The 92,214-nt window shown below is 44.5% G+C and carries 85 protein-coding genes, 4 tRNA genes, 1 rRNA gene, 1 pseudogene and 1 CRISPR repeat array; of the genes and pseudogenes, 53 read left to right on the forward strand and 38 right to left on the reverse strand.

Annotated elements, in window-relative coordinates; translation table 11 throughout:
* Positions 1 to 14: 14 nt before the first annotated feature.
* Together rrf and B143_RS0108830 are read left to right on the forward strand one after the other, a co-directional pair.
* A 5S ribosomal RNA gene (gene rrf, locus B143_RS0108825) occupies positions 15 to 130 on the forward strand.
* Between the two features lie 174 nt (positions 131 to 304).
* Complete coding sequence (locus tag B143_RS0108830; protein WP_246534939.1) at positions 305 to 844, forward strand: hypothetical protein; 540 nt, start codon at positions 305 to 307, stop codon at positions 842 to 844.
* A 47-nt stretch (positions 845 to 891) separates the two neighbouring features.
* Here the strand turns inward: B143_RS0108830 and B143_RS0108835 are convergent, their stop codons facing one another.
* On the reverse strand, positions 892 to 1,371 hold the full coding sequence (locus tag B143_RS0108835; RefSeq protein ID WP_018122985.1) for a low molecular weight protein-tyrosine-phosphatase: 480 nt from the start codon (positions 1,369 to 1,371) through the stop codon (positions 892 to 894).
* Between the two features lie 84 nt (positions 1,372 to 1,455).
* Between B143_RS0108835 and recC the strand changes: the two genes are divergently transcribed.
* Positions 1,456 to 4,854, forward strand: a complete 3,399-nt coding sequence (recC, locus tag B143_RS0108840; RefSeq protein WP_018122986.1) for an exodeoxyribonuclease V subunit gamma — start codon at positions 1,456 to 1,458, stop codon at positions 4,852 to 4,854.
* 109 nt (positions 4,855 to 4,963) lie between these two features.
* Here the strand turns inward: recC and B143_RS0108845 are convergent, their stop codons facing one another.
* The gene (locus B143_RS0108845; RefSeq protein ID WP_018122987.1) at positions 4,964 to 6,463 is read right to left on the reverse strand and encodes an anthranilate synthase component 1; all 1,500 of its coding nucleotides are present in this window, start codon (positions 6,461 to 6,463) and stop codon (positions 4,964 to 4,966) included.
* A gap of 390 nt (positions 6,464 to 6,853) precedes the next feature.
* On the opposite strand from B143_RS0108845, the gene pssA reads away from it, so the two are divergent.
* The 11 genes from pssA (at position 6,854) to B143_RS0108900 (ending at position 18,444) form a co-directional block, all read left to right on the forward strand.
* A complete protein-coding gene (pssA, locus tag B143_RS0108850) occupies positions 6,854 to 7,690 on the forward strand; it encodes a CDP-diacylglycerol--serine O-phosphatidyltransferase (protein WP_008314037.1) in 837 nt (278 codons plus the stop codon).
* Positions 7,683 to 8,510: a uracil-DNA glycosylase gene (locus B143_RS0108855; RefSeq protein WP_018122988.1), complete on the forward strand. Its 828-nt coding sequence runs from the start codon at positions 7,683 to 7,685 to the stop codon at positions 8,508 to 8,510. Before pssA ends, B143_RS0108855 begins: the two co-directional genes overlap by 8 nt.
* 3 nt (positions 8,511 to 8,513) lie before the next feature.
* On the forward strand, positions 8,514 to 8,960 hold the full coding sequence (rimI, locus tag B143_RS0108860) for a ribosomal protein S18-alanine N-acetyltransferase (RefSeq protein WP_018122989.1): 447 nt from the start codon (positions 8,514 to 8,516) through the stop codon (positions 8,958 to 8,960).
* Between the two features lie 13 nt (positions 8,961 to 8,973).
* Positions 8,974 to 9,198 (forward strand): sulfurtransferase TusA family protein, encoded by a 225-nt coding sequence (locus tag B143_RS0108865; RefSeq protein ID WP_018122990.1) that lies wholly within the window; start codon positions 8,974 to 8,976, stop codon positions 9,196 to 9,198.
* A gap of 48 nt (positions 9,199 to 9,246) precedes the next feature.
* Entirely contained in the window at positions 9,247 to 10,245 is a 999-nt protein-coding gene (locus B143_RS0108870) for a hypothetical protein (protein WP_018122991.1), read from the forward strand.
* Complete coding sequence (gene recJ / locus B143_RS0108875) at positions 10,242 to 11,948, forward strand: single-stranded-DNA-specific exonuclease RecJ (protein ID WP_018122992.1); 1,707 nt, start codon at positions 10,242 to 10,244, stop codon at positions 11,946 to 11,948. The genes B143_RS0108870 and recJ overlap by 4 nt, the downstream gene beginning before the upstream one ends.
* 78 nt (positions 11,949 to 12,026) lie before the next feature.
* Complete coding sequence (guaB, locus tag B143_RS0108880) at positions 12,027 to 13,484, forward strand: IMP dehydrogenase (RefSeq protein ID WP_018122993.1); 1,458 nt, start codon at positions 12,027 to 12,029, stop codon at positions 13,482 to 13,484.
* Positions 13,485 to 13,520: 36 nt separating this feature from the next.
* Positions 13,521 to 15,032, forward strand: a complete 1,512-nt coding sequence (lysS, locus tag B143_RS0108885; protein ID WP_018122994.1) for a lysine--tRNA ligase — start codon at positions 13,521 to 13,523, stop codon at positions 15,030 to 15,032.
* A gap of 64 nt (positions 15,033 to 15,096) precedes the next feature.
* Entirely contained in the window at positions 15,097 to 15,786 is a 690-nt protein-coding gene (locus B143_RS0108890) for a 5'-methylthioadenosine/adenosylhomocysteine nucleosidase (protein WP_018122995.1), read from the forward strand.
* Between the two features lie 111 nt (positions 15,787 to 15,897).
* Positions 15,898 to 17,307, forward strand: a complete 1,410-nt coding sequence (locus B143_RS0108895) for a glycoside hydrolase family 32 protein (protein ID WP_018122996.1) — start codon at positions 15,898 to 15,900, stop codon at positions 17,305 to 17,307.
* A gap of 60 nt (positions 17,308 to 17,367) precedes the next feature.
* A complete protein-coding gene (locus B143_RS0108900) occupies positions 17,368 to 18,444 on the forward strand; it encodes a type I restriction endonuclease (RefSeq protein ID WP_018122997.1) in 1,077 nt (358 codons plus the stop codon).
* Between the two features lie 75 nt (positions 18,445 to 18,519).
* On the opposite strand, the gene B143_RS0108905 is transcribed toward B143_RS0108900, so the two are convergent.
* Positions 18,520 to 18,894, reverse strand: a complete 375-nt coding sequence (locus tag B143_RS0108905) for a DUF2069 domain-containing protein (protein WP_018122998.1) — start codon at positions 18,892 to 18,894, stop codon at positions 18,520 to 18,522.
* Positions 18,895 to 18,956: 62 nt separating this feature from the next.
* On the opposite strand from B143_RS0108905, the gene mutM reads away from it, so the two are divergent.
* Together mutM and proP are read left to right on the forward strand one after the other, a co-directional pair.
* On the forward strand, positions 18,957 to 19,775 hold the full coding sequence (gene mutM, locus B143_RS0108910; protein ID WP_026165785.1) for a bifunctional DNA-formamidopyrimidine glycosylase/DNA-(apurinic or apyrimidinic site) lyase: 819 nt from the start codon (positions 18,957 to 18,959) through the stop codon (positions 19,773 to 19,775).
* Between the two features lie 260 nt (positions 19,776 to 20,035).
* The gene (gene proP / locus B143_RS0108915; protein WP_018123000.1) at positions 20,036 to 21,532 is read left to right on the forward strand and encodes a glycine betaine/L-proline transporter ProP; all 1,497 of its coding nucleotides are present in this window, start codon (positions 20,036 to 20,038) and stop codon (positions 21,530 to 21,532) included.
* A gap of 67 nt (positions 21,533 to 21,599) precedes the next feature.
* Here proP and B143_RS0108920 read toward each other — a convergent pair whose 3' ends face one another.
* Positions 21,600 to 21,947, reverse strand: coding sequence for an MliC family protein (locus B143_RS0108920; RefSeq protein ID WP_018123001.1), 348 nt, complete (start codon positions 21,945 to 21,947; stop codon positions 21,600 to 21,602).
* A gap of 70 nt (positions 21,948 to 22,017) precedes the next feature.
* A complete protein-coding gene (locus B143_RS0108925) occupies positions 22,018 to 23,574 on the reverse strand; it encodes a DEAD/DEAH box helicase (protein WP_018123002.1) in 1,557 nt (518 codons plus the stop codon).
* A 411-nt stretch (positions 23,575 to 23,985) separates the two neighbouring features.
* Between B143_RS0108925 and B143_RS0108930 the strand changes: the two genes are divergently transcribed.
* Positions 23,986 to 24,537, forward strand: a complete 552-nt coding sequence (locus B143_RS0108930) for a protoglobin domain-containing protein (RefSeq protein WP_246781954.1) — start codon at positions 23,986 to 23,988, stop codon at positions 24,535 to 24,537.
* A gap of 287 nt (positions 24,538 to 24,824) precedes the next feature.
* A complete protein-coding gene (locus B143_RS0108935; protein ID WP_018123003.1) occupies positions 24,825 to 25,367 on the forward strand; it encodes a protoglobin domain-containing protein in 543 nt (180 codons plus the stop codon).
* Between the two features lie 39 nt (positions 25,368 to 25,406).
* On the opposite strand, the gene hisIE is transcribed toward B143_RS0108935, so the two are convergent.
* From hisIE to hisG, 7 genes and pseudogenes are all read right to left on the reverse strand, one after another.
* Positions 25,407 to 26,000 (reverse strand): bifunctional phosphoribosyl-AMP cyclohydrolase/phosphoribosyl-ATP diphosphatase HisIE, encoded by a 594-nt coding sequence (gene hisIE, locus B143_RS10120; RefSeq protein ID WP_345938822.1) that lies wholly within the window; start codon positions 25,998 to 26,000, stop codon positions 25,407 to 25,409.
* Positions 26,001 to 26,015: 15 nt separating this feature from the next.
* A pseudogene (gene hisF / locus B143_RS10125) lies at positions 26,016 to 26,771 on the reverse strand (imidazole glycerol phosphate synthase subunit HisF); the annotation flags it as partial.
* Positions 26,756 to 27,490, reverse strand: coding sequence for a 1-(5-phosphoribosyl)-5-[(5-phosphoribosylamino)methylideneamino]imidazole-4-carboxamide isomerase (hisA, locus tag B143_RS0108945; RefSeq protein WP_018123005.1), 735 nt, complete (start codon positions 27,488 to 27,490; stop codon positions 26,756 to 26,758). The pseudogene hisF and the gene hisA, both read right to left, overlap by 16 nt.
* On the reverse strand, positions 27,487 to 28,575 hold the full coding sequence (hisB, locus tag B143_RS0108950) for a bifunctional histidinol-phosphatase/imidazoleglycerol-phosphate dehydratase HisB (protein ID WP_018123006.1): 1,089 nt from the start codon (positions 28,573 to 28,575) through the stop codon (positions 27,487 to 27,489). The genes hisA and hisB overlap by 4 nt, the downstream gene beginning before the upstream one ends.
* A 9-nt stretch (positions 28,576 to 28,584) precedes the next feature.
* Entirely contained in the window at positions 28,585 to 29,625 is a 1,041-nt protein-coding gene (gene hisC / locus B143_RS0108955; protein WP_018123007.1) for a histidinol-phosphate transaminase, read from the reverse strand.
* A complete protein-coding gene (hisD, locus tag B143_RS0108960) occupies positions 29,622 to 30,917 on the reverse strand; it encodes a histidinol dehydrogenase (protein WP_018123008.1) in 1,296 nt (431 codons plus the stop codon). The genes hisC and hisD overlap by 4 nt, the downstream gene beginning before the upstream one ends.
* 5 nt (positions 30,918 to 30,922) lie before the next feature.
* Entirely contained in the window at positions 30,923 to 31,816 is an 894-nt protein-coding gene (gene hisG / locus B143_RS0108965; RefSeq protein WP_008314075.1) for an ATP phosphoribosyltransferase, read from the reverse strand.
* A 178-nt stretch (positions 31,817 to 31,994) separates the two neighbouring features.
* On the opposite strand from hisG, the gene B143_RS0108970 reads away from it, so the two are divergent.
* The 3 genes from B143_RS0108970 to B143_RS0108980 are packed head-to-tail and all read left to right on the forward strand — an operon-like array spanning position 31,995 to position 34,560.
* Positions 31,995 to 32,825 (forward strand): SMP-30/gluconolactonase/LRE family protein, encoded by an 831-nt coding sequence (locus B143_RS0108970; protein ID WP_018123009.1) that lies wholly within the window; start codon positions 31,995 to 31,997, stop codon positions 32,823 to 32,825.
* Positions 32,822 to 33,619 carry an SDR family NAD(P)-dependent oxidoreductase gene (locus B143_RS0108975; protein ID WP_211205515.1) on the forward strand — a complete coding sequence of 266 codons (798 nt, stop codon included), beginning with the start codon at positions 32,822 to 32,824 and terminating at the stop codon, positions 33,617 to 33,619. Before B143_RS0108970 ends, B143_RS0108975 begins: the two co-directional genes overlap by 4 nt.
* Before the next feature lie 5 nt (positions 33,620 to 33,624).
* Positions 33,625 to 34,560: a hypothetical protein gene (locus tag B143_RS0108980; RefSeq protein ID WP_018123011.1), complete on the forward strand. Its 936-nt coding sequence runs from the start codon at positions 33,625 to 33,627 to the stop codon at positions 34,558 to 34,560.
* On the opposite strand, the gene B143_RS0108985 is transcribed toward B143_RS0108980, so the two are convergent.
* Positions 34,557 to 35,597 (reverse strand): alpha/beta hydrolase, encoded by a 1,041-nt coding sequence (locus B143_RS0108985; protein WP_248647526.1) that lies wholly within the window; start codon positions 35,595 to 35,597, stop codon positions 34,557 to 34,559. The two genes, B143_RS0108980 and B143_RS0108985, sit on opposite strands and share 4 nt — an antisense overlap.
* A 231-nt stretch (positions 35,598 to 35,828) precedes the next feature.
* On the opposite strand from B143_RS0108985, the gene B143_RS0108990 reads away from it, so the two are divergent.
* Both B143_RS0108990 and B143_RS0108995 read left to right on the forward strand, forming a co-directional pair.
* Positions 35,829 to 36,671 carry a MetQ/NlpA family ABC transporter substrate-binding protein gene (locus B143_RS0108990; RefSeq protein WP_018123013.1) on the forward strand — a complete coding sequence of 281 codons (843 nt, stop codon included), beginning with the start codon at positions 35,829 to 35,831 and terminating at the stop codon, positions 36,669 to 36,671.
* A gap of 2 nt (positions 36,672 to 36,673) precedes the next feature.
* Positions 36,674 to 37,504 (forward strand): MetQ/NlpA family ABC transporter substrate-binding protein, encoded by an 831-nt coding sequence (locus B143_RS0108995; RefSeq protein ID WP_018123014.1) that lies wholly within the window; start codon positions 36,674 to 36,676, stop codon positions 37,502 to 37,504.
* Positions 37,505 to 37,539: 35 nt separating this feature from the next.
* Here B143_RS0108995 and B143_RS0109000 read toward each other — a convergent pair whose 3' ends face one another.
* Positions 37,540 to 38,133 (reverse strand): CDP-alcohol phosphatidyltransferase family protein, encoded by a 594-nt coding sequence (locus B143_RS0109000; RefSeq protein ID WP_018123015.1) that lies wholly within the window; start codon positions 38,131 to 38,133, stop codon positions 37,540 to 37,542.
* Between the two features lie 123 nt (positions 38,134 to 38,256).
* Between B143_RS0109000 and B143_RS0109005 the strand changes: the two genes are divergently transcribed.
* From B143_RS0109005 to B143_RS0109035, 7 genes are all read left to right on the forward strand, one after another.
* Positions 38,257 to 38,880 carry a class I SAM-dependent methyltransferase gene (locus B143_RS0109005; RefSeq protein ID WP_018123016.1) on the forward strand — a complete coding sequence of 208 codons (624 nt, stop codon included), beginning with the start codon at positions 38,257 to 38,259 and terminating at the stop codon, positions 38,878 to 38,880.
* A 117-nt stretch (positions 38,881 to 38,997) separates the two neighbouring features.
* Positions 38,998 to 39,936, forward strand: a complete 939-nt coding sequence (locus B143_RS0109010; RefSeq protein ID WP_018123017.1) for a phosphatidate cytidylyltransferase — start codon at positions 38,998 to 39,000, stop codon at positions 39,934 to 39,936.
* Positions 39,933 to 40,565: a lysophospholipid acyltransferase family protein gene (locus tag B143_RS0109015; protein WP_018123018.1), complete on the forward strand. Its 633-nt coding sequence runs from the start codon at positions 39,933 to 39,935 to the stop codon at positions 40,563 to 40,565. Before B143_RS0109010 ends, B143_RS0109015 begins: the two co-directional genes overlap by 4 nt.
* 206 nt (positions 40,566 to 40,771) lie before the next feature.
* Positions 40,772 to 41,773 (forward strand): TAXI family TRAP transporter solute-binding subunit, encoded by a 1,002-nt coding sequence (locus B143_RS0109020; protein ID WP_026165786.1) that lies wholly within the window; start codon positions 40,772 to 40,774, stop codon positions 41,771 to 41,773.
* Positions 41,751 to 42,251, forward strand: coding sequence for a DUF1850 domain-containing protein (locus B143_RS0109025; RefSeq protein WP_148138612.1), 501 nt, complete (start codon positions 41,751 to 41,753; stop codon positions 42,249 to 42,251). The genes B143_RS0109020 and B143_RS0109025 overlap by 23 nt, the downstream gene beginning before the upstream one ends.
* Entirely contained in the window at positions 42,223 to 44,205 is a 1,983-nt protein-coding gene (locus tag B143_RS0109030) for a TRAP transporter permease (protein ID WP_018123021.1), read from the forward strand. The genes B143_RS0109025 and B143_RS0109030 overlap by 29 nt, the downstream gene beginning before the upstream one ends.
* Before the next feature lie 147 nt (positions 44,206 to 44,352).
* Positions 44,353 to 44,718, forward strand: a complete 366-nt coding sequence (locus B143_RS0109035) for a hypothetical protein (RefSeq protein ID WP_008314104.1) — start codon at positions 44,353 to 44,355, stop codon at positions 44,716 to 44,718.
* Here B143_RS0109035 and B143_RS0109040 read toward each other — a convergent pair whose 3' ends face one another.
* Genes B143_RS0109040 through pyrC form a run of 7 tightly spaced genes read right to left on the reverse strand, consistent with a single transcriptional unit; the run spans position 44,719 to position 51,503 of the window.
* Positions 44,719 to 45,576 carry an ABC transporter substrate-binding protein gene (locus tag B143_RS0109040; protein WP_018123022.1) on the reverse strand — a complete coding sequence of 286 codons (858 nt, stop codon included), beginning with the start codon at positions 45,574 to 45,576 and terminating at the stop codon, positions 44,719 to 44,721. It abuts the gene before it with no gap.
* Positions 45,576 to 47,450, reverse strand: a complete 1,875-nt coding sequence (locus B143_RS0109045) for a TonB-dependent receptor plug domain-containing protein (protein ID WP_018123023.1) — start codon at positions 47,448 to 47,450, stop codon at positions 45,576 to 45,578. The genes B143_RS0109040 and B143_RS0109045 overlap by 1 nt, the downstream gene beginning before the upstream one ends.
* A 48-nt stretch (positions 47,451 to 47,498) precedes the next feature.
* Positions 47,499 to 48,470, reverse strand: coding sequence for a FecCD family ABC transporter permease (locus B143_RS0109050; protein WP_248647527.1), 972 nt, complete (start codon positions 48,468 to 48,470; stop codon positions 47,499 to 47,501).
* Complete coding sequence (locus tag B143_RS0109055; RefSeq protein WP_018123025.1) at positions 48,467 to 49,225, reverse strand: ABC transporter ATP-binding protein; 759 nt, start codon at positions 49,223 to 49,225, stop codon at positions 48,467 to 48,469. Before B143_RS0109055 ends, B143_RS0109050 begins: the two co-directional genes overlap by 4 nt.
* A 2-nt stretch (positions 49,226 to 49,227) precedes the next feature.
* Positions 49,228 to 49,950, reverse strand: coding sequence for an energy transducer TonB (locus B143_RS0109060; protein WP_018123026.1), 723 nt, complete (start codon positions 49,948 to 49,950; stop codon positions 49,228 to 49,230).
* On the reverse strand, positions 49,943 to 50,464 hold the full coding sequence (locus B143_RS0109065; RefSeq protein WP_018123027.1) for a hypothetical protein: 522 nt from the start codon (positions 50,462 to 50,464) through the stop codon (positions 49,943 to 49,945). Before B143_RS0109065 ends, B143_RS0109060 begins: the two co-directional genes overlap by 8 nt.
* A gap of 1 nt (position 50,465) precedes the next feature.
* A complete protein-coding gene (gene pyrC / locus B143_RS0109070) occupies positions 50,466 to 51,503 on the reverse strand; it encodes a dihydroorotase (RefSeq protein WP_018123028.1) in 1,038 nt (345 codons plus the stop codon).
* Between the two features lie 114 nt (positions 51,504 to 51,617).
* On the opposite strand from pyrC, the gene B143_RS0109075 reads away from it, so the two are divergent.
* From B143_RS0109075 to B143_RS0109135, 13 genes are all read left to right on the forward strand, one after another.
* Positions 51,618 to 51,920 (forward strand): hypothetical protein, encoded by a 303-nt coding sequence (locus B143_RS0109075; protein ID WP_008314118.1) that lies wholly within the window; start codon positions 51,618 to 51,620, stop codon positions 51,918 to 51,920.
* Positions 51,921 to 52,021: 101 nt separating this feature from the next.
* Positions 52,022 to 52,453: an RNA polymerase-binding protein DksA gene (gene dksA, locus B143_RS0109080; protein WP_008314120.1), complete on the forward strand. Its 432-nt coding sequence runs from the start codon at positions 52,022 to 52,024 to the stop codon at positions 52,451 to 52,453.
* A 96-nt stretch (positions 52,454 to 52,549) separates the two neighbouring features.
* A tRNA-Glu gene (locus tag B143_RS0109085) sits at positions 52,550 to 52,625 on the forward strand.
* Positions 52,626 to 52,677: 52 nt separating this feature from the next.
* Positions 52,678 to 52,753 (forward strand) — tRNA-Ala (locus tag B143_RS0109090).
* A gap of 7 nt (positions 52,754 to 52,760) precedes the next feature.
* A tRNA-Glu gene (locus B143_RS0109095) sits at positions 52,761 to 52,836 on the forward strand.
* A 123-nt stretch (positions 52,837 to 52,959) separates the two neighbouring features.
* Positions 52,960 to 53,035: transfer RNA gene (locus tag B143_RS0109100), tRNA-Glu, on the forward strand.
* Positions 53,036 to 53,089: 54 nt separating this feature from the next.
* Entirely contained in the window at positions 53,090 to 53,605 is a 516-nt protein-coding gene (yjgA, locus tag B143_RS0109105) for a ribosome biogenesis factor YjgA (protein ID WP_018123029.1), read from the forward strand.
* A gap of 72 nt (positions 53,606 to 53,677) precedes the next feature.
* The gene (locus B143_RS0109110) at positions 53,678 to 54,049 is read left to right on the forward strand and encodes a response regulator (protein WP_018123030.1); all 372 of its coding nucleotides are present in this window, start codon (positions 53,678 to 53,680) and stop codon (positions 54,047 to 54,049) included.
* 10 nt (positions 54,050 to 54,059) lie between these two features.
* Positions 54,060 to 55,583: a hypothetical protein gene (locus tag B143_RS0109115; protein WP_018123031.1), complete on the forward strand. Its 1,524-nt coding sequence runs from the start codon at positions 54,060 to 54,062 to the stop codon at positions 55,581 to 55,583.
* Positions 55,580 to 57,358 carry a FimL-related protein gene (locus tag B143_RS0109120; protein WP_018123032.1) on the forward strand — a complete coding sequence of 593 codons (1,779 nt, stop codon included), beginning with the start codon at positions 55,580 to 55,582 and terminating at the stop codon, positions 57,356 to 57,358. The genes B143_RS0109115 and B143_RS0109120 overlap by 4 nt, the downstream gene beginning before the upstream one ends.
* A gap of 8 nt (positions 57,359 to 57,366) precedes the next feature.
* Positions 57,367 to 58,158 carry an ABC transporter ATP-binding protein gene (locus B143_RS0109125; protein WP_018123033.1) on the forward strand — a complete coding sequence of 264 codons (792 nt, stop codon included), beginning with the start codon at positions 57,367 to 57,369 and terminating at the stop codon, positions 58,156 to 58,158.
* Complete coding sequence (gene mlaE / locus B143_RS0109130; RefSeq protein WP_008314128.1) at positions 58,155 to 58,931, forward strand: lipid asymmetry maintenance ABC transporter permease subunit MlaE; 777 nt, start codon at positions 58,155 to 58,157, stop codon at positions 58,929 to 58,931. Before B143_RS0109125 ends, mlaE begins: the two co-directional genes overlap by 4 nt.
* Before the next feature lie 56 nt (positions 58,932 to 58,987).
* On the forward strand, positions 58,988 to 60,649 hold the full coding sequence (locus B143_RS0109135) for a FecR family protein (RefSeq protein ID WP_018123034.1): 1,662 nt from the start codon (positions 58,988 to 58,990) through the stop codon (positions 60,647 to 60,649).
* A gap of 48 nt (positions 60,650 to 60,697) precedes the next feature.
* Here B143_RS0109135 and B143_RS0109140 read toward each other — a convergent pair whose 3' ends face one another.
* From B143_RS0109140 to B143_RS0109210, 14 genes are all read right to left on the reverse strand, one after another.
* Entirely contained in the window at positions 60,698 to 62,212 is a 1,515-nt protein-coding gene (locus B143_RS0109140) for a fumarate hydratase (protein WP_018123035.1), read from the reverse strand.
* 78 nt (positions 62,213 to 62,290) lie between these two features.
* Positions 62,291 to 63,115, reverse strand: coding sequence for a 4-(cytidine 5'-diphospho)-2-C-methyl-D-erythritol kinase (gene ispE / locus B143_RS0109145; RefSeq protein WP_018123036.1), 825 nt, complete (start codon positions 63,113 to 63,115; stop codon positions 62,291 to 62,293).
* The gene (lolB, locus tag B143_RS0109150) at positions 63,115 to 63,666 is read right to left on the reverse strand and encodes a lipoprotein insertase outer membrane protein LolB (RefSeq protein WP_018123037.1); all 552 of its coding nucleotides are present in this window, start codon (positions 63,664 to 63,666) and stop codon (positions 63,115 to 63,117) included. The genes ispE and lolB overlap by 1 nt, the downstream gene beginning before the upstream one ends.
* Before the next feature lie 115 nt (positions 63,667 to 63,781).
* The gene (locus B143_RS0109155) at positions 63,782 to 65,200 is read right to left on the reverse strand and encodes an APC family permease (protein ID WP_008314133.1); all 1,419 of its coding nucleotides are present in this window, start codon (positions 65,198 to 65,200) and stop codon (positions 63,782 to 63,784) included.
* Between the two features lie 516 nt (positions 65,201 to 65,716).
* Entirely contained in the window at positions 65,717 to 66,211 is a 495-nt protein-coding gene (locus B143_RS0109165; protein ID WP_008314135.1) for an acyl-CoA thioesterase, read from the reverse strand.
* 13 nt (positions 66,212 to 66,224) lie between these two features.
* On the reverse strand, positions 66,225 to 66,998 hold the full coding sequence (locus B143_RS0109170; RefSeq protein WP_008314136.1) for a TSUP family transporter: 774 nt from the start codon (positions 66,996 to 66,998) through the stop codon (positions 66,225 to 66,227).
* A gap of 2 nt (positions 66,999 to 67,000) precedes the next feature.
* Positions 67,001 to 67,546, reverse strand: a complete 546-nt coding sequence (locus B143_RS0109175; RefSeq protein WP_018123040.1) for a nitroreductase family protein — start codon at positions 67,544 to 67,546, stop codon at positions 67,001 to 67,003.
* A complete protein-coding gene (gene pepN / locus B143_RS0109180; RefSeq protein WP_018123041.1) occupies positions 67,543 to 70,077 on the reverse strand; it encodes an aminopeptidase N in 2,535 nt (844 codons plus the stop codon). Before pepN ends, B143_RS0109175 begins: the two co-directional genes overlap by 4 nt.
* 21 nt (positions 70,078 to 70,098) lie before the next feature.
* Entirely contained in the window at positions 70,099 to 70,884 is a 786-nt protein-coding gene (gene murI / locus B143_RS0109185; protein ID WP_026165787.1) for a glutamate racemase, read from the reverse strand.
* A 1-nt stretch (position 70,885) separates the two neighbouring features.
* Positions 70,886 to 71,383: a division/cell wall cluster transcriptional repressor MraZ gene (gene mraZ / locus B143_RS0109190; RefSeq protein WP_018123043.1), complete on the reverse strand. Its 498-nt coding sequence runs from the start codon at positions 71,381 to 71,383 to the stop codon at positions 70,886 to 70,888.
* Positions 71,384 to 71,479: 96 nt separating this feature from the next.
* Positions 71,480 to 72,031, reverse strand: coding sequence for an HdeD family acid-resistance protein (locus B143_RS0109195; RefSeq protein WP_018123044.1), 552 nt, complete (start codon positions 72,029 to 72,031; stop codon positions 71,480 to 71,482).
* Between the two features lie 90 nt (positions 72,032 to 72,121).
* Positions 72,122 to 72,580, reverse strand: a complete 459-nt coding sequence (locus B143_RS0109200; protein ID WP_018123045.1) for a GDYXXLXY domain-containing protein — start codon at positions 72,578 to 72,580, stop codon at positions 72,122 to 72,124.
* Complete coding sequence (locus B143_RS0109205; RefSeq protein WP_018123046.1) at positions 72,577 to 73,512, reverse strand: DUF4401 domain-containing protein; 936 nt, start codon at positions 73,510 to 73,512, stop codon at positions 72,577 to 72,579. Before B143_RS0109205 ends, B143_RS0109200 begins: the two co-directional genes overlap by 4 nt.
* Entirely contained in the window at positions 73,499 to 74,353 is an 855-nt protein-coding gene (locus B143_RS0109210) for a DUF2157 domain-containing protein (RefSeq protein ID WP_018123047.1), read from the reverse strand. The genes B143_RS0109205 and B143_RS0109210 overlap by 14 nt, the downstream gene beginning before the upstream one ends.
* A 224-nt stretch (positions 74,354 to 74,577) precedes the next feature.
* On the opposite strand from B143_RS0109210, the gene nhaC reads away from it, so the two are divergent.
* The 6 genes from nhaC to trpA all read left to right on the forward strand — a co-directional run bounded on the left by nhaC (position 74,578) and on the right by trpA (position 82,024).
* Positions 74,578 to 76,032 (forward strand): Na+/H+ antiporter NhaC, encoded by a 1,455-nt coding sequence (gene nhaC / locus B143_RS0109215; RefSeq protein WP_018123048.1) that lies wholly within the window; start codon positions 74,578 to 74,580, stop codon positions 76,030 to 76,032.
* A gap of 121 nt (positions 76,033 to 76,153) precedes the next feature.
* Positions 76,154 to 77,374, forward strand: coding sequence for a pyridoxal phosphate-dependent aminotransferase (locus tag B143_RS0109225; protein WP_018123050.1), 1,221 nt, complete (start codon positions 76,154 to 76,156; stop codon positions 77,372 to 77,374).
* Positions 77,375 to 77,636: 262 nt separating this feature from the next.
* A complete protein-coding gene (trpD, locus tag B143_RS0109230) occupies positions 77,637 to 78,644 on the forward strand; it encodes an anthranilate phosphoribosyltransferase (protein WP_018123051.1) in 1,008 nt (335 codons plus the stop codon).
* Positions 78,645 to 78,646: 2 nt separating this feature from the next.
* The gene (gene trpCF / locus B143_RS0109235; RefSeq protein WP_018123052.1) at positions 78,647 to 80,020 is read left to right on the forward strand and encodes a bifunctional indole-3-glycerol-phosphate synthase TrpC/phosphoribosylanthranilate isomerase TrpF; all 1,374 of its coding nucleotides are present in this window, start codon (positions 78,647 to 78,649) and stop codon (positions 80,018 to 80,020) included.
* Positions 80,021 to 80,027: 7 nt separating this feature from the next.
* Positions 80,028 to 81,218 carry a tryptophan synthase subunit beta gene (gene trpB / locus B143_RS0109240; RefSeq protein WP_155964884.1) on the forward strand — a complete coding sequence of 397 codons (1,191 nt, stop codon included), beginning with the start codon at positions 80,028 to 80,030 and terminating at the stop codon, positions 81,216 to 81,218.
* A 2-nt stretch (positions 81,219 to 81,220) separates the two neighbouring features.
* A complete protein-coding gene (trpA, locus tag B143_RS0109245; RefSeq protein ID WP_018123054.1) occupies positions 81,221 to 82,024 on the forward strand; it encodes a tryptophan synthase subunit alpha in 804 nt (267 codons plus the stop codon).
* Between the two features lie 35 nt (positions 82,025 to 82,059).
* Here the strand turns inward: trpA and B143_RS0109250 are convergent, their stop codons facing one another.
* Entirely contained in the window at positions 82,060 to 82,959 is a 900-nt protein-coding gene (locus B143_RS0109250) for a DMT family transporter (RefSeq protein WP_018123055.1), read from the reverse strand.
* A 387-nt stretch (positions 82,960 to 83,346) separates the two neighbouring features.
* Here B143_RS0109250 and B143_RS0109255 point away from each other — a divergent pair, with 387 nt between their 5' ends.
* Positions 83,347 to 84,708 carry a sodium-dependent transporter gene (locus B143_RS0109255; protein WP_018123056.1) on the forward strand — a complete coding sequence of 454 codons (1,362 nt, stop codon included), beginning with the start codon at positions 83,347 to 83,349 and terminating at the stop codon, positions 84,706 to 84,708.
* Between the two features lie 63 nt (positions 84,709 to 84,771).
* On the opposite strand, the gene B143_RS0109260 is transcribed toward B143_RS0109255, so the two are convergent.
* Positions 84,772 to 86,028 (reverse strand): D-amino acid dehydrogenase, encoded by a 1,257-nt coding sequence (locus B143_RS0109260; protein ID WP_018123057.1) that lies wholly within the window; start codon positions 86,026 to 86,028, stop codon positions 84,772 to 84,774.
* Between the two features lie 299 nt (positions 86,029 to 86,327).
* On the opposite strand from B143_RS0109260, the gene B143_RS0109265 reads away from it, so the two are divergent.
* The gene (locus B143_RS0109265; protein ID WP_018123058.1) at positions 86,328 to 87,548 is read left to right on the forward strand and encodes an amino acid permease; all 1,221 of its coding nucleotides are present in this window, start codon (positions 86,328 to 86,330) and stop codon (positions 87,546 to 87,548) included.
* 44 nt (positions 87,549 to 87,592) lie between these two features.
* Here the strand turns inward: B143_RS0109265 and metC are convergent, their stop codons facing one another.
* Complete coding sequence (gene metC, locus B143_RS0109270) at positions 87,593 to 88,744, reverse strand: cystathionine beta-lyase (protein WP_018123059.1); 1,152 nt, start codon at positions 88,742 to 88,744, stop codon at positions 87,593 to 87,595.
* Between the two features lie 156 nt (positions 88,745 to 88,900).
* On the opposite strand from metC, the gene guaA reads away from it, so the two are divergent.
* Both guaA and B143_RS0109280 read left to right on the forward strand, forming a co-directional pair.
* Complete coding sequence (gene guaA, locus B143_RS0109275; protein ID WP_018123060.1) at positions 88,901 to 90,430, forward strand: glutamine-hydrolyzing GMP synthase; 1,530 nt, start codon at positions 88,901 to 88,903, stop codon at positions 90,428 to 90,430.
* Between the two features lie 85 nt (positions 90,431 to 90,515).
* Positions 90,516 to 90,899, forward strand: a complete 384-nt coding sequence (locus B143_RS0109280) for a hypothetical protein (RefSeq protein WP_008314168.1) — start codon at positions 90,516 to 90,518, stop codon at positions 90,897 to 90,899.
* 132 nt (positions 90,900 to 91,031) lie between these two features.
* Positions 91,032 to 92,137: direct repeats of the CRISPR family, unit length 28 nt; unit sequence GTTCACTGCCGCACAGGCAGCTTAGAAA.
* The last annotated feature ends 77 nt before the right edge of the window (positions 92,138 to 92,214 follow it).

Raw genomic sequence — 92,214 nt, forward strand, 5'->3', positions numbered from 1 at the left:
CAACCACCAGTTTTCCTGGAGACAATAGCGCTATGGAACCACCTGATCCCATTCCGAACTCAGAAGTGAAACGTAGCTGCGCCGATGATAGTGTGGGGCCTCCCCATGTGAAAGTAGGTCATCTCCAGGGCCTAACATGAATGGCCCTCTTCAAGCGAAGAGGGCTTTTTCATTTGTCTGAAAAAATTGCGCATCTCACCATTTACTGAAGTTGGTCAAAACAGAGTGAAATAAATGCTAAATGCCATTTAATCTCAGTAAAAAGGCGCTAAAATGGCCGTTTAACTTTTCTCGTGTGAGCGTGATGACTAAAATAACTTTACAAGATCTGATTAAAGATCGACGACCAAAGAATGAGGATGACTTGGTAAACCTGTCTGATGATGTTTGGGCGATGGGGGATTTGGCCACCATTGCACAAAAGCTTGATCAGGATGCTTTTAATTTGTTCATTGCCACCAATGTCATTGGCATTTGGAAAGGCGATGGTTGGGGCGGGGTGTTAGAGCACAATCAATTGTTGCCTCATGTCGTGCCTGCATTAACTGCAATGGGTTTGACGGACATGGCTCATCATTTTGAGCAGTTGCTCACACTGTTTCCATTTGATCCAACAGATCTCAATGTGGCAGACCATTTTCACGATCATTTAAATTTTCTTCTCAATCCCCGTTTTACTGTGGCCGATGAACGCTTGAGCACAATTTCTGATAAAACGCGCATGGAATTATCCAATCAGTTTCATGAAGAATTATCTGTATTAGATGATCAAGCCGAAGCATTATGGGCATATGATGCGCCAGATCAAGAAGGCTGGGGCATGGTCCTGGCGAAGTTGCACTGAATAAAAAAGAGAACCTTAGGTTCTCTTTTTATAATCTTGTGAATGCATCAGTCAGCGAGTTGATGGACATTAACCAAATGATCGAGCCAATAATCACAACCTTGATTGACCAATTCATAGGTCAATTCAAAATTACCTGTGTAATAAGGGTCCGGCACTTCATCATGTTCAGGATGCTCAAGGGGTGCTAAAAAGAGATGAATTTTTTCATCATATTGATCCGTGGGCGGTAGGGTTTTAAGGTCACGCACATTGTTGTGATCCATGGCTAAAATATAATCATAATGATCATAATCATCGCTCGTGATGCGGGTTGCAATCATGCCATCGCAGGTAATGTGATGATCTGCCAATATTTTTTGTGTGCCAGCATGAGGGGGCTTGCCTTCATTCCAGTCACCGGTGGCCGCCGATGCAATTTCGATGCGATCATCTAAACCGCGTGCGATCACTTTTGCGCGAAAGAGTGCTTCAGCCATTGGGGAACGACAAATGTTCCCAAGACAGACAAATAAAACTTTAATCATCAAAATGTCCTATGGTTCTAAAATGGCTCATTGTAGCTTACAATGACGCATTAAGAACCATTATGATGACTAAAAGAACAAATTATGGCGTTTACAATTTATCATTCAAATCATTTAGATGACTTGCAATTCATGGCAAGTTACATCATTAAAAATAATCCGTTAGATGATCCGCTTGCACCTGAATATTTCATCATCCACAGTGCAGGCATGACCAACTGGCTCAAAAGTGCACTGGCGACAGAGCACAATATTTTTGCCAATACGCGCCTAGAATTCCCCATCAATCAGATTGTCACGATCATTGAAAATCTATTGAGCCCAGAAGAGCGCGCGCAAACCAATCTTCGCATGTCGCGCTTGACGTTGACATGGGCAGTGTATGATGCCCTCAATCAACTCGATTTATCTGATTTGCCAGAACTTGCCAGTTATTTGAATGATAAAGGGGCGCAATCCGATGATGTGCGCATGATGGGGCTCGCTGAAGAGATTGCAGGATTGTTCGATAAATATTTAGCCTATCGTCCCGATTGGTTTGCCGCGTGGGAGAATCATCAACGCATTTTTCCAGACTCTCCGTATGAATCATGGCAACAGCAGCTCTGGCAAATCATACGTTCACAAGTGATTAAAAAATATTATTTAGCCAATATTTTATCGCATTTAAAAACCTTGCCAAGCGAGCGCTATCAAGCTGCCACAATTCCACGACGCCTTTTTATCATCGGGATTTCAACGTTGCCACCTTTGTTCATTGAATTGTTGCACGTGTTGAGTGAACACATTGATGTGCATCTGTTTTTCACGAATCCATCTCAATTTTATTGGGGGGATTTAACGCAATATCGCCAGCGCACCATCGCGCGCATCAATTTTAAAACAGAAGATGCACGCACCGATTATTTAGCACCGAATGCACAGGCCGTTCAGCCGGATCAAGAGGAACATTGGCTTGAGTTCCATGGCAATCCATTGTTGGCAAACTTTGGTAAAATTGGGCGTGATTTCTTACATGTTTTGTCACAATATGATGATTTAAATGAAATTGAAGCGTTCAGCGAGCCCACAACGCCAGGTTTATTAGGTGAAGTACAGCGCGCGGTTTATTATTTAGCCCCCATTCAGGCCGATGCCCCGAAATATTGTGTGGCTGAAGATGATGGCACCATTGCTTTTCATGCCCATTACAGTGAGCGCAGAGAAGTGGAAGGACTGTATGATCAGCTCTTAAAGGCCTTCAATGAGGATCGCACGTTAGCGCCTAAAGATATTATTGTGATGGTTTCAGACATTGACCGCTATCGCCCCATGATTGAAGCAGTGTTTGGTTCACCCTTTGAGCCGCGCGCGAAAATCCCATTCACCATTTCGGATTTTACTTTAGGGAAGCATGAGCCCATTTTAGAGGCATTTTTACTGCTGCTGTCGATGTCTGAGAGTCAGTTTACTGTCTCAGAGATTTTAACGCTGTTGGACATCCCTGAAATTGGTGAGAAGTTTCACATCAAAATTGAGGATCGAGCCCTTATCAAACGTTGGATTGATGCCTCAAACATTCGCTTTGCCATTGATGATCAACACTTAGATGACATGCACATCCGTGATGATTTCACCAATACTTGGTTGTGGGGCTTAAAACGTCTGTTGTTAGGGTATGCTGTCAATGACCACTATTCGTTAGAAGGTGTGCGAGCGCTGCCTTATGTACAAGGTGGGGATGCTGAAGTGCTCGGGCATTTAGCCGATTTCATTGATGCGTTGATTGCTTTGAAAGAAAAGCTCTCTCAGTCCTATTTACTCATAGAGTGGCGCACATTATTGCCAGAGATTTGGAACACTTTTTATGTGGACAATCAGGCAACGCAACTGCGTTTACAGCATCTACAAACCATTTGGAATACCTTCATTGATGAAGGATTAGACACAAGCTTTCATGATGAAGTGTCCATTCATTTGATGCATCGTCATCTAAATGAGCACCTCTCATCTTTCCGCCCAGAATCACGATTTTTAACCGGTTCTGTGAACTTTTGTACATTCATTCCGATGCGTTCGATCCCTTTTAAGATTGTCTGTATGTTGGGCATGAATCAAGACAGTTTCCCGCATCGTCGCCAATATCCTGAATATGATCTAATGCAAGCGCATCCTGCGCGTGGGGATCGTTCGGTTACGAATGATGAGCGTTATCTCTTTTTAGAAGCCATTTTATCGGCGCGCACGCAACTGTACATCAGTTACATTGGGCGCAATATTCATAACAACAGTGAGATGTTTCCCTCATTGTTTGTCAATGAGTTGCAATATTATTTAGATGAACTGGCCGTCATGTCATCTGGGGCATCCGTGAGTGAAGCATTGACGCATCGTCATCCTTTGTCACCCTTTAGCCCGACATTGTTTAAGGCAGACAGCCCGATTCGTTCTTTTCAAAAGCCCTGGTTGCCCACATCCGCAGTGATCAATGATGAGCCATTTGTGCCGGCGCCTGTTGAGGTGACCACGTTAACACCTAAGCAGCTGATAGATACCTTTAAAAATCCCATCAAAGCTTATAGTTTAAAGCACTTTGGCATTCATTATCAAAATGATCAAGAGGATGAATTGCCCGATGATGAACTCTTTAGCCTTGCTCAATACAATGGATTAGAGGCTTATGCGGCACGCGTGCAGCTGCTCGAGGATCTTTTTTACAATGATCTGCCCGCCGATGATTTATCGGATTATGCCCATCATACGCTGTTTCATCGTTATAAAGCGGAAGGGCGATTGCCTAAATTTGCCTTTGCAGAGATTGATTGGCAAGACTTTGCAGAACCGATCGTACAACTTGTGCTTGCAGGTAAGGCGCAAGGTTGCCAATATGGCGCGCAGCAACAAGTGCAGGTGGCATTGGAAAACTGCACGATTGAGGGCACCATTGATGGCGTGCAGGATGTGCAGCAAACCACAGTATTTGTGGGTAAATGGACGCTGCATCGTCAATTTGAAGCATTCATCACCCATTTATTGAATGTGATGGCGCTTGGCAAACCGATTCATTCGCACATTTTCTATTTAGAGGAGAGCGTGGGGCATTTTGAGATTTCAGGCATCACGCCCGAGATGGCAAGGCAACATTTAGAAACCTTCTTTGAAGGTTATACGTTAAATCAACAGACGCCATTTTTACTCATTTCTTCGAAGGATTATCTTAAAACGGGTGCAAAAATCATCAAGCCGCATCAACATTTCATTGATCAAATGTATCATCATTACAATGAAACGGTAGCACATGAATATTTATCACAATCTGACAATCATGAATTTAATACAAAAATTGTGCAGCGTTATTGGGCAAGTTTAGAGTCAGTGCATGATGCGATGCGGGCACGCTTTGTGCCGGTGGTCACCTTAAAAGAAGTGATGGGGTATCTCTATTTTGTGACGCATTATCAATCCCTCTTGCCAGAAAAACCGCGAAAAAAGGCAAAAAGCTAAAAAAATGCGCAACTGACATAAAATATTTAATTTCAATGGATTAAATGGGTTTTATGCAAGTTGCGCACAGTGTTATCCACAGGTTATGTGGACTTCTCCATAGCGGCCATCAGTGGCTGTTTAAAATGGCATGAATGACACTGTTGGCTTTGTGGCGCGTTTCTGCCAATTCACGTTCGGGCACAGAGTCATGCACAATGCCTGCGCCGGCTTGAATGGTGGCGATGCCATCTTGCACATTGGCAGAGCGAATCACGATGCAGCTGTCTAAATCCCCAAAACTATTGAGGTAACCAATGGCGCCGCCGTAGCTGCCGCGCGCCACAGACTCATATTCATAAATGGCTGTCATCGCGGCAATTTTCGGGTCGCCGGTCAATGTGCCCATGTTCATGGTGTGAATGTAAGCATCAAAGGCATCGAGATGATCTTGCAATTGCGCTTGCACGTTTGAAACCAAATGCATCACATACGCATAGCGATCCACTTTCATTAAATCTTTGACATGAAAAGAACCGGGTTTAGCAATCGGCGTTAAATCACGTTCTGCAAGATCTACAAGCATCATGTGCTCATTGACTTCTTTCGGATCATTGAGGAGATCTTGCTCCAGTTCTAAATCGAGTACAGGATCAATGACATCATTCACTCGTCCACGTGGGCGTGTGCCAGCAATGGGATAAAGTTCAACAATGCGCGAGGTGTGATCAAATTTCAATGCACGCTCAGGGGATGCGCCAAAGAGGGTGAATGCGTCATCTTGTAGATAGAAAAGATAAGGGCTAGGATGGGCAGTTTTTAGGGCAGCATACGCATTGATGGCAGAAGGACAAGCCACTTGGAAACGGCGAGAAGGTACGATTTGTTGAAATTCACCGGCTTTTACGCGCTCAATTAAAGTGGCAACGGTGTTTAAAAACTCGTTCGGATCATCCACTTCCACAATGTCAGGGCTCACATTGGCATCATACGTTTCTGGCGTGAAAACCTGTTCGGCGTGTTGATTGATTTGCTGAGCGGTTGCATCGATGTCAAACGGCGTATTTTGATGACGGCCAAATTGATTGTGCTGCACATCGGCAGTTTTTGCCACATGATCAATGATGATCAATGTTTCTGCCACATAGACTAAAAGATCATGCCCGCGGTTGGTTTCAGGCACCGGAATGTCATAATAATAACCCACTAAATCATAGCCAAGTAAACCTGCCATGAAATAGGTGTATTCATTATCATGGGTGCGATCGGCAAAGCTTTGCACAGTGCGAAGGACATCCATTGGGGAAAATTGCCCACCTTTTGGGAAAGCGAAAATGAGTTGTGTGGCCGTTTTTGCCGTTAAGTTGATGTGAATGGGCGCGTTGCTAATGAGTTCAAGGAGGGCTGCGCCATTATCTGTGAGTGCTGTTAGGATCACATCTTGCCCAAAGCCTTCAATCTTAATGGCGGCATCGGTCAATAAAAAGCTTTTGAGGGCATGTTGATGATCCACATCCGCCGATTCATACAATAGGTGATGATTGCGATTTTGCGTTAAAGCTTGGTATAAACCGAGCAGATCACGTGGGAAAGAGAGAGCGGCGGTTGTGTAAGATGCTGAATGTGTCATGCGTGGTCCTTTGATGTTTGAAATATGATTGTCTGTTGAAAAGTGCGTTTGCGGACCATCGTGCATGCACAAAAAAAAGCCCGCTTGCGCGGGCTTGATCGACTGATGACGTCTTTATTGAACGCACAGCACCATCTCCCGCGAGGAGGAGATGTGCCACCATAAATATTGCGTCAAATGCGTCATGTTGCGTCCTTATTCGTAAATTGAGCTTAGATATTACGGCCAAAAAGTTTTTTTTGTCAATCAAAAATGTGAAATTTTTTCAAAGCGGCGTAAACAGATGCTGTGAGATGCGTGGTAAATGGGTATAATGGTCGCACGTTATCTACGCTAGATTCATACACGCTAGGATGTATAATACTTCTTTTCACATTTGAGGCAATTTGAATGAATAATAAAAAGATTGCGGGCAATCTTTCAAAAAATGCCATCTATATTTTGCCGAATTTATTCACAACGGCATCTTTGATGACGGGTTTTAGCTCGATTCTCTTAGCTTTAGAAGGGCGATTTGCCCAAGCCGCTGTGCTCATTTTTGTATCCATGGTGTTAGATGGTATGGATGGGCGCGTTGCACGCATGACCAATACACAAAGCAGCTTTGGTGAGCAATATGACTCCTTAGCCGATGTGATCGCCTTTGGTGCTGCGCCTGCCATTTTGGTTTATATGTGGTCCTTTCAAGGTTTAGGTGAAGTCTCTAAAGTCATTGGCATCGGTTGGTTTGCCTCATTTGTGTATTTAGCCTGTGCGGCGCTTCGTTTGGCGCGTTTTAATGTGCAAATTGGCTCTGTGGATAAACGTTATTTTGTGGGGTTGCCAAGTCCGACAGCTGCGGCGATTGTTGCAGGTGCTGTGTGGGCAGGGGAAGTTGGGCTGAAAAAGCTTGGCGCTGCCATTGGGACAGATTTAAGTTATACCGGTCATGATGTGACGGGCTTAATGGTGATCATTACGTTGTATGCCGGTTTAATGATGGTGTCGAACTTTTTGTTCTACAGTTTTAAAACGGTTGCCATCAAACGTGTGCGCTTTACGACCTTGATCATTGTGGTGTTGTATGCTGGCATGCTCATTGCATCACCTTCGATTGTGCTTTTCTTAACGGCATTTTTATACGGAATTTCATCACCCATTTATTGGTTCTATCGTCGTCACATTCGCAAAAAACGCTTTTTGGCATTGATCAAAGCGCGCGGTGAGCGTAACAAAAAGAATGACTGATCAACACGCTCAATACCTTCGATTATTAAAGATCCCACTGTGGCATTCACGCACCGGTGGTGATCCTGCTTATGAGATTGAAATCACCACTGAGGTTGAAGCGCGCGCGCGAATCTCATTGCCACCCTTGCCTGAAGTTGCACCTGTTGCACCGCCTGTTGAGGTCATGCGCGCACCTAAGCCTGTGGAGATGCCAGAGAGTCAGCCGATTGTACCAGTGGCAAAACCGCAGCCGATAATCAGTGCCGCTGAACCATACATTGCTGAGGCCATCAGCCGCAGTACGCATGCGATACACATCGATGCGGCAATGTGCAGCGCTTGTCAATTGTCGAAAGCACGCACGCGAGTGGTCAAAGGCACGGGGCATGCCAAGGCGCGATTGATGGTCATTACAGAAGCGCCGACGCTTCAAGAGGACATTGCCGGTCAGCCTTTAGCCGGGCGCGCTGGGCAGCTCTTTGATGAGATGCTCAAAGCAGTTAAATATTCGCGCGATGATGTTTTCATCACGCCTTATGTAAAATGTGCCCCTTTGCAAAGTTTGATCAGCGCCGCTGAAGAGGCAGAATGCTCGGGGCATTTACTCAATGAGATGATTGCACAGATGCCAGAGCGCATTTTGATTTTAGGCCGTCATGCTGCGCGCGCGGTCTTGAATGTGCAATTGCCATTTGAACAACTGCGCACTGGGCAATTTCACCTGAAGGTGAATGGACGGGCGATACCGGTGCAAGTCAGTTATAATCCTTACCAATTATTAAAATTCCCTGAAGAGAAACGCAACGCCTGGCAAGACATGAAAAGGCTGATAGGATAATCCATGCAAACACTGTACTTTGAGCCCATTATACCGGCAGATTTTGCCGCCCTTTATGCCATTGAACGCAGGGCATATCCGATCCCTTGGCAAGAAAAAGTGATGCGCAATATGGTCGATGGGCATGATGAAAAAATTAAAATTTTGCGCAATCAACAGATTTTAGGCTATGCTTTTGTGATGACGGTGTTAGATGAAGCCACTTTATTGAACATCACCATCGATCCCGATGAGCAAGGTCACGGTTATGGCCGACAATTATTACAATACCTCAAAGCGATCCTCAAGGATAAAGGTATTTACAGTCTATTTTTAGAGGTGCGCATGAGCAATGCTCCGGCTTGTCGTTTATATGAAAGCGAAGGGTTTCATGAGATTGATGTGCGCAAAAACTATTATCCCACCGCCAAAGGGCGAGAAGATGCCATCATTATGGCGTGTTCGTTATAACAGTTGAAGGATTATGGAAATTTTAGATTTAAAAAATTTACACTGTCCGATGCCCATTTTGAAAACAAAACAGGCATTGCAAAAAATGAAAGAGGGCGAAGAAATCACAGTTGTGACCACAGATCCGCACTCGGAAATTGACTTTAAGGCATTTTTAGGCAAAACTTCTAATCAATTAATGAAATTTTGGGTAAAAGATGGTGAGTATTTCTTTATCATTAAGAAGATTAATGGGTAAAAATATACTTAGATGATCTTTCGTGAATTTATGTGGTGTCGCTAAATAATGAGTACAGTTTTATTCATCATACCGTGTTTAACAAATCGTTTACCAAAAGCCTGGAGCAGTAACATTGCCTCTGTGGCACTTGATGGTGCGTACGAGAAATTTTTACGTTTATCCACATCACATAAAACTCATCATCATACGATTAAAGATGCGTTAGATACGTATCTACATTTGCCAGACAATGTGGCGTGGGCGCGCTGCGGCTTAGATGCCAGTGGCATTCGTGTGCGCTCAAACAATTGGTTCAAATTAACATTGCTAACAAAAGTTGGGCCAACAGCGCTGCGTGGGCACATGGTACAAAAGATGGCAGAGGATTTTGCCCATCATTTTTCCTTTGCTGAAGATTCCATCGTCACCACCGGCGGCGACTGGTTCATCTCGTTAAAGCAGCACAATCAAGTGACCTCTACGCCCCTTTGGAAAATCACACCGCAAGATCGCGATTCAGGCAGTTATGGATTAAGTGGGGAAGATGCCGCCTATTGGCAAGAGCAATTCATCAATGCGCAGCAGTGGCTTAAAACCTACTCGTATAATCGTTTACGCATGCGCCAAAAATATGATCCGATTGTGGATTTTTGGCCATGGGGCAATGGTGGTGAGCATGCATTCAATCGCCAAGAGATTGAGTATTCTGCCATTTTCTCAGACAGTGCCATTGTTCGTGGTGTTGGCAATGCCGCAGGTTTATCCTATTTTCCGCTTCGCAATTCAACGGCTGATTTTTCACAAATGGTGCATAATCATCCAAACATCTGCGTGGTGGATGATCGCTTGGTCAGCAAAGTGTCTGACAATGATATTTTAGGCTGGCTAGATGCCCGCACACAGATTGCGAATATGCTCTTAGCGCCAACACTTGCGGCGGTTGATCAAGGCTTGATTCAAAATGTCATCATCGATACCGTGGATGGTGAATGTTTTATTTATAACAAGAAATTTAAATTTGTCTTGATCCGCCCGAAATTTACTTATCGATATTTAGCCGAATGATCATTACTGAACGCACTGTGAGCACAGCCGCGACTTTAAGCACTGTGCCGTTATTAAATCGCGTCTTGCAGCGCCGCAATTTTCAATCCATCGAAGATTTGACTTTTAGTCTTAAGGATATGTGCCCGCCTTCTACTTTAGAAGGCTGTGAAGCAGCTGGGGAGCGCATTGCTCAAGCTGTGATGAATCAGCAAAGCATTCTGATTGTGGGCGATTATGATGTCGATGGCGCAACCTCCACTGCTTTAATGATGCGTTTACTGCGTGCCTTTGGCGCTGAGTCGGTGCGTTATCGCATTCCTAATCGTATGTTAGATGGTTATGGATTAACAACGCCTTTACTTGAAGAGATCGTGGCAAAAGATCAGCCAGAGCTCATCATTACGGTGGATAATGGCATTTCAAGCATTGAAGCCATTGAGCGCGCGAATCAATATGGCATTGAGGTGATTGTCACAGATCATCATTTGCCGGGCGATGTGTTGCCAAATGCCGCAGTGATCGTCAATCCTAATTTAGTGGGCAGCACATTTGAGAGTCGTGCTTTGTGTGGCGTTGGCGTTGCATTTTATGTGCTCACTGCAACGCGCCGTGCGCTTTTAACCCATGGACATTTATCAAAAGAGACTGCGCCAAATCTCGGTGATTATCTTGATTTGGTGGCGCTGGGCACAATTTCAGACTTAGTGCCCCTTGATCGCAACAATCGTTGTCTTGTGCAGCAAGGCATTGAGCGCATTCGCCGTGGACGCACGTGTGTTGGGATTGAGGCATTATTGGCGGTGTCGGGTAAAAATCAAGAGGAATTGTCCACCACAGACATTGCTTTTGGCGTGTCACCATTACTCAATGCGGCGGGTCGTTTAGATGACATGCGCATCGGCATTGAATGTTTATTGACAGATTCAAGGCAGCAAGCGGCATATTATGCCGAACGATTGTTTGAGTTTAACCAAGAGCGTAAAGAGATTGAGCGCTCAATGACGGTAGAAACCCAACACATTTTAGATGCCATCACTTTAAATTCGGATGCATTGCCAAGTGCATTGGCGCTGTATGATCCCTCATGGCATCAAGGCGTGATTGGCATTGTGGCATCCCGCGTCAAAGAGCGTTTTGATCGTCCTACGTTCATTTTTGCAGAAGAGAGTGATGAATTGTTAAAAGGTTCGGGGCGTTCGATTGCGGGGATTCATTTACGCGATGTGATCGATGAGATTGCCACAGAAAATCCAGGGATTATTAAACAATTTGGCGGCCATGCGATGGCGGCAGGTTTAACGCTGTATGAATCTCGTTTAGAGGATTTTCGTGCGGCGTTGAATCAAAAAGTTGAGAAATTATGGGGCGGTTTAGATCAAAAAGTGATGTATACCGATGGTCCTTTATCCCCAAGTGATCTGACCATTGAACATGCAGGCATCCTAAAAACGGCGATGCCTTGGGGACAAATGTTTCCTGAGCCGCTTTTTGACAATACTTTTGAAGTGGTGGATGTTAAGATTTTAAAAAATCTGCACCTTAAATTGACCCTAAAGCATCTTGAGGCCAATCTCTATTTTGATGGGATTGCCTTCTTTAAGGCCCCAGATTGGCAGGAAAAGACGCAAAAAGTACGATGTTTATATAAACTCGATGTCAATGAATGGCGCGGACGACGATCTTTACAATTGCTCATTGACCACATTGAGATGGAAAGCTAATAGCCAATCCGCGGCAATCTGTGTTAGAATCCCGAGCCAATCTTTTTTGGCAAACCAACCTTTCAGGGGATCTAATATATGTTGCGAATTATTGAGCAAGCGCTAACTTTCGATGATGTTTTACTCGTTCCAGGGTACTCAGAAGTCCTTCCTAAAGATGTATCTTTAAAGACTCAGCTGACCAAATCCATCAGTTTAAACATTCCACTGCTATCGGCTGCGATGGACACAGTGACCGAAAGCCGTTTAGCTATTGCGATGGCACAACAAGGTGGTATCGGTATTGTTCATAAGAACTTAACCATTGAAGAACAAGCCGCCGAAGTGCGCAAAGTGAAGAAATTCGAAAACGGCATCATTTCAGATCCCGTGACTGTGACACCAGATATGACATTGGCCGAACTTCGCCACATGTTCACCACGTTTGAAATCTCAAGCGCACCGGTGATCGATGCGGGCAAAGTGATGGGCATTGTGACCAACCGTGATGTTCGCTTCCATGATAACTTAGCCATTCGCGTGAAAGATGTGATGACACCACGTGATCGTTTAATCACAGTGAAAGAACACACAAGCCGCGAAGAGATCGTAGATTTATTACAACAACACCGCGTTGAGCGTTTAGTGATTGTCAATGACAACAATGAACTCCGTGGTTTAGTGACGGTGAAAGACATCTCTCGCTCTCAATCTTTCCCAAATGCATGTGTTGATGCCAATGAACAATTGCGCGTTGGTGCTGCTGTGGGCGCTGGCGCTGGGACAGAAGAGCGCATCGAAGCACTCGCAGCCGCTGGCGTTGATGTGATCATCATCGATACGGCGCATGGTCACTCTAAAGGCGTGATTGATCGCGTGCGTTGGACAAAAGAAAAATATCCTCACATTCAAATCGTTGCAGGTAACATTGCAACCGCTGATGCTGCGATTGCCTTGGCAGAAGCTGGCGCAGACGCCGTTAAAGTGGGCATTGGTCCTGGTTCAATCTGTACAACGCGCATCATCGCCGGTATCGGTGTGCCACAAATCAGTGCGATTGCCAACGTTGCAGAAGCTTTAAAAGGCCGCAACATTCCTGTGATCGCTGATGGTGGCGTGCGTTACTCAGGTGATATGGTTAAAGCATTGGCAGCAGGCGCATCTTGCATCATGGTTGGCGGTTTATTAGCCGGTACAGATGAAGCACCTGGCGACATTGAATTCTATCAAGGCCGTGCATATAAATCTTACCGCGGCATGGGTTCATTAGGCGCAATGGGTGCAGGTTCTTCGGATCGTTATTTCCAAGAAGGCACCACATCCGATAAGCTTGTACCTGAAGGCATTGAAGGCCGTGTGGCGTATAAAGGCTCATTGGTGCCCATCGTGCATCAATTGATGGGCGGCATTCGCGCAGGTATGGGCTATGTGGGTTGCGGTACAATTGCTGAAATGAATGTGAAACCACAATTCGTACAAATTACAAACGCAGGGATGCGTGAGTCACACGTGCATGATGTAACCATTACAAAAGAAGCACCGAACTACTCAAGCTGATTCCTCTCTTTTTATTAACTTTTATGTCAAAGAATTATGAGTCAAGATATTAAAACCGAAGAAGTAAACGAAAGTCATTTGATTACCGAACGCCGTGAAAAATTGGCTGCCATTCGAAAGGAAAAGCCTGTTGCGTTCCCAAACCATTTCCGTAAGGATACGCACGCGAAAGATTTACACAAGCGTGCAGAAAACATGGATAAGGAAGCGTTGGCAGAAGCGGCGATTCACGTAAAAATGGCTGGGCGCATCATGTCTAAGCGTTTATTCGGCAAAGGTGGCTTTGTTGTGCTTCGTGATCAGACGGGCGACATTCAACTTTTCTTAAACACAGGTTTGATCGGTCAAGAGAAGTTTGAAGAGTTCACGCATTGGGACATTGGTGACATCATCGGTGTGTCAGGTGTGGTGTCGCGCTCTGATAAAGGTGAATTGACGGTTCGTGTATCAGAGATTGACTTATTGACGAAATCTCTTCGTCCATTGCCAGATAAATTCCATGGCTTAACGGACATTGAAGCGCGTTATCGTCAGCGTTATGTGGATTTGATTGTGAATATGGAAGCTCGTGAAGTGTTTCGTAAACGCACGCAAATCATGCGCACGATTCGTAACTTCTTTGACAGCAAAGGTTTTGAAGAAGTAGAAACGCCAATGATGCATCCGATTCCGGGTGGGGCGAATGCTAAACCTTTCATCACGCATCACAACGCGTTAGATATGGAATTTTATCTTCGCATCGCGCCTGAGTTGTATCTCAAACGTTTGGTTGTGGGCGGCATGGAAAAAGTGTACGAAGTGAACCGTAACTTCAGAAATGAAGGCGTGTCTACGCGTCACAATCCTGAGTTCACCATGGTGGAATGGTATTGGGCTTATGCAGATTACCAAGACATGATGAATTTCACTGATGAGTTGATGACCACATTGGCCATGGAAGTGACAGGTTCAACCGAAGTGCCTTATCAAGGTTTGACATTAGATTTCAGCAAACCTGCCACGCGCATGACGGTGCAAGAATCCATCATCCATTATTATCCTGAAGCAAAAGCCTTTGATTTAGATACCCGTGAAGGTGTTGCACAATTGGCGACATCCATCGGCATTAAATTCAAAGATTCAGATGGTTGGGGTAAAATCTTGATGGAAATCTTCGATGAAAAAGTTGAAGAGAATTTGATGCAGCCAACATTCATCACCGCTTATCCATCAGAAGTGTCACCATTGGCGCGTAAAAATGATGCCAATCCACTCATCACTGACCGTTTTGAATACTTCATTGGCGGCCGCGAAGTGGGCAATGGTTACTCTGAGTTAAATGACGCAGAAGATCAATACCAACGCTTTATGGCGCAAGTGGCTGAGAAAGATTCAGGTGATGATGAAGCGATGCATTTAGACAAAGACTTCATCACAGCATTGGAATATGGCTTACCACCAACAGCGGGCGAAGGCATCGGGATTGACCGCTTGGTCATGATCTTTGCGGATGTTGCCTCCATTCGTGATGTGTTATTATTCCCACACATGCGTAATCGCGCGGAATAAGATTTAAAGATTCAACAAAAGCTTTAGTCTTCACTAAAGCTTTTTTTATAGAAAGGACAAAAACATGGCAAATGATAAACACGTAATCATTGGTGCAATGGATGAAGAAGTGGGTGCTTTAGTGGCGCGCATGGAAAATGTTGTGGCATCAACGATTGATGGCATTGAGATTCATGAAGGTTTACTCGGTGGTCAAGCAGTTGTGGTGGCAAAATCTGGCATTGGTAAAGTCAATGCGGCTTATACGGCCACAACTTTAATCAAAGCCTTTGCACCTAAGCAAGTGATCAATATTGGCAGCGCGGGTGGCACAAAATTGGGTCAATCTGTGGGCGATGTAGTGATTGCCAATCGCTTGCAATATCATGACTTTGACATTGGGCCAAATACGCCCACTGATCCGCGTTTTATTTTTGAGCAAGGTCATGCTGATTTAACGGGCATTGAAACTGTGCTCAATGAGTTGAATGTGCCGCATCACATTGGGTTGATTGTGTCCGGTGATCAATTTGTGACCAAAGATTCAGAGGCATTTAAACGCATTCAGGCCAAATTTGACCAAGCGGTTGCCGTGGATATGGAAGCGGCAGCGATTGCCTGTGTGTGTGAAAAATTGGGCACGCCATGGATTGTGCTTCGCTCATTGAGTGATGTGACGCACAATGAAGGCAACGATATGGACTTTGAAACCTATTTAGCCAAAGCAAGTGCCAACTCAGCATTGATTGCGCAAGAGTATGTAAAATTGATCTAAATGACAGGATCTGAATGTAAAAAGACCGTTTTTCGGTCTTTTTTATTGCCTGACGTTTGTGAGAATCCTTGTTAAGATGAAAGGTATGATCCATCATTTGTCGGAGAACGCATGAACATCGAACGTTGGTATCCTCATTATCACATTGCCCCAGAGCGCGGTTGGCTCAATGACCCCAATGGTTTGGTGTATTTTAACGGGCAATATCATGTCTTTTTTCAGCATCATCCGGATGCGCCAAAGTGGGGTTTAATGCATTGGGGGCACGTGGTGAGCGATGACATGGTGCATTGGCAGCCTCAGCCGATTGCTTTGACGCCTTCAGAGCCTTATGATCAAGATGGCTGTTTTTCAGGTTCGGCGTTGGTGAAAGATGATGTGCTTTATCTATTTTACACAGGTCATGTGATTGTTGATGATGCGGTGGAGCCGCCCATCATTCGCCAAGTGCAGTGCTTGGCCATCAGTGAAGATGGTATAAAATTTCATAAACAAGGCATCATCATTGAACCCCCTGAAGGCTACATGCATTTTCGTGATCCAAAAGTGTGGCAAGATGATCACGATTATAAAATGATTTTAGGGGCAGCGCACGAATCCCGCGGGGCAGAGCTGTTGCTCTATCGCTCGGATGATCTTCATGTTTGGCACTTTGAGCGCATTTTTTGGCAAACGGATCGTACGGATGTTTATATGTTTGAATGCCCGGATTTAATGTTTGTGGATGATCATGCGGTATTGATGTGTTCGCCTCAAGGCATGCAAGCAAAAGGTTATGATTATCGCAATCTTTTTCAAGCAGGTTATTGGCTTGGCAAATATACAGCAGGGGTATTTACAGCGACCGCTGATTTTCAGGAACTCGATCACGGACATGATTATTATGCACCTCAAAGTTTTGTGGCGGCGGATGGTCGGCGCGTTGTGATCGGATGGATGGACATGTGGGAGGCGAATATGCCAAGCGCGGCGGATGGTTTTGCAGGTGCGATGACGGTGCCGCGGGAAATTGCCATTAATGATGCAGGTTTGCTCACACAAAATCCTGTGCGGGAATTGTCTATGCTACGAAGCGAGCCCACAACGCGAACCCACATTAATCTAACGGATGGCATGGAAAATCTCTATCTATCCACCAAAAGTGCAGAGATCATTTGCCAAATTGATTTGACGCAAACAACTGCAGACAAGGCAGGGCTGTATTTGGCAGCCTCCGGTGATTTTTCTGAATATGCAGCACTCTATATTGATCAATCTTGTGGGCGTTTGTTTTTGGATTTAAGTCGTATGGCATCGGGCAGCGATGATGAACGCTCCATTCCTTTGCCCATGGGAGATGCGCTGACATTGAGGATATTGATGGATGCATCCTCCATTGAGGTGTTTGTCAATGATGGCATTGCGGCATTGTCGAGTCGGATTTATCCTAATAACTCAACACGGGCGATGGCTGCCTTTGCAAACACCGGCACTTTGAAGATCACAAAGCTTGAGCATTCGGTCTTGAAATCGATGCGATAACCTCATATGATCACTAGAAGCAGCATAAAAAAGATGATAAATAATGATAAAGGTATAAATATGGAATTTACAGAAAAACTCACCGCATTGTCAGGCAAGATCAGACAACAAAAAGATTCAATTCAAACAGAAGAAGCCACGAAAACGGCATTTTTATTACCTTTTATCGGGCAAGTGTTGGGGTATGATATTTTTGATCCAAGTGAAGTGATCCCTGAATATACAGCAGATGTGGGCATTAAAAAAGGTGAAAAAGTCGATTATGCCATCATGCATAATGGTGAATTACAAATTTTGATTGAAGCGAAAAAGATCAATGAAGATTTAAGTGTGCATCATTCTGCCCAATTGTTCAGATATTTCACCACAACCACTGCAAAACTTGCCATTTTAACCAATGGTCAAATCTATAAGTTTTATACGGATCTAGACAGTCCAAATAAGATGGATGAGAAGCCATTTTTGGAAATTGATTTATTAGAATTAGATGATTTAGCCATTTCTGAATTGCGTAAATTGGCTAAAAATAATTTTGATGTGGAGTCTGTGTTAAATTCAGCCGGTGAGTTGAAATACCTCAATGCCATAAAAAAGATTTTAGGTGCTCAGTTAAAAGAACCTGAAGATGATTTTATGCGTGTCTTCATTTCGCGTGTGTATGATGGGCAAATCACTCAAAAAGTGCGTGAGCAGTTTTCTCCTTTAATTATTAAAGCTTTTTCACAATTTATCAATGATCGCATCAATGCAAGATTAAAATCAGCAATGGCGGGCGATGTTGAGGTGAAGCCGATTTTGTCATCGGATGCCACAGAGACACAAGCAGATGATCAGGATAAAGATGATGGCATCGTCACCACGTTAGAGGAGATTGAGGGCTTTAACATTGTGAAGGCAATTGTGCGTAAACACATTGACCCGAATAAAATTGTGGCGCGCGATACCAAAAGCTACTTTGGCATTTTGTATGATGACAATAATCGTAAGCCCATTTGTCGTTTGCATTTTAATCGCGCTCAAAAATATATTGAAACATTTGATGAAAATAAAGAGAGTGTGCGCCATCCAATCACTTCTGTGGATGAAATTTTTGATTTTGAGGATCAATTGGTGGCTGTGGCTTTATCGTATGAATAATGCATTAATGTTCACACAGTGAAAGTAAAAAGGTTGGCAATGCCAACCTTTTTTAATGTGAAGTGCTGGATATCATCACTTGCCACGTGGGCGCGGAATCACTTTCCAATCAAAGGGTGAAAAGCGTGCAAAGAGCACCATGCCCGTGAACCAAATGGTGGTGCTCATTAAAACTGTTGCGGAGATCGCAGGATTCGCTTGCCATAAATCCACGCCCACCACTAAATACCAACACGCCAAAAAGCTGCCCCAAGCGTGGGTATAACGTTTTGCCTGCAGTAAACCACGTAAAGGAAAGAGGAGCGGCACAATCCAAATGATGATTAAAAAGCCCTCCGGCAATTCTGAATGAATTTTTTTCAGCACGATGCCAAGCAACAGTGTGATGAATAAAATGGCATAGCCTGCGAGCGTCAATATGCGCGATAAAGGAAGAATAGGGTGGTGCATAACAGATCCATTATGAGTACAATGAAGCGATTTTACCATGTTTTCAAGTGAGCGGGATCATCATGCCAGAATTACCAGAAGTCGAAACCACCAAACGCGGCGTTGCGCCATATTTGCTCAATGAGTCGATCATGAAAATTGACATTCATCATCGATCATTGCGTTATCCTGTGGAAGATGCCATTTTATTAATGGAAAATCAAACCATTACGGATGTCACGCGCCGTGCCAAATATTTGATGATCCATACGGCAGGTTTTTATTTGATTGTGCATTTGGGCATGTCCGGCAGCTTACGAGTGAGCTTGCCTGATGAACCATTAAAAAAGCATGATCACTTGGTGTTCCATCTCTCAAATGGAAGGGAGCTGCGTTATCATGATCCACGCCGTTTTGGTTTTGTGCAGCTCTTTCAAGGCGATGTGACGCCAGATTATCTCACAAAATTGGCCCCCGAGCCTTTGAGTGATGAGTTTAATGTGGATTATTTTCAGTCCATCATTGTCCGCAAAAAGCAGCCGATTAAGGCATTTTTGATGGATCAGCGCTTTGTGGTGGGCGTTGGGAATATTTATGCCAATGAGTCATTATTCATGAGCGGCATTCATCCTTTGACCCGCACGCAAGATTTAACACAAGCGCAATGTACAACCTTGGTGGAAAATATTCGCGCAGTATTGGCGCGCTCGATTCAAGATGGCGGCACCACGTTGCGTGATTTTATTCAGCCCGATGGCACGCATGGCTATTTTGCGCAAATGCTCTCTGTTTACGGGCGCGAAGGAGAACCCTGTTTAACCTGTGGCACATTGATTGAAAAATGTGTGGTGGCGCAGCGCTCGACATTTTGGTGCCCAAATTGTCAGCCAAAACAGGATTAATTGATATTTTAAATGATAAATGGGCTAAAATTTGTTATCCTAATGGACGATTATTTATGTTTGTCAATCTTAATGTAACCTAAAATTAACGATCCATCGGTAGTTTTGATTAAAATTAAGTATTGAGTTGTATTATCAGAGAATAAAAACCGATTATATGGCACGATACGTTCACTGTATATGTAGGTAATAATAAATTTTAGTTATTATGTATGTAAGGCATTTCGATTGGCGACCCGATCTATGAGAAAGGAGAACCAATGTCAGAGGCGACACAAACAGAGAATCTTCAACCCCTTGAGCTAGAAGACATCACCATCATCAAGGATGATCAATTTAAAAAGGCAATCACAGCCGCCGCGCTTGGCAACGCCATTGAGTGGTTTGACTTTGGTGTGTATGGCTTCTTAGCCTATGTGTTGGGTAAAGTCTTCTTTCCGGAAGCATCGCCAAGTGTGCAATTGGTGGCATCTTTGGCCACATTTTCCGTCCCATTTTTAGTACGTCCGCTCGGCGGCATCTTTTTTGGTGTGCTTGGGGACAAATTTGGCCGCCAGAAAATTCTAGCCATCACCATCATCATTATGTCCGTGAGTACGTTTTCCATCGGGCTCATTCCATCGTATGCAACCATCGGCATTTGGGCACCTGTTTTGCTCTTACTTGCCAAATTGGCACAAGGCTTTTCTGTGGGCGGTGAATACACAGGCGCGGCGATTTTTGTGGCAGAATATGCGCCTGATCGTAAACGCGGATTTTTAGGCAGTTGGTTGGATTTTGGCTCGATTGCAGGCTTTGTATTGGGTGCAGGCGTTGTGGTTGTCATCACAATGTTGCTTGGGCAAGAGCGCTTTGAGGAGTGGGGCTGGAGAATTCCATTTTTCATTGCAGGTCCCCTTGGCATCATTGGCATGTATTTACGCAGTGCCCTAGATGAAACCCCCACTTTCCAAAAGCATACCGAAAGTTTAGAAAAGGGTGAAGGCGAAGAAAAAGAGTCGTTGCTACAGATCATCCGTAATAATTTTAAAAGCATTTTGGTGTGCATCGGTTTAGTGATGGCAACAAATGTCACTTACTATATGTTATTGACGTACATGCCAAGTTATCTGTCTCACAATCTTGAGTACAGCGTGGATCATGGCGTGTTGATCATCATTGCCATTATGCTTGGTATTTTGGTGATTCAGCCAGTGATTGGTTTGTTGAGTGACCGTTTTGGCCGCCGTATTTTTGTGCAGATGGGCAGCATTGGTCTGTTTGTGTGCGCCATTCCGGCTTTTTACCTCATCAATACGGGTAATGTTGTGCTCATCTTTTTGGGTTTGATGGTTTTAGCAACTTTATTGAGCTGTTTTACGGGTGTGACGGCATCCATTTTACCGGCGATTTTCCCAACTCATGTGCGTTACAGTGCCATGGCAATTGCTTTTAATATCTCGGTATTGATTGCAGGCTTTACCCCAACCGTTGCAGCATGGCTTGTGGAAACGACGCACAATTTATACATGCCCGCGTATTATTTGATGGTGATAGCTGGCGTTGGTTTTATCACGGTGTATCACATGAAAGAGACAGCCAATCGCCCATTGAGTGGTGAAACGCCTGTGGCATCTAATCGACGTGAGGCGAAAGAAATTTTGCAAGCCCATTATGATCGCATTGAGGGCAAAATTGAAAGCATCGATGAAGAGATTGCCCGCTTACAAAAACGTCGGGAACAGTTGATTTTACAGCATCCTGAAATTGATGAATAAGTGTATTCAATAACAGAAACAAAAAAAGCATTGTTTTCACAATGCTTTTTTTATGATTCAGCTGATATTAAGAGGCAGATTTACATGCCACACCATTTTTGGATTGACCCATAAAATTGGTGAAAGTGGCCGTTTTGCCTTTTGTCCATAATTCGTAAATGCCGCCGGCATATTTAGCGCCACTTGCAGAGATGACATTGGCCAATAAAACTGGTGCTTCACCATTCACAGAGACTAGGGCAATGCTGTTTTGATCATTGTTCATGAAGGTTGCTGTCACTTTATCCGCACCGCATACATAATTTTCTACAGTGGCTGTTTCATAGCCTTTAAATGCAGAGGGTTCTGTGGTTGCGCATGCACCTAATGCCAATGCAGCAGCACAAAGGGTGATGATTTTGATCGCTTTTTTCATAAAAAGTCTCCTATGGGTAAAAGCCCATTATAGGCATAAAGCCTATAATATGGCTAGATCATCTTAAGAATTATTCAGAACGCGTGCGACGTGAATGTGCTTTAGGGGCACGAGGACGGTCGCCTGCAGGACGTGCAGGGCGGTCTGATCTTTCAGACTTAAAACGTTTCTTTTCAGCGCCACGAGAATCGCGATCACCTTTAGGTGCATCAAAAAACTCAGAAGAGGATTTACGTTCTCTTTTTGGTTTTTCAGCACGTGCTTCACCACCACGAGGTTCACGGTTTTCACGTTCAGCACGTGGGGCGCGTTCACGATCACCACCGCGATCAGAACGGCGTGCGCCGCCAGATGATTTACCGTAACGACCATTGCCACCACCGTTACCACGGCGTGAACGACCACCTTTTTTATTGCGGCTTTCTCTGAAATCATTAGGATCTAAGGTTGGCTCTAAACCTTCAACAGTCGACACATCGATTTTGAAAGAAGTGTAATCAGAGATGTCACGCACACGTTTATGATCGCGGACATTCACTAAGCTGATGGCATCACCTTTACGACCCGCACGGCCTGTACGGCCAATACGATGCACGTAATCTTCCGCTTTCATTGGTAAACCAATGTTGATGACGTGTGTCACCGTTGCGATGTCGATACCACGAGCAGCAACGTCTGTCGCCACTAAGATTTTAGTGCGGCCTTTACGCAATGTTTCTAAACGACGGTTACGCACTTTTTGTGGAATGCCACCGTGTAAGAATGTGACAGAAAAACCTTCATCTTCTAACAATTCAGCAATCTCTTCACTTTCGATTTGCGTTGGGGTGAACACAACCGCTTGATCTAAAGATGGAGAGCGCAACCAATGCATTAACAATTCTCTTTGGTGAGATCTGTCATCGGCAAAGTTGATTTGTTGTGTGATGTTTTCATTTAAGATGCTTTTTGAAGAGAGCTCAATTTTATGAGGTTCTGTCATCATCTCTTCAGCTAAACGCATGATGTTTTTAGGGAATGTGGCTGAGAACATTAAGTTTTGTTCGCAGTTTGTACAAGCTTTGTGAATGAGTTCTAAGTCTTCTGCAAAGCCTAAATCTAACATGCGATCCGCTTCATCGGCTACAAAGAATTCAACTTCTGACAAGTTGATGACTTTTTGATTGTATAAGTCTAATAAACGGCCAGGGGTTGCCACTAAAATGGTCACGTTTTCTAATTCACGGATTTGTTGACCATAAGGCATGCCGCCCACAACTGTGGAGATGCGAACGCCTTTGGCCATACCTTTTAAGCGAATGGCTTCTTTTGCCACTTGTTGCGCCAATTCACGCGTTGGGCAAAGCACCAATGCTTTAGGTTTAATGTTCTCTTTCATCTTACCAAAACCACGTTCGCCTTTAGGACGGAACGGGCGCTTTTCAGCGGGTAAGTCTAATAAAATATTTAAGACAGGCAATAAGAATGCAGCAGTTTTACCGCTACCTGTTTGGCTGCTCACCATTAAATCCTGACCGGTTAATGCAATCGGTAATACTTCAGATTGCACAGGCGTCGGGGATTGATAGCCCATTTCATTTAACGCGTTTAATAAAATAGGATGTAGATCTAAGTCTGAAAAAAGCATAAATAATATATCTACCTCAAAGTGATTTGAGGCACCTTAACTTGATTAAAAAGGGAGGGTGTTCACGGAATACTACGTGGCGGCTTGACGCGCGAGGGTGAGGCAAATATAGAAATATGCATGTAGACTCTAGAATTCAATGAAGCCTGTGAATTATACAGACTTTTTTATAAAATGATAGCACTGTTTAAAATTGACCAAATTTTACAATCAAACTTTGATGTTTTAGCTTGAATGTAATGAAAAGTAAGTGGTGTGGGCACAATAAAAAAAATTTATGCTACTATAAAATGGCATTAAAAGATTAACCACCTCAATTAATGATGAGAAAAGCGTATTTATGTAAATCAATGAATCTCATACATTAAAGAACTATTATAAACTTGTTAAGCAAATCGTGAATTGTAAGGAATGAAGTTCGTGACCATAAAAAATACATTTGGCATTAAAAATGAAGAGTTAGATGTTTTATTAGATATTAATAATTTTACCGAATCGGATGTGGCGACACTCCACCGCTTGCGCCCGATTGTTGAGTCTAAACTCCCAGAATTAACAGAAAAATTTTATATTCAATTACAAGGCAACCCAACCACTGCTCACTATTTAGAGGGACGTTTAGAAGCGTTGAAAGCCACGCATTTGGCATGGCTGCAAGGTCTATTTACGGAAAATTTTGATCAAGCGTATGTGGATTTTTTATGGAACATTGGTCGCGTGCATGCAAAATTGCACATTGCACCATTGTTTGTAGCGGCAAGCATGAGCTATTTGCGTGCGGAGTTTCCAAAATTAATCAGCTATGAAGCGGCGCAAACTTTAGGATGCACGCAATCTGAATTGGTGTCCCCGATTCTAAAAATGCTCGACATCAATCAGTTTGTGATCGACAACAGTTACAACGAGCGCCTATTAGAAGTGACGGGCATCTCGAAAAAATTGTTACAGCGTTTAATGAGCTGATGCCTATTTAATGGTGATTGAATGACCAGCATCGCTGGTCTTTTTTTTATTTCATGTCTGTCATGTGCTTGTCATATTGATCCTATATACTTGCCATTTTGTGAATTAAGATAATGATTTATAAATATTTTTAAGGGTAGATGAGATCAATATTGTTGATATTAATCAATAAACAGGGTGTGAGAAAATTCTCTGATGATAAGAATCTTGAATTTAGAAAATTTCATTGCTACTCTCAAAAAAGTCAGTTGAACTGACCAATATAAATACAAAATGAAGGAGTAAGGATGAGCATAAAAAATACATTCGGCATTACGAATGAAGATTTAGATGTATTGCTGGACATTAACCATTTTACACAAGCAGATGTGGAGATTTTGCGCACATTGCAGCCGCTTGTTTTGCCAAAGCTTGGGCAGCTGACGGAGCAGTTTTATGCGCAATTGCAGGGCAATGAGACAACAGCACATTATTTAGAAGGTCGCATTGATGCTTTAAAAGCCACACATTTGGCATGGCTGCAAGGTCTGTTTACGGAAAATTTTGATCAAACGTATGTGGATTTTTTATGGAACATTGGCCGCGTGCATGCAAAACTGCACATTGCACCTTTGTTTGTGGCGGCAAGCATGAGTTATTTGCGTGCGGAATTTCCAAAACTCATCACCCGTGAAGATGCTGATGCACTAGGGCATTTACAATCAGAGTTGATTTCACCTGTGTTAAAAATGCTCGACATCAATCAATTTGTGATCGACAGCAGCTACAGTGATCGCTTATTAGAAGTGACAGGCATTTCAAAAAAGCTATTGCAAAGATTAATGGGTTAAAAAAATCCCACTCATCAGAGTGGGATCGATTTGGATCAATCATTGGCCATGGCGGCGCTTTAAGACCGCAATCACATCTTGCCATGATAAATCCTGATCATGGAGCAATACCGTTGCGTGATATAAGAGATCCGCCGCTTCATTGACGAGTTCCTCTTTATCCTGCACCGTTGCCGCAAGTGCAACTTCTACACCTTCTTCGCCCACTTTTTGCGCAATGCGCTTGGTGCCTTTGGCATAGAGTGCTGCGGTGTAAGAGCTTTCAGGATCACCATTTTTACGTGATTCCAATAATTTTTCCAATTGACTGAAAAAGACCCACGGCAATTCGTTTGAAACGCCATCAAAGCAACTGACATTACCTAAATGGCAAGTGTTGCCAATGGGATTAACGGTAATGAGGAGCGTATCTTGATCACAATCTAACGTGTAATTGACCACATTTAAGAAATTGCCGGAGGTTTCGCCCTTCGTCCATAAGCGGTTTTTTGTGCGGGAGAAAAACGTCACCACCTGTTCAGTCAATGTTTTTTTCAAGGCTTCTGGCGTCATCACGCCAAACATCAACACTTCTGCCGTTTGATGATCCTGTACAATCACGGGCAATAAGCCGCCCACTTTCTCCCAATTGATTTTTCCGTGGGCTGTTAAGCCATTGGCGCGTAGATAATCTTTGAGCTCGCCAATGTGCACGATTTTTTTGTGAAAGGCGGATGCACCAAGGGTGCCGGCGGCATTGCCTTTGGTGTAGGCTTCTAAAAAGTGCTCAGGGGCACCAGCGCCGCCCGATGCCACGATTGGCAATGAAGTCAATGCTGAAAATTTTGCCAATTGTACCAAATCATAACCACTGCGAACGCCATCTTGGTTCATCATGTTTAAAACGATTTCACCGGCGCCGCGCTTTTCCACTTCTTTGATCCAATCTTCCGTGCGCCATTCGGTTTCTAATGTGGTGTCAGGATCACCGGTTAAGGCATAAACAAAGTAATCATCGCGCGCTTGATCATAATAGGAGTCAATGCCCACCACAACGCGTGATTTCCCAAAGGTTTCTGACAGTTCATTGATTAAATCAGGATTCGCTAAGGCAGGGGAGTTGATGGAGATTTTTTGTGCACCATTGTCAAACACCATTTGTGCATCTTCAACTGAGCGAATGCCGCCAGCCACGCATAATGGCACATCGATCACCGCGGCGACTTTTTGAATCCATGATTTATCCACCAAATCATTTTTGGTGCTCGCGGTGATGTCATAAATGACAATTTCATCGGCGCCTTCTTCATTGTAGCGTTTGGCAAGCGCCACAATGTCACCCATGATTTCATGGTTTTTAAACTGTGTGCCTTTGACCACTACGCCATCTTTGACATCTAAACATGCCACTATTTTTGCAAGCATTCGATTGCCTCCTGTACAGAAAATTGATTGTCTAATAATGCGCGCCCCACGATGACGCCAAAAACATTGGTGGGTTCAAGGGCTTTGATGTCACTGAGGTCGCCAATGCCGCCCGATGCTTGAAATTGAATGGATGGATAAGCAGCCGTAATTTCTTGATATAAATCGATATTTGAGCCGCTGAGCATGCCATCTTTAGAGATGTCTGTGCATAAAACATGCTTTAAGCCCACCACTAAAAAGTCATCAATGACGGATTCTAATGTTTTCTCTGATGTCTCTTGCCAGCCGCTGATGGCGATGCATTTTTCACCGTGTTCGATGCGCACATCTAACGCAAGCACCAAGCGATCTGCGCCAAAGCGCTTAAACCATGTTTTGACGAGCTCGGGCGATTGAATGGCCGTTGAGCCAATCACCACGCGCGCGACGCCAATCTTTAATAAGTTTTCGACATCCTTTTCTGTGCGAATGCCGCCGCCCACTTGAATGGGTACATTGACGGATGTCACCAGTTGTTCGATCGTGGTCAATTGGCGCTTGAGGGGATCTTTTGCGCCATCTAAATCCACCAAATGAAGATAACTCGCACCGCCTGCAATGTAGCGCTGAAATTGTTCAACGGGAGAAACTGTAAACGTGGTTTGCTTGCCATAATCGCCTTGCTGCAAACGCACCACTTGACCATTGATTAAGTCTAATGCTGGAATGATGATCATAATAATCCCTTAGAGCTGGGTAAATCTGTGCCTTCCACTTTAATGGCTTGGCGTAATGTGCGGCCAAAGACTTTAAAGAGCGATTCAATTTTGTGGTGCGTGTTTTTGCCTTTGGCTTTCAAGTGCAATGTGCAGCCGAGTGAATAGGCGAGTGAACGGAAAAAGTGCGGCACCATTTCTGTGCTGAATGTACCGATCTGATCACGTTTAAACTTGGCATCAAATTCTAAATGTGGGCGCCCTGATAAATCTAAGGTGCAGGAAGCTTTGCATTCATCCATTGGCAACACAAAACCAAAACGGGCAATGCCGCGCTTATCGCCAAGGGCTTCACGCAGTGCTTCGCCAAGGGCAATCGCCGTGTCTTCCACTGTGTGGTGATCATCAATTTCAATGTCACCTTTCACATTGAGCTCTAAACGAAAGCCGCCGTGGGTGGCGATTTGATCGAGCATGTGATCAAAAAATGGCAAACCTGTGTGAATGTGGCTGTGACCGGTTTCATCTAAATAAACTGTCACATTGATGTCTGTCTCTTTTGTGGTGCGCGTAACGCTGGCGGTTCTTGGGGTGCGATCACCGCTGCATAAAGTCATGGGCACCAATTTTTCCACAATCAATGACCAAGGCAGTTGCTCAGGATGATATTGAATGGCAGCAATGCCCATGTTTTCTGCCAATGCCACATCCGTTGGGCGATCCCCGATCACATAACTGTGATTCGGATCAAACAGTTTTTCATCTAAATAACGTTGCACTAAGCCCAATTTTGGCTTTCTGCACTGGCAATCATCTTCCTGAAAATGTGGGCAGATGAGCACTTCATCAAAAGTAATGCCTTGAGATTCAAAGAGCGCCATCATTTTATTGTGGGGTGCATCAAAGGTCTCTTGTGGGAAAGCGTCTGTGCCCAGTCCATCTTGATTGCTCACCATCACAAAACGGTAACCGGCTTTTTGTAAGGCAAGCAATGCCGGAATCACATTCGGCTCAAAACTTAATTTCTCAAGGGAATCGATTTGAAAATCGGTTTTTGGCTCATCAATTAAAGTGCCATCACGATCGATGAATAAAATATTTTGCATGTCTTTCTCCTAAACAAAATTTTTAAGGGCAGTGATGACGCGCGCCATCTCTTCATCTGTCCCGATGCTGATGCGAATGAGATCACTGAACGCACCCGATTGACGTTTTACATAGATGTGTTCATTGTTAAGGTGCGTCATCAGTGCATCGGCGGCGGTCACTTCAATGAGCACAAAGTTGGCATCACTTCGATAAACCTTGGTCACGTAATCGATGGTGGCAAGCGCTTTTATGAAATTGCTTTTAGTGGCTTGAATGCGCGCAACGTTCGCTTTCATTTGGTCAATGGCGGCATCTGTTAACGCAGATTCTGCAATTGCCACAACGGGCGAAGGCATCGGATAAGGCGCAATCACCTTTTTAAGGGTGCGAATGACCTCAGGATTGGCCACCGTAAAGCCGCAGCGAATGCCCGCTAAACCAAAGGCTTTAGACAATGTGCGGATAATTGCAAGATTTGGGAATTCTGCTAAGCGGCTTGCAAAGCTTGGTTGATCGGCAAACTCAATGTACGCTTCATCCACCACCACAATGGCATGGTCAGCGGCGCGCAAAATGGTTTCCATCTCGTCAAGCTTCATCACATTGCCGGTGGGATTATTTGGCGAGCAGATGAACACCACTTTTGCATCCTGCATGGATTCTAAAAGGGCAGGCACATCCAGTTGAAAATCTTGTGTCAAAGGTGCTGTGAGCACTTTTGCGCCCACCACTTGTGCATCAATGGCATACATGCCAAAAGTAGGCGGTGAGCAGAGAATGGCATCTTCATCACCATTGCAATACGCCTCAATGATGAGTTTAATCGCTTCATCGCCGCCAAGGGACACGAGAATGTTCTCCGGCTGCACGCCCAAAAATTTTGCATAGCGCTCAATCAAAACCGTTGGCTGTGATTCAGGGTAACGATTAAACGTTGCATTGGTGAGGGTAAAGGTTTGCGGATAAGGGTTCTCATTGGCATCTAAATAGATGGCGCGCGGATCTTCATCACGGGGCGCGACAGAATATGGCTCTAAGGTATTGAGGCTACGTTTTTCGATGTTCATGTGCGCTCCTTCACTTTCTCTAAACGAAGATCAACGGCTAATTTATGGGCATCTAACAACTCTTTCTCTGCCAAAAGAGAGACGATGGGGCCTAAAGTTTTTAATCCCTCTTCGGAGATTTCTTGGATGGTCATGCGTTTACTGAAATCTGCCAATCCCAAGCTTGAGACCGTTTTTGCATAGCCATACGTTGGCAAAACGTGATTGGTGCCAGACGCATAATCACCCATGGATTCAGGAGAATATTGCCCCACAAAAACAGAGCCTGCATGCTGAATGCTTGGCAATAAATCGCGCGGTGCTTGAGTTTGTAAAATTAAGTGCTCAGGCGCATATTGATTGCTGACGCGCACGGCTTCTGTCAAATCATCCACAATGATGGTGGTGCTGTGGCGAAGGGATTCGGTGGCCACATCTTTGCGAGAGAGGCGCGCGAGCCAATAATCTAACGCAGCATTGACGCGTTCAGCCATGTTTTGAGATGTGGTGACTAAAATCACTTGAGAATCTGCGCCATGCTCCGCTTGGGAAAGCAGATCAGAGGCCACAAAATCAGGATCTGCGGAATCATCCGCAATCACCAACACTTCAGATGGGCCCGCAGGCATGTCAATGGCTGCACCATTGACGCGCTGGCTCACTTGGCGTTTAGCTTCTGTCACATAGCTATTGCCCGGGCCAAAGATTTTATCCACTTTTTCCACTTGTTCAGTGCCAAGCCCTAAAGCAAAGATGGCTTGTGCGCCGCCCATGGTGTAAATGGTGTCAATGCCGCATAATTTGGCCGCATAAATGATCTCATCGGCAATCGTAGGCGGTGAGGCGAGCACAATGCGTTGGCAGCCTGCAATCTGCGCTGGAATGGCCAACATTAATACCGTGGAAAATAGCGGCGCTGTTCCGCCTGGAATGTATAAGCCCACTTTTTCAATCGGGCGCGTGACCACTTCGCATACGACGCCTTTTTGTGTTTCCACTGTAATCGGCGGCGTTTGTTGGGCTTTGTGGAATTGATATATGTTGTCATACGCATTTTTAAGGGCAGCTTTGAACTCATCAGAGAGATTTTGCTCCGCTGCGTCAAAGGCAGATTGTGGCAACAGCACTTCAGTTAATTCTGTGCCATCAAATTGTGCCGTAAAGCGAAGCAGGGCAGCATCGCCTTCAGTTTCAATCGCTTCGCCAATGGCGCGCACGCGATTTTCTAAACTTTCGGCGCTCATTTGCACCGGGCGCTGTAAAATTTCGGCCTGTTTTTCGGTGGTTAATTCATTCCAAACAACTGTACGCATCACAACTACTCCATCATTTTTTCAATTGGTAACACTAAAATTGCGCTGGCCCCTTTGGCTTTAAGGGCTTCCATCGTCTCCCAGAAGAGGGATTCGGTGCTCACCATATGGATCGCGACACGCGATTGATCATTGGTGAGGGGTAAAATCGTTGGGGTCTCAGCTCCTGGCAATAATGAGCAAATCTCTTCTAAGCGATCTTTCGGCGCATGGAGCATGATGTATTTTGATTCAATCGCTTGGGTGACGCCTTGAATGCGGCACATGAGTTTATTGATGAGCGCTTGCTTATCTGCACTCATCGGGGCGGTGGTTTGAATGAGTGCCGCTGTTGAGCGATAGATCACATCCACTTCGCGTAAACCATTTGCTTCTAATGTTGCGCCGGTTGAGACAAGGTCACAAATGGCATCTGCAAGACCTGCGCGCGGGGCAACTTCTACAGAACCATTGAGCATTGAGGTTTTAAAGGGGATGTTTTTCTCATCTAAAAAGCGCTTTAACAGATATGGGTAAGAGGTTGCGATGCGTAGATTTGTGAGATCTGTCACATCTTGATAGGGGCGCTCTTTAGGAATGGCAATCGACAAACGGCATGCACCAAAAGGCAATTCTTTTAATGCAATGTATTGATTGTCCATTTTGCCTTCGCGGCTCAGCGCCACTTCTTCAAGGACATTTTGCCCCACAACGCCAATGTCCACCACACCATCAAAAATGAGCCCCGGAATGTCGTCATCACGCACACGCAAAATGTCGATGGGCATATTTTCCACATGGGCAATGAGCTTATCTTTTTGAATGGTGATTTTAAGGCCACATTGCTTGAGGAGATTTTCGCAATCTTGGCTGAGTCGACCAGATTTCTGGATGGCAATTTTCAAACGTTGATTTTGCATGGCATTCCTTTGGTGTTTTTTTGAATTATCTTAATACTGTACTACTATAATAGTACAATTGATTTGATTTAATGCAACCATTTTTTTATAAAATTTTCATCTCTGTTATAGTAATGATCACTAAGAGAATGAATTGATAAGAAAATTAGCCCAGATGAATTAACAATAAGGAGTGCACATGGTCACAACATTGCTCGGTGAATCCCCCGTTTGGAGTGAGCGGGATCAATGCCTCTATTATGTGGACATTTTAGGCAATGCCATCATTCAATATGATCCCATCAAAGATGCGCATCAATCATGGTTTGCAGATGAAAACATTGGTTGTATTGGATTAATCAAAGAAGGTGGCTTCATTGCTGCGATGCGCACAGGTGTGTATCGATTGAATGCCTATGGTGAGAAAATCGAGCATTTAGCGAACATTCCAAGTGATCCTGCCCATAGCCGCTTTAATGATGGCAAAGTTGATCCGTGGGGGCGCTTTTGGTGCGGCACAGTGTTTGAAGGTGAAGCTGCGGGCGCGGTGCTTTGCTGCATGCATGCAAACGGTGCGCTTGAAGTGATCGATACTGGTTTACACATCATCAATGGCATTGCCTTTTCGCCAGATGGCACCCATATGCTCTATTCAGATACCCAAACGGCCACGATTTACCGCTATCCGTTAGATCCAAGCAATGGCCACATCATTGGCGAGCGCAGTATTTTTGCCAAAGGTGGACAACCCGATGGCGGGCAATTTGATGCAGAAGGTCACTATTGGAGTGCAGATTTTGGCGCAGGGCGTTTAACGGTGCGAAATACGGATGGCAACATCATCGAAACCCTTAATGTGCCCAGTCGTTATCCCACCATGATGGCATTTGGCGGCAAGGATTTAGCCACGCTTTTTGTCACAAGTTCCCGCGAATATGCGGATGCATCAGACAATCACAGCGGACAATTATATCAATGCAAAGCGCCTGTTAAAGGCGTGTCTGCCCACTATTTTTCATTAGGAGCATGATTATGAATAAAAATTATACAACGGCAATTTATCACTCCCTAAAAGACAAAGTACTGTTTTTATCAGGCGGTGCATCCGGCATTGGGGAAGGTTTTGTGGAAGCTTTTTTGCAGCAAGGGGCAAAGGTTGCGTTCATTGATTATGATGAAGCGGCGGGCAATGCATTAGTGGCACGCTTGAATCATCCGGATCTCTATTTTCAGCCTTGTGATGTGCGGGACATAGCAGCCTATCAAGCGTGTATCGATCAAGCGGCGCACCATTTTGGTGGCATTGATGTGTTGATCAATAATGCAGCGCGTGATGATCGCCACAGCTTATTTGAGGTGACAGAAGCCTATTGGGATGATCGCATGAACATCAATTTGCGTCATCAGCTCTTTGCCATTCAGCGCATTGCGCCGATCATGGCAAAACGTGGCGGCGGAAGCATCATCAATATGGGTTCGACTTCATGGATGCAAGGTTTACCAAATATGGTGTGCTACACCACTGCTAAAGCTGCCATTTTCGGTATGACGCGCACCTTAGCCCGTGAACTTGGGGCAGATAACATTCGCGTCAATTGCTTGGTGCCGGGGGCGATTCGTACAGATCGCCAAGATCAAATGTGGGCAGATGATCCGAAAGGTTTAGAAAAAGCCCATCAAGAATTTTTAGAAAAACAGATGTTGAAATTTCGCTTAGAAGTGGAGGATTGTGCGAAAATTGCACTTTTCCTTGCCTCAGAAGAGAGCCGTGGTTGCACAGGGCAAGATTTTGTGGTGGATGCAGGCTTATTGTTTCCGGAGTAAACAGCATGAAATGGATGTGGTTAAGCGCGGTATTATGGTTGCCAAGCGCGTGGGCAGTCGATGAGCGATCTGTGAATAATCGTTACACAGCGCTGCTTGGCGCGCCGCTCATTGCCAGTGATTATGCAACAAAAGCGCACGATGCTTATTGGCAAGATTATGATGCGCTGGAGGCTGCCTTCTTAGCGGAGCCTTTTTTAAGCACAGATGCCATGACAAAGATTGCGAGCCATTATGCAGCGCTTGCCAATGAGCCTGCCATGGTTTGGGTGAAAGATGAAGGTGTCACGCAAAATGGGACATTGTGTTGGCGCACCACAAACACCGATTGCTTAGCCGATGTGTTGGCAAAATCGCCGCGCGTGTTGCAAAACATTGCCGATAATGTTGCCATCATCGCGCGGTATGATGCAGTGTTTGCCAATCATCCTGTGGAAACGTGGGTGTGGTATCCGAAAGACGCCGTGATGATGACGCCCTTTCCACAATATCCGCCCCTTTTGAACATTGCTAAGCTGCAATTGGCCGCCGGCACTGCAGGTATTTTGACGGACAATATTGATGAAGGATTGCAAAGTTTTATGGGCGTGCAGCAGCGCGTCAGTGAGATGACGAATGCCGAACAAACCACCGGCATTTTAGCGGTGATGGTTGCGCTGTCGATGCAAGATGGGCTCAACCAATATTTGGAAGCATTGCTACAAAGCGATGTGATGGAAGCCTTGCTTACGAGTGCACATTTGCAGCAGTTGCTTGCGACACATGAAGCATTGCCTTCGCAATTAGAGAGCGCCTTGCAGCGTGCGCTCCATTTTGAGTTTGGTCATTTAGCAGAAGAGGAAGCGACCGCTTCTCGTCAACATTTTATTGATAAAGCCGAACACATCATGAAGCGCCATCAGCGCGTTCAAGCAGCATATCAGCAACTCAATGCCTCTTAAGGCAAGAGTGACTGCGCTGTGTTGCCGTTTGGATAAAGCGTGAGGATGTATTTTTCAAACGCCAACGCGGTTTTGGGTGTGCCGGTGCGCTTTAAATATGACAATACAGCCGCTAAATAAGGCTCGCTTGGCTGCATCGTAAAGCCAAGTTTGGCGCTTAAATCTTCATATTGAATCTGCACTAAATTTGGCTCATCATGGAGCGCTCGTAGATTCACCTGCATACCATCAAACAGTGTGCGTAGCCCCTCTAAATTGCCTTTGATGACAATCGAGCCGTGATCCTCGCCTTCATATTGCGCATAGTGATAAGTTAGGCGCGAAAAGGGCTGACTTTGTAGATAATCATTGAAAGTTGAGATGGCATCATAATGATCCGTTAAATGATCACGGCGCTCAGTTTGCCCAACTTGCGTGAGGATCAATTGAATGTTGTGAAAATCTTGTCCACGTGCGGCTTTAAATTTTTTCAGCATAAAGGCGTCATCCCACCAAATGCTTGGATCATGCACAATGTAAGCATTCATGGAGTGATTGCTCAATAGATGATTTAGGGCTGTAATGCCGCCAAATGAATGGCCAATGAGAATGTTATAACCATTGGTGCGATGGGTTTGTTCGATCAATGGGCGAAGGGTGCCTTCTAGAAAATCAAAAAATGCACCATTGCCACCGGTTTCACCATTGATGGCATGAGAATTGATGGGTGCGCTAGGAATGGATGGCGTTAAATCCCGCGTGCGATCGGTATTGATGATGCCCACAATGATCATTTCAGGCAAGGATGGATAGGGCGCTTTAGAGAGCTTTTCCACAATGCCTGTCAAGTAATGAAAATGACTTTCGCCATCGAGCAAATAAATGACCGGATAAGTCTGTGAGGGATAATCGGCATACGAAGGTGGCACATAGACTTGTACCTCGCGCGCTTCATCATTTAAGCTTGGGGCAAATAATGTGGTGATGTTGCCAATGGTGATGGGCTGTGCAAAGCCGATGGGCATCAGCACACAAAAGAGTAGGATAAAAAAACGCATGATCATGATGCCTCTCGTCAATAATTAGATAATGATAGTCATTCTCATTTGATATGACAAATTTTTATTAAAAAATATTGACCCTCACTGAAGAACGCGCTATTAATAATGAACTATTAAACAATAGCGCCGATTTACACAACTTGCGGGCGAAAACAGCTAAACAGTGCAATCGATCATTGAATGTTTACGTTGGCTCGAGATTGGCGCAAGGCAATTAAAGGAGTCATCATGAAAGCATTAGGGAAACGATTGATCACGGCAGCAACCTTAGCATTGAGCCTAATTTTGGCCGGTTGCGGTAACAGCGACACCACACAAACTTCTGAGAAAAAAGCCATCACCTTTGGCACGACGCCAGGCATGTTTGCGGACATGGTGCGTGATTCTGTGCGCCCGCAATTAGAAGAGAAGGGTTACACCGTTAAATTGATTGAATTTAATGATTATGTGCGCCCTAATCATGCATTGGCGAGCGGCGATTTAGACATCAATATTTTCCAACATCAACCCTATTTAACGCAGTTCATTGCCCACAATAAAGTGGATTTAATCCCATTGTTCCAAGTGCCAACGGCGCCTCTTGGCGTGTATCCTGGTAAATTAAAAACGTTGGATGATGTGAAAGAAGGCTCGACCATTTCTGTGGCGAGTGATCCTAGTAACTTTTCACGCACGCTTGTACTATTGAGTCAATTAGGCTGGATTACGTTAAAAGATGATGTCAATCCCATCACTGCATCTGAAAAAGACATTGCTGAGAATCCTAAGGGCTTAAAATTCATTGCCATTGATGCTGCACAATTGCCAAGATCGCGTTCGGATGTGGATTTTGCAGTGATTACGGGCAACTATGCTGTGGATGCAAAAATCCCCTTAACCGAAGCTTTATTTCAAGAGCCAAGCTTTGAATACATCAATTGGTCTGCCATTAAAACTGCCGATCAAAATGCGCAATGGGTCAAAGATGTGACGGATGCCTACAATTCAGAGGCCTTTAAAGCGTATGCCCATAAGGTGTTTGCCGGTTATAAATATCCTGCAGCATGGTCAGCAACAGACTCTAAGGAATAATCATGAAACGATTGGGACGCAAAATATTGGCGATCAGTGCACTTGCCGTGAGTTTAATCCTCGCAGGCTGTGGTCAAGATCAAGCGGAGTCCACACATCAAACAGTGATCACCGTTGGGACAACACCTGGCATGTTTGCGGACATGGTGCGTGATTCGGTACGCGCGCAATTAGAAGAGAAGGGTTACACCGTCAAATTGATTGAATTTAATGACTATGTGCGCCCAAATATGGCATTGGCGGATGGTGATTTAGACATCAATATTTTTCAGCATAAGCCTTATTTAGATGTATTTAAAGGGCAGCGCCATTTAGATTTGGTTGAAGTTTTTCAAGTGCCCACCGCGCCGCTTGGCATTTATCCTGGGAAATTAAAATCATTAGCAGATCTCAAAGAAGGTGCGCGCATCTCTGCGCCGAATGATCCGAGTAACTTTGCCCGCGCCATTGTGATGTTAGATGAATTGGGCTGGATTAAACTGAAAGCGGGCGTGAATCCCATTTTGGCGACGAAAAATGACATTGCCGAGAATCTAAAAGGCATTGAAATTGTCGAGCTTGATGCCGCACAAGTTCCAAGATCCCGTTCGGATGTGGATTTTGCCATCATCAACGGCAATTATGCCATTGATGCCAAGATTCCGTTAACCGATGCACTTTTTCAAGAACCAAGTTTTGCCTATGTTAATTGGAGTGCAGTGAAGTCAAAAGATATCGAGGCGCCATGGTTAAAAGATGTGACGGATGCCTACAATTCAGAAGCCTTTAAAGCGTACATTGCCAAAACTTATCCTGGTTTTAAATTGCCGGCGGCATGGGGCAATCAGCCATAATGGGTAGAATCGAAAGCCGCTCAATGAGCGGTTTTTTATAGCGCGCGTTGAATGCGTTGATAAATGGTGAACATCAATAACGCAACCATTGCCCATAAAATGCCATTGAGAAATGTCATTGAAATGATGTTTAGAGCCAGTGCAATACACAATGCGCCGAGTACGAAGGCACGATCGCTTTTACCCATTGGCCCATCATAGCGGCGCTTTTCTCCAATCAGTGGTGCCATAACGCCGGCATATTCTGACAATAAGGCTAGAAAAATCACGCTGAATACGGCAATACTATTGATGCCTGCAATGGGCAATAGAACGAGCATTAAAGCTGTGTCTGAAATCACATCGCACAATTCATTGAGATAAGCGCCGAGTTTCGAGGCTTGCTGATGTTCGCGGGCAAGCATGCCATCAATTGCATTGAGCGACATGCGCACAAATAACCAAATGGGCATGAGCCATAAGATCGTAAAATTGGGCAAGCTGACAGTGATGATGCCAGCTGTGAGAATGGAGCCTAAGCAGGCAAAGAGTGTCACTTGATTGGCAGTGATGCTGCGCTGATACAGTGTATGAACAAGCGGGCGAAGTAAATTCTGAAATTTTGGTTTGAGTTGATAAATGGTGATCATCTTATTTTCTCCTGAAGTGTTTAATTATATTGAGCGATGTTTATTTGTCTGTCAAATAAAATAAACACTGCTTATTTTTAGCGAGCGAAAAATCTTGTTAAGATGCACGCAAAGGAGGAAACAATGAGAGAAAAATGGGATGCCCGTTACGCCGCACATGAGCATTTATATGGCAGTGCGCCAAATGCCTTTATTGCCAAAATGGTGGAGGGATTAGAGTTTTCCGGTACATCGCTTGCAATTGCAGAAGGGGAAGGGCGAAATGCGCTCTATATTTTAGAAGATGCTATGCGTCATAATCGCCCGATGACGATGTTGTTACAAGATTATTCAAGCGTTGGGCTCACAAAGGCTAAAGCGCGCGCTGAATCCATGGGATTGATCATCGAGACACAATGCATTGATCTTAATGATGCCGCTTGGCCGTCACAGCATTATGACAATGTATTTTGTGTGTTTGGGCATTTTGAACCTGCACTGAAAGATAAAACATTGCACGGCATTCGTGAGAGTTTAAAGCATGAGGGATGGTTTGTGGGCGAGGTGTATTCAACCGCGCAACTTGCCTATCAAACGGGCGGGCCGCCTGTGGCTGAATTGTTGTATGATGTTGAGGATTTCCTTACCGTCTTTGCTAACGATCGCATTCATCATCTATTTTTAGGGGAAGTGATGCGTTCAGAAGGTGATCTACACAATGGCTTGTGTCATGTGATTCAATTTGCCATTCAAGTGAAAAAAGACTAAAGCAACGCCATTAAATTTAAGCCATAAATATAAATGGCTTAAAATTTAAGTTGTATTTAAACGTTGTTTAGTTTAAATTAAACAGTATTCAAAATAACAATGCATAGGAAATGGATCATGGCGCATCTTTTACCCCACAGTTTTTATATGATCATCGCACTTTTTGCTTTATTGAGTGTAGCGAGCCTCATCGTTTGGCTCAAATGCCAACGTCAAAAAGGGCAGCACAATGAATTGGCCATGCGCACGCAATCATGGTGGTGGATGATCATCATTGTGGTGGGCGCGTTGTACCTTGGGCAAAAAGCCATCACGATCCTTTTTGCATTGATGAGCTTTCTCGCCCTCAAAGAGTTCTTTTCCATTACGCCAATGCGTGCGGTGGATCGTCGTTTGGTGTTTTGGGCGTATTTAGCCATCCCATTGCAATACTATTTTGCGTATGTGCAGTGGTATGGCATGTTCATCATTTTAATTCCAGTCTACTTATTTTTACTGTTGCCGATGCGCTCAGTTTTGATTGGGGAAACAGATGGCTTCATTAAAGCAAATGCCACCATTCAATGGAGTTTGATGCTGTGTGTGTTTGCCTTTAGTCACATTGCTTATTTAGCAAATTTAGATCGTATCAATCCAGCAGCTGGCTTTGCCGGTTTGATTTTATATCTGCTATTCATCACGCAGTTCAATGATGTGAGCCAATATGTGTGCGGTAAGCTTTGGGGGCGCCATAAAATCATCCCGAAAGTGAGCCCAAATAAAACATGGGAAGGATTCATTGGCGGGCTCATCGTGACGACATTATTGGCCACATGTTTAGCGCCTTATTTAACCATTTTGACATGGCAGCAGGGATTGATGGCAGGGATTGTATTGGCCATTTCTGGTTTTATTGGTGATGTCGTACTTTCATCCGTTAAGCGCGATTTAGGCATCAAAGACAGCGGCGCATTGATTCCGGGGCACGGTGGCATTTTAGATCGCATTGACAGCTTAATGTACACAGCGCCACTCTTTTTCCATTACTTTTATTTCGTAACGAAGGGGGCAGTATGAAACGCCTGATTAAAGTGCTCTTTTTTGCATTGATTGTTAAACCCTTGGTATTAATTGGATTAGGGTTAAACATTGTTAAATGTAGCCCTTTGCCTAAAGAAGGAGCCGCCATATTAGCGGCAAATCACACGAGCCATTTAGACACATTGGTGTTGATGAGTTTATATCCACTCAGTCAAATTCATCGCGTGCGCCCCGTTGCGGCGGCAGATTATTTCTTACGTAATCGCTGGATTCGTTGGTTTGCCATCCATTGCATTGACATTATTCCCATGGATCGCTCTGAAAAAGGCAGCGCACAAAGCTTTAAAAATGTGTTGAGTGCGCTTGAGCGCGGCGAGATCATCATTTTATTTCCAGAAGGCACACGTGCTCTAACAGAGGATCGCGACTTTAAATTAAAACGCGGCATTCATTGCTTGGTTAAGAAGATGCCTGATGTGGCGGTGCATCCGGTGATTCTGCGCGGTTTAAGTAAAGCTTTGCCAAAGGGAGAAGCGCTGTTTGTGCCTTTTAATTGTGATGTGATCCTTGGCGAGCCATTGATGTATCACGATGATGCGGCTCAATATTTAGCCGCACTTTCACAAACCTATCAAACCCTTTTGACGCATTGTGTGACGAAATAAATCTAGACATAGTATGTTGCATGTCAGTATCATGATTGTAGGTCAATTATTGCAAGTTTTTTGATGCTCATCAATGAATCAACTCATTGAGATCAAATTGGATTTGCAAAAATCAAAAAAATGTTGCTGAACTTTTGATTGACGACCTGATTAAAATCAGATATCAATTAAGCATACATAAACAATCGGAGGGGAGTATGTTTTCAATGAAGAAGGTTGCGATGGCGACCATGTGTGGATTATTGTTAGCGGCGTGTTCAGATGATGCCAAAGCACCTGAAGCAAATACAGGCACTTCTGAGACAGCTAAAGCGAGTGACCCGAACCGTTTAGAGACGCGTTTTGTGACGATTGCCTCAGGTGGTGCATCAGGTCCATACAACATTATTGCTACAACACTTGGTGAAGTGTACGCAGATCAATTTAAAGCGAACTCTAAAACTCAAACCACAGGCGCTTCAGTTGAGAACATTAACCTCATCGATCAAGGCAAAGCAGAAATGGCATTTGTGATGAGCGATGCATTGAGCAATGCAGTCAATGGTGAAGCACCGTTCCAAAAGAAATTTGACAGTGTCCAACAAATTGCTGTCTTGTATCCAAACTTTGTGCAAGTGGTGGCCTCACAAAAATCAGGCATTAAAAATTTATCAGATTTAAAAGGTAAACGTGTGGCTGTGGGGGATCAAAACTCAGGTGTTGAAGTCAATGCGCGCTCCTTAATCAATGGCCACGGCATGACTTATAACGACATGAAAGTGGATTATTTAGGCTTTGCAGAAGCTGCCGATGCATTGAGAACTGGGCGCGTGGATGCGGCTTTCTTCACAAGTGGCTTGCCAAATGCAGCATTGATGGAATTGGCACAAGGCTTTGATTTGCAATTGGTCACCATTGATCCTGAAATGGTCAAAACAATCGCCGCAGATCAACCTTACTTCATGCCAATGGAAATCCCAGCCAATACCTATGGCAACGCAGAAGCTGTGCCAACTGCGGTGATCATGAATGCGTTGGTGGTGAATAAAAAGCTCAGCAATGATGATGTGTATAAATTAACAAAAGCATTTTTTGACAATTTAGATCACTTACAAAATGCACATCAAGCAGTGAAAGATGTCTCTTTAGAAAAAGCTCAACAAGGCATGGTGGCACCGATTCATCCGGGTGCCCAAAAGTTCTATGATGAGCAAGCTCAAAAACAGTAAAGCAATGATGATGGGCTTTGCAGCTGTGCTGCTGAGCCTATCCTTTTACCCTTTTTTTACGCGTGTGATGATTTCATCTGGTGATGTGCATTGCCAATTGCCAGAACAATCTTTCACATTGTCCTGGATACACTCGGTGGAACGCGCATTGTGGCGCGAATCGTATCAAGTGAAAAATGGGGCATTGCATCTGTATCGATCACAATTTAAAACCTTTGGGGCAGGCACGCCGTACAATGAAGCAAGCACACTGAGCGATGGCTTTGTGGAAACCGCGCCAAATGTACAGCTGCCAGTGCTTTATTGGATGATTTCACGCAATGTGGCATCCACCATTGAGGTCAATCAAAAGGTGTGGCCGATTCATCAGGATTTTGATGATTACACAGAAATTACCCTCACCACGACACAACACAACATTTGGACATTATTAAAGGAAAATTCTTGCCATGACCTCTTCAGCATCTCAAATAGATGATGGCCAGCGCATTTTAGAAAAATTTGATCGCGAATCGCTGGTACGCAATCCCGCGAGCAAAAATATACGCACATTCATCGCGCTCTTAGCACTGACGTACTCACTTTTTCACTTAGTCACCACTTATTATCCGATTCCGCAGCTCTTGTATCGCGCAGCACACGTGGCGATTGGTTTAGCGTTGATCTTTTTGATTTATCCTGCGTATCATTCACAAAATCGCACCAAAATTCCTTTGTATGATTGGGCATTAGCGGCAGCATCGCTCACATCATTTGCCTATTTGTGGGTGGAATATGATGCCATTATGAATACGCGCGGCGGCATTCCAAATACCTTAGACATTGCCTTTGGCATGATGACAGTGGCGCTGGTGATTGATGGCGCGCGCCGCGTGATGGGTTGGATTCTGCCCATTTTGGCATTGGTGTTTTTACTCTATCCATTCATTAGTCATTATGATTTTATGCCCGATCGCTTATTGACGCGCCCTTATGATTTAGGCGACATCTTTGGGCAAATGTATTTGAAGATGGAAGGCTTATACTCAACAGCGATTGGGGCATCGGTTTCCTTTATCTTCTTATTCATCTTGTTTGGCGCATTTTTAGCAAAATCAGGCATGGGGCAACTTTTTAATGATTTAGCCTTAGCGATTGCCGGTCACAAACAAGGTGGACCTGCGAAAGTTGCAGTCATTTCCAGTGGCTTTATGGGCAGCATTAATGGCTCTGCGGTGGGTAACGTTGTGGGCACGGGCGTATTTACGATTCCGATGATGAAGCGCGTGGGCTACAATGCAAACTTTGCAGGCGCGGTGGAAGCGAGCGCATCCGTTGGCGGACAAATCTTACCGCCAATCATGGGAGCAAGCGCCTTCATCATGGCAGAAACCACGGGCGTTAAATACAGCACCATTGCCTTAGCCGCCTTTTTCCCAGCATTATTGTATTATTTAGGTGTGATTGCTCAAGTGCATTTCAGAGCAGGGCGCGATAACCTAAAAGGCATTCCCAAAGCAGATTTGCCACGCGTGAAAGAAGTTTTACTCGCGCGCGGTCACTTATTGATCCCGATTTTTGCCTTGGTCTATTTTTTGTCTCAGTCTGTGCCCATTAACTTTGCAGCATTTTATACGATTGTGATCAGCATCATCGTCAGTCAGTTCAGACCTGAAACCCGCATGGGCCCAAAAGATGTGATGGATGCCATGATCACAGGTGCCAAGCAATCGTTACCCGTTATGGCTGCGTGTGCGGTGGTGGGCATCATCATCGGTACTGTGAGTTTAACGGGCTTTGCCAGTGTGATGATCTCAATGATCACCAGCATCGGTAAAGATTCGCTCTTCTTAACCCTCTTTTTAACGATGTTGGCTTCGATGGTATTGGGCATGGGATTACCCTCCATTCCCGCGTACATCATCACGGCCACAATGGCAGCGCCTGCCATTGCTGGCATGGGCGTTCCTGTATTGGTGGCACACTTATTTGTGTTCTACTTTGGTTTATTTGCCAACATCACGCCGCCGGTTGCACTCGCATCCTTTGCAGGCGCTGGCATCGCGGGCGGGGACCCGATGAAAACAGGCTGGCAATCACTTAAATTGGCATTAGCAGGCTTCATTGTGCCATTTATGTTTGTTTACAATCCTGCGATGCTCTACATCGACACCACAGGTTTAACGAGCATGAATGTAACAGAATTCCCAGCACCGCCCATTTTATCCATTTTACTGATCTCCATCACCTCCATTGTGGGCGTCATCAGTTTAAGTGCGGCAGTGGAAGGTTATTTTAAAGCTGCAATGAACCCGATTGAGCGCATTGTATTGGCCATTGGCGCATTGATGTTGATTGTGCCAGAGACTTATACAGACATCGCGGGCATGTTAGTTGTTGCGGTGATCGTGGTGCTCAATTACCGAAAAATGCATCGGCTAACGCCTGCATAACTCGGTGGAATGCTCAAGGCCAATATCAATATTAGATATTGGCCTTTTAATTTGTTAGGATGACACAGAAAGCCAGATAATGTATTACCCTAATACAGTTATCACCGAACTGACAACTGAACAACAACGAACAAGGGAGATCAATCCATGGAATTTATTTTAGTGGCAGGCGCGATTGTATTTTATGTATTATCCGCCATCTTTTTAAAGCAAGAACAAGTCCGTAAACTCTGGTTGTCCATCTTTTTACTCACCAATGTGGTGACGTTTGGTGTCATTGTCTTCATGCATTTTGGGCAAGAGGATTTTATGGCGAATGCTAAAACCATGTGGCAGCTCTATCTCATTTACTTTAACATTGCTGTGATGTTAGCGGTGGCGGTGATCAACTGCTGGATGTTCCGCTCTGTGGTGTGGAAAGTATTGCGCGGTAAACCTGTTGTATTGGAAACCGATGCAGAAATTGCCGATCAAATCGCTGAAAAAGTGGTGGAAAAAGAGCACAAACATTAATCATTTGATCCGTTCAGAGATGATGCGCCATGCCTTGAGGGTTGCAATGATGCCATCAGGGCTTGCCATAAAGGTGGCATTGCCAGTCATCTCGAACACCTGTTGATTTTGAAGGGCAGGCACAGCATCTAATGCCCGCCAAGCGGGCGCGATTTTTTCAATCGTAATGGTGTGGGCAGGATCATAATCTATGCCCACATCGCCTTTCATCAACACAATTAAATCAGGATGGAGTTGTAAGACACTTTCTGTGGAAAGCATCGGCGCATTGAGCACACCTTGATACGCATTTTGCCAACCGAGTGCATGCATCAGCTCTTCATGAAAACTTGGGCCCACTGCTTGCGTTGGCAATGCATTGGGCGCTTGACCTTGATAAGTATAAAAAATCAAAGTGCGATGCGGCGGGCTTTTTTGTTCGTTGAGTGCTTGATCGAGTTCATTGACTTTATTCTCAGCAGCTTCATGAATGCCGCAGATCTCGCCAATGGCAAGGGTGGATGCCCGCACTTCATTTAAACCCCGAAAGGATAAATGCTCTGTGGGCAAATGAAGGGCAGCAAGCTTTAAGGATTGTGGGCTGTCATCCGACAATTCAGAAAAAACAATCGATGGTGATAAGCGCAGAATCGCTTCATAATTTGGATCAAGTGTGCCGCCAATGTTGGCAATCGGCTGATCCTTTGGCATTAAGTCATAGCGCGTGCCGCCCACAATGTTGTTCGCTAAACCTAGAGATAGCAAGGTATCTGTAATGGTGGGCGAGAGGGAAACAATACGCGTACAGCGCTCACTCACATCAGCATATGTAATGTTAAGGCTAAGCGCCAATAAACCAAAGGATCGCCAATGTTTCATTAGAATGCCACTTTCACGCCAATATTACCGTTGATGCGTTTTTGGCCATATCCCCAAACGCTGTAATATTGTTTGTCCAATAAGTTATTCACGCGGCCATAAATGCTGACGGTGTCATTGATCTGATAATCTGCGGCAAGATTCACCATCCAGTAGGCTTTTAATTGTTTAGGTTCTGCTGCGAAGGTTTTAGAATCAAAATATTTATCCTGCGCTGTTCCAGTATATTTTGTTTCAGCAAATAGATTTAAACGTTCATTGGGCTGATAATTAACATGTGCCCCAAACATATGTTTAGGTACACGTAACGCTTTATGGCTGATGACACTTTGCCCATTGCTTTGATATTCGCGCGCATTGGTATAGGTATAATTTAAACCAAATGACCATTGATCATTGAGGATGGTTTGCGTTGAAAGCTCCCAACCTTTTGATTTAAAGTCACGATTGACAAAATAGTTTGTAAACGCAATATTATGATCAATTTTTTGATGGAAATATGTCACATCAATTGTTGTCGATGCGTGAGGCGTGATGACGACGCCAATGTCGTAACCTTTGCTCGTTTGTGCTTTCAGTGCGGAGTTGCCATATTTTTTATCATAAAGTTGCACAATTGTGGGCGTTTTATAGCCAGTGCCATAGCTGCCTTTGAGGGCAATATAATCATTCACATTAAAGCGAGAGGTCAAGCGGTAAGTGACTTTATCTCCAAATGTTGAATGATCATCATAACGCAATCCAATGGTATTAAAGAAACGATTGGCAAAGTTTAAATGTTGATCAAGATAAACACTGGTGGTCTTCATGCTTTTTTTCCAAACATCTGTTGAAGGCGTTAACTTGATGGACTCTTTATTGTATGACGCGCCAAATAGTGTTTGAAAATCAGGGTGCAATGTTAATGTATTTTGCCATGTAATGGTTTGTTGTGTGCCAGTATAGTCACCATTTGGCTTTGGATCATAATATTTGAGAGTGGCTTTTTGCGCATCATAAATCAATGAGCTTAACCATTGCTCATTTAAATTGATGGTATTGATGGCAAAACGCCCTAATAACTGTTTTGAGCGTTGATAGGACTCAAGATTATCCTCATCAGGACCGCCGCCGTTATCTGTATCAGTGCGTTGTTGATCATAACGGAGCATGACATCAAAATTGATGAAATCCGTGGGCGCATAATTCATATAACCTGAAAGATTACGATTTTTATAGTGATCACGCTCTGAGTTACCAGGGAGTTTAGCATCCGCCGCAGACACACCATATTCTTGTTCTAAACCTGCGGCAAAGGCATAACTCAATGTATCAGTCATGTCTTGTGTTTGTATGGTTGTTTTCACATGTTCATAACTGCCACCTTCTAACGTAACTGTGGTACGCTGTGGTCCACCTTTTTTGGTGAAGACTTGAATCACACCCGCCATGGCATTTGAACCATATAACGTACTTTGTGGGCCTTTTAACACTTCGATGCGATCAATATTTAGAGTGTTTAAGCTGCTAAAGTCAAAACTACGATCATAGAGTGCGGGATTATTCATGACAACGCCATCGATCATGACTAAATAATTACTGCTGCCAAGTCCGCGAATAAAGACATTGCTTGTACCATTGGCAGAAGCGGTCGAAACATTGATGCCGGGTAATGTGGCCAATGCATCGCTCACACGTTGATATTGGCCGCGAGCCAATTGTTCTTCAGTGATGACATTGATGCTTGATCCTACGGTATCTAAGGCTTGATCTGCGCGATTGGCGGTGAAGACAATGGTGTTGTCCTCAGAAGAGACATTGATGGCATCGTCTGCAAAGGCAACGGGGGCAAGTAACGCGGCGCTTAAGGCTGCGCATAATTGATGGGTTTTCATGTGATGGATGATCCTACTTGATGGGCAAATAAAAACCTATAAGCATAGTTATTTTTTATCCTTTATCAAGATGAAGATGAAAAAAGGTGCGCCAAATAGGGCAGTGATGACGCCAACGGGCAATTCGGCAGGGGCAAAGAGCACGCGTGCCATCCAATCAGCAATGACCAATAAGGCACCGCCAAGGAGTAGCGCCGCGATCCATAAATAACGGTGATCCGCCCCAATGAGGCGGCGCACCACATGGGGCACCACTAAGCCCACAAAGCCAATCGGCCCGCTGATGGCGATCATCACCCCCATCATTAGGCTGACCAAAATAAAGAGGGGAATGAAGACGTATTTTGGTTCAATGCCGCGTGTTTTTGCGATGATGTGCCCTGCACTCAATAAATTCAAACGTGGGCTCAATAGGGCAATGATGAGAGTACTGATGAGCATGATGATGCTAAGCGGCAGGATTTCTGTCACTGTAACATGGCTGATCGAGCCCATCATCCATTGCATTAAGCGGTAACTGTCTTGCGGGCGGCCAACGGCTTGCATCACCATCACAAGACTGCTGCAAAAGAAGCTGAAAATGACGCCCACCAACACAAGGCGAGTGACAGATTCAAGCGCATGGCGATTGAGAAGGTAGATGGCAAAGGTGATCACCATCGCACCCATAAAGGCAAAGAGGGAGAGCCCAGAAAATAGGCTCAACGATATCGATAAGCCTAAATGTATATAAATGGCTGCACCTAATGCGCCGCCGCTTGCAATCCCAAGAGTGAAAGGTTCGGCTAGGGGGTTGCGTAAAATCGCTTGAAAGACTAAGCCAGATAATGCAAGCATTGCACCCATGAGCCATGCGGTGAGTACGCGCGGTACACGCAATTGCCAAAAGATTTGGGCACTGCCAGCATCACCGTCAAAGATTGCTCGCGGTGAAAGATTCTCTAACCCTAAAAAAGGGGCAATGACGAGGACAGATACGCTCAATATGGCTAAGAGTAAGAGAGAACAACGGTGACTCACCAAAAGATCACTCCTTGCTCACTCAACGCTTGAATAAAGGGGCGATCATAGAGCCGTTCTAAATTCTGCTGATGGACAACATCCGATACTTCACCCATAAAACAGATTTTCCCCGCTTTGAGAGCAAGGCAATGGGTGAAATAATGGGTCACCTCATTGACATCATGCGTTACAGCAATGATGGTTTTATGGAGTGAGGTTGCAATGTCCCTCATCAATGATAAAAGCTCATGGGCTTGTTTGGGGTCCAAAAAATTGGTGGGTTCATCGAGTAAAATGAGCGGCGTTTCTTGGCAAAGGCTTGCGGCAATCATGGCGCGCTGACGCTCACCGCCACTTAAACGATTGAGCGGCGTATTCGCAAAATGCGTCAGATTTGTGCGTGCAAGCATAGTATGGATGAGGGATTGCTCTTGATCCGTCAAAGAAAAACCAAGGGATTGATGGGGCATGCGCCCATAACTGCACCAATCAAACACGGTAACCGCAAGGTCAGGCTGCATTTGCGGCACATAGCTGATGAATTGAGCGAGCGCTTTGCGGGAGAGTTGATCAATGTTCTGCCCAAAACATGTTAAGGATTGATGCGTACTTGGAATGAGTTTTAAGATAGCTTGCAGCAGCGTGCTTTTACCCGCGCCATTTGGGCCAATGATGGCCAATCGGCTGCCTTGTGGCACCGTAAAGGAGAGATGATCTAAACGCAAGGTTTGATGAGAGCGAACGGATAATTGATTCACAGATAACGCAAGCATGATTAACGCAGCCTAAATTCAATGGGTTGATCAAAATGGCTCGACACCGCTTTGCCGCCTTTGATGGCAGGTTTGACCTTTAAATCTGTAATGGCATCGAGCGCACAGCGATCTAAACGGGAAAAACCGGAGGATTGCACCACTTGTTTGTTCACAAGCTCTCCTTTTTCATTGACTAAAATACGCACGATCACGCGGCCTTGCTCGCCGCGGCGCCGAGAAATTAAGGGATAGCAGCGGTTAATGTTGCGATCAATACTGGCATGACTGTTGCCATTGATAAAGCCCGCAGGACCATCTTGTAAGCTTTGCCCGCTGCCATGAGAAGGTGTTTTGATGGGATTGCTTGTTGCGTTACTTTTTTGATGAATAGCAGGCTTTGAGGGCGATTTGGGCGATGGCGTGGGTGGCGAATTTTGTGGGGTGGGTTTGACGATTTTCGGCGGTGCAATGATGGGCGGCGCTTCTGGCTCGATGGCAAGGAGGGCAGCATGATCGATGGCTTTTGGGAAAAACCAATCACTGTCAATCGTCATGATGATGTAACGCTCAGCACTCGTTTGAGTGCTTGAGCTTTGAGGTTCAGATGAATGGATGGCCTGTGCCATTGTAGAATGATCTTGCTGTAATTGATGATTTTCATGCTGAAAAAAAAGTGCCGCAATGGCAGCATGTAAACCGATCACCACAATCGGCGCGATCCAGACAATCGAGCGTTCAATCATGGTGCCTTGGCAGAATCAGTAAAAGCAACACGGTGAGCGTAAGAAAGATCAGGGCTGCATAGCTTGGATAGGTCAATGTGTCGATGTGGTGGGGCAAAGTTGCGAGCGCGGCATCAATGTCTTTGGCAGAAAAATTCTTAGCAAAGCGGCGCATGGCAAATAAGCCTTGATCAAGCGGCACATTGAGGGCTTGCCAAAATTGAATCCCATAAATGGTGAGATACGTTAAGCTCGACAATAGCAACAGGGGCGGCAAGGCAATGACAGCGCGCAGCTTAAACGAGTAGGGCAGCGCCCGAATGCGTAAGCCCACAATCCCATAAAAACCCATCACAATGCTGATCACAATTAAAAGTGGCCAAATGCGATGATGGTAGAGGCTCAAAGCACTGTAAAACACATTAAATTGTGTGTGAAATTTGAGCCCTAATGTTTGCATTAAAATCAGCAGCGCCAATCCTGCCCACAGCACAAGGCCAGCGAGTGCGATGAAAGTTTGTCGGCGCGTGATCATCTTATTTAACCTGCCATTTAAGGGTTTGCTTAGCACCGAGCGGAATGAGGCGATCATTCTCTAAATAAGGATAAGATTCCGGTGGCGTCCAATCTTCGCGCACTAAAGTGATGGTGTCAGTATTGCGCGGCAAACCATAGAAATCTGCACCATAGTGACTAGCAAAGGCTTCGAGTTTATCCAGTGCATTCATCATTTCAAAGGCTTCGGCGTAGTGAGACATTGCCGTGAGTGCGGAATAGCAACCGGCGCAGCCGCAGCAGCTCTCTTTGGCACTTTGAGCATGCGGCGCGCTGTCCGTGCCTAAGAAGAATTTAGGATTGCCACTGGTGGCCGCTTTGATCAGCGCTTGGCGATGGGTTTCGCGCTTTAAAATGGGCAAACAATAAAGATGCGGTTTGATGCCGCCAGAAAGCAGTGTATTGCGGTTAAATAGCAAATGCTGTGGTGTTAAGGTTGCGGCGATGTTGGCATTGGTGCTTTCTACAAATTCTACAGCATCTTTTGTGGTGATGTGTTCCATCACAATGCGTAAATCAGGAATGGCAGCATGCAATGGCTTGAGTTCTTGCTCAATGAAGATGGCTTCACGGTCAAAAATGTCAATATTTGGGTCGCTTGCTTCGCCATGCACTAAAAGGGGTAAACCCACTTTGGCCATGGTTTCAAAGACAGGATATAAGTTGCTTAAGGTAGAGACGCCCGCACTTGAATTGGTGGTGACGCCCGCAGGATATAATTTAATGGCATGGACAATGCCTGAAGCCTTGGCGGCTTCCACAATGCTTGGCGTGGTTTCAGGCGTTAAATATAGCGTCATCAAAGGTTCAAAAGGAACGCCGTCGGGCACATTGGCTAAAATGCGGTCGCGGTATGCTTTGGCATCGTCCGCAGTTTTAATGGGTGGATTGGTGTTCGGCATCACCACAACGCGTCGAAAGCTTTGAGCCGCATGCGCAACGGTTGTTTTCAGTGCATCATGATCACGCAGATGAATGTGCCAGTCATCAGGAAATGTAATAGTGAGTTGATTTGTCATGAAAAATCCTTCTATTCGGGTGGAAGTCGTAAATTTTGTAAAAGCTTTTTTTAAAAAAGCCTTTGCATACTATACTATGCCTTCTCTAGGATAGGAATGCACATAGGAGGGCATATGAGAGAGCTCTATATTAATGGCAAACAAGCAAGCCTTTGGCAGAAAATTTTGATCACGTTGGGTTCAATTGGCTTTTTGTTGTTGATTATTCCTTTAGGCTTGGGTATTTTAGCTGTCGGCGCGGTGCTTGCGGTGATTTTTTATGTCTATTTATACTTCAAAGTCCGCAAGATCAAAAAAGTGATGCAAGCGGCACAGGCTGCCCAAGCACAACAGGCACAACATATGTATGAAAATATGCGCCCAAAAGCAGAACCAACAAAACGCAACATCATTGATGGTGAGTATAAAGAGTTGTAATGAGCGTAAAATTGCATCAAAAATGCATTTAAATCTTTTATTTTTTTGAAAATTGTGGTTTGATACGCCACTATTTAAGACATATGTATGGAGATATTTAAATGAATAATAATCCAACCGTTTTTAAGAACTTTAAGCCTTACGAATTAGCAGATGGCGAAGAGTACATGAATGATCGCCAAAAAGAACATTTTCGTCAGATTTTAAATGGTTGGCGTGCTCAATTGATGCAGGAAAGTGAAAAAACTGTGAACAACATGCAACAAGATGGTGCCACAATTTTGTCTGATCCCAATGATCGTGCAAGCCAAGAGGAGGAATTCTCTTTAGAATTGCGTACGCGTGACCGTGAAAGAAAATTGCTCGCGAAAATTGAGAAAACATTGCACAAATTGTCCATTGATGATTATGGCTATTGTGAAACCTGTGGGATTGAGATTGGAATCAAACGCTTAGAAGCTAGACCAACGGCTGAATTGTGTATTGATTGCAAAGAAATCGCAGAACAAAAAGAGAAATCTGGTGTGATTTAAAAAAAATTTAAAAAATTTTCAAAAAAAAGTTGACACCCTGAAAATTTTTGATATTATGCAACACCTCAGTTAGACGAACTAACTTCAAAACGGAATGTCCCCATCGTCTAGAGGCCTAGGACACTGCCCTTTCACGGCGGCAACCGGGGTTCGAATCCCCGTGGGGACGCCAACTTGATTCATGAGTTGGCTAGGTTTTGAAGTAAACTGCACCAGTTAAATCTGGGGCTATAGCTCAGCTGGTAGAGCGCTTGCATGGCATGCAAGAGGTCGACGGTTCGAAACCGTCTAGCTCCACCAATACGATGTCCCCATCGTCTAGAGGCCTAGGACACTGCCCTTTCACGGCGGCAACCGGGGTTCGAATCCCCGTGGGGACGCCAACTTTAAGAAGTCTTTAAAGTTGTCGTATTACACATAGCAACTGAAGCAATTCAGTTAAAGCTCTCCTTGGTAGAGTACTCGTTGCTAGCGAGAGATGACTAGACATCTATTAACCAAAATCTGTCCCCATCGTCTAGAGGCCTAGGACACTGCCCTTTCACGGCGGCAACCGGGGTTCGAATCCCCGTGGGGACGCCATCTTAAAGAAAGCCTGCACATTGTTGCAGGCTTTTTGCTATGAGGAGAATTAACATGTACGAAGAAGAATTTGAATACGATGGCCCAAGCAAAAGCCAATTGAAAAGAGAAGCGGAAGCTAAGCAGGATTTTGGTGAATCTTTGATGGCGCTCTCTGAAAGTGATTTAGATCTTTTAGATTTACCAGGCACTTTAGTAGAGGCCGTGTTGCTTGCCAAAACCATTCGTCATGGCGGCGGCTTAAAGCGTCAAAAGCAATTGATTGGTAAACTCATGCGTCAATTAGATGATGAGGATTACGAATTGGTGGTGCGCCGTTTAGATGCCATGCAAGCGGGCAGTGAGCGTCAAAAGGGCATCGAGAAATGGGTGGAAAATAAAGTTGAGCGATTATTGAACAATGATCCTGCGGTGCACGATGAGATTGTTGAGCAATTAGGCGAGATTGATTTCCAACACATGCGCCAATTGGTGAGAAATTCCTTATCCGAGATCAAGAAAGGTGGGAAATCTCGCAGCCGAACATTACTATTTCGCTATTTACGTGATAAATTTGCTCAAAACCCGTAGTGAAAGTTTTATTTAACGATATAATAACGCATTACACATGTTTTTCTGCAAATGGGATAATGGAATATAAAAATGGCGGATAATTTTAAGATTATGGTGGTCGATGACAGTAGCACTGTGCGTAAAACGGCAGAGTTGATTTTAAGCAAAGAGGGCTTTGAAGTCATCTCTGAAGTCGATGGCTTCAGTGCATTGTCAGGATTAGAAGAGGCACGTCCTAATTTGATTTTTATGGATGTGATGATGCCGAATCTCGATGGCTATGACACTTGCCAAATCATTAAAGGTTCGCCTTCTGAGATCTCTAAAACCCCTGTCATTATGCTCACGAGTAAAGATGGTGCATTTGATAAGGCGCGTGGGCAATTAGCGGGCTGTGATGCGTTCATTACAAAACCCTTTACCCGTGATGATTTAATTAAAGTGATAGAAAAATATAAATAATTAAAGGATCATGACTGTGAGTGAAGTGATGGCGGATGTGAGCGCGGCAAAGACGATCACCACCACACCATATGAGAAACAGCGCAAGCAATTGACCATTGCATTTTTCATTTGCGGCCTCTTTTTGGTGGGTTTGATTGTGTTTGCTTTTATGCGGTTACCAAAATATGAGAGCAACCAAGATGTGGCGCATTTATCCACCGTGTATGATGCCGTACGGGACATTGATCATTATATTGATATCCAAGCCCAAGGTGGGCACATTGAGGAAGCGTTTTTAAAAGCGCGCATGCAAACCATCTCAGAAAATCTGCAAAAGGTTGAAGGGATTGATGCCAACAATGTGCTGAACATTTGGCAAAACTTTCAGCAGCAATTGGCAGAACAAAACAATGCGTTAAACGTTGTCAATAATGCCATTCGCTTAAAGCAGCGGGCGGATGCGGCCAGTCAATCCTTATATCAAGATTTAAGTGGCGTATCGAGTCAGCTGTCTGATGCGCGCTCCGTGAGTTTAGAAACCATTCGCTACATTGATCAATTGGCCAATGCGGTGGTGCGTTTACATGCGAATTTAACGCGCGTCATCAATAGCCAAGCGAAAGTGGACATTCAAACCATCTCAGAATTGACAGACAGCTTATCTGTGGTGCAAAAGGGCTTAAATGTCTTGATGATGGGCTCACCACAAGAGGGCGTACAAAGCATTCGCGGCTCGTTAGAAGAAGAGAGCATTTTAGAGGCGCAATTTGTGTTCAATCAATTGGCACGCGATGTGTCCAGCCTCATTAAAGATGCCAGAGGCTTAGTGCTCCTCAATCAAATGCGCACCAAATTACAAGATGAAAAAGACACCATTCAGCGCCTATTGCAAACCACGATCGACACCGCTTATGAAGGTCAGCAAGCCTACATTCAATCGATGAATCAATATGTGCGTTTAATTTCACTGATTGTTGCCGGTGGGATTGTGCTCTTTTTCTTGATTTTTGCTTTCTTATTCTTGCGCTTAAATCGTGCGCGCTTATCCATTTTGTTTGAAAAAGATGTGAAAGATCAGCGCATTGTGCAGGTGATGGCGGTGGTCGATCACTTTGTGACATTGCGTGAGCGCTTGATGACGCAGTTAGATTTAGTCGCTTCATTGAACAATGAGAGTGATCGCATTTTAGCGAAAGGGCGCGAGGTGCGAGAGTCTTCACACAGCATCAGCGACATCATCAAAGAGATGCAAAACACTTATGATTATCTTGAACAAGCCTTTTCCCACGATTTGTCCCTCGTGAAAAAAGGTGGTGATGAGCACTTAGAGACACTACGTTCAACCTTAAAAAAACAGCTCGCGTATTTTACGGAGCGTAAAGATAAAATTGCGGATGTCAAACAGACCGCATGGATGATAGAAGCGTTCTTCTCAAGCGTTGTGAGCAATACCAATGATTCTGTGGTGGCGTATCGCGAAGTGGAACAAGAATTGATGTTGATCATATCTGAGATTGATCAGTTAAATAGAGGATTGAAGGAAGAGGCATGACACAGACCATTGAACTAACTGATGCAGACGTTGTGGATGAATTAAAAGTTGCCGCTGAGTTATTGCGTGACACCCTTGAAACATTATTAGAAGATTCTGAGGATGAAGCGGAAGAAAAAGCCACGATTGCCAGTGCATTAGAAGAGATCGCCGGGATATTTACCGTATTGTCTTGGAATCATGCCGCGCAATACACCACGCAAGCGGGTAAACATGTGGCAGCATTGTCTGCCTTTGGGGAAGGGGATGCAGAAGATTTTGTGCTCCGTTACTGTTTGTTGTTAGAGCAGAGCATTGATATTTTCACAGACCTTGGGCGCATGCAAGAAAGTGATGTGGTGGAAGGCTTTGATGCGGGTGCAGAGGCTAATGAAGAGCTCAATTTAACCCTCATTAAAATGCTGCGTACATTGTATCAAAAGCAATTATTGCAGCTCATTCGCACAAATTCGATGGAAGGCCCTTTGAATGCTTTAAATGCGTTGAGTCGTGACATTTCTGCCTCATTGCCTGAAGTCAATGGCCGTGATTGGTCGCTTCTGTCTTTTTATTTACAAGCACTGTTGAATCACGAGCGCCCGTTGAGTGTAGAAACGCACCGTTTATTGGCGCAATTAGATGGACGCTTGGCGCAATTGCTCGATCATCAAGCCATTGAGCCAGATGTGAGTGAAGCGTTATTGTCCACAGTACGCACGCTGACAGAAGGTGAAAACTTCATTGAAAAGAGTATTTTAGTACAAAATGTCTACAGCATTTCACCAGCGGTTTATAAGCGTTTTGGGCAAGCCTTGAAAGATGATTTGATCAAAATTCATGAGCAATTAGAGCGTGTTTATTTAGATCAAGCGCAGCGCATACGCTTAGAAGAATTCATGCCATTTTTGCATAAACTCATTAAAGTACTGGATTTTATGGGTTTAAAGCGCCTATCTGTATTGACGACAGATTTGGTTAATGCCATGGAGCGCCTCATCGCTGAACCGATGGAAAGCAATGAATTTAACGAGCTTGTGAGCCAATATTGGGTGCTTGAAAGCTATTTAGCAGACCTTTGGGGCACACGTGAGCAACCGGTGCCATTATCATACAATGAAACGCAAAATTGGGCATACATCAATGCAAAACATCGAGCCTTGAAGTTATTTGTGGCACAATATGGTCAATTGCGTGATGCGATTGCGAAAAGTAAAGATGCGGCGAAATTGGCCGAGTTTCAAAAAGTGCTTTATGATTTGGTCAAAGCCGAAGGCATGCTTTCGATTGTGCACAGTTTAACGCGTTATTTTAACGATGATTTTATGCTCCGTCAGTTGTCACAAGAGGCGCTCGGTGAAGTGGCACTTGCGGTTGAATACATCAGCAACATGCATTTAGAGAATCGTGAAGTCTCTGCGCAAGTGATTGAAGGGGCAAAAGGCCATTTACAGCGTCATCAAGCATTGACACGTGCTTTGAACCAATATTCTGATGTGGATGTTGAGATGATCATGGCGTGCAAAGAGGATTTTGATGCTTTGGTGTCAGAATTCAGTGAGGCCATTGATGTGATGCCGATGGATGCGCGCAATTATGAAGGCCTCATTCGCATTGCACATACTTTACGTGGTAATGCAGCCTTGATGAAGCTGACAGAGGCTGAACATGCTGCCGCGGCGTTAGAGCGAGCGATGACGCGCAGCAGTGCGAGTGATGCCGCAGCCATCTGTGAATATCGCTTACAGTTTTTACACATTATTGAGTTGTTCAATCAATTTTTACAGCCATATCAATAGGAGTTGCCATGCCTGAGATGATCAAGTTACAAGATGTGTCCCTCTCCTTTGGGAAACGTGTCATTTTTGATGGCATGACGCTTTCGATCCCGAAAGGAAAGATCACAGCCGTGATGGGTCCATCAGGCACGGGGAAAACCACGCTGCTTAAATTGATGACCAAACAAGTGGTGCCACAATCGGGCACCATTATGGCGATGGGCAAAGATTTGTCCACGTTGTCGCGCTCAGAGCTGTATGAAATGCGTAAACAGATGGGATTATTGTTCCAAAGTGGCGCGCTGTTTACAGACATGACGGTGTATGACAATGTTGCCTTTGCCTTAAGAGAGCACACCAAACTCTCTGAAGAACTCATTAACACATTGGTGTTATTAAAATTAGAAGCGGTGGGGCTTCGCGCATTGAAGGATGCAAAGCCCTCATCATTATCCGGTGGACAAGCGCGCCGTGTGGCATTAGCGCGTGCGATTGCGTTAGATCCACAATTGTTACTTTATGATGAGCCTTTTACTGGGCAAGATCCCATTTCGATGGGGGTTTTGATGCGTTTGATCAAAGATCTCAATGACGCCCTTGATTTAACGAGCATCATTGTTTCCCATGATGTCGATGAAGTGCTCAGCATTGCCGATTATGTCTACATCATCAGTGGTGGGCATGTGATTGCGCATGGCACAGCCGATGAAATTCGCTCTGATGAGAATGTGCAGGTGCGTCAATTCATCGATGGTTTAGCTGATGGCCCGATGCCATTTAATCTGCCCACTGTACCGTTGAAGGATGAGTTATTGTCATGAAATTGATTGAAACGATCGGGCAAAAGACCATTGATTGCGTCAATGCCCTTGGGGAAAGCGTGGTGTTTTTCTTTGCTGTGATGCGCCACAGCGGTTATCTATTCCAAAAACCAGGATTATTTGCGCGCCAAGTGTATCAATTGGGCATCTTGTCGTTGCCCATTATTTTATTGAGCGGCATGTTCATTGGCATGGTGCTTGCGTTTCAAGGCTATGTCAATTTAGTGCGCTTTGGGGCAGAGGCGTCTGTGGGCACTGTCACAGCATTGGCGCTCTTTCGTGAGTTGGCCTCTGTATTTACAGCACTGCTTTATACGGGGCGCGCGTGTTCATCACTCACTGCCGAAATTGGTTTGATGCGTGCCACAGAGCAGTGGTCAAGCTATGAGATGATGGCAGTGGACCCTTATCGCTATATTTTATTACCCCGCTTAATGGCGGGCATCATTGTGGTGCCGATTTTAACGATTTTCTTTTCAGATGTGGGCATTTTAGGCAGTTACTACATTGCCGTTGAGGTCTTAGGGCTCGATGGCGGTGGTTACTGGTCACAAATGCAGTCATCTGTCATCTTTTATGATGATATTTTCAACGGTGTCATCATTAAAAGTGTTGTGTTTGGCTTAATTTGTAACTTAGTGGCACTGCGTGAAGGTTTGCGCGGACATGCCACATCAAGTGGTGTGGCCAACTCAACAACAGCGACGGTGGTCAAAGCATCATTGCTCGTATTAGCGGCAGACTTTATTTTGACAGCACTTTTGTTCAGATGATGTTGATGCCGTGGTTTGACGTTCGTTATTCACTATTCTAATCAATAAGGTAACTCATGAAGATGATCAAAAGCATGTGGGCATCCGCCTTTTTGCTGATGGCGCTTCTCTGTTCGCTCGCCGCTGCGAATGTGGACAAAGATGATGCCGCAACAGAAGATATTTTCTTGTATAAAGCCATTCCGGGCGACAGCCTATGGAACATTGCCCAGCGCCATCTGCACAGCATTAAACTCTGGACAGAACTTAAAAAAATCAACCATTTAACCAATGATGACTACATTGAACCGGGAACGCTCATTAAAGTGCCGCGCGCTTGGTTGAAAACGAATCAATCAACAGCCACGCTCGTCAATGCGATTGGCAGTGTCACCATCATCAATGACAATGAGCAAACATTGCAATATGGCCAAGATTTTACAGATAAAGACAGCCTAATTTTAACCACAGGCGATAAGATCATCACAGGTGATGATGGATTGGCCACCATTTTATTTAAGGATGGTTCGCGCCTATTGCTGCAAAGCAATAGTGAATTGGTGTTGAAAGATTTGATCGCCTTAGGCGATGGTTCATTGAGTGACATTAAATTAGAGCTGGAAAAAGGGCGTTTAGAGAATCGCGTTTATTCCAGCCCAATTTCTAACACCAACTATGAAGTGAAAACAGCCTCTGCCATGACATCTGTACGCGGCACAGTGTTTCGCATGGGATTAGAAAAAGATGACAACAGCGTGACGGAAGTGGTGACCGGTAAAGTTGTGGCAAAAAGTGCCGAAGAGGCAGCACAAGGCGCTGAACTCACAGCCGGTGAAGCCATCATCATCACAAAAGAGGGCGATGCCAAGAAAGTTGTGATGTTGCCGCCGCCTGAGTTTAAATCATTCCCACAATTGATTGAAGCTGTGCCGATTCGCATTGATGTGCCAAAGGCTGACAATGTCATGGGTTATGCCACAAAAGTGGTGCCTGTTGGGGAAGATGAGCAAGATGCTGTGTCAAGCTTGCGCTCACAAGGTGATGTGCTGTTAGGCGGTGATCTGCCCGATGGCCGTTATCGCATGATCGTCAGTGCCATTGATGACAATGGCGTCACAGGGCAGCCTGCGAGCTATGAATTCATTTTAAATGCGCGTCCATTTGCTCCAAATCTCACAACGCCTGATAATCATGCCAAAGCGTTATTGAAAGATTTAACCTTTGCATGGCAAAAAGTGAACGATGAAGCAAAAACATATTATCTACAAGTGGCGCGTGATGCGGATTTCCGTGAAGTCATCATTGATGCAGACAATTTAAGTGCGCCTGAATATCAGCCTAAGGATTTATTATCAGGCGTTTATTATTGGCGTGTGGCATCGATTGCGGACAATGGCAAACGTGGTCCATTTTCAAGTGTGATGGATACACGCGTGTTGCTTGAAGATCCGAATTTAGATCGTGCCCATGTGAAAACAGCGAATGTGATGCTTGAATGGGCGCCATTAGAGCAGGGCACACAATATTTGATTCAAGTGTCCAATGATCCAAGCTTTAAGCAAGTGTTACTTGAGCACTCATTGCCAGAAACAGAGCTCTTTATTGAGGATCTCGTGCCGGGGACTTATTATTTTCGCATTCAATCCACAGCATTTGATGGTTATGTGAGTGAATGGGGTTTGCCGCAATCTTTTGAGGTGTTAAATATCCCAAGCATTTCCGCAAAGCTGACGCCATAAATTATGGATAAGAAAAAACCCTGATTCATCAGGGTTTTTTTATGGGGATTATTCAGTCACCACAGGGATTTTACCGATTTTTGCTTGCCATTTAACAGGCTCAGTTTTATGCACGGATTGACCTTTGCTATCAACTGCAACAGTCACAGGCATATTTTCCACGGTGAATTCATAAATGGCTTCCATGCCCAAATCTTCAAAGGCTAAGACTTTAGAGGCTTTGATGGCTTTAGACACAAGATAAGCCGCGCCACCCACTGCCATTAAGTAGGCTGCATTGTTATCTTTGATGGCATCAATGGCGATTTGACCGCGTTCAGCTTTACCGATCATGCCAATTAAGCCCGTTTGCTCTAGGATTTGGCGGGTGAATTTATCCATACGCGTTGCCGTTGTTGGGCCCGCAGGTCCCACCACTTCATCATGAATCGGATCCACAGGACCCACGTAATAGATCAAGCGATTGGTGAAATCAACCGGTAATGGTTCGCCTTTGTTGAGCATTTCCACCAAGCGCTTATGGGCAGCATCGCGACCTGTTAAGATTTTACCGGTGAGCAATAAAGTTTCGCCCGGTTGCCATGTGGCCATCTCTTCTTTGGTCAAGGTGTCTAAATTCACCTGACGACCGCCGCTGCCTGTATTGGTGATTTCTGGCCAAATGTCCAAGTTTGGTGGTGTCAATACCGCAGGGCCTGTGCCATCTAATGTAAAGTGCGCATGACGAGTGGCCGCGCAGTTTGGAATGATGGCAACGGGTAAGTTGGCTGCATGGGTTGGGCATTCCATGATTTTAACATCTAATACGGTGGTTAAACCGCCTAAACCTTGTGCGCCGATGCCAAGGGCATTGACTTTGTCATAGAGCTCTAAACGAATCTCTTCCGAGCGATTTTGTGGGCCTCTGGCCATCAACTCTTGAATGTCGATCGGCTGCATGAGGGATTTTTTGGCCATGAGCATTGCTTCTTCAGCCGTACCGCCCACGCCAATCCCTAAAATGCCTGGAGGACACCAGCCTGCGCCCATTTCTGGTACTTTTTGTAGCACCCAATCCACCACAGAATCAGAAGGGTTGAGCATCGCAAATTTAGTCTTAGCTTCACTACCGCCACCTTTTGCGGCCACATGAATGTCTAATCGATCACCAGGCACGATGTCATAATGGATCACCGCAGGTGTATTGTCTTTAGTGTTGATGCGTTTGCCCATCGGGTCAGCCAGGACGGAGGCACGCAAAATATTGTCAGGATCCGTATAGGCTTTCGCTACGCCTTCATTGATGGCTTGTGTGACATCAAAGCCATCTTCAAAACGTACGTTGGTGCCGATTTCTACAAACACAGTCACGATGCCAGTATCTTGGCAAATCGGGCGGCGACCTTCCGCGCACATGCGTGAATTGATGAGGATTTGCGCCATTGCATCTTTAGCCGCTTGAGATTCTTCACGCTCATAGGCAGCCGTTAAATTTTTAATGTAATCTTCAGGGTGATAATAAGAGATGAACTGCAAGCTATCATGAATAGATTGCACGAGATCATCACGTTTAATAATAGTCACGTTACGCTCCTTTGTGAATGATTTTGGTGGTGGACAAGCCGCAAAATCATACCACAAAAGCGCAACATTTATCACTGCTTAAGCATGGAAAGGACTGCGATTGAGGGTTTTAAAAGGTAAAACTTGCCAGCCTTCTAGATTTGCTAAATCCATCAATTGTGCCATTTGTGATTCTGTGGGCACATCGATGTAAATACAGGCGCCTGTACCTGTAATTTTTGGCATCACACCAATGTTCGTCAATTGTGTGAGATAGCGCCCCATTTGAGGATAGAGTGCAACAATGGCAGAGGTGCAATCATTGAGATAAGGTTGATCTGGTGATTGTGGCAACATCGGATGGTTGCGCGCTAAATGCTCTGATTGAAACACTTTTTGCGTGCTGATGGCAATCGGTGGCACGATGAGATATTGCGCGCTTTCCTCTGGCATCATCGGTATGAATTGATCGCCAATGCCTTCTGCCCATGCGCTTTGTCCATAGATGAAGATTGGCACATCTGCCCCAAGTGTGCGCCCTAAGGCTTGCAACGTTTCAGAAGAGTAATGCAAGCCATACAGTTCATTGATGGCCATCAACGCCGTTGCGGCATTTGAGCTGCCACCGCCTAAGCCTGCACCCATCGGAATGTGTTTATCTAAAGTAATGGTCACGCCTGTGGTGCGCCCACTTTTCGCTTGTAATAAGCGAATGGCTTTAACGATCAGATCATTGCCTTCATGAATGAATTCATTGTGATAATCCGCCACAATCTGATCATCCGTCCGGAGTTCAAAACCTAAAGTGTCCGTCAAAGAGATGAATTGAAAGATCGTTTGGAGGTAATGATAACCATTGTCCTCTTGGCGGACGATGCGCAAAAAGCGATTGATCTTCGCGGGGGCAGGGTAATAATGCATCATCAGTACAACCAGTGCTCCACTAAGAGGCGTAAACGCACATTGTCACGGGTGAGCTCGATGGTTTTTGGAATGTCACGCTGTTTGTAATGACCCCATTTTTTATATTCCACATGCCAGCCATCTTCATCAAAGGATTCAATGCGGTTTTGTGCATCGCGTTTAACGAGGGTAGAAGCCGCACCGGGTTCGCCCACGATCCAACTCGTCATCCCAGAAATTGGCCAATCAAAGCCTGTGATCTCACTAAAGAGCACATCTGGAGATTCGCTTTTATAGGTTTGATCATCGGTTTTAAGGGTGCTTTCGGTGGGCGTTACCACCAAATCAATTCTGCCGCTGCCAAGCGGACCTTGGATGATCACTTTTAAATTTTCAGGGGAAATTTGCTGCCAATTAAAGCTTGCTTGTCCACTGTTGTTTGGTGCTTTTAAAGCCGCGCGACCGATGGCGGTATAACTTTCAAGCGGTTGATTTGGGTCAGGAATGTGTGTGGCACAGCCTGTAATGATGAGCATTGCAGCCGCGGCAAGCCCTAAACGTTTGATGGACATAGTGGAGTTCTCAAGTTAAAAATTGTGAAAACTGTAACAAGGATTGCCTAAATTGTAAACGGACAATGAAAAACACCCGCACTGAATGCGGGTGTAGAGGGTGTAACTTTAGTGGTTATTCAACATTGTGTTGGCGATCAATGAAGGCTTGTGGGTATTTTCTAAAGCCTTTAGTGACGAATGCCAAATAAATGATACCAATGCTGCCCCAAACCAAACCAATTTGTAATGCCATGGCTTCTAAGTTGTACCATAAATAACCGATACAAAGCATACCAAGGAACGGTAAGAACAAATAATGGAAAGTGTTGCGGAATCCTGATTTTTGATTGTCTCTGAAGTAGTATTGCGCGATTACACAGACGTTCACAATGAAGAATGCCGTCAATGCACCAAAGTTCACTAAGTGAAGGGCAAAGTCTAAATCAAAGAAACCTGCGCTCAACGATACAATCCCAACGATTAAAATATTAATGGAAGGTGTTTTGTATTTAGGATTGATGTAACCGAATGTTTTTTTCGGGAATACGCCATCGCGACCCATCACATACATCATGCGAGATACGCCTGTATGTGCCGCTAAACCTGAGGCAAATACTGCAAAAATCGCTAACCACAATCCGATGGATTGGAAGAATGTTGCGGCTAAGAACTTGCCTAAAGAGCGTTCTGCGGCATACAACAAGACTTCTGGCTGGCTCTCTTCAGGGTTCACAAATGTATAACCTTCAAAGAAAAGCTGCATAAAGTAAGTGATGAAAATGAAGATGATCCCGCCAATTAAAGTGGTTAAGAAGATCGCTTTCGGTACAGCTTTAGCGGCATCTTTGGCCTCTTCAGATAAGGAACTTAAACCATCAAATCCTAAGAACGAGAAACACAAGATTGCAGAACCGGCCGCCACTGCACTGATGGACATCTCAGGGCTGATGAATGGTTTTGCGCTCACGAGTGTCGCTGCGCCCACTTGATCAAAGTATAAACCTTTCACCACGAGCACAAGGAAAATCAACATCAATAACAATTGGAAGAATACAATGATGCTGTTAAAGCTTGCGACCATTTCAATACCACGGTAATTGATATAAGTCATCATCGCTGCTAACGGCACAACGTACCACCAAATGCTGATTTCGGCACTAAATTGCGTTTTTAAATAGATGGTTGCAAGGAGGATGTTGATCATCGGATTGAATAGGTAATCCAATAATGTACACCAACCGATCACAAAGCCCACATTAGGATTAATGGATTTTTGTGCGTAAGTATAAGCAGAACCTGCCGATGGAAAGCGTCGAACCATTTTCCCATAGCTCAAAGCTGTGAACATCATCGCAACGAGGGTCACAATATAAGCTGTTGGAACATGTCCGCCCGTACCATCACTCACAATGCCGAACGTATCGAACACCGTCATAGGCTGCATATAAGCTAAACCGATCATAACAAGTTGCCAGAGGACTAAAGTTTTCTGCAAGCTTGCTGAACCGTTATTGGTAACGTTAGGAGATAACGTTTGGTTGTTTGTTAACATAAGTTTATTTCCCCCAGCCGTTTAATGGCATGTTGAAAGAGAGATAAATATGCGCGTTAATTCAAAAGAATTATTGCCCCCTTGTGATCGAGCAAAATACCCAATATTAAATTTTGCTCTAAAAAAAATTCCTCATAAGGATATGAGGAATCAGGGGATTTTACATTATTTTTTGCGTTTGGCTACATTTTTTTGCCCAAAAGTGCTGCTTTTTTTCTAAACCCATCATTTATAAGACATTATCTGACAAATTAGCATCTGCCATTGTTGCAAGAGAGTCCCCACACTCAATAAACGGGGATGATGGCAACAATAAGAAAGTTAAGTGTACATTTGCGGTGCGATTAAATGGGTAATCTTGTGGATCACCAAACGCATAAAAATGATCATCACTCATGGCAAGGGCATTGAGGGTTTCTGTTTTTTGCTCATCGAGCACATCAGTGGTTGAGAACCGGTCAAGAATAGAGAAATGAGTATAAAAAAAGGCCCGAAGGCCCTTTATGTCAGATCACCTTATGCCGGTTGATCATCTAAGATTTTTTGGCTGAGTTTACGTGCCTTACGACGCATCAATGCTTTATTCCAACGCACTTTTTGCTCTTCGCTTTCAATGCAAAGGGGTGGCACTTTGGTGGATTTACCATCTTTGACGGCAACCATTGTAAAGTAACAGCTGTTGGTGTGACGTTTTTGACGGGTGGTGATGTTTTCTGCTTCAACACGCACGCCAATTTCCATCGATGAGTTGCCCACGTAGTTGACGGAGGCTTTAAAGGTCACCAATTCTTGTACATGAATGGGTTCTTTAAACAGCACATAGTCCACAGATAAGGTCACCACATATTGCCCAGCATAACGACTGGCACAGCTATAAGCCACTTGGTCTAACAGTTTTAATAAATCACCACCGTGGACATTGCCAGAGAAGTTGGCCATGTCTGGGGTCATCAATACTGTCATTTCGAGTTCACGCTCTGGCGCAAGTACAGTTGTTGTTTCGTCGCTCATTTCAATCTCTTTATCAGTTTGTAAAATACTCAATGTAAGTCAATCGCCCTGCGATGATAAACACGAGGGTGATGAAAAGTGGTTTAATGAATTTTTCGCCATAACGAATGGCGCTGCGGGCACCAATGTAGCTGCCTAACATAAATCCAACCACCATAAATGCACCCATGAACCATGCCACTTTTCCTGCCACGGCAAAGATCACAAGTGCGGCGATGTTACTCATGCTATTCATTAAGCGAGCAACACCGGATGCCACTAAAAAATCTTGGTTAAAAATACGATTATACAATACCGTCCAAAACGATCCTGTGCCTGGGCCAATGAAACCATCATAAAACCCAAGGCCAAGCCCCGAGGCAATTTGCTTAGGTTGAGAGACGGCGCCGTCTTCCGATTGTGCCTGTTTTCTTGATTTAGGGATCAGCATGTAAATGCCCACCGCAATCAATAGCGGCGGAATCATCTTTTTGATGAAGCTCGGGTCTAAACTTAACAGCAATAAAGCGCCTGTAAAACTCCCAATTAAAGTCATCAATGCGCACCAAATCCACTCTTTAGGGCGGATCACTTTGCGCTTAATGTATTCCCAAGCGGCCAGGGACGTGCCAAAAACGCCCATGTATTTACCCATGGAGAGCGCCACATGTGGCGGCGCGCCAATGCTGAGCATTAAGGGTGCGGTGATTAAACCGCCGCCCCCTGCGATGGAATCCACAAAGCCTGCTAAAATGGCTGCGGCAAATAAAATCACAAACAGCCACAGGCTCGGATCGTAATAGTTCATGGTTACTCCAATGTGGAGCAGTATTGATCCATGCTCGGTCTTGCAAAAGTTTTTGGCTCTTTATCCGCATAGCCGTACCACAGCATGCCAACGATCTCTTCTTTGTCGGCATCCACACCACAAATCTCATACCATTTTTCGGTTTCAAAGAGGGAAGCTGTGGACCATTTTGAGCCAATGCCACGCTCATCAAGAGCCAGCATTAAAATGTACATGGTAATTGAAATTGTGGCGTAATCTTCTTTCGTGACTTTTGGTTCAGCGCCACGTTTTTGCGTCACCAATAACCAACCGGGAATGTTTGACCATTTTTGGATCTTTTGATCCGCCGTTTCTTTAGATTTCACCGCAAACGAATCATAGGCATATTGCAACAGCGCACTGCGCACATCGCCTTTGACCTTATAAAAATGGTACGGGAATGTCAGATGATGATTCGGTGCATGCACCACTAAGCGCAGCGCCTCATCAATGATGGATTCATCCACCGCCACAGGTTTGTAGTGATGAATGGTGCGACGTTTTGTGACAATCTCTTGAATACTCATAGTGATCTGCTCAACTGTTCCGCAAGGTTTTTAGAGAGTGAATCAGACAAATGGCTGTTCACTAGCGAATGCACATCATTCTTATCTGCTTTCGGTAAAAAATCAAGTTGTGAGAATGGCGTGGCTAAACGTGCGGCCACTTGTGGATTGATTTTATCGATCATCACAATGTTCTCAAGCAACCATGGATAGAATACGCTAGGTTGCTGATAGAGCGCCACTTTATTTTGCCCAAAGGCAGAAAAGAGCGAGCGCGCGCGGTTCGGATTGTGCATGTTAAAGGCTGGATGCGCGCGCAATAAATTGAGCTGATCTAACGTAATGTATGGGCTGCTCGCTTGCAATGAGAACCATTTGTCCACTACCGATGGATAATGTTTAAACTGCTCTAAAAAGAGATTCAGCAAAGTTTCTTTGGTACTGTGATTATTCATAACTGCGGCACGAAGGGCAGCCATGCGATCAGTCATGTTTGTGGCTGCTTCATATTGGCGCGTGACCGTCAATTCATGATTGGGCAATTTTGCTAAATACGCCAATACGCAGTTTTTAAGATCACGCGCGGCGGTATTGCCAATGGCCATGTCTTCATAAATGGCAAGCCACTCTTTTTCGTAGCGTTTTGCGGCATGAGTCATCACCGCTTCAAGATCCGTCCAGATTTTATGAAGATTCTTTTCACGGCTCGTGCGCTGAATGAATTCAGCATGCGGCGGCGTTAAGAAAAGGGCATAAAAATTTGGTGCCGTTTTACACAGCGTCAATAAATGCTCAAGCGGATCACTGAAGCGCTGTTGTTTTTCTTCCAGCGTCAAATCAGGATTGCCAATGATGCTGGCAATGTAGCGTTGCGCGGCTTCCCAACGGGCAAAGTCATCCGTATCATAATAGGCAATTGTCAATAATTCATCAGTGCTGTAATCATAATTTAACAGTACAGGTGCTGAAAAATCACGCAGTAAAGAGAGCGCGGCTGTTTGATCTTCGCAAGGAATGAAGCATTCATCTTCCCAAGTCTTTAATATGAAAAGATCTTCATGCAACATTTCGCCCTCTTTGCTGATGAGGGCAAAGTTAATGGGAATGAGCTGTGGTTTGAGGTTTTCACCTTCTGCACTTAAATATTGCTTAAACTGCAAGGTGATGCCATGATCATTCACGGTTTTGGTCACGTGCAGCTGCGGCGTGCCAGCTTGACTGTACCAATGCTCTAAACCTGAAAGGTCTGCACTGTTTGCCTCTGCCATTGATTGCAAAAAGTCATCACACGTGGCAGCGGTGCCATCAAAACGATCTAAATAGTGGTTAAGCCCACGTTTAAAGCCCTCTTGACCGAGCAAGGTTTGATATAAACGCACCACTTCAGCGCCTTTTTCATAAACCGTTGTGGTGTAAAAATTACGCATTTCCACATAGCTTTCTGGGCGAATCGGGTGTTTTAATGGGCCGGCATCTTCTGGGAATTGATAGTTTCTGAGCATTTTGACATCATCAATGCGCTTTAAGCCACGATGACGCAAATCCGCTGTGAACTCTTGATCACGGAACACCGTTAAACCCTCTTTTAAAGAGAGCTGAAACCAATCGCGACACGTGACGCGGTTACCTGTCCAATTGTGGAAATATTCATGCCCAATGATGGATTCGATGGTCTCAAAATCTGCATCGGTGGCGATTTCTGAATTTGCGAGCACATATTTGGCATTGAAAATATTGAGCCCTTTATTTTCCATCGCGCCGCCATTGAAATCATGGATGGCAACGATGTTGTATTGATCCACATCGCACACCAAATCAAAGCGTTTTTCATCCCATTCCATCGCACGTTTAAGGGCGCCAAGGGCATAATGACATTGTTCTAATTCATTGTGCGCTGCATAAATACGAAGCTGAACAGGTGTACCATTTGGGCGCATGTGTTGATCTTCAATGAAGCCTAAATCACCGGCAACCAATGCAAAGAGGTAACTCGGCTTTGGAAATGGATCGTGCCAGATCGCTTGATGCAAGCCATTGTCTAAGGTTTTCGCTTCAATCAAATTACCATTAGAGAGCAAGACGGGGCATTTTTCTTGATCCGCAATGATGGTGACGGTGTATTTCGCCATGATGTCCGGGCGATCAGGGAAATAGGTGATGTTGCGAAAGCCTTCAGGTTCGCAATCGGTACAGAAGATGCCATTTGATAGATACAATCCTTCAAGCGCAGTATTATTGGCAGGTTTTAAGCGGTTTGAAAGGGTGATCGTGATGGCATCATCCATTAAATCTGTCAGATGAATGTTGTCATCCATGATGGTGAGCTCATGAATGTTGAGCGCGGTGCCATTGATGGAGAGCGCAATGAGCTCAGAGGTCGGCGTGCCATTTAAAATCACTGTGCGCCCAGCGGTGGCAGGATTTTTTTGCAAAGTTAAAGTCGCGGTGACCAATGTATCCACCGGCTTTAATTCAAAGGTGAGGGCAACGTCACTGACGGTAAAGTCAGGGGCTTGATAATCTTGGCGCAAGACTTTTTTTAATACAGGCATAATTTTATCCTCTTAATTCAGCTAAATATCCAGTGTGTGTACAGTGCCAGAAGGCAGCTGAAGGTGGGTGATTTGGTGTTGGAAATCATTTAAATTCCCCGTGGTAAAATAATGAAAACTTGGCGTGCGTTCAGGCGCAATGTGGCAAGCTTGTAAACAGTGCTCTGCATGCTTTGCCACTGCAAAGGCAGGATTCACAAGTGTCACAGAAGGCGGCACGAGCGCCATCAGTGCTTCTTGCAAAAAGGGAAAGTGGGTGCAGCCTAAAATGAGTTGATCCACATGTGTATTGTTCAGCACGTTTAACGTCTCTTGTAATGTGCTTTGAGCCGCCATGCTTTCAGTGTCGCCTTTTTCCACTAAAGTGACCCACGGATCGGCGGCGATTTTAATGACAGAAACTTCATGGGCAAATTGATCAATGAGGCGCGTTAAACGAGGGTTTTCGATCATCGATGAGGTGGCAACAATGGCAATCTCTTTGGTGATCGATGCGCGCGCAGCAGGTTTAATGGCAGGCTCAATGCCAATGATCGGGAAATCTTGTGGCAATTGATGACGCAGTTTTTCTGCACTGATGGCGGTGGCTGTATTGCACGCGATCACAAGCATATCAATGTGATGCGTTTCCAATAAATATTCAGTCAATGTGGTGATGCGCTCATGGATGTACTCATGGGATTTTAAGCCATAAGGCAAATGAGCCGTATCTGCAATGTAGTAATAATCAGCAGGCAATGGATAATCAATGAAGGCACTCATCACAGAGAGCCCGCCAATGCCAGAATCTATAAATCCTATTTTCATGTTAGCGACGCATAATGGGGACAACAATGCGCTCATCAAAATCAAAGAGCGCGTCTTTTTCATATTTTACCATCACTTCTTCGGCAAGCTCAGAGAAGGTGTCTGAATCAACATTCAGGGCTTGATCATAAGTGGCTTGATCCCAAATTTCAATTAAAGCGCCATTGCCAGATAAAACAATGTCACTGTCAATATTGGCATAACTCATTAATCGGCTTGGGAGTACAAAGCGACCTTGTGCATCTAGCGTCACTTCTGTGGCGCCGCCTCTGACAAAGCGGATGAAATCCCGCTCTTTTTTCACAAAGGGGTTGAGTTTAGTTAATTCATGATCGACCTCTTCCCATACATCAAAAGGATAGAAGTTTAGACACGCATCAAAGGCGCGATTGATGACAAAGCGATCCGTATCCACAAGCTGCTTTTTTAAGGGCATAGGCAACATCAGACGCTTTTTAGCATCGAGTTTGACCTCAAATTCCCCCAAAAAATGTTTCATGTTTGATCGATCGTTGAAGATGGTTCAGTGATTGTACAGCAACAATTTGCCCGCGCAAAGAAAAACCCCGACGGTTCGGGGTTCTTTGAGATGAGCTTAAACAGAAGATTTTTTGAGGAAAAGACCCCAGTAAATCTCAAACACGCCAAACGCAATGATCGACGCACTGAAAATGCCCACAATGATGCCGCCTGCAATCACAGGGGACAACAAGAATATGAAACCTAATACAATGCCAATGATGGGTAAGGCAATGATGCTTTTCCATTGGTCTGATTTAGGATTATCGGTGCTGTTTTTAAGGCTCAACACTAAACCTAAACCTAGCATGGATCTAAATAAAATCCAGAAACCAAAGAGGAACGTTGTGACCAACATCACTTCACCTGGCGGCATGGTGAGGAAAAGAATACCAATGATGAAGTCAAGTACGCCTGATAACAGTGACCAACCCCAATTAGGGTTTTGGCTGGAGACGGAGAAAATTTCCGCAACCCCAGTGAATAAAAACATAAAGCCAATGAAGTAGGCGATGGTTAAGAATGTGGCCACCGGCGTCATTAAGCTCCAAATGCCAAGCACAATGAACAACACACCGATAATGACAGAGAGCCACCATTTATTTTGACTGATTGTTGAATTTGTCATGTTTGTCTCCTTGTAGTTATTAATTGAAGAACCTTGTTCATTATAGCACTGAATGGTCTAAAAACATGAAAAGGTGAATGGGCGTCAGGTTTATAAAAAATTACGCGCGGCATCGGTTAAATGTTCTAATAAAAAGTGATCGGCATCGATGTATTTAAAGGCGCCATAACGAGCTTTATCATAATGAGGTGCAAGCCCTTCTTGAAAGTAAAATCGTGTGGGGCGAAGTTGATCTTGAATGTTAAATAAGCGCTGATTGTCCTGTAAAGTTCCGCCAATGTAAGGCTCAGCGTGTGTGACAACATTGTGTTCATCTAATGTGACGATAAATGTCATCATCGGCTGATAATCTTCATTCAATAAGGGGTGGGCATAACGCAGCGCCATGTAATCGCCAAGCATAAAGGCACGGGGATCAACGGGCGCAAGTTCAAAGTAGATGGTTTCGCCTTCAGTTTTAATGCGCTCTTTTTGCAAAATTTGGACATTCATGAAGATCAAAAGTGCACCGAGTAAAATAAAAGCGATGAGGGTTCGAGTGCGTGTCATTTTGCTCTCCAAAGGGTGTGTTGTAAAAGTGTGCGCAGCAATAAAATCAGAAGGCCACTGATGCATAATAACCAACCTTTTTGATCAAGAGAGAGATTCAATTGATAGTAATAGAGCACCAATGCAACAGTGAACAGCAGTAAACCTAAAACATGTAGGGCGCGCTCACCTTTGAGAATGCCAATGAGGACTAAAACTGCGCCCATGACCACATTCAGCGGCAAAAACCATAAGGCAATCAATAGAGCCGCGGCGCTTATGATGCGTAATGAGCGATCGGCGGGACTGCGCAGCAACCAAGGCAATGCCCCCATTATGGGCAATAATGATAAAAGGTGTGGCGGTTGTATGATGTGAAAACCAAAATCTTTGAGCCAGAGTTCAAATAACGTCATGCCTAAGACACAGAGTGTAAGGGCAATCATCCATTCAAGATTCAGGGTGGATTTTGACCATGCAGCGAAGAGTAACACAAGCGTGAACGCAAGCAGCCCATAATAAGGCCAAGCCACATCTGTCTGTGCATACAGGCCAATCATGCCCATCAAGCACAACACAAGGATCGCGAGAATTCTGATGTAACCATTATTGAGGGCGAATAAGAGCACCAGCGAATAAATGGCATTGACGAAAGCAAAACTTTTAATCAATTGATCCCAATCGTTGTTGGCCATTAATAGCGCCGCGCCATTGGTAAACAGTGCAGATAAGGTTAGGGAAGCGAGGACTAAAAATTGATGGCTGAAACGTTCTGTACGACATCGGCGACAAATGTAAACAGCAATGGCAATGAATGCAATGCATAAGCCATAAAGCAGCATTGTATTGTCTTCGAACTGTGCCACGCAATAGGCAGGAAAACTCATCAAAATTAACGTGAGTACGCACATTAATCCTGCATGGAGGAAATGTTTGAGGTTAAGGGTTTGCATGATGATCTCCAAAACGAGCGGCATTAAAGAGTGCTTCTGCGCCACGATAAGCAGGATAAATCATCATCAATCCCACAACGCTGAGGCTAAAGAAGCCAAGCGCGCTGCTAAAGAGCTCTAGCAACAATAGAAATAATGTGATCATGCCCGCTAAATAGCTCAAAATGGCTTGGGCTTTTTCACGCAGATAATAGTAAAGCGCCAAAGTGAAGAGTGTGCCAATGACAGCGACAATCCGTGAGACAACCCATTGATCCCGAACCGATAAATCAAACAGCAATACCATAAAACTGCCCCACATCAACACAAAATAGAGAGCACTCATGCCATGGACAAAGCTCAAGCTCGATCGAGTGCTGAAATAAATGAACACAAGATTGAATAAAAGAGAGAGCAGCACCATACTGACAAGGACAATCGTGATATTGTGACAATAGGTTTGTAAATAATTGATGATGAAAAGATAAGCGAGTAAGGAAGTGAAGGCAGTTAAAAAACGATCATTCAACAGCAGAGCAAAGGGCAGTAAAGATAAGCACCAAATCATGGGTAAATGATACAAATGGCTATTGATTTGATAGGTTTGCCCAAAGAGCGTCCAAAAGCAGCCCACCAATAAAGCAAATAAGCCAAGGGCAAGGGTGCGGCGTGCCGGTGATCGTGTACACATTGCATAAATAAATACAATGATTATGGCACTTTCAGACAATGAAAATTTTACAAAAGTGGTCAGTGACAGCCAGTTAAAAGCCGTCAAACAGATGATGCCAGCGGTCACAAGCATCACGCCAAGCAGATCAAGATGCAGGGATAAAATGCTGATAGGATTGCGTGTGTGCATAAAACTCCTGGGTGAAAAAATGGGGTAGACAATCAATCGATCAATGTTTAATACCATCATAACCGGTTCTGAAAAGGGTGGGGAATTCATAAATAAAATTAATTATCTCTTTTCGATAAAGAGGCATATCATTCGCCAACTCTTTCAATCAAGAGCCAACCCCCAATCGCCGATCAGTTTCTGATTACTTTTTTTCCACCTTTTCATTTTGGAAATTTGTACATATGGAAATTATTCCCCCTGTAGGCGAAGAGGGTCGCCTACCTTCATTATTTGAATCTTTAATTCCTGTGGTCTTTATGATGATCGCGCTCGTGACGGGCATTTTCATCTTTGGGACAAGTCCACACATTCCATTATTGGTCAGTGTTTGTGTTGCCGCAATGGTTGCGATGCGCTTAGGTTTCTCTTGGCGCAGAGTAGAGCGCGGCATGTTAGATGCGGTGCGTTTAGCGATGCAAGCGGTGGTGATTTTGATGGTGATTGGCACCATCATTGCCTCATGGATTGCAGGCGGCATTGTGCCAACGCTCATTTATTACGGTTTAAACATTTTAGAACCCCAATACTTTTTAGTGGCGGTATGCGCCATTTGTTGCATCATTTCCATTGCAGCAGGGAACGCATGGACAGCTGCAGGTACCATTGGCATTGCCATTATGGGCATCGGTTATGGATTAGGCATGCAGCCAGAAATGGTGGCAGGTGCTGTGATCTCTGGCGTTTACTTTGGGGATAAAATTTCGCCCTTGTCAGAATCTACAAACTTAGCGCCGGGCATTGTGGGTGTGGATCTTTTTGAGCACATTCAATACATGCTCTACACCACGATTCCGGCTTTGGTGATTTCACTCATTTTGTTCACCATTTTGGGATTTTCTCAAGCAAGCACCATGACGGACACCTCTGCAGTCACCGCAGCTTTACAAGCAGATTTAAAGGAGATTTTCATCATTTCTCCTTGGTTGCTCCTTGTGCCTGCCTTCATCATTGTGATGATGATCTTTAAGATTCCTGCATTCCCGGGGCTGATGATCGGTTCAACCTTAGGTGTATTGTGCGCAATTTTTGTACAAGGGGCGGATGCATCGATGGTGTTAAATTCGCTTTATGATGGCTATCACATTGAAACCGATAATAAAACCCTCAGTGATCTATTAAACAATGGCGGCATCACGGCGGTATTATCCACCGTTTCTTTGGTGATCATTGCGATGTGTTTTGGTGGCATTTTAGAATTCACTAAAATTTTTGAGGTGATCGTTGGGCACATTGCACGAATTGCACAAAAAACCAAAAGCCTCATCATTTCTACGGTGTTTACCTGCATTACTGGCAACATTGTGGGGTGTGATCAATACATGTCCATCATCATTCCGGGTAGAATGTACGCTGATGAATACAGAAAACGCGGCATTAAAGCGAAAGTGCTCTCGCGTACACTAGAAGATGCCGGCACGATGACATCGCCACTCATTCCATGGAATACATGCGGTGCCTTTATGACCACAACATTGGGCGTGGCGTCATTCAGTTATTTGCCGTACACATTCTTATGTCTATTGAGTCCACTCATTGCCATTTTCTATGCGTGCACCGGCTGGACGATTGAAACCTATGAAGATGGCGAAAAGCCGAAAAAAGTGAAGCGTTTTCGCATGAGTAAGCGTTTAGATTGATGATGGTTGCCCATGAATGATGGGGCATTCATGGGTACAGACGCACCATTGATTGCTTATACAGCACTTTGTGGCTATATTAGATTTTTGTTTGTCTTATCTAACAAGGCTTGTGTGCGCTATGAAAGTGATTAATAAATCAGATAAATTGAATTATGTTCGCTATGAGATCCGCGGTCCCGTCCTCGATCGAGCGAATCAAATGGAAGAAGATGGTCTTAAAATCATCAAATTAAATATTGGTAACCTTGCCCCATTTGGCTTTGAACCGCCGGATGAAATGGTGCAAGACATGATCATGAACTTGCCAGATGCCTCGGGCTATACGGACTCAAAAGGGATTTTCGCCGCACGCAAAGCCATCGTCCATTACGCCCAGCAAAAGAACATTAAAAATGTGGATGTCAATGATGTTTACATCGGCAATGGTGCTTCTGAACTCATCACCATGAGTTTAAATGCGCTGTTAAACAGTGGTGATGAAGTGTTGATTCCAACGCCAGATTATCCATTGTGGACCGCTGCCACTGCCTTAGCGGGTGGGCGACCGGTGCATTATATGTGCGATGAAGCGAACGAATGGCAGCCTGATATTGAGGACATTCGCTCTAAAATCACGCCGCGCACCAAAGGGATTGTGATCATCAACCCCAATAACCCAACGGGCGCGCTGTACAGTGATGAAATCTTATTGGACATTCTGCAAATTGCCCGTGAACATGGTTTGGTGGTCTTTTCAGATGAAATCTATGACAAAATCGTCTTTGATGGACAGGTGCATACATCGACAGCATCGTTGGCGGATGATGTTTTGTGTTTAACCTTCAACGGCTTGTCAAAAGCGTATCGCGCATGTGGTTATCGTGCCGGTTGGATGATTGTTTCAGGGCCTAAAAAGCATGCTAAAGATTACATCAGTGGTTTAAATGTCCTGTCATCCATGCGTTTGTGTTCAAATGCGCCGGGGCAATTGGCGATTCAAACGGCGCTTGGCGGTTATCAAAGCATCAATGAATTGATCGCGCCAGAAGGGCGTTTGACTCGTCAGCGTGATGCAGCACACCGTTTATTGACGAGCATTCCAGGCGTGAGTTGTATGAAGCCAAAAGGTGCGTTGTACATGTTCCCAAAAATGGATCCTGAAGCTTATCGCATTGTGTCTGATGAGGAGTTTGCGCTCGATCTTTTGGAATCTAAACGCGTGTTGATCGTGCAAGGATCAGGCTTTAACTACCCAACGCCAGATCACTTTCGCATCACGTTTTTGCCTTATACAGATACATTGACCGATGCCGTGCATCGCATTGGCAGCTATCTTGAAAGCATTCGTGAACCTTCTTAGGATTAAAAATTTTAATTGCCCCTATTGACGGATGGTTTTTATTGAGCTAGATTAAAAACCATCAATTTTAAGGAATTCATTCATGACGCAGCACGCACAAGTACAACGTAACTTATGGTGGCAAATCTCTCACAAGGCGGGAGATTTCGTGGCGTCATGGCAAAAATAATGTCATAAGCATCCATAAAACCCGCACCAACATGCGGGTTTTTTATTGCCCGCGATCTAACAGAATTCAAACAATATTTTAGATGAGGCAATCATGACAACAGCACAAGCAACACTCTTAAAAGTTTATAACGGTGAATATTTATCCCAAACGGAAAGTTTTGATGTTTTTAGCGACATTATTGCCGGCAATGTGCCGCCGTTGCATGTGGCATCTTTATTGACAAGTTTGAAAGTGCGTGGTGAATCTGTGGACGAAGTGACGGGCGCAGCTTTGGCCTCTTTAAAAAATGCTGAAGCATTTCCAACGCCAGATTATGCCTTTGCAGACATTGTGGGCACCGGTGGCGATGGGGCAAACAGCATCAACATTTCCACCGCAAGCACTTTTGTGGCGGCTGCCTGTGGTTACCCGATCGCTAAGCATGGCAATCGCAGTGTTTCAAGTTTAAGTGGCTCCTCTGATGTATTGACAGAACTTGGCGTGAACATTCATGCCACCGCCGCCGATTCCCGAAAAATGCTCGATGATTTAGGTGTCTGTTTCTTATTTGCACAGCAATATCATAAAGGCTTTAAGAATGTGGCACCGGTGCGTGCTGAACTGAAAACGCGCACCATTTTTAATGTGCTTGGCCCTTTGATCAATCCTGCGCGCCCTCGCATTGCCATTGTGGGCGTGTATCATCATTCATTGATTGTGCCGATGGCGAACATTTTAAAAAATCTGGGTTATACAAATGCTGCGGTGATTCATACAGCGGGGTTAGATGAAGTCTCTTTGCATGCAGATACCCATGTGGCAGAGCTCAATCATGGCGAGATTGAAGAATATTATTTAACGGCAGAGGATTTTGGTTTGCCTGTGATGACGATCGATGACATTCGCGGCGGCACACCTGCACAAAATAAAGTTTTTTTAGAGCGTATTTTGCAAGGTAAAGGCGCCATTGCCCATGAAAATGTGGTGGCAGCAAATGTGGCATTATTGATGCGCTTATTTGGCGAACGCGATTTAAAACAGAATGTGGCAAAAGTGCAAAGCGTGATGCGCACCGGTCGCCCATATCAACTCTTACAACAAATGGTGCAAAGGGGTTAAAGATGGCAACGATTTTAGAGCAAATTGTGGCGGATAAATATGTAGAAGTGAGCTTGATGAAGCAAGCAAAGCCACTGAATAATTTTAAGCAAGATGTCTTAGCAAGTCCCCGCGACTTTTATGCGGCGCTTTGTGCGGCAAAACCTGCCTTTATTTTGGAGTGTAAGCCAAAATCCCCGTCAAAAGGTGTCATCAACCCTGATTTTAATCTATCGAAAATCTTAAAAGCGTATCAGCCGTTTGCCACATGCATTTCTGTCTTGACGGATCATCAATATTTTGGCGGCAGTTATGAGAACTTAACCCTCGCTGAACAAATGGTGGATCAACCGTTATTGTGCAAAGATTTCATCATCGATGCGTATCAAATCTATTATGCCCGCCTTAAAGGGGCACATGCTGTGTTGTTGATGCTCTCTGTGTTATCCGATGCACAATATCTTGCCCTTCGTGAAGTGGCGCACAGTTTAAAGATGGGCGTTTTGACAGAAACGAGCAACGAAGCGGAGGTTAAACGTGCGATTGCATTAGATGCACGCGTCATTGGCATTAACAATCGCGATCTACATACATTAACGGTGGATTTAAACACAACGCGCCGTTTAGCAGCGCTCATTCCTGAGGATCGCATTGTGATCAGTGAATCTGGCATTGCATCCCATCAAGATGTGGTGGATTTATCAAGTGTGGCCGATGGCTTTTTAGTGGGCAGCCATTTGATGGGTGCGGCCAATTTAGAATCTGCGGTGCGTGCATTGATTGTGGGCACACATAAAGTGTGTGGTTTAACAACGTTAGCGGCAGCACAAGCGGCCTTTGATGCAGGTGCTTACTATGGCGGATTGATCTTTGTGGAAACATCCCCGCGTTTCATTACGCCCGCAAAAGCTAAAGCGTTGCAAACGGTGCCTTTACAGTATGTGGGTGTATTTCAAAATGAAGCGCTAGAACGCGTGGTGACCATCAGCAATGCATTGAATTTAAAGGCAGTTCAGCTCCATGGTGATGAGTCTTTAGATTACATTGATGCCTTGCGTGAAAAGCTGCCAAAAACCACAGAGATTTTTAAGGCGCTAGATGCCACGAATATGGCAAAATATCAAAGTTATTTAACCCATCGAGCGATTGACTGTATTGTCCTTGATTATCAATCAGGCGGTACGGGCAAAAGTTTTGATTGGTCCATCCTTGATGATCTACCTGCGCACCGTTATTTATTAGCGGGCGGCGTTGGGGCGCATAATGTGAGAGATGCTCTGACGCATCCAATCATGGGGGTGGATATGAACTCAGCGCTTGAGATGAATAAGGGCGAAAAAAGCCCAGAGAAGATTCATACAGTATTTCATATGATTCGTACATCGATTAAGAATTAAGGAGAACATCGTGGCAATTTTAGATGCATTTTTTGGTGAGTTTGGCGGGCAATATGTGCCGGAGCTCTTGATGCCAGCATTGAATCAATTAGAAGAGGCGTTTGTTGAGGCGCAAAATGATCCTGAGTTTCAGGCAGAATTCATGGATTTACTCAAAAACTTTGCCGGTCGCCCCACAGCGTTGACATTGTGCCGCAATTTAACCAAAGGCACAAAATCTAAACTCTATTTAAAGCGTGAAGATTTGCTTCATGGCGGCGCGCATAAAACGAACCAAGTGCTAGGGCAAGCTTTATTGGCCAAACGCATGGGTAAAACTGAGATCATCGCTGAAACAGGCGCAGGGCAACATGGCGTTGCGACGGCGATTGCTTGTGCGCTCCTTGGGTTAAATTGCCGCATTTATATGGGGGCAAAAGATGTGGCGCGCCAAGAGCCAAATGTATTTCGCATGAAAATGATGGGCGCGACTGTGATTCCTGTGTATTCCGGCACCGCAACATTGAAATCTGCCTGCACGGAAGCACTGCGCGATTGGGCTGAAAATTATAAAACCACCCATTATTTATTGGGCACGGCAGCAGGTCCGCATCCATTCCCAACGATTGTGCGCGAATTTCAAAAAATGATCGGTGAAGAGGCCAAAGCACAAATTGTGGCACGTGAAGGTCGTTTACCAGATGCTGTGTTAGCCTGTGTGGGCGGTGGTTCAAATGCCATTGGTACGTTCACAGATTTTATTCCTGAAGAGAATGTGGCGTTGATTGGCGTGGAACCGGGTGGTCACGGCATTGAATCCGGTAAACATGGTGCGCCGCTTGGGCATGGTTCAACCGGCATTTTCTTTGGCATGAAAGCCCCAATGATGCAAAATGAAGAGGGGCAAATTCAAGAATCCCATTCAGTATCCGCAGGTTTAGACTTTCCATCGGTTGGGCCGCAACATGCCCATTTAAAATCCATTGGCCGCGCCCAATATGTTTCCATTACTGATGATGAAGCTTTGGCAGCGTTTAAAGATCTCTGTTGTCATGAAGGGATTTTGCCGGCACTTGAGTCTTCTCACGCGTTAGCGCATGCCCTTAAAATGATCCGCAACAATCCTGATCAAGAGCAGCTCATTTTGGTGAATTTATCAGGTCGTGGGGATAAGGACATTTTTACAGTGGCAAAAATTTTTGAAGAGAAGGGGGAATAATCATGGGTCGTTATGGTGTTAAATTCAGTGAATTGAAGGCAAAAGGGGAAGGTGCATTCATTCCATTTGTGATGATTGGCGATCCAAATCCTGAGGACTCTTTAAAAATCATCCAAACATTGGTGGACAATGGTGCCGATGCCATTGAGCTTGGCGTGCCGTTTTCTGACCCAATGGCCGATGGCCCAATCATTCAAAATGCAGGTTTACGTGCGATGGAATCTGGCACAACCGTGGCCAAATCCTTTGAAGTGATTGCTCAAGTGCGTGCCCAATATCCAGATTTACCGATCGGGTTATTGATGTATGCCAACCTTGTGTTTAAACCAGGTCTTGAGCAGTTTTATGCAAAGGCGAAAGCCACGGGAGTCGATTCTGTATTGGTGGTGGATGTACCACTCAATGAGTTTGCCCCGTTTCAACAAGCAGCGCGTAAACATGACATTGAATCCATTTTCATTGTGCCGCCAAATGCCAATGAAGCGACGATTCGTGCAGTGGCAGCCCATGCAGAAGGTTACATTTATCTCATGAGTCGCAATGGCACAACAGGCTTGGGCAAAGAGATGGATCAAGGTTTGCCGCAATTGGTTGCCCTCATTCGCTCTGTGACGGATGTGCCCATTGTGCAGGGCTTTGGCATCAGTACGCCGGAACAAGTCTCTGAAGCCATTAAAATGGGCGCTGATGGTGCGATTTCCGGCTCCTTTTTAGTCTCCATCATTGAGCGTTATCATGACAATGTTGATGAGTTACTTTCTGTACTGGCTTCAGCCGCACGCGGCTTAAAAGCCGGGACGAAATAAGTCACACAATAAAGCCCACATTGTGGGCTTTTTGATCATATGAGGGCCGCTTTTTTCTTCGGCATCAAGGTTAGAGCCATGCCGCCAAAGATCAATACAATGCCGATCCATTGCTCCATCGATGGAATGAAACCCGTAATGAAAAGATCCATCAAGATTGCCACAAGCGGATCTAAGAAGACTAAAATGGCAATCATTTGTGTGGAGAGATGACGAATGGCATCAAAAAACAGATAAAACACAATGCCTGTGTGCACAAAGCCTGTGATGGCAATATAAAACCAATTGAGCTCAGTCAAACCATTAAAGGCTGAGAAATCTACAAATGGCACCAATAACAATGCGCCAAATGCCACTTGAATGGTGGTGATTGCGTATGAACTCGCGTATTTAAAGCCTTTGCCGGTGAGGGTCAATAATGCATAAAAGAGGGCGGATAATAGCCCGAAGATTAAACCGGGGGAGAAAAACTCTGCCACAGATGCGGTGCGGTTGATCTCCGCGATCGCTAAAGTGCCCACAAAACAGATCACAATGGCGAGCACAGGAATGAGGGTTAAACGCTCTTTATAAATGAAGGCGCCAAGGATCATCACAATGACGGGCGCTAAATGATAAATGGAAATGGCAACAGTCACGCCAGACACTTCAATTGCTTTAAAAAAGTAGACCCAGTTGAGGATTAAAAAGACGCTACAGAGCAAAATGCGCAGCACTTCAGGTAAATGCCACTTTTCATGGCGCAATTTACCGGAGAAAATCCAAAACAGCCCCAAAAAGAGCATCGCGCAAATGCAACGGATGAAGACAAGCTCTAAAGCGGGCACGCCGCTGCGTTCGGAGAAAAAGCCAACAGATCCAAAGAGGATCATGGCGATGGACATTTTAATGACGGCGCTTTTTGCGTTCAGTGGTGGGGCAAAGGTGATGGGCATGGATCAATCAAAAAATTAAATGGATTCATGATAGTAAAATGGCTTGCATGCAAGGTCAAACGATTTGTGCGTCACGATGTGCCCATTTTTGTAGTGGTATCGTAGTTAAAAGTCTATGCGAATGCAGAGCTTATTTTGTTTAACTCATTGTTTATTTTTTAATGGTCATGAATGCATAAAAAATATTGGCCAAAGCACTTGAATTGTTGAGCCCTTATGTAATACCTTATCGAATCACATTTTTGTGGATAACCCACTTAAATTTAGTATGAATGTAGTTGAAATGTGCTTGTCGGTGCAGTATTAAGCCAAGAGTTGCTCAAAAAATGAGACCATCAAGACAATTACATGACGTTATAATAAAAAATTAAATGTACTGGAGGATTTATGTCAAAGCGTGAGAGTTGGAGTAACCAACTGCTGTATATCTCAACAGTGGCGGGCGCGACGATCGGATTTGGTGCCACGTGGCGCTTCCCTTATCAAGTGGGGCAAAATGGCGGCGGCGCTTATTTATTGGTCTTCATTTTAGCGATGATTGTGCTTGGCGTGCCGATGCTCATGGCAGAACACATCATTGGCCGTCGTTTACACACCAACACCATTGACGCCTTCGGTCGTGGCAATTTGCCCAACCCCATTTCTAAATGGTGGAAGGGCATTGGCATTTTTGCCATCTTGGGTGCCTTTGGAATTTTGGCCTATTACATGGTGCTTGGCGGCTGGGTATTTGGTTACATTGCAGACATTGCGATGGGTTCAATCGACTTATCCCAAAAGATTGATAACCGTGAAATTGCCACCTTCTTTAAAGACTCCATCTCCGACTCTTGGAAGATCAGCCTTTACACCTTATTGTTTGTGGGCATCAATTACTACATTTTGACCAAAGGCATCATTCAAGGGATTGAAAAATTAATCTCGCGCATCATGCCCATCTTCTTAATCTTATTGGTTGTGATGGTGATCTATTCATTACAATTACCGGGTGCATCCGCGGGGATTAAATTCTACCTTGTGCCAGATTTTAGCAAAATCAGCCCGAACATTTTCCTTCAAGCATTAGGACAAGTGTTCTTTGCCTTAAGCTTAGGTTTTGGTGTGATGATTACGTTATCCTCTTATTTAAATAAGAAAGAGAACATGGCACGCATCAGCATCATTACAGGTGTGATCAACACCATGATTCCATTGATGCTCGGTTTTGTGATTTTCCCAGCCTTGTTCTCAGGTGGTCTTGAGCCAAGCGCGGGCCCAACGTTGGTATTCCAAGCATTGCCAGTTGTCTTCTCTAGCATGCCATTTGGTACAGTGGTGGGTTTAGCCTTCTTCACATTGTTATTGTTAGCGGCATTGACCACATCTTTAACCATTTATGAAGTGATCATCACCACATTGGTGGAAAAAACGCCCGTGAGCCGCCGTTTTGCAACGTTCATTACTTTAGCGGTGATCTTCTTACTCGGTAACTTACCCAGCATTTTATCCGATGGTCCTTGGCACGATGTTAGAATCTTTGACATGACGATTTTTGATGCCTTTGACAGCATCAGTGCGAACGTATTTTTCGTATTGACGAGCTTCTTATCCTGTATCTTCATTGGCTTTGTGTTAAAGCGTGCTGCAATGATCGAAGAGATCACCAATGATGGCACTGTGAACAATAAATTGGCCGTTCCATTGTTCTATTACATCAAATATTGCATTCCATTGTTGATCGCTGTGATCGCCATTATGAACTTTGTGTAAATCGAGCATGAAAAAAAAGGTCCTTAATGGACCTTTTTTTATGTGTGAATGTTTTTGTATCACTTATTTAGCATAACGGGAGATGTCTAAACCTTCTGTGCTGATTTCAGGTTGATTGCCTGCGATGATGTCTGACAAATAGGAGGCAGAACCGCAAGATTGTGTCCAACCCAATGTGCCGTGACCTGCGTTGATGTAGAAGTTTTCAAACTCTGTGCCGCCAATGATTGGTGTACTGTCTGGCGTTTTCGGGCGCAAACCTGACCAGAAGATGGCCGTTTTTAAGTTACCTGCACCTGGGAAGAGATCTTCTGTGACAAATTCTAAGGTTGCGCGGCGCTTTGGATCTAATTTGATCTGATAGCCAGAAATTTCCGCCATACCACCAATGCGGATGCGTTTATCAAAGCGCGTGATGGCGATTTTATACGTTTCATCCAAAATGGTTGAGGTTGGGGATGCATTCTCATCGATGATGTCCGCAGTTAAAGAGTAGCCTTTTAATGGATAAATGGGGGCTTTAATGCCGATTTTTTTCAATAAGAATGGCGTGTATGTGCCAAGGCAATCCACCACGATGTCTGCATCATATTCTTCACCATTGGCACGAATGCCTTTGACTTTTTTATTTTCGATGATGATGTCTTCCACCGTTTGGTTGAATTTAAATTCAACGCCGAGTGTTTTTGCAATGTCTGCTAAGCGATTGGTGAATAAGAAACAGTCGCCCGTTTCATCATTTGGTAAACGTAAACCACCTTCTAATTTATTCACAGAGTGCTTTAAGCCGGGCTCTACATTTAAAATGCCTTGCGCATCTAACACTTCAAAAGGCACATTGAATTTTTCAAGCACTTCTAAGTCTGCTTTGATGTCTTCCATCTGCTTTTTCGTGCGCAATAATTGAGTGGTGCCCAATGAACGGTTTTCGTAGTAAATGCCTGTATCTGCACGCAATTTAATCAAGCAGTCACGGCTGTATTCGGATAAGCGAACCAAGCGTGATTTGTTGATGGCATATTTTTCTTTATTACAGTTTAGGAACATGTCCCACATAAACTTGTATTGGTTCAAGTCAGCCGTTGGGCGAATGGCTAAAGGCGCATGCTTTTCGAGCATCCATTTGATGGCTTTAAATGGAATGCCAGGCGCTGCCCACGGTGTGGCATAGCCTGGTGAAATTTGACCTGCATTGGCGTGACTTGTGTCGAGTGCCGGACCTTCGTGGCGCTCAAATACTGTCACTTTGTACCCTTTTTTGGCAAGGTAGTAAGCTTGAGTGACACCAATAACACCAGCACCTAAAATGATGATGTTCATGAAACCTCCTATATTGATGATATACAACAAAGCAGGCGCTTTGTAAGCGCAGGCTTTGACCATGATCTGTCTAGAACCGGCGTATCACTATAGCGGCATTTTGAGAGAAAATGTAGTACTTTTGAAGTTTCTCAAGAATTAATGCGTAAGATTAGATCATTATCAAATGGCCGAATGTATGATAATTGTTTGATTGATCTTATAAAGCAGGCATTTGACAAATCACTATTCGTTTTTGACCATTTTAGCGTATGCTATTTGATGATATTTTATTTGGGGTTTTAGAGTAAGGTTAGACTATGAAGAATAAGGTTTTAGGCAGTACGCTCATCATTGCGGGCACCGCGGTGGGGGCAGGGATGTTGGCAATGCCCTTAACATCCGCACAGATGGGCTTTGGGTTAACATTCACCCTCTTGACGCTCTTATGGATTTTACTGACATTTACAGCGGTTCTCTATGCAGAGGTGCATCAATACAACAGTAAAGATGCTGGCATTGCCACCTTAGCAGAACAATATTTTGGCTCAGCAGGGCGCTTATTTGTGAACTTTGTTTTGTTGTTCTTTATGTATGCCGTTTTAACGGCCTATGTGACGGGCAGCGGCGATTTATTGATGGGCATTTTGCCTGAATCAATGGTGAGCAATCCGCACATTGTGCAAAAGATTGCCTCTTTAATCTTCGCGATCGGTTTAGGTGCCATTGTCACGGTGGGCATTTCCTTAGCAGACGTTGCCAATCGCATCTCCTTTAGCTTAAAAATCATCATCTTTGTGGTGATTTTAGCGGTGTTACTGAATAAAGTTTCTTTTGAAAATCTGCAAGCCGCCCCCACGAATAACTTACTCTTTTTCTCTGCAATGCCTGTATTTTTCATGACGTTTGGCTTCCACATCTGTACGCCAACCATCAATGAATATTTAGGCGGTGATCATAAAAAAGTGAAGATCGCATGTATCCTTGGGGCAACCGCCATTTTCATCATTTATGTGGTGTGGCAGTTCTCCACTCATGGCGTTTTAAAGCAATCAGTATTGATCGAAGTGCTGAATAAAAATCCAAGTTTAAATGGCTTGATTGAGGCGTTTCGCGTCACGACAGGCAGTTTAGTCATTGCAGAAATGGTGCGCATTTTCTCACTGTTAGCATTGATCACCTCATACATTGGCGTTGCGCTTGGTTTATCAAATGCGGTGAAAGATTTATTGATGCATTTTAAATTGCGTCATGACCGCATCACCATTGGTTTGATCACCTTTGTGCCACCGATCATTGTGGGCTTCACTTATCCGCAAATCTTCTTGAGTGCTTTTGCCTTTGCAGGGATCATCTTTGCCTTCATTGGCGTGATTTTGCCAGTGATGATGGCGCATAAATCTCGTCAATTGCACCCGGAAGGTGATCACACACGCGGTGGCACGATTTCATTGGTGCTTGCCATTGCCTTTGCCGTGATCATTATGGCGGCATATTTACTCTCAATCTTTACGGATGTTCTGCCAAAAGTGGTGGGATAATTGTTGAAAATGCCTCAGGCTGAATCCTCAGCCTGAGGTTTTTTTTATGCGTGTAAACGCGCAAAGCCTGCGGCTAAATCGGCTTTTAGATCTTCAATATCCTCAAGCCCAATTTGTAAGCGCAGGGCAAGGGCATCAGTTTGCCATTGTGTCGCCGTGCGATAGGTGCTGCAATCAAATGGAATGATCAAACTTTCAAATCCGCCCCATGAATAACCCATGGAAAAAATCTTCATATGATCAAGCATGTGCGCGAGGTTTTGCTGCGTAAAGCCAGGCATTAATATAATGGAAAAAAGCCCTGTGCTGCCGGTAAAATCGCGCTGCCAAATCTCATGACCGGGGCAATCAGGCAAAGCAGGATGCAGGACTTTGGCCACTTCAGGTAAAGTTTTGAGCCAGTTCGCCATCGCTAACGCGCGTTTTTCAGCCTCTTTGACACGAATGCTAAGGGTTCTTAATCCTCTTAAAGCTAAAAAGCAATCTTCAGCGCCCGGCAGCATCGCAAAAAGATCATAGGTTTTTCGGAGTTTCGGGAACCATGCATCATTTGCTGAAATGAGCCCAAGCAATAGATCCGAGTGACCGCCTAAATATTTGGTACCAGCCTCAATGGAGAGATCACAACCATGACGATGGGCATCAAAAAAGAGCGGCGTTGCCCATGTATTGTCAATGATGGTGGTGATGTTGTGTTGATGGGCAAGGGCAGTCAGGCGCGGCACATCTTGCACTTCAAAGGTTTGAGAACCGGGGGATTCTAAAAATAGGACAGTGGTCTTCTCTTCAAAGAGTTCTGTGATCTCATCTTTAATCAATGGATCATAATAAGTGGTGCGCACATTCATTTTTTGTAAAAAATCATCACAAAATGCACGGCTCGGTGAATAGACAGAATCTGGCATTAAAAGATGATCACCACTTTTTAAGGTGGTCAAAAGTGCTAGGGCAATCGCACCTAAGCCAGAGGGCGATAATACAGTGCCCGCGCCACCTGTGAGCGCTGTCCATGCATTTTCAAGATCACGAATGGTGGGTGTGCCGGCTGTACCATACGTGAATTCTGCACGGCGATTAACGAGATCATCCATCGTGGGATAAACAACGGTGGAGCCTCTATAAATCGGGCCATTGACAAAGCCGGTTTGCTTTGCAGGATCGCGCCCTAATTGTGTGAGTTGCGTTTCTATCTTCATTGCACATCCTCGAAATGAATGGTGATCCTTCACTATAGCAAGGAGCGATTGATATTTAATCAATTTTTTTGCAGTTTTTTATAATATTAATCGCAAGAGTGGCCAATAAATCCGCTATAATAATCCTTTTGCAGAGAGATTAAATAAGGAAGCGCGATGGAAAATATAGTCGTTTTGGATTTCGGTAGCCAATATAATCAGTTGATTGCTCGTCGTATTCGTGAGATTGGTGTGTTTTCCGAGCTCATTGCGCACACAACAACTGCAGAAGATATCAAAAAAATGGCACCAAGTGGCATCATTTTATCGGGTGGCCCAAACAGCGTGTATGCAGAAGATGCCTTTAAAATTGACATGGAAATCTTCAATTTAGGCGTGCCTGTACTTGGCATTTGCTATGGCATGCAGCTCATGAGCGATTCATTAGGCGGCACAGTCTCTAAAGCGGATCACAGTGAATATGGTAAAGCGCTGTTAAAACATACGCAAAAAGATGCGTTGTTATTGAATGGCTTACCTGAAGAACACGTGGTATGGATGAGCCATGGTGACTTGGTGACAAAAATCCCTGAAGGCTTTGAAGTTGTCGCCACAAGTGACGATTGCCCCATTGCTGCAATTGAAAATAAAGATAAAAAATGGTTTGGCGTACAGTTCCATCCAGAAGTGAAACATTCTGAAAAAGGCTTTGATTTATTGAAAAACTTTGCCTTGAATGTGTGCGGCTGCCATGGCGATTGGAAAATGGAAAACTTCATTGACCAACAAATCAAAACCATCCGCGAAACAGTGGGCGATAAAAAAGTCTTATTGGCATTGTCAGGCGGCGTGGATTCAAGCGTTGTGGGCGTCTTATTGCATAGAGCGATTGGCGAACAATTGACGTGTATCTTTGTGGATCACGGCATGCTTCGTAAAGGTGAAGCTGAAGAAGTGATGAATAACTTAAGTGGTAAATTTGGCTTAAACATCATCAAAGTGGATGCTAAAGAACGCTTCTTAGGTAAATTGGCGGGTGTGTCTGATCCTGAAACGAAACGTAAAATCATCGGTAATGAGTTCATTTATCTTTTTGATGAAGAGTCCCAAAAATTACAAGACATTGATTTCTTAGCGCAAGGCACCTTGTACACAGACATCATTGAAAGTGGTACAGCGACGGCGCAAACCATTAAATCGCACCATAATGTGGGCGGTTTACCTGAAGATATGAAGTTCAAATTGATTGAACCGCTCAATACTTTATTTAAAGATGAAGTGCGTTTACTCGGTGAAGAGCTTGGCATGCCTGCCCATTTAGTGTGGCGCCAACCATTCCCAGGTCCTGGTTTAGCGATTCGTATTTTAGGCGACATCACGGAAGATAAATTAGAAATCGTGCGTGACAGTGACTTCATCTTGCGCGAAGAGATCGCCAAAGCGGGCTTAGATCGTGACATTTGGCAATACTTCACTGTATTGACTGGTCTGAAAAGCGTGGGCGTGATGGGCGATGGCCGTACATATGATTATACGATTGCCATTCGTGCGATCACATCGATTGATGGTATGACGGCAGACTTTGCCCGCATTCCATGGGACATTTTACAAAAAATTTCTGTGCGTATCGTCAATGAAGTTAAACACGTGAACCGCATTGTGTATGACATCACAAGTAAGCCACCTGCAACGGTGGAGTGGGAATAATTTAGTTTCCACGCATTGACATGAACATAAAAAATGGCCTAAATAAATATTAGGCCATTTTTTTAATGATTTTTAGGAGAGTTGAATGAAAAAATTATGGATGATTACAACCATTATGGCAGTTTTAACAGGTTGTGCTTCTGTTGAGCAAGATACCGTGGTGCATGATTTTACTGCATATGGCAAGCTCAATGAGCCATGGCGCATTGTGGTCAAACATGATGATCAGTTAGAGATTGAAGGGGTAATGGTTCGCGAGGGCACATTGAAAGTGACGCGATCGGCATATGCAAAAGGTGTTGAATTCTCAGGGGATTATGATGGGCAGCCATTGACATTAAACATCCGCTCATTGAAGTGCAAGGACAGTAATGGCGATGAAACAGACTTCACTGCCACGTTCTACTATGGCAAACGCACTTATAAAGGTTGTGCGGTTGCAGGCGCGATTGAGCATGCGGATACTTAAGACCTTTATGGACTAATCTTTAAAAATTTGGATAAATATCAGTGAATTACATGTTATTGGGAAAAGATTGGTTTTATGGTCAAATATCAACAAAACCATAATGATTCCAATGGCATTGTGATAGTTTTTACTGTTCACTGCCGCATAGGCAGCTTAGAAAGTCTGCACGTTCGGGTGTGGCGGTCACACCAAGTTCACTGCCGCATAGGCAGCTTAGAAAAAGTGTTGTTTCAGTACGCTCGATAAGTGTTGGTTCACTGCCGCATAGGCAGCTTAGAAAGATAGCGATAAACATAAAAAAACGGGTCTAGTGTTCACTGCCGCATAGGCAGCTTAGAAAAAAGGATTATGGTTCACGCGCTCAGTGATTCCGTTCACTGCCGCATAGGCAGCTTAGAAAAGATGGACAAAATGATCATTTTGATCGAATCCGTTCACTGCCGCATAGGCAGCTTAGAAATACTTTTACCGATGTAATAAGTCCTGCCGTTAGTTCACTGCCGCATAGGCAGCTTAGAAAATGCCCGCAAAGATAGTCTTTTCAAACTTATCGTTCACTGCCGCACAGGCAGCTTAGAAAGGCAATGGCACAAACAACTGACGCGATTATCAGTTCACTGCCGCACAGGCAGCTTAGAAATAACGTACATGACCGCATGGTCATAGCTTTTTGTTCACTGCCGCACAGGCAGCTTAGAAACGCATTATCTTTTATCACAACATCCTTAGCCAGTTCACTGCCGCACAGGCAGCTTAGAAATAGAATATTCGCGTAGACCGTCATTGTGTTCTGTTCACTGCCGCACAGGCAGCTTAGAAACTGTGGCTTTCCAACATTCCCCACTCTAACCAGTTCACTGCCGCACAGGCAGCTTAGAAATGACTCCAATTTGATCTCCGCGATCTTTATCAGTTCACTGCCGCACAGGCAGCTTAGAAAAAAAACATAAAAAAAAAGGCGCTTACAAATCGTTCACTGCCGCACAGGCAGCTTAGAAAAAAAACATAAAAAAAAAGGCGCTTACAAATCGTTCACTGCCGCACAGGCAGCTTAGAAAAAACAAAGAAGCCATTGATCAAACTTATGTTTGTTCACTGCCGCACAGGCAGCTTAGAAAAAACAAAGAAGCCATTGATCAAACTTATGTTTGTTCACTGCCGCACAGGCAGCTTAGAAAGTGACGAACGGACGCTGAAGAGTAGCTGAATAGTTCACTGCCGCATAGGCAGCTTAGAATTTCATAAGACTCATCTAGTGCTTGAATATTGATTGTGTTACGATTTTAAGGATCACAAAAAAGAATCAAATAACAAT

This window comes from Wohlfahrtiimonas chitiniclastica DSM 18708 (assembly GCF_000375345.1).
GTDB lineage: Bacteria > Pseudomonadota > Gammaproteobacteria > Cardiobacteriales > Wohlfahrtiimonadaceae > Wohlfahrtiimonas > Wohlfahrtiimonas chitiniclastica.

Coding starts and splice junctions, on each gene's coding strand:
- B143_RS0108830 (WP_246534939.1), top strand. CDS start 305: ATGACTAAAATAACTTTACAAGATCTGATTAAAGATCGACGACCAAAG.
- B143_RS0108835 (WP_018122985.1), bottom strand. CDS start 1,371: ATGATTAAAGTTTTATTTGTCTGTCTTGGGAACATTTGTCGTTCCCCA.
- recC (WP_018122986.1), top strand. CDS start 1,456: ATGGCGTTTACAATTTATCATTCAAATCATTTAGATGACTTGCAATTC.
- B143_RS0108845 (WP_018122987.1), bottom strand. CDS start 6,463: ATGACACATTCAGCATCTTACACAACCGCCGCTCTCTCTTTCCCACGT.
- pssA (WP_008314037.1), top strand. CDS start 6,854: ATGAATAATAAAAAGATTGCGGGCAATCTTTCAAAAAATGCCATCTAT.
- B143_RS0108855 (WP_018122988.1), top strand. CDS start 7,683: ATGACTGATCAACACGCTCAATACCTTCGATTATTAAAGATCCCACTG.
- rimI (WP_018122989.1), top strand. CDS start 8,514: ATGCAAACACTGTACTTTGAGCCCATTATACCGGCAGATTTTGCCGCC.
- B143_RS0108865 (WP_018122990.1), top strand. CDS start 8,974: ATGGAAATTTTAGATTTAAAAAATTTACACTGTCCGATGCCCATTTTG.
- B143_RS0108870 (WP_018122991.1), top strand. CDS start 9,247: ATGAGTACAGTTTTATTCATCATACCGTGTTTAACAAATCGTTTACCA.
- recJ (WP_018122992.1), top strand. CDS start 10,242: ATGATCATTACTGAACGCACTGTGAGCACAGCCGCGACTTTAAGCACT.
- guaB (WP_018122993.1), top strand. CDS start 12,027: ATGTTGCGAATTATTGAGCAAGCGCTAACTTTCGATGATGTTTTACTC.
- lysS (WP_018122994.1), top strand. CDS start 13,521: ATGAGTCAAGATATTAAAACCGAAGAAGTAAACGAAAGTCATTTGATT.
- B143_RS0108890 (WP_018122995.1), top strand. CDS start 15,097: ATGGCAAATGATAAACACGTAATCATTGGTGCAATGGATGAAGAAGTG.
- B143_RS0108895 (WP_018122996.1), top strand. CDS start 15,898: ATGAACATCGAACGTTGGTATCCTCATTATCACATTGCCCCAGAGCGC.
- B143_RS0108900 (WP_018122997.1), top strand. CDS start 17,368: ATGGAATTTACAGAAAAACTCACCGCATTGTCAGGCAAGATCAGACAA.
- B143_RS0108905 (WP_018122998.1), bottom strand. CDS start 18,894: ATGCACCACCCTATTCTTCCTTTATCGCGCATATTGACGCTCGCAGGC.
- mutM (WP_026165785.1), top strand. CDS start 18,957: ATGCCAGAATTACCAGAAGTCGAAACCACCAAACGCGGCGTTGCGCCA.
- proP (WP_018123000.1), top strand. CDS start 20,036: ATGTCAGAGGCGACACAAACAGAGAATCTTCAACCCCTTGAGCTAGAA.
- B143_RS0108920 (WP_018123001.1), bottom strand. CDS start 21,947: ATGAAAAAAGCGATCAAAATCATCACCCTTTGTGCTGCTGCATTGGCA.
- B143_RS0108925 (WP_018123002.1), bottom strand. CDS start 23,574: ATGCTTTTTTCAGACTTAGATCTACATCCTATTTTATTAAACGCGTTA.
- B143_RS0108930 (WP_246781954.1), top strand. CDS start 23,986: ATGAAGTTCGTGACCATAAAAAATACATTTGGCATTAAAAATGAAGAG.
- B143_RS0108935 (WP_018123003.1), top strand. CDS start 24,825: ATGAGCATAAAAAATACATTCGGCATTACGAATGAAGATTTAGATGTA.
- hisA (WP_018123005.1), bottom strand. CDS start 27,490: ATGATCATCATTCCAGCATTAGACTTAATCAATGGTCAAGTGGTGCGT.
- hisB (WP_018123006.1), bottom strand. CDS start 28,575: ATGCAAAATATTTTATTCATCGATCGTGATGGCACTTTAATTGATGAG.
- hisC (WP_018123007.1), bottom strand. CDS start 29,625: ATGAACATCGAAAAACGTAGCCTCAATACCTTAGAGCCATATTCTGTC.
- hisD (WP_018123008.1), bottom strand. CDS start 30,917: ATGCGTACAGTTGTTTGGAATGAATTAACCACCGAAAAACAGGCCGAA.
- hisG (WP_008314075.1), bottom strand. CDS start 31,816: ATGCAAAATCAACGTTTGAAAATTGCCATCCAGAAATCTGGTCGACTC.
- B143_RS0108970 (WP_018123009.1), top strand. CDS start 31,995: ATGGTCACAACATTGCTCGGTGAATCCCCCGTTTGGAGTGAGCGGGAT.
- B143_RS0108975 (WP_211205515.1), top strand. CDS start 32,822: ATGATTATGAATAAAAATTATACAACGGCAATTTATCACTCCCTAAAA.
- B143_RS0108980 (WP_018123011.1), top strand. CDS start 33,625: ATGAAATGGATGTGGTTAAGCGCGGTATTATGGTTGCCAAGCGCGTGG.
- B143_RS0108985 (WP_248647526.1), bottom strand. CDS start 35,597: ATGCGTTTTTTTATCCTACTCTTTTGTGTGCTGATGCCCATCGGCTTT.
- B143_RS0108990 (WP_018123013.1), top strand. CDS start 35,829: ATGAAAGCATTAGGGAAACGATTGATCACGGCAGCAACCTTAGCATTG.
- B143_RS0108995 (WP_018123014.1), top strand. CDS start 36,674: ATGAAACGATTGGGACGCAAAATATTGGCGATCAGTGCACTTGCCGTG.
- B143_RS0109000 (WP_018123015.1), bottom strand. CDS start 38,133: ATGATCACCATTTATCAACTCAAACCAAAATTTCAGAATTTACTTCGC.
- B143_RS0109005 (WP_018123016.1), top strand. CDS start 38,257: ATGAGAGAAAAATGGGATGCCCGTTACGCCGCACATGAGCATTTATAT.
- B143_RS0109010 (WP_018123017.1), top strand. CDS start 38,998: ATGGCGCATCTTTTACCCCACAGTTTTTATATGATCATCGCACTTTTT.
- B143_RS0109015 (WP_018123018.1), top strand. CDS start 39,933: ATGAAACGCCTGATTAAAGTGCTCTTTTTTGCATTGATTGTTAAACCC.
- B143_RS0109020 (WP_026165786.1), top strand. CDS start 40,772: ATGAAGAAGGTTGCGATGGCGACCATGTGTGGATTATTGTTAGCGGCG.
- B143_RS0109025 (WP_148138612.1), top strand. CDS start 41,751: ATGAGCAAGCTCAAAAACAGTAAAGCAATGATGATGGGCTTTGCAGCT.
- B143_RS0109030 (WP_018123021.1), top strand. CDS start 42,223: ATGACCTCTTCAGCATCTCAAATAGATGATGGCCAGCGCATTTTAGAA.
- B143_RS0109035 (WP_008314104.1), top strand. CDS start 44,353: ATGGAATTTATTTTAGTGGCAGGCGCGATTGTATTTTATGTATTATCC.
- B143_RS0109040 (WP_018123022.1), bottom strand. CDS start 45,576: ATGAAACATTGGCGATCCTTTGGTTTATTGGCGCTTAGCCTTAACATT.
- B143_RS0109045 (WP_018123023.1), bottom strand. CDS start 47,450: ATGAAAACCCATCAATTATGCGCAGCCTTAAGCGCCGCGTTACTTGCC.
- B143_RS0109055 (WP_018123025.1), bottom strand. CDS start 49,225: ATGCTTGCGTTATCTGTGAATCAATTATCCGTTCGCTCTCATCAAACC.
- B143_RS0109060 (WP_018123026.1), bottom strand. CDS start 49,950: ATGATTGAACGCTCGATTGTCTGGATCGCGCCGATTGTGGTGATCGGT.
- B143_RS0109065 (WP_018123027.1), bottom strand. CDS start 50,464: ATGATCACGCGCCGACAAACTTTCATCGCACTCGCTGGCCTTGTGCTG.
- pyrC (WP_018123028.1), bottom strand. CDS start 51,503: ATGACAAATCAACTCACTATTACATTTCCTGATGACTGGCACATTCAT.
- B143_RS0109075 (WP_008314118.1), top strand. CDS start 51,618: ATGAGAGAGCTCTATATTAATGGCAAACAAGCAAGCCTTTGGCAGAAA.
- dksA (WP_008314120.1), top strand. CDS start 52,022: ATGAATAATAATCCAACCGTTTTTAAGAACTTTAAGCCTTACGAATTA.
- yjgA (WP_018123029.1), top strand. CDS start 53,090: ATGTACGAAGAAGAATTTGAATACGATGGCCCAAGCAAAAGCCAATTG.
- B143_RS0109110 (WP_018123030.1), top strand. CDS start 53,678: ATGGCGGATAATTTTAAGATTATGGTGGTCGATGACAGTAGCACTGTG.
- B143_RS0109115 (WP_018123031.1), top strand. CDS start 54,060: ATGACTGTGAGTGAAGTGATGGCGGATGTGAGCGCGGCAAAGACGATC.
- B143_RS0109120 (WP_018123032.1), top strand. CDS start 55,580: ATGACACAGACCATTGAACTAACTGATGCAGACGTTGTGGATGAATTA.
- B143_RS0109125 (WP_018123033.1), top strand. CDS start 57,367: ATGCCTGAGATGATCAAGTTACAAGATGTGTCCCTCTCCTTTGGGAAA.
- mlaE (WP_008314128.1), top strand. CDS start 58,155: ATGAAATTGATTGAAACGATCGGGCAAAAGACCATTGATTGCGTCAAT.
- B143_RS0109135 (WP_018123034.1), top strand. CDS start 58,988: ATGAAGATGATCAAAAGCATGTGGGCATCCGCCTTTTTGCTGATGGCG.
- ispE (WP_018123036.1), bottom strand. CDS start 63,115: ATGATGCATTATTACCCTGCCCCCGCGAAGATCAATCGCTTTTTGCGC.
- lolB (WP_018123037.1), bottom strand. CDS start 63,666: ATGTCCATCAAACGTTTAGGGCTTGCCGCGGCTGCAATGCTCATCATT.
- B143_RS0109155 (WP_008314133.1), bottom strand. CDS start 65,200: ATGTTAACAAACAACCAAACGTTATCTCCTAACGTTACCAATAACGGT.
- B143_RS0109165 (WP_008314135.1), bottom strand. CDS start 66,211: ATGAGCGACGAAACAACAACTGTACTTGCGCCAGAGCGTGAACTCGAA.
- B143_RS0109170 (WP_008314136.1), bottom strand. CDS start 66,998: ATGAACTATTACGATCCGAGCCTGTGGCTGTTTGTGATTTTATTTGCC.
- B143_RS0109175 (WP_018123040.1), bottom strand. CDS start 67,546: ATGAGTATTCAAGAGATTGTCACAAAACGTCGCACCATTCATCACTAC.
- pepN (WP_018123041.1), bottom strand. CDS start 70,077: ATGCCTGTATTAAAAAAAGTCTTGCGCCAAGATTATCAAGCCCCTGAC.
- murI (WP_026165787.1), bottom strand. CDS start 70,884: ATGAAAATAGGATTTATAGATTCTGGCATTGGCGGGCTCTCTGTGATG.
- mraZ (WP_018123043.1), bottom strand. CDS start 71,383: ATGAAACATTTTTTGGGGGAATTTGAGGTCAAACTCGATGCTAAAAAG.
- B143_RS0109195 (WP_018123044.1), bottom strand. CDS start 72,031: ATGACAAATTCAACAATCAGTCAAAATAAATGGTGGCTCTCTGTCATT.
- B143_RS0109200 (WP_018123045.1), bottom strand. CDS start 72,580: ATGACACGCACTCGAACCCTCATCGCTTTTATTTTACTCGGTGCACTT.
- B143_RS0109205 (WP_018123046.1), bottom strand. CDS start 73,512: ATGCAAACCCTTAACCTCAAACATTTCCTCCATGCAGGATTAATGTGC.
- B143_RS0109210 (WP_018123047.1), bottom strand. CDS start 74,353: ATGCACACACGCAATCCTATCAGCATTTTATCCCTGCATCTTGATCTG.
- nhaC (WP_018123048.1), top strand. CDS start 74,578: ATGGAAATTATTCCCCCTGTAGGCGAAGAGGGTCGCCTACCTTCATTA.
- B143_RS0109225 (WP_018123050.1), top strand. CDS start 76,154: ATGAAAGTGATTAATAAATCAGATAAATTGAATTATGTTCGCTATGAG.
- trpD (WP_018123051.1), top strand. CDS start 77,637: ATGACAACAGCACAAGCAACACTCTTAAAAGTTTATAACGGTGAATAT.
- trpCF (WP_018123052.1), top strand. CDS start 78,647: ATGGCAACGATTTTAGAGCAAATTGTGGCGGATAAATATGTAGAAGTG.
- trpA (WP_018123054.1), top strand. CDS start 81,221: ATGGGTCGTTATGGTGTTAAATTCAGTGAATTGAAGGCAAAAGGGGAA.
- B143_RS0109250 (WP_018123055.1), bottom strand. CDS start 82,959: ATGCCCATCACCTTTGCCCCACCACTGAACGCAAAAAGCGCCGTCATT.
- B143_RS0109255 (WP_018123056.1), top strand. CDS start 83,347: ATGTCAAAGCGTGAGAGTTGGAGTAACCAACTGCTGTATATCTCAACA.
- B143_RS0109260 (WP_018123057.1), bottom strand. CDS start 86,028: ATGAACATCATCATTTTAGGTGCTGGTGTTATTGGTGTCACTCAAGCT.
- B143_RS0109265 (WP_018123058.1), top strand. CDS start 86,328: ATGAAGAATAAGGTTTTAGGCAGTACGCTCATCATTGCGGGCACCGCG.
- metC (WP_018123059.1), bottom strand. CDS start 88,744: ATGAAGATAGAAACGCAACTCACACAATTAGGGCGCGATCCTGCAAAG.
- guaA (WP_018123060.1), top strand. CDS start 88,901: ATGGAAAATATAGTCGTTTTGGATTTCGGTAGCCAATATAATCAGTTG.
- B143_RS0109280 (WP_008314168.1), top strand. CDS start 90,516: ATGAAAAAATTATGGATGATTACAACCATTATGGCAGTTTTAACAGGT.